The organism is Dactylosporangium salmoneum, assembly GCF_039532525.1.
GTDB classification, from domain to species: Bacteria; Actinomycetota; Actinomycetes; order Mycobacteriales; family Micromonosporaceae; genus Dactylosporangium; species Dactylosporangium salmoneum.
On record NZ_BAAARV010000016.1, the window covers coordinates 176,930 to 291,634 of the forward strand.

The following is a 114,705-nucleotide window of genomic DNA, read 5'->3' on the forward strand; positions in this document are numbered from 1 at the left end:
CCCGTCGGTGTCTGCGCCTACACAAGTCCGCCCATCAGGGGGTCGCTGATCGAGGGCTCGCCGTTCTCGAGGTGCCCGGCGTACTCCACCGCGAAGTGGTCGTCGCCCTGGAGGGTCAGCGTGACGCCGTACCATCCCCGGCTCCTCGACAGGACGAACGCCTCGGCCTTCGTCTCGCCGGGGCGCAGGGTGAGCCGGGAGCGGTGGCCGGTGTAGCGATCGGCGAGCATGAGGTCCACCCGCTTGGCCCCGCGGTTGCCCACCTCCAGCGTCAGGGTCAGGCGGCGGGCGTCGTAGCGGGCCTGCGCGACCACGCCCGGGTGCTGGCGGCCCGCGGCGAAGCGGCGGTAGAAGCCGTTCGGGCCGTGCACCGTCAGGTCGAAGCCCGCATCGGCCGGCCACACGTCGGTGACCTGCTTGGCCGGCTCCACGGTGTAGCTGCGCGGGGCCTGGGCCGGGTCGCTCGATCGGACCTGGAAGACGCCCGTCGCCGCGCCGGCGTTGCGGAAGTCCAGCGCGAACGCGCCGGCCGAGGGGCGGCCGTCGACCTGGAGGGTGTACGGCAGCGCCCGCGCCGGCCGGACCCCGCGCTCCTGGGCCGGGAGCTTGCCGTCGGCGGGCGGCACGGGCACCTGGTCGGGCCGGCGGGTGAGATCGTCCGGCTTGAGATCGCCGGTGCCCGGCAGGTCGGCGCGGACCGAGGCGTTGGGGGTCCGGAAGTCGAACGCCGACGTGAGGTCGCCGGTCACGGCCCGCCGCCACGGGGTGATGTTGGCCTCGACGAGGTCCGGGTTGCCCTTGCCGAAGCGGCGCTCCAGGAACCGGATGAGCGACGTGTGGTCGAACAGCTCCGAGTTGACCCAGCCGCCGCGGGTCCACGGCGACACGATGACCATCGGCACCCGCACGCCGAGGCCGTAGGGGCCGGCCGGGTGGTCGGCCGAGCCGGGGTAGATCTCGTTCGTCACCGGGACCGTGGACAGGCCCTCGGCCCGGCTCGCGGGCGGGGTCGGCGGCACGAGGTGGTCGAAGAAGCCGCCTTCCTCGTCGTACGTGACGAACAGGGCCATCTTGCTCCACACCTCAGGGTGGGCGGCGAGGATGTCGATGACCTGCGAGACGTACCAGGTGCCGTAGTCGGGCTCCCAGTTCGGGTGCTCGGTGTAGGCCTCCGGGGCGACGATCCAGCTCACCTGCGGGAGCCGGCCGGCCTCGACGTCGGCCCGGAAGTCGGCCAGCAGGGCGTCGGGGCTGCGGTCCTGCTTGTTGACCTCGGTGCCGAGCTTGGCCTTGGCCAGCGGGGTGCCGGGGGCGGCGTTCTGGTACTGGTGGAAGTACAGCAGCGAGTTGTCGCCATAGTTGCCGATGAACGGGTCGCTGGTCCAGCCCCAGTAGCCCTCGGCGGTCAGGCCGAGGCCGACGTCCTGGTACACCTTCCAGGAGACGCCGGCCCGCTCCAGCCGCTCGGGGTACGTCGACCAGTCGTACCCGGCCTCGGCGTTGGTGATCACCGGCCCGCCGCCCTTGCCGTCGTTGCCCACCCAGCCGGTCCACATGTGGTACCGGTTTGGGTCGGTCGGCCCGAGCAGCGAGCAGTGGTAGTTGTCGCAGATCGTGAACGCGTCGGCCAGGGCGTACTGGTACGGCAGGTCCTTGCGGACGTGGTGGGTCATCGTGGTGACGCCCTTGTTCGGCACCCACCGGTCGTGCCGCCCGCCGTTCCAGGCCGCGTGGGTGTCGTTCCAGCCGTGCGGCGGGTCGGGCAGGAACGTCTTGCCCATGTCGCGCACCTCGGGGCGGAAGGGCAGCACCTCGCCGTCGCCGTCGGGCTGGTGGAACACGCTGCGCCCGTCGGGGTGCCTCGCCGGGTGCGGGTCGGCGTAGCCGCGCACGCCGCGCAGCGCGCCGAAGTAGTGGTCGAACGAGCGGTTCTCCTGCATCAGAAAGATGACGTGTTCGACGTCCTCGATCGAGCCGTGGCGGTCGTGCGCGGGGATCGACAGCGCCTGCTCGAACGGGAGCGGGACGGCGGCGGCCGCCGCCATCTGCAGAAATGTACGACGATCGACGTTGGCCATGACCCGGCACGCTAGGACCGGGACATGTACAAAGGGCGCCCACCCGGGGCGCCCCTGTCATGCGGTTCGGAAACTTCCGTCGGCTCAGATCGATCGACGGCTGTAGAACCCGGCGACCGCCCAGACACCGAGTGCGGCGAGGACGACCTGGATGACGATCTCGGTCCAGTCGACGCCGGGCGTGTCCGCGACGCCGATCGCGCGGGCGATCGCGGTGCCGATGATCGCGGCGACGATGCCGATGACGATGGTGAGCCAGATCGGGATGTTCTGCTTGCCGGGCACGACGAGCCGTCCGAGCGCGCCGATGATGAGCCCGACCACGATCGCGGAGATGATGCCGGCGACGGTCACTGGGTGCCTCCTGGGTGCTGCCCTCTGCGGGTGCTGCGTTGCTGACATCCACGGTTTGCCCCTGCCGTACGAATTCAAAACCGGGTGTCGATGGGCTCCCGGGCGTGGAAGTTTCCGGGATCATGCCCCGCAAATACCACCAAAACGGCACCACAGAAGACCCCCCTTCCATGCAGCACTCATGGTGCTCAATGGAAGGGAGACAGTCCTATGCGAGGAAAAGTCAGGGCCGCGGTGGTCGCGGCGGGGCTGCTGGTCGCGGCCGGCGTGGCGGTCGTGCTCACGAGCGGCGCGGCGCAGGCCGACACCACGATCTGCGAGAAGTACGGTTCGACGACCATCCAGGGCGGACGGTACGTCGTGATGAACAACGTCTGGGGCACCGACCAGCCGCAGTGCATCAACGTGACCAGTACCGGATTCAGCATCTCGCAGGCCAACCACAACGTGCCGACCAACGGCGCGCCGGCCTCCTACCCGGCGGTCTACTACGGCTGCCACTACGCCAACTGCAGCACCGGCAGCATCCTGCCGCTGCGGGTCAGCGACTCGCGCTTCGCCGGGATCCAGACCTCGGTGAGCATGAGCTTCCCCGGCTCGGGGCAGTGGGACGCGGCGTACGACATCTGGTTCGACCCGACGGCGCGCACCGACGGGCAGAACACCGGGGCGGAGATCATGGTGTGGGTCAACCACGCCGGGGCGCCGCAGCCGGTCGGGTCCAAGGTCGGCACGGCGAACATCGCCGGGGCCACCTGGGACGTCTGGGAGGGCAACATCGGCTGGAACGTGGTGTCCTACGTGCGCAACCCGGGCGCGGGGTCGGCGAGTTTCGCCCCGGCCTCGTTCTTCAACGACGCGGTGTCCCGCGGTTACGCGCAGACCAGCTGGTACCTCACCAGCATCCAGGCCGGCTTCGAGCCCTGGACCGGCGGGCAGGGCCTGGCCGTGAACACCTTCAGCGTGACCACCGACGGGCAGCCGCCGGTGTCGACCCCGCCGGTGTCCACGTCCCCGTCGAGCCCGGGCGGCGGCGGCTCGGGTAAGTGCTCGGTGACGTACACCAAGAACGACTGGGGCAACGGGTTCACCGCCGACGTCAAGGTGACCAACACGGGCACCGCGGCGCTGAGCGCGTGGACCGTCGGCTGGACGTTCTCCGGCAACCAGCGCATCACGAACTCGTGGAACGCCACGGTGACCCAGTCGGGCTCCTCGGAAACGGCGAAGAACCTGTCGTACAACGGCAGCATTCCCCCGGGTGGATCGACGACCTTCGGCTTCCAGGCGTCCTACTCGGGCGCCAACCCGGTGCCCTCACTCACCTGCTCGTAACCTGTTACGGAGAGCGCTCCCCGGCCTTGGAGAGCGCTCTCCCATTTATTCCATACCATTGACACGGCTAGACCGAGGGCTCATTGTGGCTTTTTGAGAGAGCGCTCTCTCACACCGCCGTAACACCCCCGCCACGAAGGAGTCATCCATGGACTGGTCGGTCTCCGCCCCCGGCCATCGATCCGGCAGATCCCCGGCGAGTAATCGGACACTGCGCTACGGCGTCATCGCGCTCGCGGTGGCCGCCATGCTGTGCGCCTACATCGTCGTGGTCGTGACCCGCGCCAACGCCGCCGAGACCCTGCTGTCGCAGGGCAAGCCGACGACCGCCTCGTCGGCCGAGAGCGCCGCCACCCCGGCCACCAGCGCCACCGACGGCGACGCCGGCACCCGCTGGTCCAGCGCCTTCTCGGTGCCGCAGTGGCTGCAGGTCGACCTCGGCTCCGCACAGCAGATCACCCGGGTCGCGCTGAACTGGGAGGCGGCCTACGCGACCGCGTTCACCATCCAGACCTCCAACGACGCCACCAACTGGACCAGCATCTACTCGACCACCACGGGCGCCGGCGGCAACGTGAGCCTGACCGTGTCGGGCACCGGCCGCTACGTGCGGCTCAACGCCACGGCCAAGAGCACGCAGTACGGCATCTCGCTGTGGGAGTTCCAGGTGTACGGCGGCTCGCCGACCACGCCCGGCAGCTGCGGCACCGCCAACGCCGCCCAGGCCAAGACGGCCACCGCCTCCTCGACCGAGAACGCGGGCACCCCGGCCTCGTCCGCGGTCGACGGCAACAACGGCACCCGCTGGTCCAGCGCGGCCAGCGACCCGCAGTGGCTGCAGGTGGACCTGGGCTCGGTCCAGCAGATCTGCGGCGTGACGCTGATCTGGGAGACGGCCTACGCGACCGCGTTCCAGATCCAGACGTCCAACGACGGCACCAACTGGACGCAGGTGTACAGCACCACCTCGGGCACCGGCGGCACGCAGAACCTGAGCGTGACCGGCAGCGGGCGCTACGTGCGGATGTACGGCACCGCCCGGGCCACCCAGTACGGCTACTCGCTGTGGGAGTTCCAGGTGCGGGTCAACGGCGCGCCGTCTACCACCAACGACGTCCCGACCAGCCCGAGCACCACGCCCACCAACTCGGGCAACGCCGTGCTGCTGTCCTACAACAAGCCGGCCGTCGCCTCGACGTCGCAGAACGACGCCAACTGCAACCCGTGCACGCCCGACAAGGCGTTCGACAACGACCCGGCGAGCCGCTGGGCGACCAGCCCGACGAACGGCTGGGTCGACCCGGGCTGGATCTACGTCGACCTCGGCGCCCAGGCCCACATCACCCAGGTGATCCTGCAGTGGGACCCGGCCTACGCCGTGGCGTACCAGATCCAGACCTCCAACGACACCACCAACTGGACCAACATCTACTCGACCACGACGGGCAAGGGCTTCAAGGAGACCCTGAACGTCGACGGCAACGGCCGCTACGTGCGGATGTACGGCACCCAGCGCTCCAACGGCTACGGCTACTCGCTGTGGGAGTTCAAGGTGTACGGCACCGGCGGCAACCCGGTCCAGCCCCCGGCCCAGCCGGCCGACCCGATCTTCCCGGCCACCAACCTGGTCTGGAGCGACGAGTTCAACTCCGGCACCAACGTCGACACCTCCAAGTGGACGATCGACCCGGGCACCGGCCAGAACGGCGAGATCCAGTACTACAGCAACCTCGCCAACACCAGCATCCAGAACGGCTCGCTGGTCATCGAGGCGCGCAAGGAGACCGCCGGCGGCCGGGACTACACCTCGGGCCGCATCAACACCAGCAACAAGTTCTCGACGGAGTACGGCCGGGTCGAGGCGCGCATCAAGGTCCCGAAGGGCAACGGCCTCTGGCCCGCCTTCTGGATGATGGGCACCGACTTCCTGCAGGGCCGCCCGTGGCCGTACAACGGCGAGATCGACATCATGGAGATCCTCGGCAAGAGCACCACGGACGTGTACTCCACGCTGCACGCCCCGGCCTACAACGGCGGTGGCGGCTACGGCCAGAAGCTCACGACCGTCGACCTGTCGCTGGACTACCACGTGTACTCGGTCGAGTGGGACAGCAAGCACATGACGTTCCGCGTCGACAACCAGGTCATCCTCGTGGCCGACAAGAACACCGTCGAGACGACCCGGGGCCCGTGGGTGTACGACCACCAGTTCTACATCATCCTCAACCTGGCCGTGGGCGGTGACTTCCCGGGCCCGATCGACGCCTCCACGCCGTTCCCGGCGCGGATGTACGTCGACTACGTCCGCGTCTACAAGTAAGGTTCCGACCCTCCAAACTGGCCGCGGGTGGACGTGACATCGATTCCGTCCACCCGCGGCTCCTCAACGCGCGGGGGCACGATCTACCGTGGCATCCATGACGGGCAGCGACTCGCGACCGCCCACCCTCGAGCAGGTCGCCAACTACGCCGGGGTGTCCCGCGCAACGGTCTCCCGGGTCATCAACGGCGTGCAGACCGTCGACCCCGAGCTTCGCCGGACGGTCGAGCGGGCCATCGCCGCGACCGGGTACGTGCCGAACCTGGCCGCCCGCTCCCTGGTCACCCGGCGGACCGACTCCATCGCGCTGGTGGTCTCGGAGCCGGAGAACCGCGGCTACTCCACGCCGTTCCTGACCCGCATGTTCACCGACCCGTTCCTGGGCCGGGTCACCGCCGGCGCGCAGGAGGTGCTCCGCCCGCTCGGCATCCACCTGGTCATCTTCCTGGCCGATCCGCCCGCCCGGCCGCATCTGCTGCGGTACCTCAGGCAGGGCCACGTCGACGGCGCCCTGCTGATCTCCAGCCACGTCGACGACCCGCTCCCGGCCCAGCTGGTCGAGCTCGGCGTCCCCGTGGTGCTGTCCTGCCGTCCCGGCCACCCGGTGACCATCAGCTACGTCGACGTCGACCAGCGCGCCGGCGTCCGCCTGGCCGTGGACCGCCTGGCCGAGCTCGGCCGCCGCTGCATCGCCACCATCACCGGCCCGCTCGACATGCCGGCCGCCCAGGACCGCCTGGCCGCCTTCGAGGAGGCCGCCCGCGCCCGCGGCCTCGAGCCCTCCCACGTCGAGGGCGACTTCACCCGCAACGGCGGCGAGCGCGCGGCCGCGCGCCTGCTGCGGGAGCTGCCCGCCGTCGACGGCGTCTTCGTGGCCAACGACCTCATGGCCGACGGCGCCCTGCGGGTGCTGCAGGAGGCGGGCCGCCGAGTCCCGGACGACATCGCGGTGATCGGCTTCGACGACAGCACCGTCGCCCTGGAGTGCCACCCCCCGCTGTCCACCGTCCGCCAGCCGGTCGAGGAGATGGCCGGCGAGATGGCCCAGCTGCTGCTGACCCGCATCCGGGAGCCGCACCGCTCCCCCCGCTCGATCATCTTCAACCCGGACCTGATCCTGCGCGCCTCCGCCTGATCGCGGTCGCGGGTCCGGCCTCCGGGGTTGGCCAAGCCAGGACCCCGTGGCGTGGGGCCAGCCCGGCACCCGTTGCAAGCGGCTGGTAAAGGTGCCGTCTGCCACAACCGTCAGTTCGTCGGCCAGGGCGGCTAAGTCCGGGTCGGCCAGACCCCCGCCGCCGGGGGGCGCGGCACTGCCAGGCTCGGCCCGGGTCGTGACACGGCGGCCGCCCCTCATCTGGCGTGGGGGGCGGGCGCACCGAACCTGTTTCAGGAGCTCAGGGCGCGCTCCAGCTCGGACTTGGTCATCGCCGAGCGGCCCTTGATGTTGCGTCGCTTGGCCTCGCCGTACAGCTGGGCCTTGGACTTGGACTTGTCGGAGGACCTCATGCCGGCCGACGGCTTGCCCAGGTCCTGCCAGCGCGAGGCGGTCACCTCGACGCCGTAGCGGTCCGCCGCGCGCTTGATGCGCCGGAAGGCGTCCCGGCGTTCCTCGTCCGACACGTCGCGCACCTGGTCGAAGCGCGCGATCGCGTTGCGGACGTGGGAGGCGTCGTTCAGCGGCTCCTTGCGCACCCGCGGGAACGCGTAGGCGCTGTCCGACATCGAGTTGCGCTCGGCGGCGTCGAGCTCGTGCGATCCTCGTCGTGTCCTAGCTGCCATGGTGGATGGTTACCCCCCGACGCGGGGCCCAACCGCCAGGTGGACGCCGCCGCCCACGGTGAGCACGGTCCCGGTGATGTAGCCGTTGGTGGCCAGGGCGACGATCGCGTCGGCGACCTCCTCCGGGCGCCCGACGCGGCCGGCCGGGAGCGCGTCGCCGTACGCCGAGAAGAGCGCCCGGCGGTCCTGCTCCGCGAAGCCGTCCCACCACGGGGTGTCGATCACGCCCGGCGAGACCGCGTTCACCCGCCGCGGCGCGAGCTCCGCGGCGAGCGGGCCGACCATCGCCTCCAGCGCGCCGTTGAGCGCGGCCAGCCCCGACGTGCCCGGCAGCGCGGCCCGGGCCGAGCTGGCCGTGACGAGCGTGACCGAGGCGTCGGGGGCCAGGTACGGCAGCGCGGCCTGCAGTAGCCGCACGTGCGGCCAGAACTTGGCCTCGAAGGCGGCCCGCAGCTGGCCGAGGTCGAGGCCGGCGAGCGGGCCGGCGCCCAGGCCGCCGCTGAGCGCGATCACGAGGTGGTCGTAGGTGGCGCCGCCGGCGAAGGTCGCCCGCACGCCCTCCTCGGTGGCCGCGTCGGCCACGACGCCGGGGAAGCCCGCCTTGTCGATCTTCGCCCGGTCGCGCCCGGTGACGGTGACCGCGGCGCCCCGCGCCGCGAACGCGGCCGCCGTGGCCAGGCCGATGCCGGACGTGCCGCCGGCGACGAGTACCTGCTGAGACATCCTGCGCTCCAGTTGTCGAGACTCTCGTTCTCGACAATCATTACCGAGACCACCAGTCTCGACAAGTTAGGCTGGTCACATGCGCAGGGAACACACCGGCCGCCGGCGCAACGAGGCGGCCCGCGAGGACATCCTCGAGGCCGCCGCGGCCCTCATCGCCGATCCCGGCGGCGGCCCGGTCACGGTCGACGCGATCGCGGCCCGGGCCGGCGTGGGCAAACAGACGATCTACCGCTGGTGGCCGTCCAAGCACGCGGTCGTCCTCGACGCCATGCTGGAGCGGGCCCGTATCGACGTGACCGAGGACGGCGACCTGCGGACGTTCCTGGTCGGCTCGTTCGTCGGGGCGCAGCGCGTGCGGGGCTTCCTCGCCACCGCGATGGCCCTCGCCCAGACCGACCCGGCCGCCCGCGAGATGCTGGCCGAGTTCACCGCCCGGCGGCGGGACGCGCTGCGGCGGCTGCTGGAGCGGCTGGGGGTGGCCGAGCCCGGGCTGATCGTCGAGCAGGCGTACGGCGTGATGTGGTACCGCATCATGCTCACCCACGAGCCGCTGACCGCCGAGACGGCCGAACGGCTGGCCGACGCGCTCACCGCCCAAGCGTTAGTTCAGATCGAGAAATAAGGTTGCGGCCATCGATCAGGGGCTGCGAGGCTCGGCCCGATGGCACTCGTTGAGGCACGACAGCTGACCAAGGTCTTCCGTCGGCCCGACAAGGATCCGGGCCTACGGGGGGCCGTCAAACATCTCTTCTCGCGCCGCTTCACCGACAAGGTGGCGGTGGACCACGTCGACCTGTCGATCGAGGCGGGCGAGGCGGTGGCGTACGTCGGGCCGAACGGCGCCGGCAAGTCCACGACCGTGAAACTGCTCAGCGGCATCCTGGTGCCCACCTCCGGCGAGGTGCGCATCGACGGGCTGTCGCCGCGGCGGGACCGGATGGCCGTCGCGCACCGCATCGGCGTGCTCTTCGGCCAGCGCACGCAGCTGTGGTGGGACCTGCCGGTCTCGGAGTCCCTGGCGGTCCTGCGCGACATCTACGGCATCGACCACGGCACCTACCGCAAGCGCCTGGCCCGCTTCGACGAGGTGCTCGGCCTCGGCGACGTCATGCCGGTGCTGGGCCGCAAGCTCTCGCTGGGCCAGCGTATGCGGGCCGACCTCGCGGCGGCGCTGCTGCACGCCCCGCCGGTGGTGTACCTGGACGAGCCGACCATCGGCCTGGACCTCGCGGTCAAGGACCGGGTCCGCGAGTTCTTCCGCACCGTCCGCGACGAGGGCACGACGGTGATGCTGACCAGCCACGACCTCGGCGACATCGAGGGCTTCTGCCGGCGGCTGGTCATCATCGACGAGGGCCGGATCATCTTCGACGGCGACCTCGAGGCGGTCAAGGACGCCTTCGCCCGCGAGCGGATCCTCAACCTGGAGACCGAGACCGCGCTGCCGCTGGACGGCATCCGCGCGGCCCTGCCCGGCGCCCAGGTCGAGGCGGGCGAGACGCCGACGCAGTTCTCGGTGCGCTTCGACCGCTTCGCGATGACGGCCGGCCAGGCGGTGACGGCCCTGGCCCCGCTCACCAACCTGGTCGACTTCCACGTCGACGAGCCGTCCATCGAGGACGTGATCCGCCGGGTGTACTCCGGTGAGCTCCAACTGGAGGCGCTGTGAGGGCCGCCTACCGGGCACACGCCCGCGCCACGGCCCTGAGCGCCCTCGCCTACCGGGCCAGCTTCCTGCTGTCCCTCGGCGGCGTGGCGTTCCAGCTCGTCGCCCTGCTGGCGGTGTGGCGGGTGCTGCTCGGCGGCGGCAGCGGCGGGCCGATCGGCGGCTTCGACTGGCCGCACATGCGCAGCTACCTGCTCGTCGCCTTCGCCTCCGGCGCGCTGGTCGGCACCTTCGTCGACTTCCGCATGTCGCACCGCATCCGCTCCGGGCTCGTCGCGCTCGACCTGGTCAAGCCGGTCGACTACCAGCGGGCCCGGCTGTGGGAGACGATCGGCGGCGTCTGGATCGAGGTCGCCGTGATCGCCGTCGTGGTCGCGGTCTCCGTCGCCTTCAGCGGCCCGCCCGACCTTCCGGCCGGCCCCGAGCTCGCGCTGTTCGTCTCGTCGATGGTCCTGCTGGTGCCGTTGAAGTTCATCATGGTGTACCTCAGCACGCTCGCCTGCTTCTGGACCGAGAACTTCGTCGGCGTCATGTGGGCCCGCCAGGCGATCACCGGCCTGCTCTCCGGGGCGCTCGTCCCGCTGGCGTACTTCCCGGGCTGGCTCGCCACCGCAGCGCAGTGGTCGCCGTTCGCCGGCCTGACGTCCACGCCCGCGCTCATCTTCGTCGGCCATGCGTCCGGCCGGCACGCCCTGCTGCTGGTCGCGGCCCAGCTGGGGTGGCTGCTGCTGCTCTGGTTCGGCGCCCGGGCGCTCTTCGGCCGCGCGCTGCGCCAGCTGACCGTACACGGGGGATAGGAATGCGCACGCTGAGGCTGTACGTCCGCCTGCTCGGCGCGCACGTACGCGCGCTGCTGGAGTACGAGGGCGACTTCTGGATCATGATGGGCGCCACCATCCTGATGCAGGTCGTCAACGTGGCGTTCCTCGCCGCCATCTTCGCCAAGGTCCCGGCCATCAACGGCTGGACCTTCTGGGCCGTGGTGGCCATGTTCGCCATGGTCGCCATCGCCGAGGGCATCGGCTCGCTGTTCTTCGAGGGCATGTGGAGCCTGGCCTGGATGATCAACCAGGCCGACATCGACTACATGCTGGTCCGTCCCTACCCCGTCGTCCTGCAGGTCAGCAGCGTCAACATCGGCATCAACGGCCTGGGCAACATCCTGACCGGCGGCCTGATGCTCGGCGCCGCACTGTCCCATGTGGACGCCGTCTGGTCCGTGCCGCGCATCCTGCTGGGCATCGTGGTGGTCCTGTCCGCCATCGCCATCAAGGTCGCCATCAACCTGGCCACCAACGCCGCCTCCTTCTGGATGCAGAGCCCCGGCCCGCTCTTCGCCATGGCCGTGCACCAGGCCGGCGACCTCGCCCGCTTCCCCATCTCGGTGTACCCGCTGGCCCTGAAGGCGACCCTGGGCTTCGCCCTGCCGTTCGCCTTCGTGAGCTTCTTCCCGGTCACCTTCCTGCTCGGCCACGGCCAGGCCTGGGTCGGCCTGCTCACCCCGCTGGTCGCCGTCTACTCCCTGGTCGCCGGCAGCTGGATCTTCAAGCGCGGCCTGAACCGTTACGAGAGCGCCGGCAACTGATGACCGCCGTCGTCATGCCGCTGCTCGGCACGCTGCTGTTCTGGGCCATCGCCGCGGTGCTGATCGCCGCCCGGCCTCGCAGCCGCGCCGAGGAGCGGCGACGCCGGCGGCAGAACACCCGCGACCGGGTTCCCTACAAGGACCGCGTCGGCGACACGGCGTGGTCGGCCTGGTTCGCGGCCCTGGTCTGCGCCGCCTGCGGCGCTGCCACGCTCGTCATGGCGATCGCCGTCCTCATCCGCTGAAGCCCCGAGGAGCACTCCCCCGATGATCGAGTTCCGCCCGGCCGGGCCGGACGACGCCGAGCGCGTCGCCGCCCTGCACGCCGACAGCTGGCGCCGGCACTACCGCGGGGCCTACGCCGACGCGTTCCTCGACGGCGACGTGGAGACGGACCGGCGCGCCGTGTGGTCGGCCCGCCTGTCCACCCCCGCCCGCACCGCCACCGTGCTGGGCGAGCAGGACGGCCGGCTGGCCGGCTTCGTGCACGTGGTGCTCGACAGCGACCCGCGCTGGGGCAGCCTGGTCGACAACCTGCACGTGGCCCACGACCGCCGCCGGGGCGGCATCGGCCGCCGGCTGCTCGCCCACGCGGCAGGGGCCGTGCGCGCCGGCGCCACCACCGGCGCGCTGTACCTGTGGGTGCTGCAGCAGAACACCGCCGCCCAGGCCTTCTACCGGGCCTGCGGCGGCACCCAGGTGGAGACGGTGCCCGTGACCGGCGACCCCGCCCGCCTCAACGGCACCCCGCACAAGCACCGCATCGCCTGGCCGGACGTGGCGCCCCTACTGGACGCGTGACACGCCAGCCGGGCCGGCCGGGGGTCAGGGGCGGAAGCTGGCGCGGTACTCGGTCGGGGAGCGACCGGTCAGTTCGCGGAACGCGGCGTTGAAGGCCGACAACGACGTGTAGCCGACCGCGAAGGCGATCTTGGTGACCGGCATGTCGCCGGCCGCGAGCTCCTCGACCGCGCGCATGATCCGCATCCGGCGCAGGACCGCGCGCCAGGTCAGGCCGGTCTCGTCCTCGAAGCGGCGGGCCAGGGAGCGCGGGGCCAGGCCGATCTCGCCGGCGATGTCCTCGAAGCGGACCTGCTCGGCCAGGCGCCGCTCGGTCAGCGCGAGGGCCCGGCGCAGCAGCGGGGTGCGGCCGGCCGGGACGACGACCGGGCTCGGGTGCTCGGCCAGGCGCCAGGCGACGGCGGCCAGGGCGGCGAAGAGCGCCTCGGCGTAGGGGTTCAGCGGCTCCTCGCTCTCGCCCCACCCGCCGCACTCGGCGACCAGGGCCCGGGCCAGGGGCGTGAGGTCGAAGACGGTCAGCGGGGCCAGGGGCGGCGGGGCGAAGGCCGGGTCGAAGAGGACCGAGGCGGTCGTGGCGGCCTGCGGCATGCTGACCGTGATCGCCCGGCCGGCCTCGATGAGGGCCGCCCGGGCGGGCGGGAGCAGCCACGCCTGGCCCTGCGCCTCCAGCCGGAGGGCACCGGCGGAGGCACAGAGCAGGTAGTGGCGGTCCACGCACAGCTCGCGCGGGGGCTGCGGCGCGAACGTGCGCACGAAGCTGTACGCCTGCCGGGTCATCGGCTCAAGACTAGAAGCTCAGGCGACCGTCTCGACCAGTTCGGCCCGGAAGCGGCGGCTGAGCGGTGCGCCGGTCATGAGCGGGCGCACCGCCACGCCGGAGCGCGCGAACGCCTCGGACTGCTGGTAGGCGGCGAACGAGGCCTCGTCCTGCCACTCGTGGACGAGGGCGACACCCGTCTCGTCGTCGCGCGAGGCGTACACGCGGTAGGCGATGTTGCCCGGCATGGCCCGGATCTCGTCGCGCTCCGACTCGAGCTGGGCGAGGGCGGCCGGCCGGTCGGCGGCCGTGGTGCTGAAGTCGAGAATGGCGATGAACACGGTGTGACCTCCTGAGTCGTATCCGTTCGACACACCGATCCTCGCCCGGCCGCCACCCGGTCGGCCGCCGCCGGACGGACAGCTATGCGCTCCCAGCGGACACGCCGAGGACGTCCCGCGCGGCGGCGCACACGCGGGCGACGAAGTCGCCCAGGAAGCCCGGCGGCCGGACGCCCAGGGCCGTCAGCTGGGAGGTCAGGGCGGCCGGCACGCGCATCCAGCCCGCCGTCAGCGCCGTGCCGTCGTCCAGCCGCCGCTGGCCGGGCGGCAGCACGACCAGCGGGCCGCCAACGGCGAACGGGTGCAGCAGCAGGCGCAGCCCGCCCGGTTCCCACACCGAGTCGTAGGCCGGCCCGCGGTCGGCCGGGGCCGGGCCGGCCTCGATCCTGTTGCCCAGGCCGAACCAGTCGACCTTGGCCGCCGTCGCGAGGTCGTTGAGCCGCCGGCCCGCCTCGCCGTCGGCCTGCTCCAGCCGGACCGGCACGGCAAGGCCCGGCCCCTCGATCGTCACCGACAGCGCGCCCTTGGCCGCCGCCGGCCCCGGGTCGGCGAGCCCGCCGAGCAGTCCCGCCGCCAGCGCGAGCGCGGTGACCGCCGCCATTCGCATTCGCAGTCGCATGCACGGACGAGCCGCGACGCCCCGGTCCGGTTCCCGGGCACCCTTTGGTGACGCCCCATACACGAGCATTGACCCGCCGATTCGTGTTGGATAGCGTGCTGATCACGCGTTTGGGTCAGGGATGTCCGCATGTTCGTGAGTCCGATATGACCGGCTCATTGCCGCCGTGATCCGCACCCTCCGGCCAAGGTCCATCAGTCGAGAGGAATCGCGGATACCGGGAGCGGCGGGGGTAAATGGTCATTACGCTGGTCATCGATACGTTCAATGTGGGGAACAACGGCACGACGATTTCGGCGATGCGCTTCGCCGAAACGCTCATCGCGCGCGGGCACACCGTGCGCGTGGTCGCGTGCGGTGCGCCGGACGAGCCTCCCGACGGGCCGGACATGTACTGGGTGCCCGAGCTCGTCGTGCCGATCGCGAGCAGCTTCGCCCACCGGCAGAACACGTTGTTCGCCAAGCCCGTCCGCGCCGTGTTGCGCACCGCGATCGAGGGCGCCGACGTCGTGCACATCTACCAGCCGTGGCCCCTCGGGCGGGCCGCGCAGCGCATCGCCCGCGAGCTCGGGGTGCCGGCCATCGCCGCATTCCACATCCAGCCCGAGAACGTGACGTACAACATCGGCCTGGGCTGGTTCCCGCCCGCCGCGCACGTCGTCTACTTCCTCCTGCGCCTGCTTTTCTACGGGCGGTTCACCGACATCCATTGCCCGTCGACGTTCATCGCCGCGCAGCTGCGCCAGCACGGGTACCGCGCCCGCCTGCACGTCATTTCCAACGGCGTCGGGAGCAATTTCCGGCCCGGCCCGCCCCGGGTCCGCGGCGCCGGCGAGCCGTTCCGGATCCTCATGGTCGGCCGCCTCTCCCCCGAGAAGCGCCAGGACGTGCTCATCCGGGCCGCCCGCCGCTCCCGCCACGCCGCGGACATCCAGCTGCACTTCGCCGGACACGGCCCGCGGGAGAAGCGCCTGCGCCGGATGGGCGCCCGGCTGCCCAACCCCGCGCGGTTCGGCTACTACCCGCAGGACGAGCTCATCGCGCTCATTCGCTCCTGCGACCTGTACGTCCACGCCTCCGACGTCGAGATCGAGGGCATGTCCTGCATGGAGGCGTTCTCCTGCGGCCTGGTGCCGGTCATCGCCGACGGCCGGCGCAGCGCGACGAGCCAGTTCGCCCTCGAGGCGCGCAACCTGTTCCGGGCCGGCGACCCGGCGGCGCTGGCCGCGCGCATCGACGAGTGGATCGACGACCCGGACGGGCTGGCCGCCGCCTCGGCCGCCTACGCGAGCTTCGCCGAGCTCTACGCGGTCGAGCGCAGCGTCAAGGCGATCGAGCGGGTCTACGCCCGGGCCGGGCACGCCCCGGAGGCGCCGACCGGATACGCCGGCCGCACGTTCCGGCTGCTGTCCAGCGCCTTCTACTACGCGGTCGCGATCCCGCTGCTGTTCCTGTGGACCCGGGTGATCCTCGGGGTGCGCACCGAGGGCGAGAACCGGCTGCCGCGCACCGGCGGCGCGCTGACCGTCTGCAACCACGTGCACCTGCTGGACAGCGCGCTCGTCGGCATCGCCCTGTTCCCCCGCCGCCCGGTCTTCACCGCCGCCCCGATGAACCTCGAGAACCGGTGGTACGGCGGCCTGGTGAAGCTGCTCGGCGGCGTCGCCGTGCCGCGCACCGCGGCCGGGCTGCCGGCGTTCTTCTCCGAGCTGGAGCTGTTCCTCGCCCAGGGGCGCATCGTGCACTTCTTCCCTGAGGGGGAGCTGAGGCCGTACGACACCGGCTTGCGCGACTTCAAGCGGGGCGCGTTCCACCTCGCCGCGCAGGCCCGGGTGCCGGTGCTGCCGCTGTCGATCCGCTTCACCCCGCCCAGCGGCGCCGGGCGGCTGTTCCGGCGCAAGCCCACCATGGTGATCGTCATCGGCGAGCCGATCGTGCCGACGACGACCGACCCCCGCAACGACCGGCGCATCCGGATGGAGCTGGCCCGGCGGCGCATGCACGACGTGATCACGCGGGCGGCGTAGCTCACCGGCCTGTCGACGTGACGATGCGGTACGACAGGATCTCCTGGGATGACTGCCCGCACCCCGGCCCCGTGTTCCCGGGTGCGGGGCGGAGCCCGTCTCCCTAGGGGTCGGCGAGGGTGCGGGAGCGGGCGGCCTGATAGGGGCAGCCGGCGGCGGCGAAGGCCTCGGCGGTGGCGCGGACGCGGTCCCGGTCGCCGTCCAGGATGGCCTCGGCCCGGTCCAGCTGGGCGGAGGCGATGGGGTTGCCGGCCACCACCTTGCGGGCGGACTCGATGCGGGCGCGGGCCTGCGGGTGCCCGGCCAGCGCCGCGGCCTCGGCGCGCAGCCCGACGTACCAGTGCAGCCAGATCCAGGTGACCCACTTCCACAGCTGCTCGGGCTCGGCGTCCACCCGCTCCAGCGCCGCGTCCACCTCGCCGCGGTGCAGCAGGACGGTGGCGTCGAAGACGGCGCCGTAGCCGGTGGCCCGCTCCGGGGTCGCGCCGAGCCGGTCGGTGAAGGCGAGCCAGCGCGCCCGGGCGTCGTCGTCGCCGCGCAGGGCGTGGATCATGGCGACGGCCGCGGCGGGGGTGCCCAGGCGGGCGGCGCGCAGCCGGCCGGTGCGCTCCCAGGCCTCCAGGAAGCGCCCGCCGGCGTCGAGGACGGCGTCGGCCTCGCCGGCCAGCGCGTCGACGGTGAGCAGCCAGGACAGGCCCAGGTGGCCCACCTCGGCCAGCAGGGGCAGCTCGGCCAGGCGCCGGGCCCAGCCGCGGGCCGTGGCCAGGTCGCCGACGCCGAGGCTGGTGTCGACGCCGGAGACGAGCGCGTCGGTCAGCTCGAGCATGCTGGCCGGGGCGACCGGCACGGCGGAGAGCATCTCGATGCGCGTGCGGGCGGTGGCCGCGGCCCCGAAGCTGTCGCCGGCCCAGGCCCGCGCGCCGGCCAGCGAGTCGAGGGCGGCCGAGACGGCGAGGGGGTCGCCGGCCCGGCGGGCCAGCTCGACGGCCCGCTCGGCGGCGGCCAGCGTCGCGGCCACGGCGTTGTCGGACGGGCCCTGGTCGGAGCCGAAGGCGTCGGAGACCACGGCGGCCTCGGCGAGCGCCAGCGCGGCCTCGGTCAGGGGGTCGCCGCCGCCCAGCTCGCGGGCCTCGGCCAGCAGCGCGGCCGGCTCCTCGTCCGGCGGGAGCTGGATGAACGTGCCGGAGAACCGGTAGGCCGTCGTGGCCGCGGCGGCCATCGCGCGGGCGGCGCCGGCCTTGTCCCCCGCCCGGGCAGCGGCGTCGGCGGCCGCGCGGTGCAGCCGGTACATGTCGTCGCCGAGCAGCCGACAGCCGGCCACCGCGGCGGCGCTGCGCAGCGCGGCGGCGGCGAGGGCGTCGTCCCCGGCGAGGGCGCCCGCCTGCTCGTAGCGCTGCTGGGCCTCGCCGACCAGGTTGCGGGTGAACGCGAGCTCGGCCAGCGCGATGGCCAGCCGGTAGGCGTCCGCGCGGTGCTCGGCGGCGCCGGCCGCCCACCCGAGCGCGGCCCGCAGGTCGTCGGCGATCGCGTCGAACCGGGCGCGCCAGGACCCGTCGGCGGGGCGCGGGTCCTCCGCCAGGCCGGCCGCGCTCGCCCCGCACCATCGCAGGTGCCGCAGCCGTACGTCGTGCAGCTCCCCAGACCCGGAGAGCCTCTCGACGCCGTACTGCCGGATCGTCTCCAGCGCGCGGTAGCGGGTGCCCCCGGCGGAGGGGGCCGCCACCAGCAGGCTCTGCTCGGCCAGCCGGGCCAGCCCGTCCAGCACCGCGAACGCGTCCAGCGGGGAGAAGCCCGCCACCTGCGCGGCCGCGTCGGCGGTGAACGGCGCGACGAAGACCGCGACCCGGCGCAGCAGCGTGCGGTCGGCCTCGTCGAGCAGGTCGTAGCTCCAGTCCAGCATCGCGCGCACCGAGCGGTGCCGGTCCTCGGCCCGGGCCCCGCCGGTGAGCAGCCGCAGCTGGTCGCCGAGCACCGCGGCCAGCCCGTCCAGCCCGAGCGTCGGCAGCCGCGCGGCGGCCAGCTCGATGGCCAGGGCCACCCCGTCGAGCCGCCGGCAGATCTCGGCGGCCTGCTCGTGCTGCTCGGCCGCCACCGGCCAGCCCACGGCCGCGGCCCGCTCCAGGAACAGCGCGACCGCGTCGGACTCCCCGTCGCCCGTCAGGGACAGCGGCGGGACGGGGTGCACCCGCTCGAAGGGCACCACCAGCCGGGCCCGGCTGGTGGCCAGCACGCTCACCCGCGGGCAGGCGGCCAGCAGCCGCTCCAGGAACGGCGCGACCCCGTCGCGCACGTGCTCGCAGTTGTCCAGCACGAGCAGGGCGTGCCGGTCGGCCAGCGCGGCGAGCACCGACTCGTCCAGCCCGCGGCCCTGCTGCTCGCCGACGCCGACCGCCGCGGCCACCGCCGACCCGACCATCGCCGGGTCGGTGATCGGCACCAGGTCGATGAACCACACGCCGTCGGGGAAGTCGCCGGCCGCCTGGGCCGCGACCGCGAGGGCCAGCCGAGTCTTGCCGACCCCGCCCGGCCCGACGGCGCTGATCTGCCGGTGCTCGCGCAGCGCGGCGGCCAGCCCGGCCTGCTCCCGGGTCCGGCCGACGAACCGGGTCACCGGGGACGGCAGCCCGGGCGCGGGCCGGCCACCGCGGCCGGCCCGGCTCCACTCGGCCGCGAGCTGTGCGAGGGCCCGCCGGTCGGCCGCGCCGAGCTTGCGCAGCAGCGAGGAGACGTGGGTCTCCACGGTGCGCACGGAGATGAACAGCCGCGCGGCGATCTCCGCGTTGCTCAGGTGCTCCCCGACCAGGGACAGCACCTCCGCCTCCCGACCCGAGATCCCCGTCTGCGCCGCCACGGGCCCCATTATCCGTGAGGGCTCTCCGTGGTCGTCTCCGTGCTCGCCACGGATGTCACCGGGCGGCCGCTCGGCGAGGCTTTACGTCATGAGCGACAACGCAGCGGGAAACATCATCAGAACCGTGTTGCACCCGGTATCGGACCTGGCCAGGGCCAAGGAGGTGTACTCCGCGCTGCTCGGCGTCGCCCCGCAGACCGACGGCTCGTTCTACGTCGGCTACGAGGTGGACGGCCAGCAGATCGGCCTCGTCCCGGGCGGCGGGCCGCAGGGCATGACCTCACCGGTGGCGTACTGGCACGTGCCGGACCTCGCGGCCAAGCTCGCCGAGGTGGTGGCGGCCGGCGCCGTCGTGCGGGAGGACGTGCGCGACGTGGGCGGCGGGCGCCTGGTCGCCACCGTCACCGACCCGGACGGCAACGTCCTCGGCCTGCTCCAGGACCAGTGATGGCGACCCTGCTCGACCGACTTTTCCGCCGTACACCGAAGAAGGAAGCGACGAAGATGACCACCACCACGAAGACCAGCAAGTTCGGCGGGTTCTCGGCCGAGGAGATCGCCGCGATGAAGGACCACGGCGAGGAGCTGCGCAACACCTCCCGCCGCGACCCGAACAAGGCCCGGGAGGCCGGCGAGAAGGACATTCTGGGCAAGCTGGCCAAGATGTCCGACTCCGACCGCGCCATCGGCGAGCGGATCCACGCCATCGTCACCGCGAACGCGCCGGAACTGATGCCGAAGCTGTGGTACGGCATGCCGGCCTACGCCCGCGACGGCAAGGTGGTGCTGTTCTTCCAGAGCGCGGCGAAGTTCAAGTCGCGCTACGCCACCCTCGGCTTCAGCGACCAGGCCGGCCTCGACGACGGCGAGATGTGGCCGAGCGCCTACGCGCTGAAGTCCCTGACGCCCGGCGACGAGGCGCGCATCGGCGCCCTGGTCAAGCAGGCCGCGGGCTGATGGCGCCGTCTCCCCGGCCGCTCGCGCGGCGCCGCGAGGACACCCTGCACCGGCTCGAGCACGACGTCGACGCCTGGGTGGCCACCGCCGACGCCAACGGCACGCCGTACCTGGTGCCCCTGTCGTTCCTCTGGGAGGGCGAGACCCTGCTGATCTCGACCGCGGCCACCAACCCGACGGCCCGCAACCTGCTCGCGGGCGGCCGGGTCCGCCTCACCGTCGGGCCGACCCGGGACGTGGTGCTCATCGAGGGAACGGCGCAGCGCGTCGAGGAGGTCCCGGACGAGCTCGGCGACGCGTTCGCGGCCAAGACGGGCTTCGACCCGCGGCGGGGGCGCAACTACCCGTACTTCCGCATCCGCCCCGAGCTGATCCAGGCCTGGCGGGAGGTCGACGAGCTCGCCGGCCGCGACCTGATGGTCGCCGGCGAGTGGCTGGTCTGACTGCGGCACGGCCGTCCTCTCCCCCGGGTGAGGGCGGCCGCCGCCGTTACGGGGAGCCTGGAGTCCGTGACTACGTGTTAGCCTGACATCGATATTGGCAAATGCGTAAGGAGCTTCCCGATGACTGCTACGGCCCCGGCCCGGCCCCGGCTGCCCTTCGACCGGCCCAACGTCCTCGACATCGCGCCGCTGTACGAGGTGCTGCGCCGTGAGGGCCCGCTCACCCGGGTCACCACGCCCGCCGGCGACCCCGCATGGCTGGTCACCGCCTACGCCGAGGCGAAGCAGATCTTCGGCGACCGGCGCTTCGGCCGCTCCCACCCGACGCCCGAGACGGCGGCCCGGGTCTCCCACGCCGCGGTGCTCGACGGGCCGAGCGGCGAGTACGAGACCGAGGAGCGCGAGCACACCCGGATGCGCCGGCTGCTGGTCCCGGCCTTCTCGGCGCCCCGGATGCGCCGGCTGGCCGGGCGGATCGAGGAGCTGACCGCCCGCTGCCTCGACGACATGCAGGCCGCCCGCGACGCCCGCCCGGGCGAGCCGGTCAACCTGCACGAGCTGCTCGCCTTCCCGCTGCCGGTGCTGGTCATCTGCGAGCTGCTGGGCGTGCCCTACGCGGACCGCGGGCACTTCCGGCAGCTGTCGCAGCGCATCGGGATGATCGACGGCGGCGCCGACGCGCGGGCGGCGATGGCGGACTTCAAGGCGTACACCGCAACGCTGGCCGAGGCCAAGCGGCGCGAGCCCGGCCCCGACGTCATCTCCGACCTGGTGGCCGCGCAGGCCGAGGACCCCACGTTCAGCGAGGACGAGCTGGCCCGCCTGGCCGCCGGGCTCATCTTCGCCGGGCACGAGACCACCTCGACCCGCATCGACCTGGGCGTCCTGCTGCTGCTGTCCGACCCGAGCCGGCGCGACCGGTTCGCCGAGGACCCGGACGGGCAGGTGGGCCCGACGGTGGAGGAGATCCTGCGGATCACCGCGCCCGGCGGGTTGGGGCTGCTGCGGTACGCCCACGAGGACGTCGAGGTCGGCGGCGTGACCATCGCCCGCGGCGAGGCGGTCCTCATCGCCAGCAACGCCGCCAACCGCGACGCGACGGTCTTCGCCGACCCGGACGAGTTCGACCCGGCCCGCCGCCCCACCGCGCACCTCGCCTTCGGCCACGGCGCCCACGTCTGCATCGGCGCCAACCTCGCCCGCACCGAGCTGCGCACCGTGTTCCCCGCGCTGCTGCGCCGCTTCCCCGGCCTGCGCCTGGCCGTGCCCGTCGACGCCATCGAGATCCGGCACAACCGGCTCACCGGCGGCGTCGACGAGGTGCCGGTGACGTGGTGAGCGCCGTGCGGGTCTGCGCCGACACCGGCGTGTGCGTGGGCTCGGGCCAGTGCGCGCTGCGCGTGCCCGAGGTCTTCGACCAGCGCGAGGAGGACGGCGTGGTGGTCGTGCTCGACGAGCACCCGCCGCCGTCCCTGCGCGAGGCGGTCCACCAGGCCGTCCTCGGCTGCCCGTCGGGGGCCCTGCGCCTCGAGGACGCCGACTAGGACCACCAGGCCGCGTCGGCGATGCGCTCGAAGCCCAGCGACTCGTAGAGGGGCCGGCCCAGGCGGGAGGCGGTGAGCGTCACCGGGCGGTCGTCGAAGCGCCGCAGCAGGGCGTGCATCAGGGCCCGCCCCACGCCGCGCGAGCGGAACTGCGGCATCGTCGTCACGAAGTAGACGCCCACCGCCTCGTCCTGTTCGACGACCAGGCACGCCCCGGCCGGCTCCCCGTCGAGGTGGGCCAGGTACAGCTCGGCGCCTTCCAGCAGTACCGGCGGGAGGACCACGCCCGGCGTCCACGGCTGGAAGTGCTCGAGCGCGAAGCCCTCCACCACGAGCCGCTCCGCCGTGCGCAGCTCGTCCGGGGTCGTCACCCGGCGCACCGGGAGGGCGGGCTCGCCGACGGGCTCGCCGGGCAGCCGGATCATCACGGGCATCTGCCGCGAGGACATGCCGCGGGCGGTGAGCTCCACGGCCCCGAAGGCGTCCTCGACCACGACCCGGCCCGGGCGCGGGAGCAGCGCGTCCAGCGCCGCGCGGCCCTCCTGCGGCAGGCCGGCGGCCAGCGTGAGCACCCGCAGCCCGGCCCGCTCGTCGCCGTCCACGGCCAGCAGGCCCGGATGGCGCCGCACGTCGTAGCCGCGCGCGGTGCCGATGAGGGTCCAGAAGTGGGCCGCGTTGTCCGCCGCCAGTTCGAGCGCGTCCATGGCCCAGTCGTACCACCATCCCACTCCCGGAGGTGGCGCCGAGGCCCCCGCCGAGGCGGCGCTGAGGCCCTCGCCAAGGCGGCGCTGAGGCCCTCGCCAAGGCGGCGCTGAGGCCCTCGCCAAGGCGGCGCTGAGGCCCTCGCCAAGGCGGCGCTGAGGCCCTCGCCAAGGCGGCGCTGAGGCCCTCGCCGAGGCGGTGCTAAAGTGGAGGAGTACCTCCGATACAAGGTGACGGTGGAATGCAGACCCAGCCCGGGCAGACCCAGCCCGGCGTGCGGCGACCGCAGCGGGCCGATGCGCGGCGCAACTTCGACGCGCTGATCGCGGCCGCCCGCGACGCCTTCGCCGAGCACGGCTCGGGCGCCTCGCTGGAGGAGATCGCCCGCCGGGCCGGCGTCGGTATCGGCACGCTGTACCGCAACTTCCCCACCCGCCGGGACCTCTTCGACGCCGTCTACACCGACGAGATCGAGGCCCTGTGCCGGGCCGCCGGCGACGTGGCCGACCTGCCCCCGTGGGACGCGCTGGCCCTGTGGCTGCGCCGGTTCGTCGGCTACCTGGCCACCAAGCGGGCGATCTACGAGGAGATCAACCGCGACTCGGAGATGATCCGGGGCGCCCGCGAGTCGATGTACCGCGCGGCCGACGCCCTGCTCACCCGCGCCCAGGAGGCCGGGCTGGCCCGCACCGACGTGAGCTCCGACGACCTGCTGCGGATGATCTCGGGCCTGACCGCGGGCGGTTACGTGGACGACGCCCAGCGGGAGCGCGTCCTGACCGTCGCGCTGGACGGTATACGCGGCCGGTAGTTTATCGATCACCGTCGCGGGGAACGTGCCCGCTCATGGGAATCGATCTGCTCAACCGGCCGGTCGTGGATCTGGTCGGGCTGCCCATCGGCACGGTGGACAGGATCGAGACGGTGATCGGGCGGGACGGCACCCCCTCGATCGCGACGCTGGTGGTGCAGCCCAAGCGCTGGTTCGGCAGGCGGGGCGACCAGCTGCGCATCTCCTGGGATCTGGTCGCCTTCTGCGACCGGACGATCACCCTGATGGTGCGGAAGCAGCGGCTCCGCGAATCCTGATGGTTGGAACGCGGCACCTGCGCCTCCGGAACGGGGGACAGTGGGCGGGTAGCCTTTCGGGGCAGATCCGCTCGACTGGATGAGGTGCATCGAAGATGTCCGACCTGGCGCAGATCGGCGTGACCGGACTGGCCGTGATGGGTCGCAACCTGGCCCGGAACCTGGCCCGCAACGGTTACACCGTGGCCGTGCACAACCGCTCGTATGAGCGCACCCGCCGCCTGGTGGACGAGTTCGGGCACGAGGGCACGTTCGTGCCGGGCGAGTCGATGGCCGACTTCGTCGCCTCGCTGGCCCGCCCGCGCGCCGTCATCATCATGGTCAAGGCCGGTGGCCCCACCGACGCGGTCATCGACGAGCTGGTCCCCCTCCTGGAGGAGGGCGACATGATCGTCGACGCCGGCAACGCGCACTTCGCCGACACCCGCCGCCGCGAGCAGGCCCTGCGCGAGCACGGGCTGCACTTCTGCGGCACCGGCGTGTCCGGCGGCGAGGAGGGCGCCCTGCTCGGCCCGAGCATCATGCCCGGCGGCTCCCCGGAGTCGTACCAGAAGCTCGGCCCCATGTTCGAGAAGATCTCGGCGAAGGTCGACGGCACCCCGTGCTGCACGCACATCGGGCCCGACGGCGCCGGCCACTTCGTGAAGATGGTGCACAACGGCATCGAATACGCCGACATGCAGCTCATCGCCGAGGCGTACGACCTGCTGCGGGCCGGCCTGAACGCCACCCCGGCCGAGATCGCGGACATCTTCCGCACCTGGAACACCGGCGACCTCGAGTCGTTCCTCATCGAGATCACCGCCGACGTGCTGGCCCACGTGGACGACGACTCGGGCAAGGCCTTCGTCGACATCGTGCTGGACCAGGCCGAGCAGAAGGGCACCGGCCGCTGGACGGTGCAGAGCGCGCTCGACCTGGGCGTGCCGATCACCGGCATCGCCGAGGCCACCTTCGCCCGCTCGCTGTCCGGCCACGCCGACCAGCGCGCCGCCGCCCGCGAGGCGTTCGGCACCGAGGTCGCCGCGCTGGAGGTGCCGGACCGCGACCAGTTCATCGAGGACGTGCGGGCCGCCCTCTACGCGTCGAAGATCGTCGCCTACGCGCAGGGGTTCGACCACATCCAGGCGGGCTCGGAGGAGTACGGCTGGGACATCGACCGCGGCAAGGTCTCCACGATCTGGCGCGGCGGCTGCATCATCCGGGCCCGGTTCCTCAACCGGATCCGCGAGGCCTACGACGAGAACCCGGGCCTCAAGAGCCTCATGGTGGCGCCGTACTTCGCCGAGGCCGTCAACGCCGGCGTGCCCAGCTGGCGCCGGGTCGTCGCGGCCGCCGCCGCGGCCGGCATCCCGACCCCGGCGTTCTCCTCGTCGCTGTCCTACTTCGACGGCCTGCGCGCCGATCGGCTGCCCGCCTCGCTGATCCAGGGCCTGCGCGACAACTTCGGCGCGCACACCTACAAGCGGGTCGACCGCGAGGGTACGTTCCACGTCGAGTGGGCGGGCGACAAGAAGGAGCACACCGCCTAGTCAGCCGCGGTTCGCCGGAGCGCGACCAGCGCTCCGGCGAACGCCGCCGCGGCCGTGGCCCAGAAGGCCGCCGAGTAGGAGCCCGCGCGCAGCGGCAGGGTGAGCGCGGCGATGGCGACGGCCCCGGAGAGGTACTGCGCCGTGGTCATCACCGCCCCGGCCGACGACTGCCGCTCGGCCGGCACGTCCCGCCCGCCGACGTTGAACATCGACGTGTAGACGATCCCGTGCCCCAGCCCGCTGACCAGGAGTCCGGGCAGGATCGCGGCGGCGTAGCCCCGGTTGGCCGCGGCCAGCCAGGCCAGCCCGGCGGCGGCGAGAACGAACCCGGCGGCCAGCGTGCGGCCCGCCCCGAAGCGCCGGACCAGCCGCCCGGTGACCGCCCCGCCCACCGTGACCAGCGCGGCCAGGGGCACGAAGGCGAGCCCGGCCCGCAGCGGCGAGAGCCCGTCCCGGTCCTGCAGCATGACCGTCACCACGTAGAACTCCGAGCCGACGCTGGCCATGTACAGCGCCGCGGCCACCGCACCGACGCGCAGCGACCGGGGCTGCGGCGCCCGCGTCAGGGCCAGGAGCACCACGGCGAGCGCGACCATGGCCCAGCCGGCCGGGCCGCCCAGCGTCAGGCCGAGCGAGGCGCCGAAGGCCGCCCCGGTGCCGAGCAGCGCCGCGCCGACCGGGTCCCGATCCGCCGGCCCCCTGACGGCCGAGCGCAGCCAGATCGCGGCGCCGGCCGCGCAGGCGAGCGTCACCGGGATGTTCACGAGGAAGGTCCAGCGCCAGCTGTACCGCGTGAGCGCACCCCCCAGCACGACCCCCGCCGCCAGCCCGGAGGCCCCGACCGCGCTCCACACCGACAGCGCGCGGGTGCGGGCCGGTCCGGCCGGGAACCGGGCCCCGAGCAGGCCGAGGATCGCCGGCTGCAGCAGCGCCGCCGCCACACCCTGCACGGCCCGCGCGGCCAGCAGGACCGGCCCGTCCCCCGCCAGCCCGCCGGCGGCGCTCGCCAGGCCGAAGAGCAGCGTCGCGGCCACGAACAGCCGCCCGGGGCCGACGCGCTCGGCCAGGCGCCCGCCGAGCAGCAGGAACCCGGCGAACGGCACCGCGTAGGCGCTCACCACCCACTGCGCCGCGCTCAGGCCGAGGTGCAGGTCGCGGGCGATGCCGGGCAGGGCGACGTAGACGATGGAGTAGTCCAGGGCCAGCAGGAACTGGGCCGCGGACAGGACGGCGAGGGGCATGCTCGCCATCGTCGGACCCTCACATTAGTGTGAAGGTCAATCGGTGGGAGGCGGGTCACACATGCGCATCGGCGAACTGTCGGCCCGCACGGGAACGCCCGCCCGGCTGTTGCGGTACTACGAGGAGCAGGGCCTGCTGACCCCCGCCCGGCGGGACAACGGCTACCGCGACTACGGCGAGCACCTGGTCGACCGGGTGCAGCAGATCCGCGGCCTGCTCGAGGCCGGCCTGCCCACCCGGTTGATCAAGAATGTGCTGCCCTGCCTGGACAACCCGTGCAGCATCACGATCTCCGACGCCGGGCCCGAGGTCGTCGACCTGCTGCGGCAGGAACGCGACCGCATGGACGCCCGGATCGCCTGTCTCAGCCGCAACCGCGACGCCATCGACGCGTACCTGTCGAAAGTGAGGACCCGCGTGAACCCCGACATCGCTGTGGCCACCCCCGCGGACCGGGCGGCCGCCGTAGCGACCTTCGTGGCCGCCTTCGCCGCCGACCCGGCCATACGCTGGCTCCTGCCCGACGACGCGACGTTCCCCGCCGAGGCCGCCGCCATGGCCGGCAGCATGTTCGACGCGCGCGTCGGGCACGGCACGGTGTGGATCGCCGACGGCGGCGCCGCGGTCGCCATGTGGGACCCGCCCCGCCCGCCCGGCGGCGACGGAGCCGAAGACTCGCCACGGACCGGCCGGTTCGCCCGCTACCACGAGGTCGTGCACGGCAGGATGCCGAAGACGCCGCACTGGTACCTCGGGGTGCTGGCCAGCCACCCGGAGCACCGCGGCCGCAGGCTGGGCCGGGCGGCCATGCGGGCCGGCCTCGAGCGGGCCGCGGCCGACGGGCTGCCCGCCTACCTGGAGACGTCCAACCCGCGCAACGTCGAGGTCTACCGCTCGGCGGGCTTCGAGGTCGCCGAGCACCTGATGGTCGACGACCTCGCCGTGTGGATCATGGTGTCAGCGCCGGAGGTCGCCCAGTAGGTCCTCGAACGACCCGGTGAGCTCGAACGGGTCCTTCACCTCGACGGGCTTGCGGACCGCGACCAGGGCGGCCAGCTCCGACCCGGCGCGGGAGATGCGGTCGGCCAGCCCGTTGTCGCCGCCGGCGGCCCAGTCCTCGGTGGCCGCGAAGACCGTCGTCGGGGCCACCACCGCGCGCAGGTAGGCGAACATCGGCCGCAGCGCGTGCTCCAGGGCGAGCGAGTGCCGGGCCGTGCCGCCGGTCGCGCCGAGCAGCACCGGCTTGTCCCGCAGCACGTCGTCGCCGAGGACGTCGAAGAACGACTTGAACAGCCCGCTGTACGACGCGTTGAAGATCGGCGTCACGGCGACCAGCCCGTCCGCCCCGGCCACCGCGTCGACGACCTCCTTGAGGCGCGGCGGCGGGAAGCCGGTCAGCAGGTGATCGGTGATCTCATGGGCCACGTCGCGCAGCTCGAACACCCGCACGCCGGCCTGTTCGCCGAGTTCTGCCTGCACGGCCGCCGCGAGCCGGTCGGCCAGCAGCCGCGACGACGACGGCTGGCTCAGGCCCGCGGTGACCGCGACGATCGAGCGGCTCACTTACGCCTCCACCTTCTCCGCGGCCTGCTGCTCCGCGGCCTGCTGCTCCGCGGCCTGCTGCTCCGCGGCCTGCTGCTCTGCGGCCTGCTGCTCCGCGGCCTGCTTCAGGGACTCGTGCGTCGGGGCGTCCGGCACGTGCTCGGGCCGCCCGACGGCGAACTCCTTGCGCAGCACCGGCACGACCTCCTCGCCGAGGATGTCGAGCTGCTCCAGCACGGTCTTCAGCGGCAGGCCGGCGTGGTCGACGAGGAACAGCTGGCGCTGGTAGTCGCCGACGTACTCCCGGAAGCCCAGGGTGCGGTCGATGACCTCCTGCGGGCTGCCCACGGTCAGCGGCGTCTGCGCCGAGAAGTCCTCGAGCGAGGGGCCGTGCCCGTAGACGGGGGCGTTGTCGAAGTACGGCCGGAACTCGCGCTTGGCGTCCTGCGAGTTCTTGCGCATGAAGACCTGGCCGCCCAGCCCGACGATGGCCTGGTCGGCGCCGCCGTGCCCGTAGTGCTCGAACCGGCGGCGGTAGAGGTCCACCATCCGCTGGGTGTGCTCCTTCGGCCAGAAGATGTGGTTGGCGAAGAACCCGTCGCCGTAGTACGCGGCCTGCTCGGCGATCTCCGGGCTGCGGATCGACCCGTGCCAGACGAACGGCGGCACCCCGTCGAGCGGGCGCGGCGTGGACGTGAACCCCTGCAGCGGCGTGCGGAAGTTCCCCTCCCAGTCCACGACGTCCTCGCGCCAGAGCCGCCGCAGCAGCGCGTAGTTCTCGACCGCGAGCGCGATGCCGTTGCGGATGTCCTGGCCGAACCAGGGGTACACCGGCCCGGTGTTGCCGCGGCCCATCATGAGGTCCACCCGGCCGTCGGCCAGGTGCTGCAGCATCGCGTAGTCCTCGGCGATCTTGACCGGGTCGTTGGTCGTGATCAGCGTCGTGGCCGTGGACAGCCGCAGCCGCGTGGTCCGCGCCGCGATCCACCCGAGCATGGTCGTCGGCGACGAGGGCACGAACGGCGGGTTGTGGTGCTCCCCCAGCGCGAACACGTCGAGCCCGACCTCTTCGGCCTTGAGCGCGATGGTCATCATCGCCTTGATCCGCTCGCCCTCGGTGGGCACCCGCCCGTTGGTCGGGTCCTGCGTAACGTCACCAACGGTGAAGATCCCGAACTGCATGTAGCCGCCCGCCTTACTCTGCCGGGGCCTGGTTGACCCCGCCCGACGCCGCGTACAACATAGCTGCCGCCTCAAACATTCCGCCAGTGAAAAGTCACCAAGCTTGACGGTATCGGCGACGGTCACCGGGGACGGGAGGCGACGGGTTCGGCGCCGGACGGGAGGACGCGGGGTCGGCGCCGGACGGGAGGCGACGGGGTCGGCGCCGGACGGGAGGACGCGGGGTCAGCGCCGGACGGGAGGACGCGGGGTCGGCGCGGGACGGGAGGACGCGGGATCGGCGCCGGACGGGAGGACGCGGGGTCGGCGCGGGACGGGAGGACGCGGGGTCGGCGCGGGACGGAGAGGCGATGGTCAGCTCGGTGACGAGGAGCCGGCGGTCAGCTGGGGACGAGGAGCTGGCGCAGGTCGGCGCCCAGGAGGGTGGCCAGGCGGTCCAGCTCGGCCGGGGACAGCCGCGGCCGGGCCGGGTTGCGGACCCGCAGCTCGAAGCGGGCGGCGCCGGACTCGTCGATGAGCGTCGGCTCGGCGTAGCAGACGATGGCGAACTCGTCGGCGGACGGGCACATGGCCCGCAGCGCCTCGGCGGCGGCGTCGACGGCCTCCTCGGTCGGTTGCCAGTCGGGGCGGGCCGGGACGATCCGCAGCAGGGTGACGCTCATGCGGCCCATCCTCGCCGAAGGAGCGGCCACCCGCTCGCGGTGTCCCGCCGGGGACCGGGCCGGCGGCGCCCGGCGGGGCCGTCACCAGGTCACCGGGACGTTGTCGACGCCGCCGGTGACCCGGTTGTGCCGGACCTCGACGTCATCGAGGCCGACGGCCAGGCGCAGGCCCGGGAAGCGGCGCAGCAGCGCCGGGAACGCGATGCGCAGCTCGGTGCGGGCCAGGCTGGCGCCGATGCAGGCATGGGCCCCGTGGCCGAAGGACAGGTGCGCGTTGGGCTGGCGGGCCGGATCGTACTCGGCCGGGTCCGGGAAGACCGCCGCGTCGCGGTTGGCCGCGTTGTTGGAGATGATGACCGCGTCGCCGGCGGCGATGGTCACGCCGCCGATCTCGACGTCTTCGTGGGCGTACCGCAGCAGCCCCAGATCGCCGGGTGCGGTGATGCGCAGGATCTCCTCCACGGTGGCACCGATCTGCCCGTCGGGGTCCGCGGCCAGCCGGTCACGCCGGCCCGGGTCGGACAGCAGCAGCAGAGCGCCCAGGTCGATGCGGGCGGAGGTGGTCTCGTGGCCGGCGAAGATGATCCCGGCCGCCAGGGTGGCCAGCTCGTGCTCGGCGAACGTGGGGTCCTCGGCCTGCACCGCCACGAGGTCGGAGATGAGGTCGGGGCCGGGCTCGCGCCGCTTGGCCTCGGCCAGGCCGCTCATGTACACCATGAAGTCCGTCAGCGCCGCCCGCGCGTCGGGGCCGCCGTCCATCCGGCTCATCCGCCGGGAGAGCTCGCGGAAGTGGTCGTTGTCGGCGTACGGCACGCCCAGCAGCTCGCAGATCACGAGCATCGGCAGCGGGTAGGCGAGCAGGTCGTGCAGGTTGACCGGCTCGTCCGGGCGGGCGTCGCGGGCGGCCCGCATGTCGTCGAGGCAGCGCTCGGTGAGCTCCTCGATGCGGCCGGCCAGGCGGCGCATGCGGGAGGCGGAGAAGGCCGGGACCAGCAGCCGGCGCATCCGGGCGTGGTCCCGCTCCTCCGTCTCGTAGTTGCCGGAGGGCCCGGAGGCCACCACCGCCTGGGTCACGCGGGCCGCCGTCTCGGGCGCCGGGTGGGAGCGGCCGAAGCGCCGGTCGCCGAAGATCTGCTTCGCCTCGGCGTAGGCGGTGACCAGCCATGCGGGGTCGCCGGCGGGCGTGGTGACCCGGGTGAGCGGGCCCTCGCGGCGCAGCACCTCGTACAGCGGCGCGATGTCGAGGACGCCGGGCCGGTCGAAGGGCAGCCGGGGCCGGGCCGGGGCCGTAGCGGTCATCGGAAGGCTCCTCACCGATTTGCCGGAATCGATGCCGAAGCTAACACCGGACCGCGTTGTGCAGGCGTTTTGTAGGGGGTGGGGGTCCCGCGTCCCCCTAAGGTAACGAGGGTTCGGGTGACTGGTCATTACGCGCCTTGACCTCGACTGGGGTTGAACCAGCAGAATCGGGGAACCAGTCCGAAACGTCCTAGTTCGCGTGGATCACCCAGTCCGGGTGCCGCGCGGCGAAGCCGTCGAGGCGGTCGGCCCGGGCGGCGGCGAAGAGCTCGCCGGTGGTCTCGTCGAGGTGCTCGTAGTCCCGGCCGTCGCGCTGCTCGGTGTGGAACTGCCCGCCGTTGGTGCGCAGCAGGGTCAGGTCGTCCGGGCCGATCGCGCGCAGCCGCACGATCCAGTCGGTGATCGAGGCCCCGTTGCCGTCGAAGGTGAGCGAGTCGCCGACCGCGCCGATCGCCCGGTTGAGCGCGATGGGGTTGGCCAGCACCCCGGCCGAGGTGATCTTCTCGGCCAGGGCCCGCAGGAGCTGCTGCTGGTGGCGCTGCCGGCCGTAGTCCCCGTCGGGGATGAGCTCGCGCTGGCGCACGTAGTCCAGGGCCTCCCAGCCCGCGAAGTGGCGGCACCCGACGTGGTAGACCTGGGGCCGCACCCCGGCGATCCTCTCCGGCCGGAACGAGGGCGGGATGAGGCGGAAGGGCGCCGTCTCCTTCCCGTTCGCGTCCCACCCCACGTGCACCGAGGTGGTCTCCTCGTCCACGCACAGCTCCACCCCGCCGACGGCGTCGACCACCTTGCGCAGCCCGGCGAAGTCGATGATCGCCCCGGCGTCGAAGACCAGCCCGGTGATCTTCTGCACGGTCTGGGCGAGCAGCTCGAAGCCGCCGAACGCGAACGCGGCGTTGAGCTTGTCGGTGCCGTGCCCCGGGATGGCGACCCGGGTGTCGCGGGGCAGCGAGACGAGGTACGCCCTGTCGCCGGCCGCGGTCACGTGCACCACGATCACGGTGTCGGCCCGGGACGTGGCCCGGTCCTCCTCGGGCCGGGCGTCGAGCCCGACGAGCAGGATGTTGCGCCCCGGCTCGGCGTCGATCCCGGCCGGGTGGCCGGCGCTCGGCATCGCGGAGGCCCCGGCCGAGGCGCGCGGGGCCGAGAGGATGTCGATCTGGCGCGGCCGGCCGGCCCGGTCGCGGCCGGTGTCGCCGAGCAGGTCCGCCTGGTTCACCTGGCCGACGTAGTGCTGCCAGGTCAGCGTGCCCGCGAGGGCGAGCGACACCACGACGGCGGCCGACACGAGCCACGCCTTCACACAGGTCCGATCGGCGCCTCGCCGCCGGGGTTTAGGTGTCCTTGTACCCGTACCGGTGCCGCAGCGGCACGGTGACCGCGCCGGTGAGGTACCGGTGGCGGGTCGGCATGCCCCTGGTCCACTCGTCGTCGAGGCGCAGGGCGACCGGCCCGGCGTGCATGCGCATCGGGTTGCCCGACACCTGGTGGGTGCGCGGCACGAACACCTCGCCGGCGTCGGTGACCGGCACCTCGGCGGCCGGCACCCCGCCGAGGTCGGTGATTGCGCGCAGCGTGCCGCCGGGGTCGGCGATCAGGTCCTCGTACCGGAACCGCAGGTAGGGCAGCCCCGAGCGCCGGGCGATGCGCTCGGTGGCGAGGTTCCAGGCCGACCAGTACAGGGCGGTGAAGCCCGGGTGCATGCGCGGCATGCGGGCGTCGCCCGGGGCGTCGGGGTCGTGGCGGTGGCGCTGCCAGGAGTACGCCACGGCGCGCGGGTCCCGGACGATGTGCGCGACCCGCACGTCCAGCCCGGGCGACTGGAGCAGCGCGGTGAGGTACGACGGGAACTTCGACGAGTCGACGATCGCCCGCGCGCCGCTGACCGTGGCGATCGCGCGGTAGAGGCGGCCGAGCGTCTCGTAGTACCACCGCAGCCGCTCGGCGTCGGGTGGGCTGTCCGGCCGCAGCAGCAGCCCCGGCAGGTGACGGGTGCGGAAGCGCCGGGACGCGGCGTCCAGCTCCCGGGCGGTCTCCTCGTCCGGCAGCCCGCCGAACGCCTCCTCGAACACCAGTCCCCAGAACCCGCACGAGCGCAACGGCGTGCCGCAGCTGCACCGCCGGTTCTGCAGGACCCCGCGCTCCCAGAGGAACTTGATCTCGCCGACGCCCACGAGCCCGGGCACCCGATCCAGCAGGCTCTCCGCGAGCGTGCTACCGCTTCGGCCCCAACCGGCCAGATAGAGCACGGGGACGGGGCCGATCGGGTCGCTGCGCACTTATACGCAACGTCCGAGTTGTCCGATGAGTTACTGATTTTCCGCCGTAGCGCGACTCAGGACACATGTGTTCTGCCACGTTCTACATAGCAGACGCCCGTGGCGCCGACGGATGATCGGGCTTCCATCGACGCCATGCAGGTCCCGGGCCGGCGGGACGGCCCCATCCGCCAAGACCGAGCCGCCCCGCTGCTCCCTCCCCGGCGAAGCGCTCAGTGAGGAGCCAGTCCATCATGTCGCATGACACGCTGATCAGGTCCGTGGTGTTCGCCGTCGCCCTGGCCGCCCTCTTCGTGGGCCACTCCCTCGGCGACCACATCGCGCAGACCGACCACCAGGCCTCCCTGAAGGCCTCCTCCGGCGCCGCCGCCTGGCGGGCGCTGGGCGGCCACCTGCTGACCTACCACCTCACGCTGACCGCGGTGCTGCTGCTGACGGCGGCCGCGCTGCGCCTGCCCCTCTCCCCCGTGGGCGTCGTCGCCGGCCTCGCCTTCTCCGCGCTCACGCACGGCCTGCTGGACCGGCGCTGGCCGGTGCGGGCCGTGCTGCGGCTGACCCGCTCCCCCGAGTTCGCCGAGACGACGAGCCCGGTCAACGGCATGTACGTCGCCGACCAGGCCCTGCACCACCTGGCCCTGCTGGGCACGGCCCTGCTGATCGCCGCCTTCTCCTAGGCGCGGCGCCTACCCGGCGGGCGGCCTGTACCAGACCCACGGGCCGCCCTCGGCGCCGACGGCCAGGCCCTCGCTGACCGGGCCCGCACCGACCAGGTTCAGTGCGATCGACCCGTCACGCAGCACTCGCCCGTTGGCGGCGGCGGCGCCCAGCGGCTGCGGGAAGGGAGTGAACCGCCCGTCCCGCCACACACCCATCCCCTCGCCCGGCAGGGTGATGAGCAGCCCGCCGCCGACCGCGCCGGGCATCGCCACGGTCGCGGAGGCAGGGAACCCCGGTACCTCCACCGCGGCGTCGGGCGTGAGCCGGAAGACGCGGTTCGGCGTCGAGGTGATCACCCAGGCTTCCCGGTCGTCGTGGGTCACCCGCAGCACGCCGCTCGCCGGCAGCTCGACCGGGAGGGTCCGCCAGCTCCGGCCGCCGTCCGGCGAGTACGACGCCCACGTGACCAGCCCGTCCTGCTCGACCCGCCAGTGTGCCGAAGCCGGGTAGGCGCCGCCCCGCCGGGCGGTCAGCCAGTCGGTGAGCGCCGGCTCGGCGAGGTCGGGCGCGGGCCGGAACGTGCGGCCGCCGTCCGTCGTCTCCCACCAGACCGCCGTGCCGTCCGGCCGGTCCGCGACGACGAGCGCGGAGTCCGGGCCGGTGGCACTCAGAAGCGGGTAGTGGTTGCCGGGCGGCCCCGGCAGAGGCACGGGGGCCCAGCGGCGACCGCCGTCGGTGGTGCGGCCCAGGGTGGCGGTGCACCGGTACTCGGCCGGGCAGTCGCTGAACACCACCCAGCCGTGCGCGGCGTCGGCAAAGTCGGCGTACATCGTCCCTCGGGCGCCGGGCAGGCGGACCGTGCGCTCGACGACCCGGTTGGGGGTGTTGTCCGGGGCGGCCGGCTGCAGGGCGTTGGCCGTCAGCGCGGCGGCCAGGGCCGCGGCGAGCCCGCCGAGCCACCACGCCCCGCGTCGCCGGGCCCGCCGCCACCTCGGCAGCGCCTCGGCCGGGAGCGGGCGGAACGTCCCGGAGTACTCCTCGGCGAAGCGCGCAAACGCGTCCTCGATCAGGTCAGGCATGCCACACCTCCGCGTCGAGCCGCGCGGCGAGCCTCGCCCGGCCGCGGGTGAGCCAGGAGCGCACCGTGCCCTCGGCGACCCCCTCCTGCTCGGCGATCTCGCTGACCCCGAGCTGGCCCAGGTGGTGCAGCACCAGGGCCCGCCGCTGCGCCGCCGGGAGCGTGGCCAGCGCCGCGACCAGCGCCACCCGGTCGGGCGTCGGGCCGTCGACGTGCTGCTCGCGCTGCCGGGCGAGGAACCCGACCGCCGTCTGCAGGCGCCGCAGGCGGCTGGTGGCGAGGTTCCAGGCGACGCGGCGCACCCAGGCGGCCGGGTCGGCGTACCGGGAGATGCGCCCCCACTGCTGCAGGGCCCGGCAGAACGCCTCCTGGGTGAGGTCCTGCGCCTCGGCGTGGTCGCCGAGGTACGCGTAGAGCTGCAGGGCGATGCGCTGGAAGTGCGCCCCGTAGAACTCGGCGAAAGGCGGCTCGGGCATGTCCATGTCACGCGCGAGCATGCCGGATCGCTGCAGTGTTCTTTCGGGAAACGCCAGGCGGCGGAGTGAGCAGCGGCACAATTGAACGTGTTCAGATCGAGGGCTACCTTGTTGTTGAACACGTTCAAGGAGGCCGGAGATGGATCTCAAACTCACGACGTACCTCATCTACCTGCTCGTCAGCATCGGGCTGACGGTGTGGGTCGCGCGCACCCTGATGCGCAACGGGCAGGTGTTCCTCGACGACGCGTTCGAGGACGAGCGCCTGGCCGCGTCGGTCAACCGCCTGCTCGTCGTCGGGTTCTACCTGCTCAACCTCGGCTACGTCGCCGTGGCGCTGAAGATCACGCAGCCGCTGCTCGACGGCAGCGAGGCGATGGAGGCCCTCGCCATGAAGCTCGGGTTCGTACTGCTGGTCCTCGGCGCCGTGCACTTCTTCAACCTGTTCGTGCTCAGCAAGTACCGCCGCCGCCGGATGCTGGAGAAGAGCGCCCCGCCCGTCGCACCGCGGATCGTGATGGCCCCGCCGCCGGTCTTCGCCCCGGCTCCCCCGCAGGGTCCCCGGCACCCGGCCCCGCCGCAGTGATCACCCGGCTGACCGTGCTCTACGACGCGGGCTGCGGACTGTGCCGCACGGCACGGTCCTGGCTCGCGGCGCGGGCACAGCTCGTCCCGCTGGAGTTCGTCCCCGCGGGGTCCGAGGAGGCGCGCCGCCGGTATCCGGCGCTCGATCCGGCCGAGACCCTCGCCGACATCACGGTGGTCGCCGACGACGGCGGCGTGTACACCGGCGACGCGGCGTGGATCATGTGCCTGTGGGCGCTGGACGGCTATCGGGGGCTGGCGGCGCGCCTCGCCCAGCCGCACCTGCGGCCGCTCGCCCGGCGAGTGGCCGCGTCGGCCGGCTCACTGCGGGCCGCCCGCCGTTCCTTGGACGATCAGCGCGACGGATATGGTCAGCACTGTGGTGGAACCTGCGACTTCTGAACGCGGCGAGCAGACCAAGAAGCTGATCGTGCGCACCGCGATCCAGCTGTTCCGCGACCAGGGGTACGACAAGACCACCATGCGCGGCATCGCCCAGGCGGCCGGCCTGTCGGTGGGCAACGCCTACTACTACTTCCCCTCCAAGGATCACCTCGTCCAGGAGTTCTACGCGACGATCCAGGAGGACGCGGCGGCCGCCTGCGCGCCCCTCCTGGCCGCACCGGGGCCGTTCGACGAGCGGCTCCGGGCGGCGCTCACCACGATGGTGGAGACGATGGCGCCGTACCACGCGTTCGCCGGCAAGTTCATCAAGTCGGCCGTGGAGCCCGGCTCGCCGCTCAGCCCGTTCAGCGCCGAGTCGGCCCCGGCCCGGGAGCGCTCCATCGCGATCCTGCGTGACGTCGTCGAGGGCGCCACCACGAAGATCGACCCGGAGCTGCGGGCCGACCTGCCCGAGCTGCTCTGGCTGTGCCAGATGGGGATCACGCTGTACTGGGTGCACGACAGCTCCCCCGACCAGGCGAAGACGAATCTGCTGGTCGAGCGGGCCGTGCCGCTCATCGACCGGCTCGTCGGGCTGGCCAGGATGCCCGGCCTGCGCTCGATCAACCGCGAGGCGCTCAAGTTGTACCGCACGCTGCGCTGAACCACCCCGCGTAGTCATTCGGTAATGATTTGTTCAAATCCCAGCGTTCGCCGATCGACGGTTCGCGCGGTAGCGTCGATTCGCATGGCGACCCTGCAGCCAGTCCGCAAGGCCGCCGACCGCAACGCGGTGATCACCGAGATCGAGCAGGCCGAGGGCTACATCGCATCGATCTGCTTCAAGACCGGTCCACCAGCGTCGGTTGGCGTGGAACTCGAGTTCACCGTCCACGACCATCGTGATCCATCGGCAATCCTGAGTCGCGACCGGCTCTGCCAGGCGCTCGGCGAGCACGCACCGACGACCTTGCGGGCCGACAGCCCGGCGCTCCCGCTGCGCAACGGTGGCAGCGTCACCCTCGAACCCGGCGGCCAGGTGGAGATCTCCAGCCGGCCGCACGCCTCACTGGCCGAGCTCCACGCGGCCGTCGGCGCCGACATCGAGCAGCTCACCGCCCTGCTCGCGACCGCCGGCCTGGTCCTCGGCGACACCGGGGTCGACCCGCACCGGGCGCCCCGGCGACTGCTCTCCACCCCCCGGTACGACGCGATGGAGGCGGCCTTCGACCGTCGCGGCATGTCCGGAAAAATCATGATGTGCTCGACGGCGGGCCTGCAGGTCTGCCTCGACGCCGGCCCGGGCCCCGAGCTCGCCGCCCGCTGGGCCGCCGTCCACGCGCTCGGACCCCCGCTGCTGGCGCTGTTCGCCAACTCGGGGCGCTTCGCCGGGCGCGACACCGGCTGGGCCTCCGCCCGCCAGCAGGCGTGGCGGGGCATCGACCCGTCCCGCACCCGGCCGGTGCCCACCGACGCGGACCCGGCCCAGGCCTGGGCCCGCTACGTGCTCGACGCGGCGCTGCTGTGCGTGCGCCGGCCCTCCGGGGAATGGGACGCCCCGCAGGGGGTGACGTTCACCGCCTGGATCCGCGGCGCACTGGGCTCGAGGCCGACCTTCGCCGACCTCGACTACCACATCAGCACCCTCTTCCCACCGGTCCGCCCGCGCGGGTACCTGGAGATCCGCTATCTCGACACCCAGCCCGGGCGCGGCTGGTTCGCCCCCGCCGCGCTGCTGACCGCCCTGCTCGCCGACGCGCCGACCGTCGCGCGCGTCCTCGAGCTGTGCGCGCCGGCCGCCGGCCGGTGGGTGGAGGCGGCTCGCGACGGCCTGGCCGACCCCGTCCTGGCCGGCGTCGCCCCCGCGCTGCGCGAGCTGGCGCTGGGGCGGCTGGACCTGCCGCCGGAGCTGCTCGACGACGTCATCGAAGGGAGCACGCGCAATGAGTGACCTGAGGGAGCGAGTCGCCAGGGAGCTGGAGCGGACCCGGCGGCGCTCCGCGGTGCTGACCGAAGCGGTGGACGACGACGATCTCGTCAAGCAGCACTCGCCGCTGATGTCGCCGCTGGTCTGGGACCTGGCGCACATCGGCAACCAGGAGGAGCTGTGGCTGGTGCGCGACGTCGGCGGCCGGGAACCGGTGCGGTCCGACATCGACCACCTCTACGACGCCTTCAGGCACGCCCGCAGTGACCGGCCGGCGCTGCCGCTGCTCGGGCCGAAGGAGGCCCGCGCGTACGTCGCGACCGTGCGCGACAAGGCGCTGGACGTGCTGCTCGGCGTACACCTCGAAGGAAGAAGGCTCACCGAGCGGGCCTTCGCCTTCGGCATGATCGTGCAGCACGAGCAGCAGCACGACGAGACCATGCTGGCCACGCACCAGCTGCGGGCCGGCGCGCCGGTGCTCTCCGCGCCCCCGCCGCCCGCGTCCACTGTGGACGTCCGCGGCGAGGTGCTGGTGCCGGGCGGGCCGTTCACGATGGGCACCTCGACCGAGGCCTGGGCGCTGGACAACGAGCGGCCGGCGCACGTGGTCGACGTGCCGGCGTTCTTCATCGACGCCGCGCCGGTGACCAACGCGCAGTACGCCGAGTACGTCGCGGCCGGCGGCACCCCGCCGCTGCACTGGGTGCCCGACCCCGGCGGCTGGCTGGCCACCGAGTTCGGCCGCACCGCGCCGATCGTGCCCGGCGCGCCGGTCGTGCACGTGTCGTTCCAGGAGGCGAAGGCCTACGCCGCGTGGGCCGGCCGCCGGCTGCCGAGCGAGGCGGAGTGGGAGAAGGCCGCCCGCTGGGACCCGGCCACCGGCCGCTCCCGCCGCTACCCGTGGGGCGACGAGGACCCCGGCCCGGAGCACGCCAACCTCGGGCAGCGCCACCTCGCCCCGGCCCCGGTCGGCGCCTACCCCGCGGGCGCCTCCCCGCTCGGCGTGCACCAGCTCATCGGCGACGTGTGGGAGTGGGTGGACAGCGACTTCGCCGGCTACCCGGGCTTCACCGCGTTCCCGTACCGCGAGTACTCCGAGGTCTTCTTCGGCCCCGACTACAAGGTGCTGCGCGGCGGCTCGTTCGGCACCGACGCGGCCGCCTGCCGGGGCACCTTCCGCAACTGGGACTACCCGATCCGGCGGCAGATCTTCAGCGGCTTCCGGACCGCCCGCGACGCGAGCCCCGCGGAGCTCGCCTGATGTGCCGGCACGTGGCGTACCTCGGCCCGCCGATCGCCCTGTCGGACCTCCTCTACGCGCCGCCGCACTCGCTGAACCGGCAGTCCTGGGCACCCCGGGAGATGCGCGGCGGCGGCACCATCAACGCCGACGGCTTCGGCGTCGGCTGGTTCTCGGGGGACGCTCTGCTGCGGTATCGCCGAAGTTGTCCACTGTGGACCGACGCCGGGCTGCCGGCGCTGGCCGCGGCGACCCGCTCGGGGGCGATCCTGGCCGCGGTCCGCTCGGCGACGGAGGGCATGGCGGTCACCGAGACGGCGGTCGCCCCCTTCACCGACGACCGGTGGCTCTTCAGCCACAACGGCAGGGTGGCCGGCTGGCCCGACAGCGTCGTGGAGGCGGCCGGCACCCTGCCGGTGCGCGACCTGCTGACGCTGGACGCGCCGACCGACAGCGCCCTGCTCTGGGCCCTGACCAGGGCTCGCCTGCGCGCGGGCGAGGAGCCGGGCGCGGCCCTGTCCGGCGTCGTCGCCGAGGTCGCGAAGGCGGCCCCCGGCTCGCGCCTCAACCTGCTGCTCACCGACGGCGAGACCATCGCCGCCACGGCGAGCGGCCACTCCCTCTATTCCCTGTCCCGCGACGCGTCCGTGCTCGTCGCCTCGGAGCCGCTCTTCGACCATCCGGACTGGACCCCCGTCCCCGACCACTCCCTGCTCGTCGCCACCCCGTCGGCGGCGACGATCACCGCGTTGGAAGGTGCTGCACCGTGACTGTGCCGGAGCTCGATCTCGACGTCCACCTGACCGCCGAGGACCTCGCCGCGGCCCTGCGCGCCGACGCCCGCCGGGGCCTCACCGCCACGCCGAAGTGGCTTCCCCCGAAGTACTTCTACGACGCCCGCGGCAGCGCGCTGTTCGAGGAGATCACCCGCCTGCGGGAGTACTACCCGACCCGGGCCGAGCGCGAGATCCTCGCCGAGCGGGCCGGCGCCATCGCCCGCCGCACCGGCGCCAAGGTGCTGGTGGAACTCGGCTCCGGCTCGTCGGAGAAGACCCGCCTGCTGCTGGACGCCCTGCGCGAGCACGGCACGCTGGGCTCCTTCGTCCCGCTGGACGTCTCCGGCGCCGCCCTGCGCGACGCCCTGGCCGCCCTGCGGACCGACTACCCCGACCTGCACCTGCACGGCATCGTCGCCGACTTCGTCAACCACCTGGAGGTGCTGCCGGAGTCCGGCACCCGCCTGGTCGCCTTCCTGGGCGGCACCATCGGCAACCTCGTCCCGGCCGAGCGCGCCGCGTTCCTGGCCGGCGTGCGCGCCCGCCTCTCCCCCGGCGAGTGGCTCCTCATCGGCGCCGACCTGGTGAAGAACCCGGCCGTGCTGGTACCCGCCTACGACGACGCCGCCGGCGTGACCGCCGAGTTCAACCGCAACGTGCTGCACGTGCTCAACCGCGAGCTGCACGCCGACTTCAACCCGTCCCTGTTCGCCCACGTGGCCCTGTGGGACCCGGCCAACGAGTGGATCGAGATGCGCCTGCGGGCGACGCGGCCGATGACGGTACACGTCGCCGATCTCGGCCTGGACGTCTCCTTCGCCGGCGGCGAGGAGCTGCGCACCGAGGTCTCGGCCAAGTTCCGCCCCGGCCGGCTGGCCAACGAGCTGGCGGCGGCGGGCTTCGCCGTGCGGGACCGCTGGACCGACACCCTGGGCCGCTTCAGCCTGACGCTGGCTGCCGCCGTGTAGGGATTTTTGCGATAAGTCGGGCGCTGGCGCGCCACGACTTATCGGATTTTTCGCCTGTCGCCGTATACATGCTAAAGGTCCGATTCTTGGCCCGCGTCAGGGAGGCGATGGCAGGTTTCAGCATCGCGTCAGGGCGTTCGGCGAAGGTGTACAGCGACGGACGCGCTCAACCCCGCGGCCGCCCGGCCCGTCTCGCCGGGCGCCCGCTCGGCGCGGTTGCCGCGCACGACAGCGAGCGGACGAGAGGATGATCACGATGCGCAACCCATGGGCCGGCCCGACCTGCGGCTGAACCCGGTTCGACTCCGGTCGGCCGGTGCCCGGCTCAGCGGGCGCCGGCCGATCGGAGCCGAAGACGAACCGTGGCCTCGGCAGCGTTGCGGCGCTGGCGGTCCGCGTCGGCGGCGTTGCGGCGCCGACGGTCCGTGCCGTCGGCAGCTCAGCCGGCACCGACGACGGACCGTAACCTCGGCGGCGTTGCGGCGCTCAGCGGGCGCCGGCCGATCGGAACTGGAGACGGACCGTGGCCTCGGCGGCGTTGCGGCGCTGGCGGTCCGCGTCGGCGGCGAGCGCGTGGGCGCCGTCGTCGGTGAGGCGGTAGTACCGGCGGTGGCGGCCGTCCACGATCTCGGTGCCCTCGGGGGCCACCAGACCCTCGGCCGTCAGGCGCTCCAGCGCGGCGTACAGGGTGCCCGCGGGGAGCACGACCCGGCCGCCGGAGAGCTCGGCGACCTCCTGGATCACGGCGTACCCGTGCAGCACCCCCGCCGCCAGGGCGGTCAGGATCAGGAAGGTCGGCTCCCGCATGGCGCTCATGCCGATCAACCTAGATGCATCCTGGGCCGGTGGGGCCCTTCAAAAAGCCCGCGCTCAGGCCGACGGCTCCGCGGCCCGGTGGCGCGGCGGGACCGGGGTGACCGCGGCGAGCGGGTCGGCCTGCGTCGCGGTCCGCTGCGCCGCGATCTCACGGCGCGAGGCAGGGCCCGTGGCGGGATACGCAGGGTAGGCGGCGTGGACCGTGGCGTAGCCGGGGGCGGCGGGGTACGCGGCCGGCACCGGGCTCCCGTGGGCGTGCGGCGGGTGCGGCTGATACGACGCCGGGCGACCATAGGCGTACGGCGGGTGCGGCTGATACGACGCCGGGCGAGCATAGGCGTGCGGCGGGTGCGGCTGATACGACGCCGGGCGACCATAGGCGTGCGGCGGGTGCGGCTGATACGACGCCGGGCCGCCGAACTGGCGCGCGGCCGGGTGCGGGCGGGGCGGCGGCAGCTGGGCCGAGGCGGACCGGCGGGCCAGGGCGGTGCGCACCACGCCGACGGCGCCGATGACCAGCAGGCCGAGCGCAGGCAGCAGGCCCGCGGCGCCGACCGTGACGTGGTTGGCGCCGCGCAGCAGGTCCCAGACCGAGAACGCCGACATCACGACGCCGACCAGCAGGCTCGCCACCCGGTACAGCGGGCCGTTGCCCGGCAGGAAGGCCGCGCCCAGGACGAGCAGGCCGACGATGAGGTAGGCGACGCGGAAGGGCTCCCCCGCGGTACCGGTGAGATCGAGCACGGATATTCCCCCGTATGGCAACCAACGTGCAACCACGGTATGCGTCGGACTTGTCGCGCCTTGTCAGCAGAACGGGCGGTCCGGGCGCGTGGGCGGGGGACACGTCGGAAAGTTGTCGCACGACTCACCACGGCGAGGGGTGTGCGTGGTGACCGAATGCATCGGGTACACAATGTTGCATGACCGCCGCGCCCCCCGTCGTCGCCGATCGCTATCGCATCCTCGAGTCGCTCGGCGTGGGCGGCATGGGGCGGGTGTGGCGCGCCCGGGACGAGACGCTGCACCGTGACGTCGCCGTCAAGCAGATCGTCCTGCCGCCGGAACTGCTCGACAGTGCACGCGACGTGGCGATGGAGCGCACGCTGCGTGAGGCGCGGGCGGCGGCCCGGCTGAGCCACCCGAACGTCGTGCGCGTGTACGACGTGCTGGCCGCCGAGGGCCAGCCGTGGCTCGTCATGGAGTACGTCCCCTCGCGCTCCCTCGATCAGGTGATTCGCACCGACGGCCCGCTGGAGCCCCGGCGCGTCGCCGAGATCGGCCTCGCGGTCCTCGACGCGCTGCGGGCGGCCAACCGTGCGGGGGTCGACCATCGCGACATCAAGCCGGGAAACGTACTGCTGGCCGACGACGGCCGCGTAGTGCTCACCGACTTCGGCATCGCCCGCGTCGAGGGCGAGGGCCACGTCACGCGCACCGGCCTGGTGCTCGGCTCCCCGGAGTTCATCGCCCCGGAACGCGCCCGCGAGGGCATCACCGGCCCGGCGGGTGACCTGTGGTCGCTGGGCGCGACGCTGTACGCCGCGGTGGAGGGGCGCTCCCCGTTCGGCCGGGGCTCGGCCATGGAGACGCTCACCGCCCTCGCCTCCGAGGACCCCGACCCGCCCCAGCGCGCGGGCGCCCTGACCCCGGCGCTGCGGGCGCTGCTGCGCAAGGACCCGAAGGCCCGGGCCGACTTCGCGCAGACCGAGGAGCTGCTGCGGCGGGTCCTGCTGGCCCGCGACACGCCGAAGCGCAAGCGCTCGTGGCTGGGCGGCTGGGGCCGTGGCGGCCAGGTCACCCCGGTCCTGCCGGTCCAGCGCGGCCCGGCCACCCCGCCGGCTCCCGCCGCACCCGCCACACCGGCCGCACGTTCCACCTTGTACGGCAGCCCCGCGACCGCCGCCGCCGCGGCCGGGTCAGCCGCGGCTGCAGAGTCAGCCGCCGCCGAGCCGGCCACCGCCGTCGTCCCGGCGAGGCGCGAGCCGCGCCCGGCCACCGCCGTGATCCCCCCGTCCCCGTCGCCAGAGCCCGGACCGGCCCAGGACATCAAGCCGTCACACGACGCCGAGGTTGAGCCGTCGCCGGAGGTCGCCGCGGAGGCGGACGCGGCGACGGAGGCCTCGACGAACGCGGAGGCGGCAGCGGAGGCCACGCCGGATCCGGACACGGCAGCCGAGGCTTCCACGGAGGCGGAACCGGAGGCGGAGGCAGAACCGGCGGCGGAGGCGGAGCCGGAAGCAGAAGCAGAACCGGAAGCGGAGGCAGAACCGGAGGCGGACGCTGCGGCCGAGGTCGAAGCTGAGCCTGAAGCCGAGACCGAACCCGAGCCGGAGTCGGCCGTCGAAGCACTTCCCCCGGCCACCCCCGAACCGAAGGCCGCCCCAGCCCCGCAGCAGGTGACGCCCTGGCCCGTCCCCCAGCGGACGGCCCCCACGACCCGTCCGGTACCCGCCGCGCCCGAGCCGGCGGTGATCGAGTCGCCCCCACGACCGGCCGGCGCGCGCAGGCAGCAGCGGCTGATCCTCGGCGGCGTGGGCGCGCTGCTCGTCATCGCGCTGCTCGTCTGGCTTGCCGTGCACGGCGACGGCGGCTCGGACAACACCGCCGCCAACGGCACGCCGACCCCCGCCGGCACGACGGGCGCCGCCGCGGCCCCCGCCCCGACGTCGCAGAGCCCGGCCCCCCAGTCCTCGTCCGCGGCCCCCTCCAGCCCGGCCGCCGCCACCACCCAGGCCGCCCCGCCCTCCGTGCCCGCCGACGCCGGCACCGCGAACGGCACCCTCCCGGCCCTGCCCCCGGGCTGGATCGACTACCGCGACCCGACGGGCTTCCAGGTGTACGTCCCCGCGAGCTGGAGGCAGTCCAAGGACGGCTCGATCGTCTACTTCCGCGGCGACGGCCAGGTCCTGGGCATCGACCAGTCCAACCATCCCCAGCCGGACCCGGTGGCCGACTGGACCCAGCAGGAGAAGAACCGCGCGGGCACCGACTTCCGCAACTACACGAGGGTCAACCTCGGCCCGGTGGACTACTTCATCAAGGCCGCCGACTGGGAGTTCACCTTCGACGGCAGCGGCGGCCGCCAGCACGTGAACAACCGCGGCCTGATCGCCACCCCGACCATGGCCTACGGCATCTGGTGGCAGACGTCCGACGCCGACTGGACGGCCGACCGCCCCAACCTGGACCTCGTCTTCGCCAGCTTCCGCCCGAAGCGATGACGTCTGACGCGATGACGTCTGAAGCGACGACGCTGAAACGACGACGCTGAAGCAACGACGCCGGGAGCGACGAGCCGAGGCTAGGCGGCGGCGACAGCGCGGGCCGGCGCCACCAGGTCGGGCTGCAGCCGGCGGGCCGCGTCGAGGTGGCCGCCGGTCCACATCAGCCGGGCGCTCGGTGCCGGCTCCAGAGGCAGCGCAGGCAGCGGATCGGGCACCTGCCCGCCGCCTCGAAGAGCCGAGGCCATGGAGTCGTACCACCCGGAGACCACGCCCCCGGCGGCCGTATAGGAGCGGCCATCCGCGCAGGCCCCACGCTCGACGCCCGCGCGCGACCACAGGTCGAGCACCGCGTCGGCCGCCAGGCGCAGCCCGAGCACGCCGCCGACCAGGCGCGACACGTCGGTCATCGGCACCGGCTTGGCCCCGCGCTCGCCCAGGTAGGTGCGGAACGCGTCGTCGAGGCGCCGCGCGGCCGCGGCCGCCCGGGTCGCCGCCTCGCCGGGCGGGGACGCCGCCGCGACGCCGTAGTCGACGGCCGCGCGCAGGTAGGCGGCGCTGTCGGCGTACGCCTCGGCCAGCGCCGTGTTGAGGGCCCGCCCGGCGCCGCGGGGCCACAGCAGCAGGCCCACGGCCAGGCTCACCCCGCAGCCGAGGGCGACGTCCTCGAGCCGGACGATGCCGACCCGCCACCCGGTCGGCTCGAGGAGGTTGAACAGCACGAACAGCACGATGGTGAAGGCGGCCTGGCCGGCGGCGAAGGAGACGACCGCGGGAGCGAGGCCGGCGAGCAGGACCGCGGCGGGCAGGATCGCCCACGACAGCACGCGGTCCGGGCCGATGAGCGACACGAGCGCGCCGCCGGCGACGATGCCGATCAGGGTGCCCAGGACGGCCCGCAGCACGGTCTGGCCGGTGTTGAGGGCGTTGGAGCGCAGCACCGCGAGCGCGCCGAGGACCACCCAGAAGGCGTGGTCGACCCCGGTCAGCCGGGCGACGAGCACGGCCAGGGCCAGGCCGACGGCGGCGCGGACGCTGTTGTGCAGCCAGACCGAGTGCCACTCCAGGTGCGCGGCGGCCCGCTCCCGGGCGGCGGCCAGCGGGCCGCCGATGCCGCTGGGCTGCCAGCCGAGCAGCTGCTGCGGCAGCGTACGGCGGTCGGCCGCCACGGCGATCTCGACGTTCGCGCCGATCGCGCCGACCGCGAAGCCGATCTCCTGGGCCCGGAAGCCCGGCTGGAGGTCGTCGGCCGGCCCGTCCTCCACCACGTGGGTCGCCGCCCGCAGGTCGGCCAGCGCGCGGTGCAGCCGCTCGGGGTCGCCCTCGGGCGGGTCCAGCAGTTCAGCGCTGTCGCGCAGGACGGCGGCCGCGGCGAAGCGGACCCGGCAGGGGCGCTCCCCGCCGGGGGCGGCGCGGGCGGCGAGGACCCGCTTCAGCCAGATCAGCTCGTCGACCAGGCGGACCAGGGCGCGGGCGCCGGTGCTCAGGCCGGTCGGGCGGTACGGGCTGCCGTAGAAGTCGTGCTTCAGCGCGGCGATCACCTCGTCGGCGCGCCCGGCGGCGGCCCGGATGTCGGCCGGGGTCCCGCCGGGCAGGCCGAGCGTCGCGGCCACCTCGGCGCGGATGTGGTCAGCGAGCGCGTGGCAGGCCTCGACGATGCGGGCGCGCAGCGGGTGGCGGACCGGGGTGGGCCACAGCACCAGGATCGCCACCACGGCGAGGGCGGTGGCCAGCAGCCAGCCGCCCAACCGGGCCGGGATCGCCGAGGGCGGGCCGGGCAGGGACGAGGAGAGGATGAACGGCAGCAGGAGGGCGGTCGTGGCCCCGGCCAGCACCGAGCTGACCACGCCGGAGAAGAACACGGCGAAGGCGAGCACGGCGGTGGTCAGGGCGGCCAGCCAGGTGATCGGGGCGACCAGGGTGCCGAGCGCGATGAACGCCGCCCCGGCCGCGCCCAGGCCGATCTGGGCCCGGACCCGGTCGGCCGGCGGGCCGGTGAAGTCGGCGAAGAGCAGCTGGGCGAACGATCCGAAGGCGGCGTAGGTGGCCACGACCGGGTCGCCGATCACCCAGGCGGCCACGGCGAAGGCGATGGGCATGACGACGGCCGTGCGGGCCGCGCGGCGCAGCACGGCCAGGTCGGCGTCGCGGCGCCGGAGCCATTCGATGGGACCCACCGCAGCATCCGATCACGGCCGGCCGCCGCGCGCACCGCTATCGTGAGCCGATGTGGAACGCCGAGGACGAGGGCGTCCTGACCCTGCCGTCGGGCCGGCTGATCCGCGGCCGCGGGCTGCGCCGCTCATCCGCGACGGGTGATCCGCAGTTCGGGCTGTACCTGCTGGGCTCGGCGCCGCCCGATCCGGGGTGGCCGTACACCTGGCTGCGCTGGCCGGACTTCCGGCTGCCGGCCGACAAGGAGGCCGCCGCGGCCGCGTTCGCCGACGCGCTGCGGCGGGCCGGGGACGAGCGGGTCGAGGTGGCCTGCGGCGGGGGCCGTGGCCGCACGGGCACGGCCCTGGCCTGCATCGCGATCCTCGACGGCGTGCCGGCGGGCGAGGCGGTCGCCTTCGTGCGCCGCCACTACCACCCGCACGCCGTCGAGACGCCCTGGCAGAAGCGCTACGTGGCGCGCTTCAGTTCGCGGCCTTGAGGGTCGCGGCGAGCAGCTCGGGGCTGAAGGCGTCGCCGGCGAAGGCGACCACCCGCTCCAGCGGCATGCTCGCCATGAGGCCGAACATCGCCGGGTCGGAGGCGGTCGCGGCCATCGCGCCGCCGCCGGCCGCGGCCATCGCGGCGAAGGCCTCGGTGAGCGCCTGCGCGCCGCGCGGGTCGGCGAACCACTCCGCGATCGTCGACTCGGTGGTCAGCGGGCGCCGCTCGTCGTCGCCGGCCACCGCGGCCGTCGCCTCCAGCCGAAGGTCGCGCGAGGAGGCGCCGACCGCGACGGTGTACTCGCCGGCCTCCACCACCCAGCGGCCGAGTTCGATGTCCCAGTACGCCAGGTCGGCCGCCTCGACGCGCAGCAGCACCTCGGCCGACTCCCCCGCGGCGAGCGGCACGGTGGCGAAGGCCTTGAGCTCGCGCGGCGCGCGGCGCACCCGCGAGCCGGCCAGCGACGTGTAGACCTGCACGACCTCGCGGCCGTCGCGCGGGCCGGTGTTGGCCACGGTGAGGCGCACCTCCAGGCCGCCGTCCACCGGGGACACCGACAGGCCGGAGTACTCGAACGTGGTGTACGACAGCCCGAACCCGAACGGGTAGGCCACCTCCTGCTCACGGGCGTCGAAGCCGCGGTACCCCACGTGGATGCCCTCGCCGTAGCGCACGTGCCCCTGCTCGCCCGGGAAGTCCAGGTACGACGGGTGGTCGGCCAGCCGCAGCGGGATGGTCTCGGTGAGCCGGCCGGACGGGTTCACCACGCCGAAGAGCACGTCGGCGACCGCCCCGCCGCCGGCCTGGCCGAGCAGCCAGCCCTCGACCAGCGCGGGCACGGCCGCGTCCCACGGCGACGTGCGCACCACGGCGCCGTTGGACAGCACGACCACGGTGCGCGGGTTGGCCGCCGCGACCCGCTCGATCAGCGCGAGGTGCGCGGCCGGCAGCTCCAGGCTGGTGCGGTCCGAGCCCTCGGTCTCCTCCTCGGAGCCGGCGAAGACGACCGCCACCGAGCACTCGGCGGCCAGCGCGGCGGCCGCGCCGGGGTCGTCGTAGCCCTCCGCGAAGCGCACCTCGCCGCGGGCCAGGGCGGCGATCTCGTCGAGCGCGTTGTCCAGCTTCGTCGGGTTGATGAGCGAGGAGCCGCCGCCCTGGTACCGCGGGGTGCGCGCCTGCTCGCCGATGACCGCGATGCTCGCCTCGTCGGCGGCGAGGGGCAGCAGCCCGCCGTCGTTCTTGAGCAGCACGATCGCCCGCCCGGCGACCTCGCGGGCGAGGGCGTGATGGGCCGCGGCGTCGAACGTGGCGCCCGGCGTCGCAGCGGCGACTGCCCGGCGTACCAGGGCGGCCACCCGGTCCGAAGCGGTCTCCAGCGCCGCCGCGGGCAGCGACCCACCGCGCACGGCGCCGGCCAGCGCCCGGTCGCCGGGCTCGTCCGGGCCGGGCATGGTCAGGTCGAGGCCGGCCCGCACCGCCTCCACCCGGTCGACCACGGCGCCCCAGTCGGAGACGAGCACGCCCTCGTAGCCCCACTCGCCGCGCAGCACGTCGGTGAGCAGCCACCGGTGCTGGCTCGCGTAGACGCCGTTGATCCGGTTGTAGGAGCACATGACCGTCCAGGGCCGGGCCCGCTGGATCACCCGCTGGAAGGCGCGCAGGTACATCTCCCGCAGCGTGCGCTCGTCCACGTCGGCGCTGACCCGCATGCGGTCGGTCTCCTGGTTGTTGATCGCGAAGTGCTTGAGCGAGGCGCCGACGCCGCGGCTCTGCAGGCCCTCGACCCACTCGGCGCCCATGACGCCGGTGAGGATGGGGTCCTCGCTGAAGTACTCGAAGTTGCGCCCGCCCAGCGGCGTGCGCTTGAGGTTGATCCCCGGCCCGAGCAGCACGGCGACGTCCTTGGCGAGGCACTCGTCGCCCAGCGCCGCGCCGACCCGGCGGACCAGCTCGGGGTCCCACGTGGAGCCCATGGCCACGGCCGGCGGGAAGCACGTCGACGGCTCGCTGGCCAGCAGCCCGAGCCCCTCGCCGACGACCTGCTTGCGCACGCCGTGCGGCCCGTCGGTGACCATCACCGCCGGCACGTCGCCCACCGCCCGGGTGTGCCAGAAGTCGGCGCCGCTGGTCAGCGCGGCCTGCTCCTCGATCTCCATCGCGACGCCCCTTACTGAGCACTTAGTAAGTAGTAACCAACGCGTAACGTAGACCCGTACGGTTGCGCCCGACAAGGGGAGGCGGGACGGATGGCACGACGGAATCGCGCGCGACTGCCCGCCGAGGAGCGCCGCCGCCAGATCATCGAGGCGGCCACCGCCCTGGTCGCCGAGCGCGGCTTCTGGGGCCTGTCCATGCAGGACGTCGCCGACGACTGCGGCCTGACGGTGCCGGGCCTGCTGCACCACGTCGGCTCGAAGGACGGCCTGCTGGTCGCCGTGCTGGAGCACCGGGACGCGGAGGACCAGCGGGCGCTGGGCGACCCGCCGCCGGAGGGGCTGCGGGAGCTGTGCGCGGCCCTGGTGCGCCGCAACGCCACCCAGCCGGAGATCGTGCGCCTGTTCGCGGTGCTGGCGGCGGAGTCGCTCGCCCCGGACCACCCGGCGCACGCCTACTTCACGGCGCGGCAGCAGGCCGTGCTCGACGCGCTGACGACGCTGGCCGAGGGGGTGAGCCCGCGGCCGGAGACGCTCGCCCGCCAGATCGTGGCCACCATGGACGGGCTGCAGCTGCAATGGCTGCGCGACCCTGCCGGCACCGACCTGGTGGCGATGTGGACCGCGGCCGAAAAAGTGCTCTTCGGCTGACCCATCGGCGATAAGTCCGAAAAGTCGGGCGCTGGCGCGCCACGACTTTTCGGACTTATCACGATTTATGCGGCTTCAGGCGAAAAATCGGATAAGTCGTGGCGCGCCAGCGCCCGACTTATCCGCAAGATCATCGCCCGCGCGCACGAGCCGCAGGCTCCGATCAGAGCCCCAGCAGGCGGGCAATCACGTGGCGGAGCAGGGCCCGCGAACACGAGCTGCGGGCTCCGATCAGAGCCCAGCAGGCGGGCAATCGCATGGCGGGGCAGGGCCCGCGAACACGAGCCGCGGGCTCCGATCAGAGCCCCAGCAGGCGGGCAATCGCGTGGCGGGGCAGGGCACGCGAACACGAGCCGCAGGCTCCGGTCAGAGCGTCAGCAGGCGGGCGATCGCGTGGCGGGGCAGGTCGAGCAGGCGCGCGTCGAGGTGGTCGGGGCCGATCGCCTCGGCCGCGCGGGCCTGCGCCTCCCCCCGCGACAACGAAGGATCGGCCCGCAGGAGGGCCTCCCGCAGCACGTTGCCGAGCTTGCCGTGGGCGTGGGTGAGCAGCCACTCGGCCGCGACCGGCCCACCGGACCGCCGGGCCGCCTCGACGATCGCCTCGCGCGGGCCGGGCTGGCTGCGCAGCAGCCGCAGGTCGTACTTCGCCGCGACCAGCGAGCGCAGGGCGACCTGGGCGGGCTCATCGCGCAGGTCCGGGTGGTTGTTCGGCACCAGAAGGCGCACGGACGGCGCGTTGAGGGCGATCAGCACCCGGGCGAGCCAGGGGCCGGGGTCGGCGGAGAGGTCGACCGTGACCTCCGGGGCATTGAGCGGCCCCCCGCCCAGGATCCGGGCCGGCCCCGTCCGCGCCGCGCCCTCCAGCGACTGGCTGCCGTGGGTGTAGATGTTGGCCGCGCCGGCGAGGCGGTCCAGGCGCCGGTCCAGGATCTGCCACGCGTGCGGGGTGGGGCGGCAGACGTACAGGTCGCTGGCGCTGCCCACGGCCTGGGCGCCGTGGTAGCGGTTGAAGGCCGGCAGCATCGCCTCGATGACGAGGTCCAGGTCGAGCACGGCGCGCTGGACCTTCAGGCCCAGCGCCGGGGTGAGCGGGCTGAAGCCGTAGGCCATGACCAGCCGCCCGTTGTCCCGGTCGCGCAGCGCCTGGGCGCCGCGGCCGAGGAAGAGCTGCACGCCCTCCGGGGTGTACGGCGGATCGGTGAAGATCAGGTCGGCGCTCCCGGCGACCACCGGCGGCAGGCCGAAGCGCAGGTCGGCGTGGAAGCAGGCGATGCCGGCCCGCTGGGCGTCGATGTAGGCCAGGAGGCGCTCGTCGACGTCGACCACGGTGATGGCCACGTCCGGGCAGGCGCGGCGCACGGCGAGCGAGGTCAGGTCGTGGTCGCCGATGCAGACCAGGTGGGCGCCGGCCAGGTCGTAGGTGGTGGCGAGCCACTCGGCCCGGCGCTCGGCGGTGTCGGCGGTCGCGGAGACGTGGTCGAGCTCGCGGTCGGCGGCGGGGGCGCCGGCGATCAGCTCGGCCATGCCGGTGACCTGCGGGCGGTGCTCCAGCGCCGGCAGGCGGAAGCGTTCGCGGTACGCCTGCCGCACCGACGCCCGCAGGGCCACCAGGCCGGCGTCGCGATCCAGGTCGGTGCCGGCCGCGCGCAGGAGCGCCTCGGCGGTGCGGCGCGGCACGGCGAAGTCGCGGACGAGGTCCTCCAGGGCGGCCGGGCCCTCGATCAGCCGGGCGATGATTTCGCGCAACCGGCGGCCCGCTATGCCGGATGCCGAGACGACAGCGGCGACCGCTTCGATCGGCTCGGCTTCCACCTGCGCACCCTACATCGGCGCGGATGGCAGTTAAAAGTTAACGAGGAGTAGCGACACTCCAGGGCCGTGATCTACGGAGCGCAAGATTTCTGGCATGTTTCGGACTCTCAAGTACAGGGTGGGGGCGAGGGTCCCCCCAAGGGCATCGACCCTTGTCCAAGTCTTCCCCGATGTGTGATCGTCCTCGCATCGCTGCAAGTCGATGAGGACGGCAGGCCGGCACCACGGCGCGCGCGCCGGCCATCCAGATGCTTCGACGAGCGCGTGTCTCCATTGGTTCCGGCACACCCCGTCACACATTCCCCGGTGGGGTGGGTCGTTGCTGAAAGAAGGCACCCTTGAAGCTCTCACCACGGTTCGCTACAGCGGCCGGAGTGTTCGCGGTCGGGCTGGTAACAGCCGGCACCGCCGCGGCCGTGCAAGCATCACCCCCATCACCGTCCTCGGGCCTCGAGGTCTCCAACGCCGCCGCCGCCCAAGCGGTCGACTCGTTCGTCAAGAGCAAGCCGAGCGTGCTCCAGCCCAGCTCCGACGACGCCTACGTGCAGAAGTCGGTCACGGCGTCGGGCAGCGCGAAGTACATCTCGTACGAGCGCACCTACAAGGGCCTGCAGGTCCGGGGCGGCGACTTCGTCGTCGTCACCGACAAGACCGGCGCGACCACGTACACGTCGGTGTCGCAGACCAAGGCGATCGGCAACCTCTCGACCACGCCCTCGATCAGCGCATCGGCGGCCGAGGCGGTCGCCCGCCAGCAGCTGACCACCGTCAAGAACGTCGAGGGCACGCAGCTGGTCGTGTACACCCTCAACGGGGCGGCCAAGCTGGCGTACGAGACCACGCTCAACGGCATGGGCAAGGAAGGCATCAGCCGGCTCAGCGTGGACGTCGACGCCGCCACCGGCGCGCTGCTCGGCACCACCGAGCACGTCATGGAGGGCACCGGCACGGGCTGGATCAACGGCTCGGTCACGCTGAACACGACCCACTCGGGCACGACGTACAGCATGAAGGACCCGACCATCACGAGTCTTTCCTGCCAGAACGCGACGGGCAACACGATTTTCACCGGCCCCGACGACGTGTGGGGCAACGGCACCGGCACCGACCGTGAGACCGGCTGCGTCGACGCGCTCTACGTGGCGCAGACCGAGATCTCGATGCTGTCCTCGTGGCTCGGCCGTAACTCGTTCGACGGCAGCGGCGGCGCCTGGCCGCTGCGCGTGGGCCTGAACGACCAGAACGCGTACTACGACGGCACCCAGGTCCAGATAGGCAAGAACACCGCCGGCCAGTGGATCGCCTCGGCCGACGTGGTCGGCCACGAGAACGGCCACGGCATCGACGACCACACGCCGGGCGGCATCTCCAACGGCAACACCCAGGAGTTCGTCGCGGACACGTTCGGCGCGGCCACCGAGTGGTACGCGAACAACCCGAACGACCCGCCGGACTTCCTGGTCGGCGAGGAGGTCAACCTCGTCGGCACCGGCCCGATCCGCAACATGTACAACCCGTCGGCCCTCGGCGACGACAACTGCTACTCCAGCAGCATCCCGTCGGAGGAGGTGCACGCGGCCGCCGGCCCCGGTAACCACTGGTTCTACCTGCTGTCGCAGGGCACCAGCGGCAACGGCCAGCCCGCCAGCCCCACCTGCAACAGCAGCACGGTGACGGGCCTCGGCATCCAGACCGCGATCAAGATCATGTACAACGCGATGCTCATGAAGACGTCGTCGTCGTCGTACCTGAAGTACCGCACCTGGACGCTGACCGCGGCCAAGAACCTGTTCCCGGGCAGCTGCACCGAGTTCAACACGGTCAAGGCCGCGTGGGACGCGGTGTCGGTGCCGGCCCAGTCGGCCGACCCGACCTGCACCGGTGGCACCACGCCGCCGCCCACCTCCTCGAGCCCGCCGTCCTCGCCGCCGCCGACCGGTGGCTGCTCGGGCCAGAAGCTGGCCAACCCCGGCTTCGAGTCCGGCACCGCCTCGTGGGCCGGCAACACCGGCACCATCGGCCAGTGGGCCAGCTCGGGCCAGGCCGCGCACGGCGGCACGTACAGCTCCTGGCTCGACGGCTACGGCAGCACCCACACCGAGGCGATCAACCAATCGGTGACCATCCCGGCCGGATGTAGCGCGACGCTCACGTTCTACGTGCACATCGACTCGGCCGAGACGACCACCACGACCCAGTACGACAAGCTGACCATCACGGCCGGCACGACGACGCTGGGCACGCTGTCCAACCTCAACAAGGCCTCCGGCTACCAGCTCAAGAGCTACAGCCTGAACGCCTTCGCGGGCCAGACGGTGAGCATCAAGTTCAGCGGCTCCGAGGACTCCTCGCTGCAGACCTCGTTCGTCATCGACGACACGGCCGTCACGCTGAGCTAGTCCGACCGCACGTAGGAGGGGCCCGGGTCGCGCGTCGCCCGGGCCCCTTCCGTGCGCGTCAGAAGGCGACCGCGATCCCGGTCACCGGCGGGCGGCGCAGGCGCAGCACCCGGGTCAGGAAGTTCCCGGCCCGGGACATGAAGTACTTGCGGGCGATGTACTCCCGCGCCTGAGCGGTGCCGGCCTCGTCGAGCAGCCGGGCGGTGCCGGTGGCGGTGGGCGCGCCCGGCGCGATCTTCCCGCGGATGTTGCACACCGTCACGCCGACCCGGCTGTCGTTGCGGATGCGCTTGACCTTCCAGGCGTCGGTGTTGGACACGATGAACAGCTCCCCGTCGTGCACCGCGTGCCACACGGGGGTGGCGACGGTGGTGCCGTTCTTGCGATAGGTGGTCAGACTGACGTAGTTCGCCCGGCCGAAGTCCTCGAGGACGCTCATTCGTCCAGCGTACGTCCCAGAAGATCATCGCCCGTTCGGCTGGTCGGTCCCATCCGAACGGATCAGCCTCGGCGGCGTGGCCTCCCTCGGGAGCCGCGCCTGCCCGTACGCTCAGCCGGACGCCGACTTCGCGGCGCAGGCGAGCAGTTGGAGGGTCCGGCATCCTGGAGTTCCGCATCCTCGGCCCGCTCGAGGTCGACGGGCCCACCGGCCCGGTCGACACCGGCACCCCGAAGCAGCGGGCCGTGCTCGCCATGCTGGCCGCCCAGCCCGGCCGCATCGTCTCCGTGCAGCGGCTCATCGACGAGCTGTGGACCGAGGAGCCGCCCGAGCGCGCCATCTCCTCGCTGCAGGCCTACGTCTCACGGCTGCGCCGGGCCCTGGAGCCGGACCGCACCTCGCGCGACCGCTCCGCCGTGCTGGTCAGCCGCGCCCCGGGCTACCTGCTGCAGGTGCCGGCCGAGTCGGTGGACGCGGCCCGGTTCGCCGCGGCGGTCGAGCGCGCCCCGGCGGAACTGGCCGCCGACCCGTCCGCCGCGCTGCAGACCCTGGCCGCGGCCCTGGAGCTGTGGCGGGGCGATCCGCTGCCGGAGCTCGGCGACTCGCCCCTGGCCCGGGCCGAGCGGGGCCGCCTGGTGGAGCTGCGCCTGAGCGCGGTCGAGCGGCACGCCGAGGCGCTGCTGTCCCTCGGCCGCGCTTCCGAGGTGGTGTACCGCACGGAGACCGCCCTGGCCGAGGCGCCCTACCGCGAACGGCTCTGGGCCCTGCTCATGCTGGCCCTGTACCGCAGCGGCCGGCAGGCCGACGCGATGGCCGCCTACACGCGCGCCCGCACCGGGCTGATCGACGAGCTGGGCATCGAGCCCGGCCCGGAGCTGCAGCAGCTGGCTGGCGACATCCTGCGCCAGGCGCCGCACCTGGCCCCCTCCGCCCAACCTGCCCCCTCCCCTTCGACCCCCTCTCCGGCAACCACCGTCGCCGACATTCCGGAAATGCCCGAAATGCAGTGGCGGGCCCCCGTTCCGGACATCGCCGAGGTGCCCGAGGGGCTGGTGGGCCGCGACGACGAGCTGCGAACCGTGGACCGGCTGCTCGCCGAGGCGGCCGCCGGGCGAGGCCGCCTGCTGCTCGTCTCGGGCAGCCCCGGCATCGGCAAGTCCGCCCTCCTGCGCGAGGTCGCCGCCCGGGCGCAGGGCCGGGCCCTGGTCGGCACCGGCACCGGCGTGGACGGGGAGGCGCCGCCGGTCTTCCTGCCGTGGGCCCAGATCCTGCGCGAGATCGCCGAGGGCGAGGGCGCCGCCGAGGCGCTGGCCACGGCGTTCGCCCCGTACGGCAACCTGCCCGCCGTGCTCGACCCCACGCTGGGCGACGCGCTGCCGCTGCCGGCCGCCGAGCGCCTGAGCGATCCGGAGATGGCGCGGTCCCGGCTCTTCCAGGGCATCGTCGACGGCCTGGGCCGGCTCGCCGCCCACGCGCCGCTGGTGCTCGTCCTCGACGACGCACACTGGCTCGACGCCCCCTCCACGGTGCTGCTGACGATGTTCGCCAAGGCGCTGCGGCGCAGCCGGGTGCTGCTGGCCGTCGGGTACCGCGAGGCCGAGCTCGCCCCCGAGGCGCCCCTGGCCGGCGTGCTGGCCGAACTGGTCGCCGACCCCGCCGCGCAGCGGGTGCCGCTGGCCGGCCTGGGCGAGGAGGCCATCGCGGCGCTCTCCCGCTCGGTCACCGGCGGGGACGTGCCGGCGGAGACGGTCGCGATGCTCGCCGACCGCACCGGCGGCAACCCGTTCTTCGTGGTCGAGCTGCTGCGGGTGCTCGTGGCCGAGCACACCCTGTCGCCCGAGCACGTGCCGGTGCGCGTCCAGGAAGTGGTCCGCCGCCGCCTGGCCAAGCTCCCCGGGCAGGTCAACGCGGTGCTCGCGGTCGCCTCGGTGCTCGGGCGCGACGTCGCCGTGCCGGTGCTGCGGGAGGTCGTGCAGATCGACGAGCTCGACCTGTTCGACACACTCGACACGGCCGTGGTCGCCGGGCTGCTGACCGCCACCGACGACCCCGGGCTGCTGCGGTTCTCCCACGACCTCGTGCGCCAGACCGCCTACCTGGACCAGGGGCCGCTGCGCCGGGCCCGGCTGCACGCCCGGGCCGCCCAGGCGCTGCGCGACACGGGCCTGGGCACCGCCAGCGCGCTGGCCGGGCACCTGCGCGAGGCGCTGCCGGTGCTGACGCCCTACGACGTGGCCCCCGCGCTGGCCCTGGCGGCCGGCGAGGCCTACGAGCGCACCGCGCACGAGCAGGCCGCGGCGCTGTTGCGGGAGGCCCTCGACGTGCTGCACCGCGCGCCCGTCGGCGAGCGGCGCGACGTCGCCGAGCTCGACCTGCGCATCCGGCTCGCCTACATGCGCCAGGCCACGGACGGCTACCTCGCCTCCGGCGTCGCCGAGGAGTACGCCGCGATGGAGCCGCTGCTGATGCGGCTGCGCGGCCGGCCGGTGCTGGACGTGCTGCCGGCGCTGTGGGGGTACGCCAGCTTCCACACCGCCGCGGGTGACGTGCAGCGCGCCGTCGCGATCGCCCGCTCGCCCGCCGCGCGAGGGGCCGACGACCCGTGGGCGGCGCTCGTGGCCGAGGTGCACGAGGGCCACGCCGCGCTGACCGAGCTCGACCTGCCCCGCGCGCACAAGTGCTTCACCACGGCGCTGGCCGCGCTGCCCGGCGGCGAGCAGCCGATCTTCCCGATCGTCAACTGGGACCCGATCATCGGCGCGCACGCCCCGGCCGCCATCGCCTCCGGGCTGCTCGGCGACGACGAGGCGGCCCAGGCGCACCTGCGCGCGGCCCGGGAGCGGGCGGCCCGGGTCGGCGAGCTGTTCCTGGACATGTACGTCGCGCACTACGCGGCGGTCGTGGCCGCGGACCGCGACGATCCCGGCGCGGCGGCCGAGGCCTCCCGCGCCACCCTGGCGCTGGCGGAGCGGGGCGGGCACGCGGAGTACCGCAGCCTGGCGGGTCTGGTCCTGGGCTGGGCGGAGGTGCGCCTGGGCGCGCCGGAAGGCCTGGCCCGGATGGCCGCCGCCCGGGAGCACCTGGGCGCGGCGATGCGGCGCTTCGGCCGGCTCGAGGCGCTCTACGCCGACGCGCTGCTCGCCCTGGAGCTGCGCGCGGAGGCGGCCGAGGTGGCGGGCGCGGCGCTGGAGCTGGGGCTGCCCGGGCAGAGCGGGTTCTCCGAGCCCGACCTGCGCCGCATCCGCGCCCTCGCGCTGGGCGACGCCGGCTGCGCCCGCGCGGCCCTGGAGCGCGCCCGGGCGCTGGGGCACGCCCCCGCCACCGCGCGGGCCGAGGCCGCCGTCAGCGCACTGGAGTAGACAGCACCCGCTCGTAGCAGACCGACAGGGGCGAGCCGGCGTACGGGCCGAACGGCGGGATCTCGCGGTACCCCTCGCGCTCGTAGAAACGGCGGGCGTCGGGCTGCTCCACGCCGGTCTCCAGGCGCAGCAGCCCCCAGCCGCGGGTGGTCGCGGCGGCCTCCAGCGCGCGCAGCACCGCGGCCGCGCCGAAGTGGCCGCTGCAGCGGGTCGGCCGGGCGGCGCTCGCCCTGCTGTCAATGGTGGAGGGCGCCGCCGCGCTGGCCGCCGCCGACCCGGAGGCGTATCCGCCGGCCGCCCAGGAGGCGATGCTCGATGCGGGGTTGGAGGCATTCGGGCTGTCGATCTCCACCCGCTGACGCACCGGTTTCCACCCGTGGGTGGGGGTGCCGGAAGGGCCCGATCCGTAGCGTCTGCGGCATGAACCTCACCACCGCGCTGATCGTCGTCGCCGTCATCGTCCTGCTCATGATCCGCCGGTACGTCGGCGAGCCGCTCGAGGCCCGGCGCCTGGTCACGCCGCCGCTGATCCTGATCGTGCTCGGCGGCCTCGCCCTGTCGAAGGTCGACTTCTCGGCCGCCGGCCACCACGCGGTGACCGACGGGGTGGTGCTCGGCGTCAGCGCGCTCCTCGCCGTCCTCGGCGGCATCGTGCGCGGCCTGACCGTGAAGGTCTTCGTGCAGAACGGGCACGTGTGGTACCGCTACACGCTCCTCACCATCGCGATCTGGGCCGGCCTGATCGTCCTGCGCCTCGGCCAGTCCCTGGCCGGCCACGCGCTCGGCGCCGACTCCGACGTCCTGTCCGCCGGCCTGGCCCTGGTCGCGGGCCTGAGCTTCCTCGGCGAGGCCGCGATCGTCGGCCGCCGGGCGATCGCCACCGGCGCCCCGTTCGCCCCGCGCGGCGCGCGCAAGGCGGCCCGGTCGGGCGTCGGCCTCGGCCGGTGACCACCGGCGCGGCCAGCGCGGCGATGCCCCAGACTGAGCGGGTGTACCAGGTGACCGACCGCCAGATCGCCCGCTGGCGCCAGCTGCGCAGCCTCGTCTTCCTGGTCATCCTGACGGTCGCGATCTTCCAGGACGAGCCCCGGCCGGGCCTCACCGGCCGGGGCCTGGCCCTGCTCGCGGGGGTGGTCGTCGGCGCGGCGGCCTGGCTCGCGATGACCCTGCGCCTCGGCCCGCGGCTGCAGCCGTGGGCCACCGGCGTGTGCATGGCGACCGGCATCTTCATGACCGCGGCCCGCCCGGGCGGCTACGGCGCCGCCTACACCCTCGCCGCCGTGACGATGGCCACCGCCTCGCTGCCGCTCATCCAGGCGGCCATCCAGACCGGCGTGGCCACCGCCGCGCTCATCGTCACCCACGCGCTGGTCGGCACCCCGCTGGAGTCCATCGTCATCTGGGCCGGCGTCATGCTGGTAGTCCTGCTGCTCGGCACCATCCGGCGCGAGCGCGAGGCGCGGGCCGAGCAGGACAAGGCCCTGGCCGGCGAGCAGGCGCGCACCGCCGCCCTGGCCGAGCGGGCCCGCCTGGCCCGCGAGATCCACGACGTGCTGGCCCACTCGCTGTCGGCCCTGTCGGTGCAGCTGGAGACCGCCGCCGCGCTGCTGGAGCGCGACCGCGCGGCCGACGCCGCCGTCATCGTGGACAAGGCCGGCCGCCTGGCCCGCGACGGCCTCACCGAGACGCGCCGGGCGGTCAGCGCGCTGCGCGGCGACCCGGTCCCGCTGCCCGAGCTGGTCGCCGAGCTCGCCGCCGGCTACCGCACCGACCTGGACGCCCCGGCGACGTTCGCCGTCGACGGCGACCCGCGCGAGCTGACCCCGGAGGCCGGCCTGGCCCTCTTCCGCGGCGCGCAGGAGGCCCTGACCAACGTGCGCAAGCACGCGCCCGGCAGCGCCGTGGAGCTGCGGCTGGAGTACCTGCCTGAGGCGGTCCGGCTGACCGTGCGCAACCACGGCCCGGCCGGCCCGCCCACGACCGGCCTGTCCTCCGGCTACGGCCTGACCGGATTGCGCGAGCGGGCGGAGCTCGCCGGCGGCACCGTCGAGGCCGGGCCGTGCGGCGGCGGATGGCTGGTGGATGTGAAGATGCCCGCATGACGATCCGGGTAGTCGTGGCCGACGACCAGACCGCCGTCCGCGAGGGCCTCGCCGTGATGCTCGGCCTGCTCGACGACGTGGAGGTAGTCGGCGAGGCGGCCGACGGCGAGCAGGCGCTGGATCTGGTGGCCCGCGAGCACCCGGACGTCGTCCTGATGGACCTGCGCATGCCCCGGCGCGACGGGGTCGAGGCGACGGGCCTCATCCGCGCCCGGCACCCGCAGACCCGCGTCGTCGTGCTGACCACGTTCGCCGACGACGAGCACATCCTGGCCGCGCTGCAGGCGGGGGCGCTGGGGTACCTCACCAAGGACGCCGGCCGGGTCCAGATCGCCCAGGCCGTGCGCGCCGCCGCGGCCGGCCAGTCGGTGCTCGACGCCCAGGTGCAGCAGCGCCTCCTGGCCGCCGCCGTGCAGGCCCAGCCGCCGGCCCCCGCCCCTGCCCCGGCCGCCGGGGACGGCCCCCTTCCCGACGGCCTGACCGCCCGGGAGGCGGAGGTGCTCGCCCTGATCGCCGAGGGCCTGTCCAACCGCGAGATCGCCGGGCGCCTGTTCGTCACCGAGGTCACGGTCAAGTCGCACGTGAACCGCCTCTTCGCCAAGACCGGCGTCCGCGACCGCGCCCAGGCCGTGCGCTACGCCTACGAGCACGGCCTCGCCTCCTAGGCCTAAGCCTTCGCCGCCAGGCCGCTCAGCACCTCGCCCGCGGGCCGCGCCCGCGCGTGCGGGAACCCGGTGCCGGCCCACAGGTGGACCCGATCGGCGTCCCCGGCCGCGGCCGCCGCCCGGCGCAGCGGCGTCGTGAGGTGATGCACCGCCGGGTACCCGACGGGCGCCGCCTCATGGTGCCGCTCGACGAACCCGTTGCGAATGGCCCGCGCCGGCCGCCCGCTGAACGCCCGGGTCAGGATCGTGTCCACAGTGGACCGCTCGGCCAGCGCCGCCTTGTGCACGGCCGACGCACCGCTCTCGTCCGCCCGCAGCAGCGCGGTGCCCACCATGACCGCCTCCGCACCGGCCCCGAGCGCCGCCGCCACGTCGTCCGCGGTCCCCACTCCCCCGGCCCCGACCAGCGGCAGCCGCACCGCGCTCGCCACTTCCCCCAGGAGCTGCGGCAGCGGTACCTCCCGGGGCCACACTTCCGGCGTGAACGTCCCCGAGTGCGCCCCGGCCGCCGCCGCCTGCACGACGAGCCCGTCCACCCCGGCCTCGTCCGCCGCCCGCGCCTCCGCCACGGTGGTGACCGTCTGCAGCACGAGCACCCCCTGCCGGCGCAGCAGCGCGACCGCGTCCCCCGGCGGCAGCCCGAACGTGAACGACACCACCGGCACCGGATCCCGCAGCAGCAGCTCGAGCTTGGCGCCCCAGTGATCGTCGTCGTCGACGGGCGCGGCGAGGCCGAGATCCAGCCCGTAGGGCTCACCCTCGGGGCGCAGGCGCTCGGCGTACCGCCGGAGCTCCCCCGCCTCGATCGGCACCGGATTCGGCGCGAACACGTTGACCCCGAACGCCGCCGCCCCGCCCTCGCGCACGGCCCTGACCTGCGCGGCGAGGTCCTCGGCGGTGCGGTACCCGGCGGCGAGGAAGCCGAGCGCCCCGGCCCGGGCGGCGGCCCCGACGAGCGCGGGCGTGCTCGCCCCGCCGGCCATCGGCGCCGCCACCACCGGCCCCTCGATCCCGAGCCCCGCGAACAGTCCACTCATACCGTCGATCCTGCCTCAGGCCGCGCGCGCCCGGCCCCGGAAGGTTCACCCGGTCCGGACGAGTTGACGGCGTTGCCCGAGATGACGCGCGGGCACGCCTGCCCCTCAGCCGGCGAGGGCCTCCTCGATGCCCGTCTCGTGCCGGCCCAGGAAGACCGGGTCGCGGCCGGACAGGACGTCGTAGGCGGCCTTGTCGGCGGCACCGTACTCGCGCACGGCGCCCGTCACCCAGGGCTCGCGGAACCGGGCCGCAGTCGTGTCGCCCACCCCGTCGGCGTCCAGGCCCACGCGGCGGCACAGGGCCACGGCCCGCCGCACGTGGTACTCCTGGGTGACGACGATCGCCCTGCGCACCCCGAACACCCGCACCGCCCGCGCGCAGGAGTCGTAGGTGTCGAAGCCCGCGTAGTCGCGGACCACCTTCGCGGCCGGGACGTCGTGCTCGACCAGCCAGCGCAGCATCGCGGTGGGCTCGTCGTACTCCCAGCGGCCGTGGTCGCCGGAGACCAGGATCGCGCGGACCTTGCCGGCGGCGTAGAGCTCGCGGGCGATCTCCAGGCGGGCGGCCAGGAACGGCGACGGGGAGCCATCGGCGTACACCTGCGCGCCCAGGACCAGGGCGACCGGGGCGGCCGGCACCTCACCGACGCCGAAGACGTGGCCGCGCGCCTCCAGCCGCAGCCACTGCATGCAGCCCTCGGTGGCCAGGCCGGCCAGCAGGACGGCGGCGACGGCCGAGCCGAGAACGAGCCGCGCCGCCCGGCGCCACCGCGCGGCCGGGCGGGCATCCGGGGTCTCGGAATCGACGGGCTTCGCCATGCAGCCGAGGATGCCGGGCGGGGACGGCCGGCGCCAACGCGGACGCGGGAAACCGACAGGGCCGCGGCTACCGGTGGGCGGCGATGGTGCGCACGACCTGCTCGATGCCGTGGTCCCAGTCGGCGGCGAGGTCGGCGACGTGCAGGCCGGTCAGGGCGCTGGGCAGGTCGCGGGCCTGCAGCCCGGCGTCGATGCGCACCGGGATGATGTAGACGTCGTCCTCGGAGCGCTCCTGCTGCATCCGGGCGGCGACCTTCAGCTCGACCTGGAAGAAGCCGCGCTTGGCCACGGCGGTGCGGGACAGGCAGATGACCGCGAACTCGTACTCCGACAGGGCCCGGCGGATCTTGCGCTCCCAGTCCACGCCGGGGAGCAGGTCGTGGGTGTCCTTCCACACCTTGAGGCCGCGCCGGCCGAGGGCCTGGTAGATCCGCTCGACGGCGGCCTCGTCCTCGCGGCAGTACGACAGGAAGACCGTGGCCGCCCCGGCATCCTCACGCGGGTCGGGGTGGCCGTCCGCGACCACGGCGTCGCCGACCCGCCGGACGGCGGCCGCCGTGGCCCGCCAGTCGTCGGGGTCCAGCGCCGCCCGCCACAGGTCGAGCGTGCCCGCCCACTCCTCGGCTGGGCTGCCGTGCGGGCTGTAGAACAGGCGCCGCAGCGGCACCTCGGCGCCGCCGGCGAACGCGACCCGCAGCAGGACCAGGTTGGCCGAGTACACCGCGAGCTCCCGCACGTTGTTGCCCGGCCGCGGCCGGTAGCGGTCGTAGGGGAGGCTCGGGCGGCGGAACCGGTGGGCGGACATCAGGTTGTCCAGCAGGTGCGGGATGTTGTCGCGCTCCGGCTCGGCAAGCGTGGCGTACAGGTCGCGGGCGAAGGCCAGCACCGCCGGGCGCGTGGCGAGCGGCCGGTGGCTCAGCAGCGCCCGGGTCAGGCCGTCGTCGGCGAAGCCGTGCGCGTGCGGCCGGCCGAACGCCGCGAACGCCGCCTCCGCCAGCGCGTCGACGACGACCTGGGCGACCAGGTAGTCGCCGAAGCCGTCGGCCAGGAACCCGTAGCCGTGCGGGCCGGGGACGCGGGTGAAGAGGAAGTCGGCGAACGGGTGGCGTTGCCCCGGCCCGGCCACGCGCAGGGCGGCCAGGTCCTCCGCGAGCTCGGTCTCCGTCACGCCCGGGCGGCCGCGGTTGAACAGGCCGAGCGCCGCGACCCGCAGGACGTGGCCCTGCTCGGCGGGCTCGCGCTCCAGCAGGGCGCCGAGGACGTTGCCGTACACCCGGCCCGTGGCCGCTTCGTCGTCCGGCGCGGGCCGCCGTGGGTCGGCGGTGTACCGCGCGAGCAGGGACAGCAGCAGCGGCCGGCGGGCCAGCTCCGGGCGGCGCAGGGCGGCGGCCGGGGTCAGCGGGCGCACCGTCCCGGCCGCGATCGCCTCGGCGTTGGCCGCGTGCCAGGCGGCGAGCCAGGCCGCCACCTGGTCGTCGTCGAAGTCCTCCAGCTTGACCACGGTGGTGCCGTCCGGGATGGCGAGGCGCTCCACGGCGATGGTCCGGCAGGCGACGACGACGGCCGTGGGCCGCCCCTCGCTCGCCTCCCCGGCCTGGAACCGGGCCACCTCGAAGAGGTAGCCGGCCCAGCGCGCCGGGTCCTCCTGGAGCGGCTCGTGGAGCCCGTCGACGAGGAGGACCCCGGCGGTGCCGGCGCCGTCGACCGGCAGGCGCGGCGGCGAGAGCCGGGCGGCCGGCATCCGGCCGGCGAGCGCCTCGACCACCAGCGTCTTGCCGGCGCCGGGGTGGCCGATCAGCAGCAGCGGCCGCTCGGCCGACCCGGGCGCGCGCAGGTGGGCGCCCAGCCACGAGTCGAGGTCGTCGTGCACCGGTCGCCCGGCCCACCAGGACTCGTCGGCCGGCCGTTGCCCACCGCCCGGCTCGGTCACGCAGATGCGGTACCGCGGGCTGAGAAGCTCGGGCTCCTCCATGGCTAGCGCGTGGCGCGGTCGACGGCGGCGGCCAGCTGGGACTCCGTGATGAGCTCCTCGTGGGTGCCGGCGGCGCCACAGGCGAAGGCGCCGGAGACCGCGCCGGCCAGGGCACACTCCGCCAGCGGGCGGCCGCGCAGCCACCGGCTCATGAACGCGGTGCTGTACGCGTCGCCGGCGCCGTTGCTGTCCACGACCGGCCGCTCCGGGCTCGCGATCGGGAAGCGCAGCACGTCCTCGCCTCCGCGGGCCAGCACGCGGCTGCCGGCCTCACCCTCGGTGGCGACCACGATCGACGCGCGGCCCTCGGCGACGATCCGGCGCATGATGTCATCGATGCGGTCGGGGGCCCGGGCCGAGGACACGAAGACCACGTCGGCCTGGCCGGCCAGGGACCAGCCCCACTCGTCGGCGCCGTCCCAGGCGTGGATGTCGGTCGAGGTGGAGATGCCCAGCTCGCGGGCGGCCGCCCAGACGGCCGGGGTCTGCGTGGTCACGACGTGCACGTGCGCGGCCCGCTCGACCAGCGGCAGGTAGGAGTCCTCCGGCATGAGCGTGCCGTCCGGGTGGCGGCCGTCGAAGAAGGAGAAGCGGCGGCCGGCCGCGTCGACCAGGTTGACGCTGCGCGGGGTGCCGTTCGGGGCCGGGCAGGCCGTGAAGTCCAGGCCGGCGGCGGCGTAGCGGGCCCGGATCAGCGCGCCCTGCGGGTCGTCGCCGACGAGCGCGGTGAACTTGGTGCGCAGGCCCAGGGCGGTGAAGCCCAGCGCCACGCCGTTGCCCGAGTGGCCGACGTAGTCCCCGACGTCGTAGACGGGCATGTAGTCACCGGACGGGATGCGCAGCTCGGGCACGCGGACGATGGTGTCCACGCCGACGCCGCCCAGGACCAGCACGTCGAAGTCGGTCATGCGCAGGAGCATAGACGGCGCGATCGGACATCGAGGGGCATGATAGAGGCACTCCAACCGCCAGGAGGTTACAAGCGCTGAGCGGCGGACGTGCCCAGGGCAATCCCGGCCAGGGCGCGCAGGCTCTCGGTGCCGGGCACGAAGTACCCGTCGTGGCCGTCGACCCCGCCGACCGGCAGGGCCTCGGCGCCGAACGCGGGGTCGTAGGTGTGCGCGCCGTGGCCGGCGCCGGCCACCCGCACGCCGGGGATGCGCCGGGTCCAGTCGCCGGCCGCGGTGCCGGCCCACACGTGCGCGGCGGTGTGCAGGTCCCGGGCCGAGTCCACGCCCATGCCGGGGCTGCCGAGCGCCACGATGTCGGTGACCCGCCCGTCCAGCCCGGGCGCGGCGAGGCCGACGACGGTGGAGCCGTAGCTGTGCCCGACAAGGACGATGCGCCGGCCGGGCAGCCGCCCGACGAACTCGCGCAGCGCCGCCGCGCCGGCCGCGGCCAGGTCCTCCCGGGCCGCGCTGAGGCCGACGCCCGACGGCGGGTGGTAGCCGAGCCAGGCCACGACCGCGACCTTCCCGGCCGCGTCGGTGCCGCCGAGCGCGGCGATCTCGGCGGCCAGCGAGCGCGCCTGGTACACCGGGGCCCGGCGCTCGACGCCGCCGAGGCCGTGGTCGAAGTTGGCCGCGGTGGTGTTCACGCCGGGCACGAGCACGACCACCGTCTCCGCGCGGTACGGGTCGCCCACGACCTCCAGGGCCAGGCCGTCGGCGTACCGCGCGCTCTGGATCGGCAGCGGCGGCTCGGCGTGCGCCGGGTGAGTGGGGCCGAAGACGGTCAGGACGGCGGCGGCGAGGGGAAGCAGCAGGAGCGTTCGCATGCCGGGCAAGGTAGGAACGGGGCCGGGTGCCACTCGTCATACCGCGGAGCCGTCATGCGCGTAGTCCTGCGGTACCGAGGAAGACGAGGAAGACGAGGAAGAGCAGCGTAGTCCTGCGGTACCGAAGAAGAGCATCGGGTCGCACGAGTGGCGGTGCACGGCGGCCGACATGCGCAGGCGCCGCTTCAGGCTCAGCAGGTGGTCGTGCAGGTCGGGGTCGCCGCGCCGGGACGCCGTCAGGTACGCGAGGCCCTTGCCGCGCAGCCAGCGCAGCAGCACCGCGCCCTCGCTGCCCGGCCACGGGCGCCTGCCGTGGAAGACGTCGTGCACGGCGACCGCGGCCCCGGGCCGCAGCCGCTCCAGCAGGCCGGCGGTGTACCAGCGGGCGAAGCCGGCCGTGTGCCGGGCGTCGACCAGCACGAACCCCGGATCGGCGGGCAGCTCGGCGGCGCGCACGTCGCCGCGGGTGAACCGCCAGCGGGTCCGGGTCAGCTCGTCGGGCAGGTTCGCGGCGGCCGCGCCGATGCGGTCGTAGCTGTGCAGCACCCCGTCGCCGTTGTCGCGCAGGGCCCGCAGCAGCCACGACGTGGACCAGCCGTGGTACGCCCCGATCTCGACCACCACCCGCGGGCGCAGCGCCCGCACGGTCAGGTAGGCGATCTCGGCCTCGATGTCGTCGAGCTTGGGGCGCATCGGGCGCTGGGCCAGCAGCTCCCGCTGCTCCTCGCGGGCGGCCCGCAGGTCGGCGGCGTGCCCGCGGTACCAGTCGATGAGCGTCTCAACGGAGTACATGCGCGGATCGTAGGAAGGCGCCCCGCCCCGGGGCGTCACTCCGCGGAGCCATGCCGATGTAGCACCGGGGAGCTACTACGACTCCCCGGCGTTGACCACGCCCGTCTCGTAGGCGAACACGACGGCCTGGGCCCGGTCGCGCAGGTCGAGCTTCTGTAGCACCCGGCTCACGTGGGTCTTCACCGTCTGCTCGGCGACGACCAGCGTCTCGGCGATCTCCGCGTTGGACTGGCCGCGGGCGATGAGCCGCAGCACCTCGACCTCCCGCGGGGTCAGGTCGCGCAGCTTGGCCGGGCGGTGCGTGACCTGGCGCGGGCGGGCGGCGAACTGCTCGATGAGCTTGCGGGTGACCGACGGCGCCAGCAGCCCGTCGCCGGCCGCCACCACCCGCACCGCGTTGACCAGTTCGGCCGCGGGCGCGTCCTTGAGCAGGAAGCCCGACGCCCCGGCCCGCAGCGCCTCGAACACGTAGTCGTCGAGGTCGAAGGTGGTGAGCATGAGCACGCGGGGCCGGTGCAGGCCGGGGGCCCCGCCGAGCAGGCGGCGGGTCGCCTCCAGGCCGTCCAGCACCGGCATACGGATGTCCATGAGCACCACGTCGGGGGCGCGCTCGCGGGCCAGCGCCACGCCCTGCTCGCCGTTGTCGGCATCGCCGACCACGGTGAAGTCGGGCTGGGCGGCCAGCAGCGCGGCGAAGCCCTGCCGGACCATCGCCTGGTCGTCCACGATCAGGATCTTGATCATGCGTCTCCGTTCAGCGGCAGCGTGGCGACGACCTCGTATCCGCGGTCCTCGACGGGCCCGGCGGTCAGGGTCCCGCCGACGGCGGCGGCCCGCTCGCGCATGCCGAGCAGGCCGTGACCCTTGGCGTCCGAATGCGGCCCGCCGTTCGTCAGCTCGTTGCGCACGAAGACGGTCAGGTCCGACTCGTCGCGCGACAGCCGGATCGTGACGGGCGAGCCCGCGGCGTGGCGGCGGGCGTTGCTCAGGGCCTCCTGCACGATGCGGAAGGCGGCCAGGCCGACCCCCGGGGGCACCTCGACGCCGGGCAGCGGCGCGAACTCGACCGGCACACCGGCCTCCCGGGCCTCGCGGACCAGCCCGGCCAGCTCGTCGAGGGTCGGCTGGGGCTCGGTCAGCGGGACGGAGTCGTCGCGCAGCACGCCGAGCAGGCGCCGCATCTCGGTGAGGGCCTCCCGTGACGTGCCGGCGATGGCCTGGAGCTCCTCGGCGACGGCCGGCGGCACGCCCTCGATGCGGTAGACGGCGGTCTCGGCCCGCACGGCGATCAGCGACATGTGGTGGGCCACCACGTCGTGCATCTCGCGGGCGATGCGGTTGCGCTGCTCGACCACCGCCTGGCGGGCCTGGGCGAGCTCGGTGCGCTCCTCCTCCTCGGCCAGCGCGCGCTGGACCTCGCGGCGGCGCCGGATCTGGTCGCCGACGACCAGCACCGCCAGCAGGGCCAGCATCAGGCCCGCGATGTTCTGCGGCTGGACGTAGGACAGGATGAGCAGCACCGCCGACACGCCGGCCCAGATCACCACGCCGCGGCGGTGCCGGACCGCCACCACGAAGAGGATCAGCGGGTAGCTCAGGATCTGCACCGGCTGGAACGTCCAGGGCGTGCCCTGGTGCAGGTGTACCCGCAGGCTGGCGAGGATCGCCGTGAGAAACGCCAGCCGCCAGGCCAGCAGCGGCCGGGAGGCGACCAGCGCGATCGACAGGCCGATGAGGACGGAGCACAGGACGTACCAGACCTGGCCGCCGCGGGTGGCGTTGCCGAGGTAGTACTGGTAGGCCGCGACCCCCAGCAGGAAGCCGACGAGGACGCCGATGGTGGGCAGCGCGCGGCCCAGGCGCGTCTTGGGGTGGACCGCCGGATCCCGGCCGAACAGGAACTGTGCCAGGTCCTTGGTGATCCACCCCACGCGTCCCATGTTAGGCCAGCTGCGGCACGACCTCGTCGAGCGCCTGATCGACCGTGCGCACCGCGATGCCCTTCTGCTGGATCAGCTTCAGCTCGGCCTCGAGGTTGGCCGGGGTGACGGCGTAGGTCGGGTCCTCGGCGGAGGCGGAGACCTCGTGGTACACCAGCACCAGCCAGCTCTTGTCCCGGATAGCCTGGTCGATCCACTGGCCGACCTGGGCCGGCGTCGTGGTGTTCAGGATGTTCTGCACCTTGATGTTGTTGACGTCGGTGCTGTCCTTGGTGTTGTAGCCCTCGTCCGTGGAGCGGTGCGAGCGGTAGTACTTCTTGCTGGTGCTCAGCACGGTGGCGTTGTACTCGCCGTAGGGCGTGGCGAAGTTCTTGGCCACGGTCGGCCCGTACCACTGCCGCAGCGTGGCCTGGCTGTCCTTGAGCTCGCTGTCGACCTTCGCCGCGGTCAGCGTCGGCAGGTGCGGATGGTCGACGGTGTGCGAGGCGATCTCGATGCCGTGGTTGGCCAGGTCGCCCATTTGCGCCTTGGTCATGTAGTCCGGGTAGTCGACGGTACTGGTGAGCAGGTAGTACGTGGCGTCCATGTGGTATTTGTCCAGCAGCGGCACGCCCGCGGTGTACTGCGAGAGCCACCCGTCGTCGAACGTGAGGCTGACCAGTGCGCGGCTGAGCTGCGCCGGGGTGTACTCGGCGAGGGAGAAGTCGTCGGCGGTGATCCAGCCGACCTTGGCCAGGACCTGGAAGACGGTGATCTTCTTGGCGCCGGCCGGGACGGTGTACTGCGCGCTCACCTTCGCCCAGCTCGACGACGCCGGGGCGCTGGCCAGGTAGGCGTACTGCGCCGAGCCGTCGGCCATGGTGACCTCGACGTCGACCTCGCTGTCCACGTTGGACTGGTAGTAGTTGCTGTACTGGTACGTCTTGCCCGGCGTGACGGCGACCGCGGCGGGGCTCCACTTGGCGTCCCCGCTGGTGTACTTCGTGATCTGCGTCTTCACGCTGCGGCTGCCGGTGCGCCCGGTGGTGAGGTAGCTGAACGTCGTGGTGTTGGTGCCCCAGGCCGAGCTCGTCCACCCGGACGGCGCGGTCCCGTTCGCGGTCTCGACCGACGGGTTGGCGATCAGGTTTCCGGGCGTGGCCGGCGGCGGCGTGGTGCCCGTCGAGTTGTTCACGGTCACGGTGACCTTGGTGGTGGCCGCGGCGGCGCTGGTCGCGGTGCGGGCGGTGGCCGTCACGGTGTGCGCGGCGTTGGTCGCCTTCGTCGTGTCCCAGCTGGCCGTGAACGGCGCGGTGGTGTCCTCGGCGCCGAGGTCGACGCCGTCGACGGCGAACTTCACGCCGATCACGTCGGCGCTGGCGGTGGCCGCGATCTGCTGGGTGCCGCTGACCGTCGCGCCGCCGGCCGGGGCGGTGAGCGCCACCGAGGTCGGCGTCGGCGTCGGGTCGGACGCGCCGGACTCGGCCAGGAAGTACAGGTCGGTCTGCAGGCTGCCCTTCTTGGCCAGCACGTGGTAGACGGACGCCTTGACCGCGTTGGCCGGCGTGGTGAACTCGACCGACAGCTGCTTCCAGCCGCTGGAGACGGCGGCGTCGGCCAGCCAGACGAAGGTCTGCTTGCCCGCGGCGGTGGTGTAGACGACCTCCAGGGTCGTGGTCACGTCGCTGATGTACCAGTCCGAGACCACGTACTTCGTGTTCGGCTTCACCGTGACGGGCGCGGACATCCACTTGGCGTCGCCGGAGGTGCGCGAGGTCATGGTGACGGCCAGGCTCTTCTGGCCGTCCTTGCCGCCGGACTTCCAGCTCGACGTGGCCTGGTTGGTGCCCCACTTGTCGAAGGTCCAGCTGGCCGGCCCGGACCCCTGAGCCGTCTCGGCCGAAGGGTTACCGATGAGGTTGGCGCCGATCGCGTACGCCGTCACGCTGGGCAACAGCGCGGAGACGACGGCCGCCAGGATCCCGCCGATGAGCAATCTGTACAGGCGCAAGTGTCGGCACCCCTTCGAACCTTGAATGCGATCCCTTGAATGCGATCAAGAGGGGGTATCTGACCAATTCCCCCCATATCGCGTCAACGCGACATAAGGACATCGTCACGACACTTCACCAGTGCGTTTCCCCCGAGCTGGGATTATTCAGCTCTACCGGGGACATTCGTGCACGTTCGGACTAACTCCCACGAGATGAGGAAAGTTTCACCCGGTCACCCGTTCGGAGGTGCCGCCTCACCCGCGGCGGCCAGGGCCGTGTCGATGGCCGCCGGGTCGCCGCCGTCGATGCCGAGGGCGCGGCGGCGCGGGTAGGGCCGGACCGTGGCGCCCGCGTCCTCGAGCGCGAGGACCAGCCCGAGCACGCGGCCGTCGAGGTCGTCGCCGCCGCCCAGCTCGACGACCCGCCCGTGCGGGCCGGGCCCCGGGCGGCCGTGCAGCGCGGCCTCGACGAGCGCGGCCGTCGAGCGGGTCATCGTGCGGGTCGTGTTCACGCCCGGCGGCGTCGGGGAGTACACCGGCCAGTAGGCGTGCCGGTCCCCCGAGCGCGGGCGGCGCGGGTGCCCGGCGCAGTGGCGCAGGAAGCCGTCGAGGTCGCGCGCGCTGTGGCGCATGGCCTCGGCGGTGAGCACGGCCCAGCTGAAGCCGCCGACCAGGCCCCAGGCGGCGCCGTCCAGCTCCCGCTCGCGGGCCCATGCGCGGACCTCGCCCAGCAGCGCCCGGAACGCGGCCGGGTCCAGGCCCTCCAGCAGCGCGTCGGCGTCCACGACGGCGAGGACGGCCCGCCGCCCGGCGTCGTCCAGCCGGGGATCGGCCGGGTCGAGCCGGTCGACGGCCACGTGCTGCACGTCGACGCTGACCCCGGCCACGCTCGCCCGCAGCACGGGAACGACGGCGCCGGCCAGCCGCGCCCCGGGCAGCAGCCCGGCCAGCTCGGACAGCCCCGACGCGGGCGAGGCCCACACCAGGTCGAGGTCCGTGGACTCGGTGGCGACGCCCAGCCGGACGGAGCCGACCACGTGGACGCGGGAGCCGGGCGCGAGCGCGGCGCAGGCGTCCTCGACCAGCGCCCGGGCCGCGTCGTGGCCGGTGGCGAAGGGGACCGTGCGGCGCACCGCGAAGGGCTCGCCGCCCCGGCGGCTGATGAGGTCCACCGCGGTGACCGTGAACTCGACGGGCTCCCAGTCGTCGAGCCGCAGCGTCGCGGCGCCGGTCAGCTTGGCCACGCTGAGGTGCGGGGTGAAGCCCTCCCGCTCCCGGCAGGTGGGGAAGCGCTCGGCCAGCGCCGCCTGCAGCCGGTGCAGCGCGCCCGGCGGCGTGACCTCCGGCTCCAGCCAGACGGTCGTGCTGGCCCGGTGCCGGAAGGTGCGCGCCCGGGCGAGCCGGACGCGGATCGGCCCGAAGCCCTCGACCGCCGCCGCGGCCACCCGCGCGGCCTCCTCGAAGTCGGCCTCCGGCACGAAGCCGTAGACGAGGTTGATGTGCGGCATCCAGCGCCGGTACGACGGGTCGTGGACCCGCCGCACCGCCTGGATCGCCGGCCACACCCGCTCCGGCGGCCGGATCACCAGCGCCGAGGTGTGCACGGGCAGCGCGTCGACGGTCGAGACCGCCGGCTGCAGCAGCGCCGTGACGCCGAAATGGTCCGAGACGTACTTCGAGGAGCCGTCGAAGGGCCGGTCGGCGAAGCGCTCGGCCACCACCGGGGTCAGCGGCCCGCGGACGAGGACGCGGTCGAGCCGGCCGGCCCGGCCGGTCCGCGAGGCGACGGCGGCGAGCGGGTTCGCGGCGGGGTCGAAGGTGAAGCCGGCCTCGTGCGGGTGCAGGGCCCGCCACGCGTCCACGTAGCCGGGCACCGACGGCGCCGCCTCGTCCCCGGCGTTGAGGTCGGTGAGCAGCACCGCGGCCTCCAGGTCCCCGCGCCCGAGCCGCTCCTCGACGACCCGCAGCTGGTGCTCGCGCCGCTGCTCCGCCCCCTCGGTGTGGTCGCTGGTCAGGTGCGCGGCCACGAAGCCGGTGCGCCGCCCGTTGAGCACGGTGTGCCCGAGGACGAGCCGCTTGTACGCCGACAGCCGGTGCACCTCCAGGGCAAGCGGCCAGCGCGAGATCAGCGTGGTGCCGTAGCCGATTTCGGCGTCCGGGCCGGCCGAGACGCAGTAGCCGGCGCGCACCCACGGCGCGTCCAGCAGCGCCGCCCACAGCTCGTGGGTGACCTCGTGCAGCGCGACCACGTCGGCGCCGAGGCCGGCGAGCAGCTCGACGCAGGCGGGCCGGCGCAGCTCGGGATAGGTCAGCTCGCGGTCGTAGGCGTCGGAGAGGACGTTGAACGTGGCCACCTGCACCACGTCGGCGTGCACCGGCGCGGGCGGCCCGGCCGGCCCCCACTCCCCCGCCACCGGGTCGAAGCGCAGGCAGTCGGCCGCCCCGAAGGCCGAGACGGCCCGCCCGGACGGCCGGCGCGGGGAGCGGGCCTCGGGCTCGCCCAGCGCGCCGAGGTCGACGGCGGCGTCGAAGACGAGGTCGACCCTGGTCCGGCGGTCCCAGACGACGACCTGGCCGGCCTTGACGTACTGGACCCGGTGCCACGGCACGTCCCCGCCCCCGACGAAGGCGAGCAGCGGCGTCTCCCGCAGCCCGGCGCCGCGGTCCTCGTAGCCGATGACGAACCGGGCGGCGTCCAACCTGGCGTCGTACCGGATCCGGGAGACGACGTCCTGCACCGGTCGCATGCCCCGAGCGTATGGCGCGGGCCCGCCGGTCAGCGAACGATTTCGGCGGCCCGGGTCAGTCCGCCGGGGCCGACAGGTGCATCCAGGTGAAGACCAGCGGCACGTCCCCGTCGCTGATCAGGTGGTGGTTCTCGCCGGGCTCGATGACGAGGATGTCCCCGGCGGCGAAGCGCGGCCCGGGCGCCCCGTCGAGCTCCAGCACGCCGGCGCCCTGCACGATCGTGAAGATCTCGGGCACGTCGTGCACGTGGACGTCCGACTCGGCATGGGTGCGGTGCCCGGGCGCGTCGTACCGGCTGATGCCGCCCCGCCGCACCGGCCCCCAGCCGCCGCCGATCGCGGCGAGGGTGGCCGGGGTGCCGCCGTCGGGCAGGTCGGCGACTGACAGTTTCCTCATGCGAAGGCTCCGATCTCGCGGAAGTGGGCGCGCTCGGCCGCGGCCCGGCGGACCAGCTCGGCCGCGCCGGGGATCTCGACGCCGTCGGGGCGCCGGGCCAGCCGTCCGGGTGCGAGCAGCGCCGGCGGGTCCTCGGCCAGGATCGCCTCGGCCAGGGCGGTGAAGGGTTCGGTCCGCTCCAGCGGGACCAGCAGCAGCTCGCCGCGGTCGCGGTGGTCGAGCAGGTTCTCCAGCAGGCCCGCCCGGCCGGGCAGGACCTCGCCGTCGAGGGTGTCCTGGGTGTAGCCGACGGTCGCGGCGCCGAGCGTGCCGGTGACGGCGATGTCGCCGGCCACGTACTCGCTCGCGCACAGGGTGACGGCCACGAACACGCCCCGGCCGTCGGGCGCGGTGAGGCGCAGCGTGGCCGTGTCCTCCACCTCGACGGCGGCGCGGGTGCGGTACCGGTCGAGACTGAGCGTCCACGGTGGACGCATCCCGGTGATGGCCAGGGCCTGCATGAGCGCGTGGGCGAAGGGGTTCACGAGCGCGCCGTCCCGCCCGCGGCGCCCGGCCCAGGAGGAGCGCGCCCAGTAGGCGTCCGGCCGCCACCACGCCCCGGCGACCGAGACCACGGTGACCTCGCCGACCCGCTCGGGCAGCGCGGCCAGGGTGGGCGAGCCGAGGGCCTGGAAGCCCACCTGCACGGCCCGCCCGGCGGCGGCCGCGGCGAGGGTGCGGTGGTCGGCCAGCGAGAGCACCGGCGGCTTCTCCAGCAGCAGGTCGGCCCCGGCCTCGAGGACGTCCAGCGCGATCGGCAGGTGGGTGTGCGGCGGGGTGCAGACCACCACGACGTCGGGCCGCCGCTCGCGCAGCATGGCCCGGTGGTCGGCGTAGTCGAAGCCGGGCTGCACGTCGCAGGTGGCGACCAGCCGGACCCGCGGGCCGAGGCCCTCGATGGCCCGCAGGTGCCAGGCGCCGTGGCCCGCCGCGCCGATCAGCGCGACCGTGGTCGTCACAGCGCCTCCAGGGTGCCGGCGACGCCGTGGCGGTCGAGGGCGCGGCCCCACTCGTCCAGGGCGGCGCGCAGCTCGGCGTCGTCGGCGAAGCCGGGCGGGAAGACGGCGTCGAGCTCCAGCGGCGAGCGGGCGGCCCGCAGCCGGTCGGCGAGCGGGTCCTCCAGCGGCAGCGGGGTGCCGTCGTCGGCCTCGCCGCGCACGAAGCGGATCCAGGCGGCGAGGACGAGGGTGGCGTACCGCGGGACGGCCCCCGCCGCCCGCCGGTCCGCGATGGTGCCGAGCAGCCGCTGCGGGAGCTTCTGCGAGCCGTCCATGGCCACCTGCAGCGTGCGGTGGCGAAGGGCCGGGTTGGCGAAGCGCTCGAGGACGCGCTCGCCGTACGCCTCGATGGAGACCCCGTCCGGCGGGCGCAGCGTCGGCGCGATGTCGGTGCGGATGAGCCGCTCCATCGCCGCGCGCATCCCGGGCAGGGCGAGCGCCCGGTCGATGGTGGGCGCGCCGGCCAGGGCGCCGAGGTACGCCAGCGCCGAGTGGACCCCGTTGAGCATCCGCAGCTTGAGCCGCTCCCACGGGGCGACGTCGGCGGTGAGCACCGCACCGGCGAGGTCCCACGCCGGACGCCCCGCGGGGAAGTCGTCCTCGATGACCCACTGGCTGAACGGCTCGGCGGCCACCGCGGCCCGGTCGACGACCCCGAGCGCGGCCTGCGCGGTGGCGTAGGTGCCCTCGGTGCTGGCCGGCACGATCCGGTCGACCATCGTGCAGGGAAAGCCCAACCCCTCGCAGGCGCCCAGCTCGGCGGCGACCAGCTCGCGCAGCCGGTGCCCGTTGCCGGGCAGGTTGTCGCAGCTGACCAGGGCCAGCGGCGCGCCGCCCCGGGCCCGCAGCCCGCGCAGCAGCAGCCGGAGCACCTCCGAGCCGGGGCGGTAGGCCTTCTCGGTGACGGTGAGCGTCACGATCCGCACGGCGGGGTCGGCCAGGCGCGCCTCGACGGCGGCCGGGTCGCTCGCGGCGTGCAGGGCGGCCGCGTGCACGCCGAGCACGCGCGGGCGCACGCCCTCGGCGTCGATGGTGAGGACGCTGTACAGCAGGTCCTGCTCCAGCAGCGGGTCGAGCACCGCCCGGGAGCGGGGCGCGACGGCGGCGATGGCCCAGTCGCCGCCGCCCTTGGCGATCGCGTCCTCGGTGAACACGGCCTGGTGGGCCCGGTGGAACGCGCCGAGCCCGAGGTGCAGGATGCCGACGCCCGCGTCCCCGCGCCGGATCGCCGGGCGATGCTCGAGGCCGCCGAGGGCGCGAAGGCTCAGGCGCTCCATGCGGGCCCCGCCGGGAAGGCGTAGTGCGCCACGGACTCCGGGCGCAGCTCGACGCTGTAGCCGGGCCGCTCGGGCAGCCGGTAGCGTCCGCCGGTCACGCGGACCGGATCGGTGAAGTGCTCGTGCAGATGGTCCACGTACTCGATCATCCGCCCCCGCATCGACCGCGACACCCGCAGATAGTCGAAGAAGGACAGGTGCTGCACGTACTCGCACAGCCCCACCCCGCCGGCGTGCGGGCACACCGCCACGCCGAACTTCGCCGCCAGCAGCAGCTCGGCCAGCACCTCGCCCACGCCCGCGACCCGGCAGGCGTCGACCTGCATGACGCCGATCGCGCCGGCCTGCAGCAGCTGCTTGAAGATGACCCGGTTGGCCCCGACCTCGCCGGTGGCGACCCGGCACCGATCGCCCAGCGCCCGCTGGATCGCGGCGTGGCCGAGGACGTCGTCGGCGTGGGTGGGCTCCTCGATCCAGTACGGGTCGAAGGCGACCAGCCGCTCCATGTTGGCGATCGCCTCGCCGACGTCCCAGACCTGGTTGGCGTCCATCATGAGCAGCGCGCCCGGGCCGATCTCGGACCGGATGATCCCGGCCCGGCGCACGTCGTCGCCGATCGGGCCGCCGACCTTCATCTTCACCGCGGTCCAGCCGTCCTTGACCGCGGCCCGGGTGAGCGCGCGGACCTTCTCGTCGTCGTAGCCCAGCCAGCCCACGGAGGTGGTGTACGCCGGGAAGCCCTCCAGCCGCGCCCGTTCGAGGCGTCCGGCGTAGCCCTCCAGCCCCGCGTCCAGGATTGCGGCCGCCTCGGCGGGGGTGAGCGCGTCGGCGATGTGCCGGAAGTCGACGGCGGCCACGAGGTCCGCGGTCGGCAGCTCGGCCAGCAGCCGCCACATCGGCGCGCCGGCCCGCCGGGCCCGCAGGTCCCACACGGCGTTGAGCAGCGCGCCCGCCGCCATGTGGATGACCCCCTTCTCCGGACCGAGCCAGCGCAGCTGCACGTCGGCGGTGAGCGTGCGGGCCCCCTCGGCGGTGCACAGCGCCTCGGCCTCGTGCCCGACGACGTGGTGGCCGAGCGCCTCGACGGCGGCACAGGTGAGCTCGTTGCCGCGGCCGTTGGTGAAGGTGAGGCCGTAGCCGCGGGCCCCGCCGGCGTCCTCGACCACGACGTAGGTGGCCGAGTAGTCGCCGCGGTTGATGGCGTCGGAGCCGTCGCCGGCCGCGGCCGTCGGGAACCGCACGTCGTGGACGGTCAGGCCGGTGATGACACTCACGCCGAAACTCCATTGTGGACAGTGCGCTGGAAGACGCGCCGGGGCAGGTGGTAGGCGAGGTCGGCGATGGTCTCGGCGGCCTCGTCGAGCGGCAGCCGGTGCTCGGCGACCAGCCGGGCGAGGAACCCGGCGTCGACGCGCCGGGCCACGTCGTGGCGGACCGGGATCGAGCAGAACGCGCGGGTGTCGTCGACGAACCCGGCCGTGTTGTAGAAGCCGGCCGTCTCGGTGACCGCCTCCCGGAAGCGGCGCAACCCCTCGGGGCTGTCCAGGAACCACCAGGGCGCGCCGAGGAAGACCGCCGGATACCCGCCCGCGATCGGCGCCAGCTCCCGCGTGAACGTGGTCTCGTCCAGGGTGTACAGCACCAGCCGGAACCGCGGGTCGGTGCCGAACGCGTCGAGCAGCGGCTTGAGCGCGCGCACGTACTCGGTCGGGCCGGGGATGTCGCCGCCCACGTCGCGGCCGTGCCGGGCGTGCAGCGCCGCGTTGTGGTTGCGCACGGCGCCGGGGTGCAGCTGCATGACGAGCCCGTCCTCGACGGACATGCGGGCGAACTCGACCAGCATGTGTGCGCGGAACCGCTCGGCGTCGCCGGCCTCGGCCCGCCCGCGCAGCGCCCGGTCGAACAGCGCGGACGCCTCCGCCGGGCCGAGGGCCAGGGTGGCCGCGCTCGCGTGGCCGTGGTCGCTGGAGGTGGCGCCGGCGGCGATGAAGGCGGCGCGGCGCTCGCGCAGGCGGGTGAGGAACTCGGCGTACGTGCCGGCGCCCAGCCGCGCGACCCGCTCGGCCCAGCCGGGCCAGTCGAGGTCGACGAGGTCGTCCGGGCGGAACGTGGTGATGACCCGCCCGCCCGGGCCGCCCCAGCCGTCGGCGGCCAGCTTGGCGTGCGCCTCGAGGTCGGACAGCGGCGACTCGGTGGTGGCCAGCACCTCGAGGTTGAACCGCTCGAAGAGCGCCCGCGGCCGGAATCCGGGATCGGCCAGCCGGGCGGCGACGGCGTCGTAGACCTCGTCGGCGGTGCGCGGGCCGAGCGCCACCGGCACCTCGAAGACCTCGGCGAGCACGCGCTCGGTCCACAGCCGCGACGGGGTGCCCCGCAAGAGGTGCCAGTGCTCGGCCAGCAGCCGCCAGATGGCGCGGCCGTCGGTCTCCACCTCGGTGCCGTCCAGCGCCGGCACGCCCAGCCGGGCCGGTGGGATGCCCTGGCTGCCCAGCATCCGGGTCACGTAGTGGTCGGGCACGACGATGAGCCGGGCCGGGTCGGGGAACGGGCGGTCGTCGGCCAGGATCGCCGGGTCGACGTGCCCGTGCGGGCTGATCAGCGGGAGGTCCTTGGCGTGCCGGTAGAGCTCGCGCGCGATGGCGCGGACCCCCGGTTCGGCGGGGAGGAGCTGGTCTTCATGCATAGGTGCGTCCAAGGTTCAGGTCGTCGGTGCGGATGGGCCGGCCGGTGGCGATGGACTCGTTGGCGGCGAGCCCGACGAGCAGGGCGCGGGCGCCGTCGGCGGCGCCGGCGCCACGGCCCAGCGGGTCCTCGGGGGCGTCCGGGTCGAGCAGGGCGGCGAGCATGCGGGCGTCGGCGCCGCCGTGGCCCTTACGCCGGTGGTCGCTGACCTCGATCTCGCGCGGCGGCGCCCAGTACGGGTGGACCCGCAGCGAGACCTTCCCGCGCTCGGTGGGCGTGCCGAAGCCCTTCACGGCGGCGGCCGAGTCCGGTGCCACGTGGTCGCTCTCGACCACCTCCAGCTCCAGGCGGCCGCGGCTGCCGTTGAACATGACCCGGTAGCCCTCCCATGGCGCGTAGGCGGTCAGGTGGTACGTCATGCTCGCCCCGCCCCGGTAGGAGACCAGCACCGCGAGGTCGTCCTCGATGCTCACCCCGGGGGCGAAGACGTCCCGGTCGCGCCGGTAGCCGTCGGCCCGCACGGCGGCGGGCCCGTAGAGCGCGGCCAGCTCCGGGTCGCTCATGTCGACGGCGAAGTTCCCCGCGCCCTCCCCCGCCCCTGCCGGACCGTAGAAGAAGAGGCGGCCCTGGGCGTACACCTGGATCGGCTCCTCGGCCAGCCACCAGTTGACCAGGTCGAAGTGGTGCCCGGCCTTGTGCACCAGCAGCCCGCCGGAGTCGGCCTTGTCGCGGTGCCAGCGGCGGAAGTAGTCGGCGCCGTGGCGCACGTCGAGCAGCCACTCGAAGTGCACCGAGCCGACGACGCCGATCTCGCCGGCGGCCAGCACCCGCTTCACCGCCTCGTGCAGCGGGTTGTAGCGGTAGTTGAAGGTGACCCGCACGCGGCGGCCGGTGCGCCGCTCGGCGTCGAGGATGCGCGCGCAGCGCGGGGCGTCGATGGTCATCGGCTTCTCGGTGAGCACGTCGCAGCCGGCCTCCAGGGCGGCCACGATGTACTCGTCGTGGTACCGGTCCACGGTGCACACGACCACCACGTCCACCCGCTCGCGCTCGATCATGGCGGCGAACTCGGTGGCGGGGTAGGCGGGCACCGGCGCGGGCAGCCGGGCGTTGTGCGCGGCGATGCGGACCGGGTTGGGGTCGGCCAGGGCGACGAGCTCGCAGGCGTCGCGGTGCTCGGCGGTGAGCGCCCGGACGAACATGGCGGCCCGGGACCCGGTGCCGACGATCGCGTAGCGGGTCTTCTCCAACGACCCTCCTCACTGCAAAGGTTTGCAGAAAACTATGCGCAGGACCCGCTGGTCCGGTCAATACTGCCTGCAGAATCCATTGAGGACCGTTGACATGGCCACAAACGTTTGCATAATTGGCACCACCCGGCCGTTCGAGAGGACCTCCAGTGCCTGCCACGATCCGAGATGTCGCCCGCGCCTCCGGCGTCCATGTCTCCACCGTGTCCCGCACGTTCTCGGCGCCGCACCTGGTCAACCCCGACACCCGCAGCCGGGTGCTGTCCACCGCGGAGAGCCTCGGCTACCGGCCCAACCGGGCGGCCCGCGCGCTGATCACCGGCCGCACGCACAACATCGGCCTGATCGTGGCGGACATCGCCAACCCGTTCTTCCCGCCGCTGATCAAGGCGGCGGAGTCCCAGTCCCGGCAGCGCGACTACCACCTCTTCGTCGCCGACACCAACGAGGACCCCGTGGTCGAGGAGCAGCTCGTCCACGCCCTCGCCAAGCAGGTCGACGGCGTGCTGCTGTGCAGCCCGCGCATGAGCAACGACCTCATCGAGAAGCTCCGCAAGGACGTGCCGCTCGTCGTGGTCAACCGGCCCGTCGAAGGACTGCCCGCGGTCGTCATGGACATCGCCGGCGGCGCCCGGGCCGCGATCGAACATCTGGTCGGCCTCGGGCACCGCGACATCACCCTGCTGGGCGGGCCGCGGGGCTCGTGGACCAACCGGGAGATCCGCCGCTCCGCCACCGCCGCGGCCAGGGCGGCGGGCGCCACGCTCACCGCGCTCGGGCCACACCAGCCGACCGAGGCGGCCGGACAGGCCGCCTGCGACGCGGTGCTCGCCACCGGGGCCAGCGCCGTGCTGGCCTACAACGACCTCATGGCGATCGGCCTGCTCGAGGCCCTGCACGAGCGCGGCGTGCGCGTGCCGGAGCAGCTCAGCGTCGTCGGCATCGACGACATCATGCTCAGCCGGCTCGTGCATCCCAAGCTGACGACCGTGGCGACCCCGGCCGCGGCCGCCGGCCGGGCAGCCGTGGACATGCTCCTGCAAGACGACCAGGAACACCGCGCCACCGCGCTCGTCACGCTCCAGACCCAACTGGTGATCCGCGACTCGACCGGCCCCGCTCCGGTGACACCCCCTTCGGTCGCGGCCGATGCCTAGGAGTGACTCCCATGTCCGCAATCCCCCGCCGCCGGCTGCTCGCCGCGGCCTTGCTCTTGCTCCCTCTCGCCGCCTGCGGTGACAACACCGGCGCCTCGGCGGACTCCGGCAAGCCGGTCGAGCTGACCTTCTTCTGGTGGGGCGGCGACGCCCGGGCCAAGCTCACCGAGGACGCGCTGAAGCTCTACACCGCCAAGCACCCCAACGTCACGTTCAAGACGACGTGGCAGGCCAACCAGGGGTACTACGACAAGCTCGCCACCATGACGGCCGGCAACGCGGCCCCCGACATCTTCCAGATCGACGACAACGCCCTGACCGAGTACGCGGCCCGCAACGTCACGCTCGACCTGCTGCCGTACCAGAAGTCCGGCAAGCTCGACACCGCTCGCTTTCCCGAGAGCCTGTGGAAATACGGGGTGGTGGACGGCAAGCTCGCGGGCGTCGCCTTCGGCGAGAACACGCAGGGGCTGGTGTACAACAAGACCAAGCTCACGACGGCCGGTCAGCCGCTGCCGACCACCGGCATGAGCTGGGACCAGTTCATCTCCTGGGCCCAGGCCGCCGGGGCGGCCACCAAGGTCGCCGGCACGCAGGACCCCAGCGCCGACTACAAGGCCTTCTGGGTGTGGCTGCGCCAGCAGGGCAAGGACCTGTACAAGGCCAAGGAGCTCGGCTTCACCGCGCAGGACGTGACGGCCTGGCTCGACCTGTGGAAGGGCGCCCGGGACAAGGGCGCGACCCCGCCGCCGGACGTGATCCGCGAGGGCAACGCCACCGACGTCACCAAGCAGCTGGTCGTGACCGGCAAGGCGCTCACCTCGTGGGTGTGGGTCAACCAGCTGCCGGAGCTGCAGAAGAACACCAAGGACGAGCTCGGCGTCGTCGCCTACCCCGGCGACCCGAAGGCCCAGTGGGCGCGCGCGTCGATGTACTTCTCGGTGTACCGCGGCAGCGACAAGAAGGACGTGGCCGTCGACGTCATCAACTTCCTCGCCAACGACCCCGAGGCCGGCAAGGTCCTCGGCACCGACCGCGGCCTGCCCTCCAACCTCGACGTGCGCGCCACGGTCGAGGGCGCGGTCACCGACAAGGCGATGAAGACCTCCATCGACGTGGAGAACGAGCTGGGCAAGACCTTCGGCCCGTCGCCCCAGGTGCCGCTCAAGGGCCACAGCACGCTGCGCTCGGAGCTCACCAAGGCCGCCGAGTCGGTCCAGGCCGGCAAGGCGAGCTCCGCTCAGGCGGCCGAGGCCTTCATCGCCGCCGTGAAGACGGCCATCTCCAAGTAGGGACCCTTCCAGTGGCTGTCACCACCACGGCACGGCCGATGAGGCACTCCGCCCGGTTCCCCGCCGGGACCGGGCGGAGGGCCCGCCGCGAGGGCCGCGCCGGCTACCTGTTCCTCTCCCCCTGGCTGCTCGGCTTCGGGGCGTTCACCGCCCTGCCCATGCTGGGCTCGCTGCTGCTGAGCTTCACCGACTACGACATCCTGTCCGACTGGTCGCAGCTGCACTTCATCGGCCTCGACAACTACCGGCGCATGTTCACCGAGGACCCCGCCTTCTGGCACGCGGTCAAGGTGACGGTGCTCTTCGGCGTCGTCGCGGTGCCGCTGAAGCTGGCCGCCGCGTTCGGGGTGGCCCTGCTGCTCAACCGCGAGGTGCGCGGCGTCGGCTTCTTCCGCGGCCTGTTCTACCTGCCCTCGCTGCTCGGCGGCAGCGTGGCGCTGGGCTACGTGTGGTACTCGATGTTCAACCGCGACGGCTCGTTCAACCGCCTGCTGGCCGTGTTCGGCATCCACGGCGAAGGCTGGGTCAACGACCCCGACTTCGCCCTCGGCACGCTGATCCTGCTGGCCGTGTGGCAGTTCGGCGCGCCGATGGTCATCTTCCTGGCCGGCCTCAAGCAGGTGCCGGTCGAGCTCTACGAGGCCGCCGCGGTCGACGGGGCGGGCGCCTGGCGCAAGTTCTGGTCGGTGACGATGCCGATGATGTCGCCGGTCATCTTCTTCAACCTGGTGCTGGAGACCATCCACGGCTTCCAGGGCTTCACGTCGGCGTTCGTCATCTCCGGCGGCACCGGCGGGCCGGTCGACTCGACCCTGATGTACACGCTGTACCTGTACATCAAGGGCTTCACCGACTACGAGATGGGCTACGCCTCGGCGCTGGCCTGGGTCTTCCTCGCCGCCATCGGCCTGCTGACCGTCGCACTCTTCAGCACCGGCCGCTTCTGGGTGCACTACTCGGACCGGGAGGAGCAATGAAATGGCTGCGGCTCGCCGCCATCGTGGCGGTGCTGGCCATCATCCTGTACCCGCTCGCCTGGATGCTCGGCAGCTCGTTCAAGGGCCAGCAGGAGGTGCTCAGCAACGTCTCCATCTGGCCCGAGCACTGGACCCCGGGCAACTACCCCGCCGGCTGGACCCACTTCAAGAGCGTCAACGTCACCTTCGGCCGCTTCTTCCTCAACAGCGCGCTGGTGGCCGGCCTCGTCGTGATCGGCAACGCCCTGTCCTGCCTGCTCGCCGCCTACGCCTTCGCGAGGCTGCGCTTCCGCGGCCGCAAGGCGTGGTTCGCGATGATGATCGGCACCCTGCTGCTGCCCGGCCACGTGCTCATCGTCCCGCAGTTCATCCTGTTCAGGCAGCTCGGCCTGGTCGGCGGGGACTTCCCGTACCTGCCGCTGATCGTGCCGCACTTCCTGGCCACCGAGGCGTTCTTCGTCTTCCTCATGGTCCAGTTCATGCGCGGCATCCCGCGCGAGCTGGACGAGGCCGCGAAGATCGACGGCTGCTCCCCCGCCGGCGTCTTCCGCAGCGTGATCCTGCCGCTGAGCCGCCCGGCGCTGGTGACCACCGCGATCTTCTCGTTCATCTGGACCTGGAACGACTTCTTCCGCCAGCTGGTGTACGTCTCGGAGACCACGAAGAACACGGTGCCGGTGGCGCTTCGCACGTTCATCGACTCGCAGGGCCAGGTCTCGGTGGGCCCGATGTTCGCCATGTCGGTGCTCTCGCTCGTGCCGGTGTTCCTGTTCTTCCTGGCCTTCCAGCGCATGCTCGTCGAGGGCATCAACACCTCCGGACTGAAGGGGTAAACCCGTGCGACGCGACTGGCGCGACACGATCTCGGTCGCCGCGGACGTGGCCCTCGTCGGCATCGTCGTGACCGCCGCATCGGTACCGCTCGTCACCGCCGGCGCCGCCCTGCGCACCGGCTCGGCGGCGATCCGCGCGATCACCGCCGGCGAGGGCGTGGACGCCCGCGCGCTGTGGCGGCTCTTCCGGGCCTCCCTGCTGCCCGGCGCCCTCGCCACGGCCGCGGCCGCTGCCGTCGGTCTACTGCTGGCCTCCGACATCGGCGCCGTGGCCGCCGGCCGGGTCCCGGGCGGGGCACCCGCGCTGGCCGCCACGGCCGCCGCGGCCGCCGTGCTGCTCGCGGTCGGCGGGCTGGGCGTCGTACACCTGGGCCGGGACACCTCCCGAGGCGCCTGGCCGCACGCGCTCGCCTGGGCCGCCCGGACAGCATGGCGCCACCCGGGCGCGGCGGCGGCGGTGGCCGGGGTGCCGGCCGTCGCCGCCGCGCTCGCGGCCCTCATCCCCCTGACCGCCCCGCTGCTGGTCGGCTACACGCTCTACGCACTGCACGCCGTGACCATCCGGCTGGTGCGCCCCGTCCGCATCGATCAGGTGCTGTAGGTGCCGTCCCACGGCGGGGCGAACCCGAGCCCGTCGGGGTAGAGCTCGGCCCAGTCGCCGCGATCGGGCTCCGACTCGTCGACCAGACCGAACACGACGCCGTCGTAGGTGAACTGAAACGGCCGGATGGCGATGTCACCGAACCGCGGCCGGCTCAGCTCGCCGAGGAGCGCGGCGAGGATCCTGTCCGGCGCGTCGGGATCGGTGAGATAGCGACTGAGGCCTATCCGGCGGATCGTGGATGCCTCGTGCCGGCCGTCTTCATCGAACCGATGCAGGTAGGCGTACCAGCCGAACTCCTCGGCCGGGTCACCCTCGACGTCACGCCTGGCGCCGTGCGCTGCGGCGTAGAACTGGCCGCCCGCGAACCGCCCGATGGCGTCGGTACGGTAGCCCGGTTCATGAGCGATCGGGATGCGCTGCGGCACGGCCATCCGCCCATCCTAGGCAGCCAGGAAACTCGCCAAGGTCGCCCAGCCGTACCGGCGGTGAAGGCCGCCGTACAACCTCGTGTCAGCTCGTCCGCACGACGATGGTGCATGACGCTCCGGCCCGCAACCGCTTGAACGAGCGCTGCGGCGAAGATAGGCCGCCGTTGCACCAGGGGTCGACGCTGACGTTGCGCGGTACCCTTGAACGTCATCTTCAGCAACGCGTTGCCGCGTTCGCCGATTGAACGCGACGGTGACGGTGTCCCAGCGGGTCCGTACCGCGGTGGTGTGCCCTACCCCGCGTCTTTTCCTTGCACCGCAACGGTTGCGGCGTGTCACATACGTTCTGCTGTCCGTCAGCTGCGGCCAGCGTAGAGGTAAACGGTGAGGGCGTCCGGTGCATCGAGGTTGAACAGCACCGATCGGTACGTGCCGTCAGTCGTCGGTTGCTGCTCCTCGATGCCGGAAACAGATACAGCGGTGTCGGGATCCCAGAGGTTGCCCCCGCCAACGTTGTGCTTCGCCGTGACAGCCCGAAGCCCCGGTGTCAGTGGGGCGGTGAACTTCCCGGCGGCGACGAACGCATCAAGCCCGGTGCGAGGGATGCGGAACTTCGCCGAGAGACGGGTTTCCAGACCATTGCTGTAGGCGGCGGCGAGAAACACCGTCCCGGGAGGAAGGGTCACATGCGCCACCGCCTCCACCTGGGACGCGCTCGCCTCCGCCGGCTTGGACTGCACCGGCAGCAGGTCGATGCCCGCAGTACCCGCGACGAGACCCGCCAGGCCACAAGAGACCAATGAGATCACAAGGCTCACGCTCGCGAGCACGAGCGCGGCTTTGCCCTGGCGGATGCGAGGCGAGGGCGCGGGGGCGTCGATCACCGTCGTACTGTAGCCACGCCGCGACAACGGCGAAGGCGATGCCCACCGTCAAGGCCATGCCTCAATGGGATAGCAGTTGTCTGATGGCACCCTTCGAGGACCTTGGAGGAAATGACGTCTCGGTGTGCGTGGCATTGTCGAGCGACGACTGCAATGCGTCGGTGGCCGCATATTGCTGGCCACCGTCGCGCGTGCTGCCGCACCGACGGGCCTGCGCAGTAATAGCGCTGGTGTGTCGCGACGCCTCGGGACCGGGCCGATCTGCGTGGCGCCATTCGCCTCGCGCGGCAAGGGGTCACCGTCATACACCGCGCTGTCGCACGCGGGAGGCCGGACCTGCTCAGGCGGCGAGGGCGGCCCCGGTTCACGCCCCGAGCCGTCCTGCTGGTCGCCGCGCGCTCGGCGCAGCCGCTCGGCATTCCATCACGCGCCAAAGCTCCCACCACCAGCGTTGTCTTGTCACGCTGGTACGAAACGCTGTCCACGAGTGCACGGATCTGCCGCCGGCCATGCGCGGTGGCCCGAAAGGCCGTTACGCTCTGCGATACGCGGCCCCGGAAGGCGCGCTCGTGCGATGAACGCGCCACTCGCTACCGGTCGCTGTCAAGCCGCACCGCCCGAGGGCCACTGCTCCCGGCAACCACCCTGGCGGGAAGCGCCGGCCCCGCCGGCCCGTCCTGCCAGCCCCTGAACCTTGCGCAGAACAGCGTGCGGTGACCACCGACCGCGACAGGCAAGTCGCGTCCGTAGACTCCTCGCACTCGGCTCAAATCATTGTTTTTTCCCCTAAACTTGAAATTTCTGTGGTTTTCGGCTCTTGATCTTCGGCCTATGAGGACTCCGCGCCGACCTCGAGTAACGCAAGCAGTGTCGGTTCAGCCGCCCGGTCGCGCAGCCCGCCCAGATACCAGCCGAGCACCATCCGTACGTGCGGAACAGGATCAACAGCAAGCGGCAGCAAGACCTCGAGCGCCCCGGGGTTCGTTCGAAGGCCGCTGGCATGGTGGCATTCCGCGGGCCGTCGGGGCCGCACTTCCCGCCAGGCCCTTCCCGCAACCGCTCCAGGACGGCCCGCTCCGCCGGCCAGGGCGGCGACAGCGCGATGGGCAACGGCGAGGCCGCCGCTACTTGCGGCGGGCGCCGGCCGGCCAGATGACCGTCGTGTCGACGCCTCGGCGGCGGGCGTCCTGCACCACGTCGGCGGTGCCGCCCGGGTGGTCGCGCTCCTCGCCGTCCCACACCGCGACCAGGCGGTCGATGCGGTCCAGCATGAGGCCGTTGGCGGCCACGTACGCGCGCACGCCCGACCGCGGTTCCCCCGTAGGAAGGACGGCACGGGCCCCCTCCAGGAGGGCGTCGAAGGCCTCGCGGCGGTCGAGGGCCACCACCTCGCGGTAGTCCGGGGCGGGCAGCACGACCTCGTAGGCCCCGCCCACCTCGCGCACCGCGCGGGCGAAGAGCTGGTCGGCGCCGTCGGCCAGGCAGGTGACCCCGACGATCTCCTCGCCGTCCAGCGCCCGCAGGTACTGCACCAACGCGCGGTAGATGACCTCGGCGGTGGTATCGGTGAGGTTGGTGTGACCCGTGATGCCGATGCGCATGAGGTCCCCCGGAGGTGACTAGACGGCGCGGGCGCCGATCGGTTCGTTCAGCCGGACGATCGTAAAGCCCTCGTCGGCCAGCATCTCGGACATGTAGCGCACCGCGTCGCGCGCCTTCTCCCGGCCCGGCTCGGCCAGGGCGGGCCAGTCGACGAGGTCCGGGTGGAGGCGGCGGCGGTCGTCGCGCGGTGTGCCGTGCCGCCAGCCCTGGCCCTCCCGCTCGGCGCACCAGCGGCTGTGCTCCAGCTCGGCCAACTGCTCCAGCTCCTCCTCCGTGATCAGTCCGTCCTCGCCGTTGCGGACCGCGATGACGCAGCCGAGGGCCTGCATCTTGGCGGCGATGCCCTGGACCTGGGCGCGGTTGGCATTGCGCATCGACTCCGACAGCTGCGACCACGCTACGGCGCTGGTCGGGCTGGGGCCGCCGCGGGCCATCTCGAGGTACCGCTGATGGAACCTCCTGGCCAGGCGCTCGGTGAGGGCGTCGGAGATGAGGGGCGCGTCGCAGGCCCGGGTGATGATGGGGTAGACGACGAGCTTCCCGCCCACCTCGTCGAGCAGGTCGTTGTGCTCGCCGCCGTGGAACGCCTCGGCCAGCGCCGTGGCCTGGTAGGTGGCGACGAAGACGCGCTCGCTCGCCGCCTGCCACAGCTGCGGGCTCTCCAGCGCCAGGTCCAGCATCCCCTGCTCGTCGCGGTGGCAGAGGTAGATGCGCTCGTAGCGGGAGCGGGTGACCCGGGGCAGCCAGGTGTCGAGGCGCTCGTCGTGGGGGTGCACCCGGCACACCCGGTCCAGGAACGGGAACCGGGCCCGGAGGGTGGCCAGCGTGCGCACGGCGTCGGGGCCGATGAGGTCGATGTGCAGCTGGTCCGGGGAGCCGCCGACCGAGCGCCAGTACCGCGCCGTCTCCACCAGCAGCACCCGCGGGAACGAGTCGTCGCCGCTGATGAGCACCCGCATCGGCGGGTCGCCGGCGGCCGGCGGGTGCAGGGGATGGCGGCGGTAGAGCATGCGCGCGGCGACGTCGTCGACGTGGAAGTAGTCGAGGCGGAAGAGGTTGGTGCTGGCCGCGCCGAGCCGGCGGGCCTGCAGCGAGTGGCACGTCTGCTGGCGGTTGAGCTGCACGTAGATCCACGGCGAGGAGCGGCGCAGCTGCAACTCGGTGCCGGCGGTGACCGAGACGGCGTGGTTGAACTGGTCGTCGTCGCCGCAGATGTACAGGCACCGGGCCCGGCGCAGGCCGGCGGCCCGCAGCACCTCGGCCGAGCGGGCGTCGCCGGCCACCCCGAGCATCCGGCGGTGGCGCAGCTCGAAGGGGCCGATGGGCACGGCCCGCACGACCACCACCCGCTGGCCCGTGGCGAAGAGCTGGTCGGCCAGCGCCTGCGCGAACGGGGTGTCGCCGCAGATGACGACGTGCCGGCGGGCGGTGCGCGAGCGCAGCCGGCGGATCTCCCCGGCCAGCAGCACGCGGCCGGTCTCCACGACGGTGGCGAGGGTGAACAGGGGCGCCATGAACCGGGCCGCCTGCAGCTGCCACGGCACCCAGTCGGGCGCGGTCTGCAGCGGGTCGGCGCCCAGGACGTACAGCTGGAGGGTGTAGTACCAGGTGTCGAACCAGGTCTTCGACGACTCCGCCAGCTGGCGCATGCCGAGCAGGCCGAGCACCAGCGCCGCGAGGCCGAGGATCCCGAACATCGAGCGCAGGATCGTCACGCCCGGCCTACCGCCGATCGGCTCCGGCCCCGCCACGCCGCACCCCCGCCCCCACGGTGAAACAGATGGATTTCCAGTGTGCGGTAACCGAGGCGTTACTGACAGGTGCCGATGTCCAGATATTTTTTCGCGGACGACTTTGGTGGCCGCCAATATTCGGGGAGTATCGATGGGTGCCGCAGCAGGGGCAGGGTCGCATCGTCACGGTCCACTCGTTCGCGGGCGGGACCGGGCGCACCATGGCGACGGCCAACCTCGCCTGGATTCTCGCCGCGGCCGGCCGCCGGGTGCTCGTGGTCGACTCCGACCTGGAGTCGCCGGGCCTGCACCGGTACCTCCACCCGTTCCTCGACGCCGCCCAGGTCGCCGAGTCCGGCGGGGTCACCGACCTGCTGCGCCGCTTCGAGCGGGCCACCGCCGACCCCTTCGCCGAGACCCCGCCGGTGCCGGTGCTCTGGAACCACTTCGGCGGCGGGGCCGTCGACTACCTGCCGGCCGGGCGGCAGGACGCGGCCTACGCGGGCTCCCTCGGCGGCCTCGGCGGGCTCGACTGGGACCAGTTCTACGAGGAGGGCGGCGGCGGCCTCCTCGACGCCCTGCGCCGGGCCATGGCCGCCCGCTACGACTACACGCTGGTGGACAGCCCGCCGGGCCTGGGCGACCTGGCCCAGATCTGCCTGGCCCACCTGCCCGACGTGGTACTGGCCTGCTTCACGCTGAGCGACAAGAGCATCGAGGGCGCCGAGCGGGCGGCCCGGGTGGCGGCGACCGCCGCGCACCCGCCGCGCGTGCTGCCGGTGCCGATGCGCGTCGACCCGGCCCACCGCGCCCGGGCCGACGCCGGCCGCCGCCTGGCCCGCGAGCGCCTGGCCGGCCTGCCCGCGGGGCTGCGCGAGGACGAGCTGGCGGTGTACTGGCGCGACGTGCAGGTGCCCTACCAGTCCGCCTACGCGTACGAGGAGGTCCTGGCCACCCTGACCGACCTGCCGGGGCAGCCGGACTCGCTGCTGGCCGCGTACGAGCGGCTGGCCTGGTACCTCACCGACGGCGACGTGAAGACCCTGGCTCCGCTGGAGGAGGGGCTGCGCTACCGGGCCGGCGGGCGGTACCTGCGCCTGGTCGCCGCCCGCGAGGACTCGGTGCTGCTGCGCAACGCCGCCGAGGACCAGGTGTGGGCCGAGTGGATCACGGCGACCCTGACCGCGGCCGGCGTGAGCGTGCTCTCCGACCGCGCCGCCGCCTCCGGGGCCCGCGAGCTGACCGTCATCTCCGCCGGCCGGGCCGCCACCGAGGCGCAGCGCCGCCCGGCCGGCCAGGAGCCCGGGCGCCCGCCGCTGGCCGTGTACATCGACGACGTCAAAGCCGTGCCGGCCTACCCGGAGCGCTCGTCGGCCCGCCTGCACGCGCTGCCGGAGGCGGCCGCGGCCCGGGAGCTGCTGCGGCTGCTCGGCCACGGCGAGCCGCCGCATCCGCCGGGCAACCTGCGGTACCCGGGCCTGGAGCCGGCCCGCTTCCACGCCCCGCCCCGCCCGGCCGGCTTCATCGGGCGGGACGCCGACCTGGCCCGGCTGCGTGCCCGGCTGCGCCCCGGCGAGCACGCCGACCCGCGCCAGGCCACCTCGCCGGTGGTGCTGCACGGCCTGGGCGGGGCGGGCAAGTCGGCGCTGGCCGCGGAGTACGCCCACCGCTTCCGCGCCGCCTACGACGTGGTGTGGTGGCTCGACTGCGGCGACCTCCCGGGCGGGCTGGCCGCCCTGGCAAGGGCCCTCGGCGTGGACGAGGCTCCGCCGGCGGTACTGCGGGCGCTGCGCCGCGGCGAGCCCTACCGGCGCTGGCTGATCGTGCTCGACGACGCCGACGACTACGAACGGGTCCGGCACTTCCTGCCCCAGGGCACCGGCCAGGTCCTCATCACCTCGCGCAATCTCTCCTGGGGCGGCGGCTTCCACTCCGCGCCGGTCGGCGTCTTCGGCCGCGAGGAGAGCATCGTGTACCTGCGCGGGCACGTGCCGGCGCTGCGCACCGCGGACGCCGACGCGGTCGCGGAGGCCGTCGGCGACCTGCCGGTGGCCGTCGCCGAGGCGGCCGAGACCCTGCTGCGCACCGGCGCCACCGTCCCCGCCTTCCTCGCCGCGCTGGCCGGCGACCGGCACGAACTGCCCACCGCCGAGCGCGTCTGGGACCGCTCCCTGGCCCGCCTGCGCGCCCAGTCCCCCGGCGCACACCGGCTGCTCCAGCTGTTCTCGGTGCTGGCCCCCGACACCGCCACCGACGTGGTGTACAGCGACGTGATGGCCGAGGTGCTCAAGCCCTACCAGGCCGCGGTGGCCGACCGCCTGATGCCGGCCACGCTGGTCCAGCAGATCAGCCGGCTCGGCCTGCTGCGCCCCGACCTGCCGGCCGGCCGGGTGCACATGCACCCCCTCCTGCAGCGGGTGGTCCGGGAGCGGATGACCCCGCAGGACCTGGACGAGGCCCGCCACCAGGTCCACCTCGCGCTGGCCGGCCTGGCCAAGGGGCACGACGTGGACGATCCGCGCTCCTGGCCGCAGTTCGCGCTGATCTGGCCGCACCTGGCCGGGTCGGGCGCCGCCGCCTGCCCGAACGAGGCGGTCCGCGGCCTGGTGGTGGACCGGATCCGCCACCTGCGCCACACGGGCGCCCGCGCCGAGGCCGAGCGGCTGGCCCGCCGGATCGAGCAGGAGTGGACGGCCGGCGGGGCGTCCGGCCGGCCCGCCCAGCTGCTGCAGCTGCGCGGGGTGCGCGCCGCGATCCTGCGCGACCAGGGCCGCCATGCCGACGCCCTGCGCCTGGACGAGGAGATCCGGGCGGCCCAGGAGGCCCTGCTCGGCCGCCATCACCCGGCGACCCTGGCCACCCGCGACCGCCAGGCCGCCGACCTGCGGGCCCTGGGCCGCTACGCCGAGGCCCTGGAGGCGGCCCGGGCGACGTACCGCGCCTGGGCCAGGGTGGTCGGCGCCGAGCACACCCAGACCCTCAACGCCCTCAACGGCCTGGCCACCACCTACCGGGCGGCCGGGCAGTACCGCGCGGCCATGCGCTGCGACGAGCGGGTCCGCGGCTTCCGCCCGTTCCCGGGTCCGGACCACCACCCGGCCGTCCTGCGCGCGGCCGCCAACCTGGGCCGGGACCTGCGCGACGCCGGCCGCTACGGCGAGTCGGCCGAGCTGCTGCGCGCGCTGGCGCCGGCCGTGGCGGACGTCTTCGGCGCCGGCTCGCGGGCCGCCCTGACGGTGCGCAGCAGCCTGGCCGTCTCCCTGCGCCTGGACGGCCACCCCCTGGAGGCCGCCCCGCTGCTGGAGCAGGCCTACGAGCAGTTCGCCGGGCTGTGCGGCCCCGCCGGCCCCGACACCCTGGCGTGCCGCCACAGCTGGGGGCTCACCCTGCTGGCCACCGGCCACGTCGAGCGGGCCCGGGCCGAGCTGACCGGCGTGGAGCAGCGCTACGGCACCCTGCTCGGGCCGGCCCACCCGCGCGCCGTCATCACCCAGGCCAACCTCGCCCTGGTCTGCTGGGCCGCCGGCGAGCGGGAGCAGGCCCAGCGGCTGGCCGCCGAGTCCGTGGCCGAGCTGGCGGCCGCCCTGCCGCCGCACCACCCGCTGGCCCTGACCGCCGCGGTGAACCTGGCCCTCCTGGACGCCGGCCGGGCCGAGCAGGACGCCACCGCCGAGCGCCTGTCGGACCTGGCCGACCGGCTGCGCCGCGCGCTGGGCGACGACCACCCGGAGACCCGCCGGGCCGCCACCGCCCCGCCGGATGTCGCATTTCCGACAATCGATGCCTTGCGCTCGATCGACCCCTACTGACCGATCTCAGGCCGCGGCGCTGGGCGGCTCGCCGGCCTCGGCCAGCCAGCGGATCATCCGGGGCATCACGCGCAGCGCGGCGAAGTGGGCGGCGCCGGGCTCGACCTCCAGCTGGGCCCTGGGCACGTGCTCGGCCAGCCACCGGGTGTGGCTCACCGGGGCGAAGCGGTCGTCCGCGCCGTGCCACAGCCGCACCGGGGCCCGGATGTCGTCGAAGCGGAACCCCCACTCGGCGCGCAGGGCGAGCAGGTCGTCGATCCAGCCGTACGGCCCGTCGCCCAGCGCCACCGCGTAGGTGCGCAGCAGCTGCCGCTCGATGGTCTCGTCCTCGACCACGTTCTTGTCCGCCTGCGGCATCTCCTCGCGCAGCAGGCGCAGCAGGTGGGCCGGGTCGTCGTTCACCCGGTTGGTCCGCAGCCGCACCTGCTCGGCGATGAGCTCCTCGTCGAGCGAGGCCGCGCGGTAGGAGCGCTGGTTGTCCTTGGTCATGTCGCCGTACCAGTCCAGGCCGATCGCGTCCGGCGGGGCCAGGCTCACCAGGGCGGCCACCCGGGTCACCCGGCCGGGCAGCAGCGCGGCGGTCGCGAGGGCGTGCGGGCCACCACCCGAGCGGCCCAGCACCCCGAAGTGCTCCAGGCCGAGCGCGTCGGCCAGGGCGGCCACGTCGCCGGCGGCCCGGGCGACCGTGCGGCCGCGCATCCGGCTGGAGCCGCCGTAGCCGGGCCGGCAGTAGGCGATGAGGCGGACGCCGAGGCGGTACAGGATCGAGTGCCGCGGCTTCGGCCCGTCGGCGCTGCCCGGGGTGCCGTGGTGCAGGATCACCGGCCGGCCGTCGCGGTTGCCCGAGTCCTCGTAGACGATGCGCCGGTCGCCGGGCAGGTCGAGCACCTCGAGCAAGGCCGCCTCCCGGTCCCGTGGAATCCCCTTGCGCAGGAGGGTAAGAATACGGGCCATCCAGTGACGGGGACCAGTACGTGGCACCACCGACAAGGCCGGACCACCCCGGTCGAAGGGTTAGACTTGGGGGATCCGCTAGACACTCGTTGACCCACACTCCAAGATTGGTCCCCGTGGGCACGCCGATGCGCCAAATCGTTCTCAAGATTCACAGTAGGTGCAATCTGAGCTGCGATTATTGCTACGTATACGAGAGCGTCGATCAAAGCTGGCGGGCCCAGCCGACGACGATGAGTGCGGCGACGCTCGAGCGGATCGCACAGCGCATTGACGAGCATGCACGCGATCATGATTTGCGCGATCTCCGGGTGGTACTGCACGGAGGCGAGCCCCTGCTCGCCGGGCACGACGGCATCGAGGCGGCCCTGCGGGCGATCCGGGACGCGTTCCCGCCGACCCGCTTCGCCATGCAGACCAACGGGATCCTGATCGACGAGCGGTTCCTGGCGATCTTCCACAAGTACGGCGTCAGCGTCGGGGTGAGCGTCGACGGCGGCCCGGCGGCCACCGACCGCCACCGCCGCTACGCCAACGGCCGCGGCTCCTACGACCGCATCGCCGCCGGCATCGCGCTGCTCATGCGCCCCGAGCACGCCGCGGTCTACGGCGGCCTGCTGTGCACGATCGACGTCGACAACGACCCGGACGAGGTCTTCGACGGGCTGCTGGCCTTCCGCCCGCCCCAGGTCGACCTGCTCCTGCCCCACGGCAACTGGACCAACCCGCCGCCGGGCATCCCGGCCGCCGAGCCGGCCGCCGGGCAGGACCGCCCGATCCCCTACGCCGAGTGGCTCATCCGCGTCTTCGACCGCTGGTACGAGCACCGCCCGGTCGAGACCAACACCCGCATCCGCCTGTTCGAGTCCATCATGGCCCGCCTCTTCGGCCTGCCCAGCGCCACCGAGTCGATCGGCGGCGAGTCGCCCGGGGTCATCACTGTGGAAACCGACGGCAGCTACGAGCAGTCCGACGCGCTGAAGACCACGACGGCGGGCGGCCCGGCCACCGGCCTGGGCGTGGCCGGCCAGCGCTTCGACGACGTGCTCGACCACCTCGCCACGGCCGCGCCCTACCGGCTGTCCGCGGCCTGCCGCGCCTGCCCGGTGGTCAAGGTGTGCGGCGGCGGCCTGCGGGCGCACCGCTACGCGGCCGGCACCGGCTTCGACAACCCGTCGGTCTTCTGCGCCGACCTCCTCGCCCTCATCAACCACATCGGCGGGCGGGTCCGCGCCGACCTGGAACAGCCAGCGGTGGTCTCTCAGTGAGTAACGAACGTCTGCTGCTCAGCGCCGAGCAGTTCGCCGGCATCGCCGCCGGTTACGGCGACGCCGGGGCGATGGCCGTGCTCGCCGCCGGCCAGCTCGCCAAGCGCAAGGCATTGATCGCGATGGTACTGCGGGCCGCCCGCCCGACCCGCCACGGCGCCGCGCTGCAGCCCGCCGTCGCGCTCATCGGGCGGGCCGAGGACGCCGACGAGGCCGCGGTGGCCGGGGTGCTCGCCCACCCGCACCTGGACGCCTGGGCCACCCTGTGCCTGCACCGCCTGGCCGACGCCGAACGGGCCGAGGCGCCGGCGGACCCGGGCGACGACCTCGGGTTCCTGGCCGCCTACGCCGTCGCCGCCGCCGTGGCGGCCGGCCTGACCTTCGACATCGAGGTCCCCACGGTGGACGGCGCGGCGACCGTGCCGGGGCTCGGCCGCGCGACCGGCCTCGGCCCGGGCCCGGCGCGGTTCGCCGCCACCGCGTCCGGCCTTCGCTGCACGGGCGCGAACGGCGTGGTCGTCGACCGCGACGGCCCCGGCTGGCAGGCGCTGCGCTCGGTCGACCTCGGCGGCTGGCGGCTGGCGATCGAGGACCAGGACCCGTACCGCGACTGCTACGGCTGGCGCCCCCTGCCGACCCTCGCCGACTCCCGGGCCGGCCACCTGGAGAAGCTGCTCGTCGACGCCTGGCAGCTCATCGAGCAGGAGCACCCCCGGCACGCCGAGACGCTGCGGCACAGCCTGCGCTGCGTGGTGCCGCTGGCCACCCCGGCCGGCGGCGCGCTGGTCAGCGCCGCCTCCCGCCACGCCTGCGGCTCGGTCGGCGCCGGCGTCCCGGATACCGCGGCCGACCTCGCCCTGCTGCTCATCCACGAGTACATGCACGCAAAGCTCGGCGCGCTGCTGGACCTCTGCGAGCTGCACACCGACGGGCGGGAGGCCCGCCTGCACGCGCCCTGGCGGCTGGACCCTCGCCCTACGGGCGCACTTCTGCAGGGCATCTACGCCCACGCCGGGGTGACCGACTACTGGCGGACCCGCCGCCACGCCCCCGACGGCGACCCCCGCCGCGCGGCCGCCCAGTTCGCGTACTGGCGGGCGATGAATCGGATCGCCATCGAAAACCTGATCAGCGGCGGTGAATTGACCGATGCCGGTATGTATTTCGCGACGACACTGCGGTCCACCCTGGATGACTGGGAGGGCGAGAAGATCGCGCCGGACATCGCGTCGCGGGCATATTTGTTCGTAACCGCGCAAACGGTCCGCTGGCTACTGCGCAACGCGCAGGCGGACCCCCGCGAGTCGCAACGTTTACTCGGCCACCTGCGTTTCGGCACGCCACTCGGAAGCGTGGCCGAGCGGGGGTCCGTCGCGGACGGCGCGGTGGCCACCCCGGCCGACGCCCCCGGCCTGCTCGGCGAGCTGCACCGCTGGCTCGATGGCCGGACCGAGCCGGTGGGGCCGTCTGGCCCTGACCCATCGACACCAGGCACGATGCTGCTCAACGGCGACGCGACCGGCGCCGAGGCGGCGTTCCTGGCCCGGCTGGACGCCGACGCCGCGGACGACGAGGCCTGGGTCGGGATGTCCGTCGCCTGGGCCCTCGCGGAGGGCGCGCAGGATCGTTCGGACCCGAGCGGTGCGCTGGTACATCGGCTGCTGCCGACCCGGCCTGAGTTGGTCAAGGACGTCGTATTGGAACTGCAACGCGACGGACATCCCAAGGCGGCCACGGAACTGCTAAAAGCCGGTTGGACGAACCAATGACCGGCCGTGTTTTGCCGTGCTGTAATACTCGCGAGAGTTCTGCGTGTCGGGCCGGGGCCGGGCCACGATCGTGGCGGCGCCTGAGTATCATCTGCCTGGTTCATCCGCGGCCGGTGAGTCCGCGTGCTTGCATCTAGGCCAACCTCGGGAGAAGCGAGATCTCTCGGGAGGGCCGGTAACAACATCAACATCCAAACGATCTTTAGGTGGAAGCCATGGACAAGCCAGGTGCGAACGAGGTCCAGGACGAGCTCCTGGAACTCGCGACGGTGCGGTTGCAGGCATTAATGACCGAGCCCGACTCGGCCACGTCCTCGACCCTCGACAGCGTGATGCAGCGCCTGTTCAACCCGAAGGAGCGGGACCTGCTCACGGTCTCCGCCTTTTCGTCGGCCCTTTAGGCCCTTTCCGACCCAACGCCGCCCGGCAAACGCCACCCCAATCGCGCGAAGCCGGGCGTCGGTCATTGCGGATCATGTTCTTCCGGCGGCAGCGCCGGGTAACGCCATTGCACCGCAGACGCGAACGGGCCCGAAGCGTGAACGCCCCGGGCCCGCCGTGCCGCGCCGCTTACGTCGGCGGCGGCGAGATGTCGCAGTTGAGCCGCCGGCCCTCGCGCAGGGCGAGGGTGTTCGGGTGATGCTCCCCCAGCGCCGAGCGGCTCCGCTGTAAAGTGATCTTGAACAGCTCGTCCGCGCCCTCCCCGTCGCCGGTCCGCCGCCGGCTCACCACCAGGTTGGCCGCCGCGGCCAGGGTGTCCGGGTTGTCGTCGCCGAGGACCTTCTCCAGGGCTGCCCACACCTTCTCGTCGATCTCCCGCGACTCGTGCAGGTCGCCCTCGTCGAAGATGACGTTGGCCAGGTTGATGCGGCTGGACAGCGTGTAGACGTGCTCGGCGCCGAGCGCCTGCTCGAACCGCTCGCAGGCCTGCACCGAGAAGGCCCGGGCCTCCTCGTGCTTGCCGTTGAGCCGGGCGAAGATGGCGAGGTTGTTCAGCGCCGCGAGGCGGAATGGGTGCTTCTCGTCGTAGAGGCTCTCGTAGCCGGCCAGCACCTGCCGGGCGATGCGCTCGGCCGCCTCCCCATTGCCCAGCGCCGACTCCTCGAACGCCGCGTTCATGAGGCACGACAGGGTGTCCGGGTGCTCCTCGCCGTGCAGGTCGCGGTACCGCTGCAGGGTGTCGTTCGTGAGCTGCCGGGCGGCCCGGATGTCGCCCAGCTTGCGCAGCGTCACCGCCATGTTCTTGGCCGCGCGCAGCGTGGCGGGCGCGGAGTCGCCGAGGATGTTGCGGTAGGTCTGCAGCGTCGACTCCAGCAGCTCCCGGGACTCCTCGAAGCGGCCGACGGCCCGCAGGTCGTGCGCGTAGTTGTTGGCCGCCAGCAGGGTGGTCAGGTGCCGCTCGCCGGAGACCCGGCGCAGCCGCTCCATGACGTCCTGGTCGTAGGACGCGGCGCCGCGGAAGTCGCCGACCAGGCGCAGCGACACCGCCACGTTGTTGGCCGCCGCGAGCGTGCGGGAGTGCTCCTCGCCGAACGTGCGCTGGGCCCGGGCGAAGGTCTCCTCGGCCAGCTCCCGCGCCTCCTGGAAGCGGCCCAGCGCGCGCAGGTCGGCGGCCACGCCGCCGGCGGTCAGCACGATGTACGGGTCGTCCTCCTCCTCGACGACCTCCTTGAGCCGCTCCAGCGCCCGTTGGTCGATCTCCAGGGCCCGGTCGAAGAAGGCCTGCGAGCGCAGCGAGTTGCCGAGGTGGAAGTCGAGCAGCAGGGTGAGCGCGTCCTCGCCGATGCGCGGGTCGCCCCGCCAGGTCGCGACGGTCTCCTCGGCCAGCTCCTGGCTGCTGCTGAAGTCGCCGCGGGACCAGAGGTACCGCACCACGTCCACCACGAACAGCCGCACCGACGGGTCGGAGGAGGAGTTGGCCCGCGAGCCGCGCACGTGCGGCAGGAGCCGGGCGTAGGCGGGCCAGCTGGTGAAGTCGTCCGGGTCGGCCCGCTCGGCGGTGGCCAGCACCTGGTAGACGTGCTTGCGGTTCTCCTCCCGCTCGGCGTCGGTGAGGCTGCCCTGGATGACCGCCTGGACCAGCCGGTGGATCTGCATGATGGTCTGCCCGGAGTCGACCGAGGCCAGGGCGTAGCGGCCGATCTGGCGGATCAGCCGGCCCTGGCGGATCGGGTCGTGCAGGGCCGGGTCGTACTCCAGCAGCGGCTGGGTGAACCGCGGGGTGTACAGCAGCCGGGTCGGGATGGGCTCGGGCGCGAAGAAGGCGCAGATCTCCAGCAGCTTGGCCGCGGCCGGGGACTGCTTGCGCAGCTGCTCCAGCGACAGCTGCCAGGTCGCCGCGGTCGTCTGCTCGTAGCCCACCGGCGCGTTCTCGGCGAGGATGCGCAGCGGCTGGGTGTCGAGCAGTTCGAGGTACCGGCTCACGGGCATGCCGGTCTCCGACAGCCACGCCGCCGCCTGCTCGATCGCCAGGGGCAGGTCGCCGAGCCGGTTGGCGACGGCCTCGGCGTGCTCCGGGGACAGGCCGCTCACCCGCCGGGTCAGGAAGGTGATGCTCTCCGCCCGGGTGAACGTGGTGATCTCCACGACGTGGGCGTCCTGCGTCCACTCCTGGTTGCGCGAGGTGAGCAGCACGTGGCCGCTGCCCTGCGGGATGAACTCGCGGATCGTCTCCGGGTCGCCGACGTTGTCGAAGATGAGCAGCCAGCGCTTGTACGGCCTGCCCTGGCGCAGCGCGTCGCGGACCATCCGCACGCTCTCGCCGAGGGTGTCCGCCTCCTGCAGCTTGAGCTCCCGGGCCAGCTCGCCGAGGGTCGAGCGGACCTGGGAGACCTGCTCGGCCGAGATCCACCAGACGAGGTCGTAGTCGGCGGCGAAGCGGTACGCGTACTCGATCGCCACCTGCGTCTTGCCGACGCCGCCGAGGCCGTAGAGGGCCTGCGGTACGACCACGGTCACGCTGGCCGAGAGGCGGTCCCGCAGCTGCTCGAGGGTGTCGCGGCGGCCGGTGAAGGCCGGGTTGCGCTGCGGGAGGTTCCAGATCGGCGGCAGCGCGCCCGGGAACCGCGGCCCGCCGGCGTCGTCGGCCTCGCCGGGGCGCCCGACCGTGTGCATGATGGCGCCGACCGCGGTGAGCACGGCCTCGTGCGCCCGCTCCCGGGGCAGGTTGGCCAGGTCGGTGGGGAGCCGCTCGGTGAACGGCGCGGACAGCCGGGTGCTGTCCAGGCGGACCGGCACCACGGCCGGCGCCCCGCCCGCGGTCCGGCTGTCCAGCAGCTGCCACAGCTGGGCCGCCTGCGGCGAGGAGACGTAGTCCTTGGACAGCAGCACGAGGGTCCGCCCGACGGTGGCCAGCCGCCGCTCCAGCTCGGTGGTGAAGTGCTGGCCGGTGACCGAGTCGATGTCGTGCAGCGCGACCCGCATGCCGGCGTCGATGAGCCGCTGCTGGATCCACTCCGCCCACATGCGGTCGACCGCGGCGTAGCTGATGAGCACGTCCGAGGCGCTGCTCGGGCGGGGCCGCTCGAACTCGAAGAGCCAGTGCCGGCGCTTGGCCTCGTCGATGGCCGGCATCTCCCGGACCGCGCCGTCGGTGAGCACCCCGGCCAGCCGCTCGAACGCGGCCAGCAGCGAGGTCTCCAGCCGGGGGCGTTCGGCGAAGGTCGCCAGGATCTCCTCGTAGGCGAAGTACGGCTTGTAGGGGACCTCGACGTCGCCCCAGTACCGGTTGGCCTCGTCCGGGCTGCGGTGCTCCAGGAACGGCCGGAAGCGCTGCCGGGCGTGGTCGCGGCCGATGTCGAGCTTCACCTGCTCGGCGTCCTCGACCCGCATCAGCACGGGCAGGAAGCGGATCGGCCGGCCGCGCCGCTGCTGGCGGATCGACTCGCTGACCGCCACGGCACCGTCGACGCTCTGGATGCTCAGCGTGAAGCAGTTGACCACGGTGTCGGGCAACAGCACGGTGCAGACGCCGGCCGCGTCGGACAGGCCGGTGCGGCTGTCGATGAGCACGTAGTCGTAGTGCTCACGCATGTTGCGGGCCAGCGCGTCGATGAACGCGGCACCGGGCAGCCGGTCGTAGAACTTCGGCCAGTCGAAGGTGCTCACCGCGGCGGCGTAGGAGCGGTTCTGCCGGCCCGAGGGCAGCAGGTCGATGCCGCCCCCGCCGGGGAACTGCCAGTCCAGCGACACCGCGTGGTCGAGCACCTGGGCCTGCTCGTCGACCCACTCGAGGTCGTCGTCGCGGTCGGGCTGCAGGGCGGCGGTGACGAACTGGGTGAGCATCTCGATGACGCCCGGGGAGTTGCGCAGCTCCTTGTCCAGCAGGAAGGGGTGGAAGTACCGGTGCAGGCCCGGCGACTCGAGGTCCCAGTCGACGGCGAGCACCCGATAGCCGTTGCTGGCCAGGATCCAGGCGATGTTGGCCAGGGTCATGGTCCGGCCGGAGCCGCCCTTGTACGAGTAGAAGGTGACGATCTGGCCGGACGTCCGCGCGTCGTCGTCTGTGTCGGTCATCGTCCCTCCTATGGTCCTTCGAGAATCGGGCGGGGAGCGTACTGGCCCGGGGGCGGGCGGCGGAACACGCGGCCGTCGGCGACCAGGCGGTTGCGGGCCTCGGCGAGTACCACCGCCAGATCCGCCTCGAAGGCGGGCCCGGTCAGCACGCTGCGCCGCAGCATCACCTCGTCGAGCCGGCGCTCGTTGTTGCCGAGCGTGTCGTGCATGAGCCCGGCGAGGCGGGCGCTGTGCTCCTGGGTCTGCACGTCGCCGGCGCTCATCACCACGAGCATCGCCGAGACGTGCTCGCGATGATGGTCGTACTCCAGCAGCAGCTCCCGGTGCGCGGCCAGGTCGGCGCACCACGGGTCGACCAGCAGCACCACGATGTGGTTGTTCTGCTGGGCCACCTTGACCCGGTCGCCGAGCCGGTCCAGGCCGGTGAACCGCGAGTCGAAGCCCAGCTCGGAGGCGACCCTCTCGGCGTACTCCCGCAGCGGCCGCGCCTGCACCGGCCAGAACGGCGCCCAGTCCAGCGGGTCGCGGCCGTAGAAGCCGCCGTCACGCTCGATCGCCTCGGCGTCCGGGCGCGACGGCGCGGCGATCACGAAGTGGATCGTCTGGCCGGTCCAGCTGCCCTGGCCCGCGTCGGGGGCCGCGCTGGGGTGGAAGGCACTCTCCAGCCGGTCGAAGTCCAGTTGCGTCGAGCCGCGCGGCGGGGGCACGGCGGCGGCGCTGACGATCCGCTCGGCGATCATCGAGAGGAACTCGATGTAGGCGTCGTGCATGCGCTGTAATCGCAGCAGCTGGCGCAGCCCGCGCCGCCGGTAGGCCTCTTCCTCCACGTCCAGGTCGTAGTGGACGGTCTTGGCCACCTCGGGCAGCTCCCGCGGCGGCAGCCACACGACCGGGATCAGGCCCGCGACCGGCTGCTCGTCGCCGCGCGGGGCGCCGCGTGAACGCAGGTCGAACATCGTCCATTCCTTGCCGCAGGGCTGGCTCAGGAAGTACGCCGGAGAATAGAGCGCCAGGAAAGTCGCGCACTCGGCGATGGCATTGATGAGCGCCTGGGGCCAGTTCTGCCCCGGTTCGATGTTGTGATTGTCGAGGAATCCCACCTCGGCGTCGCGGTCCAGACCGGCGTGGACGCGGACCTCGCTGCAGAGATCGTTGTAGAAGCGCCTTACGAACAGGTCGTCGGGCCCGCGGGCGTAGCTGAGAAAAAAGTACAGCACACGTCCTCCGCGGGCATGACCGATCGGACCCCCAAGGATTCAGTATATAGATCAACATGCGCGCCAACACCCCCGCCGAATCGAATCGGGGCGGGGGTGGGCGCGAAAATCGGCCTAACCGACGAGGTGTTCCGGGAACTTCGCCAGGTCACGCATGTCGGCCCGCACGGTGACCCCGGCCCCGACCGCGTCGACGGCGGCCTGGTCGTAGCCGTCCACCTCGCACAGCAGGCCGAAGCCGCTGACGGACCAGTCGCCGCTCGGGCGGGGCGGCACCGCGCGCTGGCGGACCGGCAGCCGCACGACCAGCCGCCACAGGCGGTCGCGCTCGGCCACCTCGGTGCCGATGTCGGCGCCCGCGGGCCGCTCCGGCGGCTCGGGCACGGCGACCTCGCCGCTGGCGCGGCGGCGCCACCAGGAGGCGTTGGCGTTGACGAGCATCCGGCGCACGTAGACGTCGGGCCGGTCGGCGCCGTCCACCCGCCGCCAGTGCACGAACGCCTTGGCCAGCACGTCCTGCACCAGGTCGTCGGCGCGGTGGTCGTCGCCGGTGAGCAGCCGCGCGAAACGCACCAGCGCCGGGCCGCGCAGGTGGACATCCCTCGTATCGGCATTCCGTGCCCAACAGACGCCGCGAGCCGCGCGACATGTTCTGCTAACTTCCAGCCGTTGCGCGAACGGCGCCGCGCTCAGGCCTGGTTCGCCGCGGCGAACGGCACCGTGTCGATGCCCAGCGCCAGCGCCACCGCGCCGAGCGAGGCCGCCCGCAGCGACAGCGCGCTCTGCGCCACGTCGACCGCCTCGGCCGCCGCCGCGAGCGCCGTCTCGGCCAGCCCCCGCTGCAACGGCTCGCGCAGCAGGTCGGTGGCCGCCCCCAGCTCGTCGCCGAGCAGCACCCGCTGCGGGTTGATGAGGTTGACGAGGTTGCCCAGCGCGTACCCCAGCTGCGTCCCCGCGTCGATGATGAGCCGCCGGCACCCGGTATCCCCGGCGTGGGCCAGGGCGACGAGCCCCTTGAGGTCGTGCAGCTCCGGGTGGGACTGGCGGGCGTGGGCGAGCAGCGCGCGGCCGCCGACGGCCAGCTCGACGCAGCCGCGGTTGCCGCACCGGCAGACCGCCCCGCGGGCGTCGAGGGTGACGTGGCCGAGTTCGCCCGCGGTGCCGGCCGCCCCGCGGTAGAGCCGGCCGTCCAGGACGATCCCGGCGCCGATGCCGGTGGCGAGCTTGACGTAGACGAGGTCGGTGCAGCCGCGGCCGGCGCCCCAGACGTACTCGCCGAGCGTGGCCAGGTTGGCGTCGTTGTCGACCCGCACCGGCAGCGCCAGCCGGGCGGTGAGCTCGTCGGCGGGGCGCAGGTCGGCCCAGCCGGGCAGCATGGGCGGCGAGCCGATGCGCCAGTCGCGGGTGATCGGGGCGGGCACCCCGAGCCCGACGCCGACGACGTCGTCGCGGGTGGCCCCGATGTCGCCGAGCGCCGCATCGACCAGCCCGACCGCGAGCTCCAGGGCGTCCAGCGGCCGGTCGTCGATGTCGAAGTCGGTGCGCGCCTCGCGCTCGGCGATGACCGCGTGGCCGAGGTCCGCGACGGCGACCCGCACGTGGCGGCGGCCGATGTCGGCGCCGACCGCGATGCCGGCCCGGCGGGTCAGCTGGACCACGGAGGCCGGGCGGCCGCCCACGGGCCGGGCCGCGGTGCCGACCTTCTCGCTCACCAGGCCGGCGCCGCCGAGGTCGGTGAGCACGGCCGAGACCGTCGGGCGCGACAGGCCGCTGAGCGTGACGAGCTCGGCCCGGGTGCGGGGCCCGTACAGGCGCAAGGTCTCCGCGACCCGCCTGGCCGTCCCGCCCAGATCGCGGCGCCACAGGTCGCGGGGATGCGTCTGCTGCGCCGCCACGGCGCGTAATCCTCCTTGCCGCAAATGGGTTATGTCAAGGCCTTACAGAAATGAGCCCCGCACCGGTGACCGGTGCGGGGCTCCCTTCTCAGAACGTCAGCTGTTCCAGACCTCGAAGGTGGAGAGCTGGCCCGCCGGCCATCCGCTGTTCGACGAGAAGTTCAGCCGGAAGTACCGCTGGCTGGTCGCGCCGAACGTGATGGTGACGGTGTTGTTGGAGCCGGGCGCGAACGAGTAGTCGGTCGCGGCCTGGAGCTCGGTGAACGACGTGCCGTTGGTGCTGCCCTGGACCTGGATGCGCTGGGTGCGCTGGCCCCAGCCGGCGGGCAGCTGCAGCACGATCCGCGACGCGCTCTGCGACGAGCCGAGGTCGACCTGAACCCACTGCGGGAAGGCGTTGTTGGCGCTCTCCCAGTAGGTGTTCTGGTTGCCGTCGGTCACGTTGCTGGACGGGTACACGTCGTTGTGGCTCGACTCCTGCGTGGGCTTGCCGGCCGCCAGGTTGGTCTGCGTCGTGCCCGCACCGGTGCCGCTCAGCGAGACCGTGGTCGGGTTGTTCGACGCGTTGCTGTTGACGGTCAGCGTGCCGGTGCGGGTGCCCGACGCCGTGGGCCGGAAGCTCACGTTGACGGTGCACGACGCGCCGACGGCGATCGAGCCGCAGTTGTTGGTCTGGCTGTAGTCGCCGGTCACGGACACCCCGGAGACGGTCGCCGCCGCGGTGCCGGTGTTGGTGAAGGTGACCCCCTGGGCCGCGCTGGTGGTGTTCAGCGCCTGGGTGGCGAAGCTCAGCGAGGCCGGGCTCGCCGACAGCACCGGCGAGGTGGTGGTGCCGCCGCCGCTCGGGTACACCTCGAGCTCGGCGAGCTGGCCCGCCGGCCAGCCGGTGTTGGCGGTGATGTTGATCCGCACGTACCGGGTGCTGGTGGCCGGCACCGTGATGCTGACCGCGTTGCCCGTCGCCGGGTCGAAGGTGCGGCCCGCCGACGCCGAGATCGTGCTGAAGGTGCTGCCGTCGTTGCTGGCCTGGACCGACAGGGTCTGCGTCCGGGCGCCCCACGCGGTCGACGGCGGGAGCTTCAGCGTGACCTTGCCGATGCTGGTCACCGCGCCGAGGTCGACCTGAATCCACTGCGGGAAGGCGTTGTTGGCGCTCTCCCAGTAGGTGTTGGCGTTGCCGTCGGTCGCCGTGGTGGCCGCCTGGGTGCCGTTGACCTGGCTGGAGGCCGTGGCCGTCTTGTTCAGCGCGATGTTGGTGTCGGTGCCGATGCCGCTGCCGGACAGGGCCACGACGGTCGGGCTGTTGTTGGCGTTGCTGGTGACGGTCAGCGAGCCGCTGCGCGAGCCCGACGCCGTCGGGGTGAACTTCACCGTGACCGTGCAGGAGGCGCCCACGGCGATGCTGCTGCCGCAGGTGTTGGTCTGGCTGAAGTCGCCCGACGCCGCGATGCTCGACACGGTCGCCGCGGTGGTCCCGCTGTTCGTCAGCGTCACGGCCTGGGTGGCCGCCGAAGCGCCGACGACGGTACCGCCGAAGCTCAGGCTGCCGGGGTTGGCGTTCACGATCGGGCCGGGAGCCACGCCGGTGCCGGACAGCGGCACGCTGTTGGTGATGCCCGAGGCGGTGATCGTCAGCGTGCCGCTGCGGGCGCCCGCCGCGGTCGGCTTGAACGTGACGCTGACCGTGCAGGACGCGCCGGCGGCGATGCTGCTGCCGCAGGTGTTGGTCTGCGCGAAGTCACCGGAGATGGAGATCGTGCCGACCGGGGCCGACGCGGTGCCGCTGTTGGTGACCGTGACCGACTGCGCGGCGCTGGTCGAGCCGGTGACCACCGAGCCGAAGCCCAGGGCGTTCGGGCTGATGTTGACGTTCGAGCCGTTGTCCGGCAGGTACGGCGGGAAGGTCGGGTTCTGGATGTTCGAGCAGGCCGTGCCGGACAGCCCACTGTTGCCGCCGCCGTCGGTGAGGGTGAAGCCGACGCCGCAGTTGTAGATCGCGGCCGGGGCCTGCACGCCGGTGGCGGTGGAGTTGCTGATCGTCGCGGCCCCGCCGACCTGCTCCTGGATCGCCCAGGTGCCGGTGTTCTGGATGGTCGCGTTGTTGATCTTCACGTTGGAGATGTTCGAGCCCGAGACGAACTGGATGGCCTCGAACGGGCTCTGCTGGATCAGGATGTTGTCGACGTTGGTCAGGCCGGTCATGCCGCCGTCACGGGCGTCGAACCACAGCGCGCCGACGCCGAACTGCCAGTTCGGGTCGAGGCTGCCGGAGCGGATGATCGTGTTGCGCAGCACGTCGGTGCGGCCCAGCGTCGTGGAGGCGAAGCGCTGCGCGACGTGGATGCCGCCGCCCTGGCTGAGACCCGCGTCGATGACCCGGTTGTCGGTCACGAAGTTGTCGTGCCCGCCGTAGATCGCGATGCCGTTGGCCAGGATCGGGTACTGCACGGTGTTGTGGTCGAAGGAGTCGTTGGCGTCCGCGTTCTGCTCCGACCACGTGGCCAGGCCGTCGTCGCCGGCGTTGCGGATGTCGCTGTTGGTGACCTTCGAGTTGGTGACGCCGTTGTGGAAGTTCACGCCGTCGGCGGTGAAGTTGCGCAGCCGCATCTGGCTGAAGACCAGGTTGTTCATCGGCCCGTCCATCCAGGCGCCGACCTTGGCGTGCTCGATCCACACCCGGTCGACGGTGGAGTTGCTCAGCGCGCCACCGATGCCGTTGACCTGGTCGCCGTCGTTGCGCTCCTGGACGTTGCCGAAGATCGCGAAGTCGGAGAGATGGACGTTGGTGCCGCCGTTCGGCGCCCACCCGCCGTAGAAGCCGGGCGCGTTGCCGGTGATCCTCGAGCGCCACATGCCGGCGCCCTTGATGGTGACGTTGTTCACGATGATGTGACTGCACGACATGCCACAGCCGGGCGAGCTGCCGGGGATCCGGAAGGTGCCCTCCGGGATCCACACGGTGCCACCGGCACCCGCGGCGGCGATCGCCGCGTTGAACGCCGCCGTCGAGTCGGCCGCACCGGACGGGTCGGCACCCGTGCTGGTCACCGAGACCGAGCCGCTGGGCTGCGCCAGCGCCGGCCCGACGTTCTCGAAGTCGGCGAAGTCGATGGTGTACGACGACGCGGTCGAGTCCGAGTCGACCTGCAGCCGGAACTTGGTCCCCGCCGGGTAGGTGGTCGGGAAGAGCCGGTTGACCTCGTCGTAGAAGTGGTGCGGGTTGCTGCCCGGCGAGTTGGTGAACGGGTAGCCGCCGTAGTACCAGCTGTACGCGTTGGTGAGGGTGAAGTTCGTGCTGCGGGTGCCGTCGATGTACAGCGACAACGGCGCCGTGTAGACGGAGCCGCCCGACGTGTCGGGGATGCTGTAGCGGAACACGATCGAGTTCGTGGCCACGGGCGTGGTGAACTCGACGTACTTGCCGGTCCCCTGCAGCGTCACTGCCTTGCGGTAGGACGCCTCGGACGGCAGCGTGTTGTAGGCCGCGCTCGGCCCGATCAGGGTGCCGTTGGTCGCGCTGTTCTCGGCCTGTACCTCGACGTAGGGCAGGGTGGCCCCGACCCCTCCGGTGGCGGCCGCGAGGGCGGGCGTAGCGACGGCGACAGCCACGCCGGCGGCCGCCAGCGTCGCGCCGGCGACCAGCGCGGACGTGCGCGCCCGGGGTCGCATTCGTTTGATGTGCCGGAGCATTTGGACGCTCACTTTCGACGTGCCGGAGACACGACCCATCGCCCGGCGCCCCACGGTCGGCGGATTTCGGGGTGCACGCCGGTCTCTGTCTCGGTGCGGTGCTTGGTATCGAGCCGAAGGGTCGGTACAGGCGGGGGGTGATGGCCTTGCGGCCGCTTTTGGTTGCACCGGCTGGCGGAGAGTTCGGTGCAAGAGGGACGGTAGACCGGCCGACACCGGCGCGCAATATCCAGACGCATCCCTGTTTGATTCTTGCTCGGCTTCGCAAGAGCATGACGACACCGTCGATATACCCACCGTCACGGTCCGCTTTTCCGGTGCTCCGGCAAGGCTCGTGCCGGTGGCGAAATGGCTGCTCCCCAGCCCAGGCCGGTCGCCCTCGTCCCCTGGACGCGACGATCCGCCCGCTGCGCAAGGACCGGCAAGCCCGGCACTGCGGGCCGCCGCCATCTCTCCCCATCCGCGGGCGCCACCCACGCGGCCGGGCCGCGATCGCCCAGGTTCCGACGGGTCGCGAACGTCAGCGTTCGGGCCGGACGAGACCGGACTCGTACGCCAGCACCACCAGCTGCACCCGGTCCCGCAGCCCGAGCTTGGTCAGGATCCGCCCGACGTGGGTCTTGACCGTCGCCTCGGCCACGCCCAGCCGCTCGCCGATCTCGGCGTTGGAGAGGCCCTCGGCCACGGCCAGCAGCACCTGGTGCTCCCGGTCGGTCAGCAGCTCCAACCCGGCCGCGCCGCCCGCGCCCGGACGCCGGGACGGGGCCGCGGCCGGGTCGGGCAGCACGAACCGGTCGGCGAAGCGGTCCAGCAACCGCCGCGTGACCCGGGGCGCCACGACCGCCTCCCCCGCCGCCACGACGCGGATGGCCGCCAGCAGCTCCCCCGGCGGCGCATTCTTGAGCAGGAAGCCGCTGGCCCCGGCCCGCAGCGCCGCGAACGCGTCCTCGTCGGTGTCGAACGTGGTCAGCACCAGCACCCGCGGGCCACCGTCCCGGGCTGCGATCTCGGCGGTGGCCGCCACCCCGTCCATGATGGGCATGCGGATGTCCATGACGACGACGTCGGCCGCCACCGAGCGCAGCAGCCGCAGCGCCTCGGCCCCGTCGCCGGCCTCCCCGACCACCTCCATGTCCGTCTGCGCCGAGAGGATCATCCGGAACCCGGCCCGCACCAGCTCCTGGTCGTCGACGACGACCACCCGGATCGGCCCGGTCACCGCCGCGCCCCCGCCGGCAGCCCCGCCCCGAGCGGCAGCGTCGCCACGACCCGCCAGCCGCCCCCGCCCACCGGCCCGGCCTCAAACGTCCCGCCGTGCAACGCCACCCGCTCCCACATGCCCACCAGCCCATGCCCGCCACCGCCCGGGCCGGACGGGAGCGCGCCGCCGGGCGAGGACGCGGGCGCACCGCCGGGCAAGGAAGCGGGCGCACCACCGGGCGAGAGCACGCCGCCGGCCGAGGACGCACCGCCGGGCAAGGAAGCGGGCACGCCGCCGGGCGAGAGCACGCCGCCGGCCGAGGACGCACCGCCGGGCAAGGAAGCGGGCACGCCGCCGGGCGAGGGCGCGCCGCTGGGTAAGGGCGCGCCCGGATCGGTGGCCCGGCCTCCGTCGTCCGTCGCCGTGATGGTCAGCAGGTCGCCCGAACGCTCGAGGCGGACGGTCATGGCCGCGCCGGGAAGCGCATGGCGCAGCGCGTTGGTGACCGACTCCTGCACGATCCGGAAGGCGATCAGGTCCTCCACCCCGCCCAACGCGGCCAGGTCGCCCCGCCGCTCGACCGCCACCCGCAGCCCGGCCTCCTCCGCCCGGGCGACCACGGCGTCCAGCTCGGCCAGCCCGGCCCGCCGCCGCCCCGTGCCGCCGTCGTACGCCGCGTCCAGCGAACGGGACGAGCCGTCACCGCGCGCGGCATCGTCGGGCAGGGCGGTGCCGGTGCGCAGCACGGTCAGGACGCGGCGCATGTCGGTCAACGCCTCGCGGCCCGTCTCGGCGATCGTCGTCAAGGCGCGGCGGGCCTCCTCGGCGGAGGGGTCCAGCGTGTAGCCGGCGCCGTCGGCCTGGACGATCATGACGCTCAGGCTGTGGGCGATGACGTCGTGCAGCTCGCGGGCGATGGCGGCCCGCTCGTCGGCCGCCGCGAGCCGGGCCAGGTGATCGCGCTCGCGCTCCAGGGTGGCGGCGCGCTCCTCCAGCGAGGCGATGTACAGCCGGCGGGTCCGCACGCCGTAGGCCGTGAACCACACCGCGACCGTCACCGCGCCGGTGACCCACAGGACGGTCCAGAAGTTGCCGCTGTTGCGCTGCTCCGAGGCGGCGGCCAGCAACACGCCCACGCCGGCCCCCGCCCCCGCCAGGATGCCCCACAGCGGGCGGGGCCGGTACTTCACCACCGAATACATCGCCACGAGCACCGCCACGTCGAACATCCGCACGGCGCCGCGCATGGCCAGGTGGGTCAGGGCCAGGGCGTAGACCACGGCCAGGACCGGCAGCGAGTGGCGGCGCCGCCACAGCAGCGCCACGGCCATCAGCGCGCCGGCGGCCAGCACGGGGGCCGGGGCCAGGGTGCGCTCCAGGTAGAGCAGCACCAGGACCCCGGCCACGACCCCCGCGTCGAACAGCCGTTCCGCCATGCCGTCAACCTTAGGCCGGGGGTACGACAAGATTGGCCGTTCGCGCCGCTCGCCGGGCCGGCAGCACGGCGGCCACGACGGCGGCGAGCGCGGCCAGCCCGACGAACAGGGCCAGTCTGTGGCGCTCACACCCATCCGGCTACTAAATGGCCCCGGTTAGTGCTGTCGGCGTAGTTGCCTAAGGTAGACGGTGGGTGTGACTCCGACGACCTCCTTGAAGTCGTTCAGCAGGTGCGTCTGGCTGCTGTAGCCCATGTCGGCAGCCACCCTGGCCCAATCGGGACGTGCTGTGTCGCCGGTCCTGCCGATCGCCCTCAACAGGCGTTGCCGTTTCAGGAGCCACTTGGGGCCGACTCCGACATACTCGGTGAAGGCCGCCTGCAGGCTCCGCTCGCTGCGGAAGAGCTCTGCGGCGAGGGCGCTGACCGTGGTGGGGCCGTCCTCTCGCATCATGGCTGCCACGGCGTCCGCGATGAGCTCCAGGTGCTGGATGGGAGGCTGGGCCGGCCTTGAGCGCAGGAGACTGTCAAAGGCCTCCGCAATCTGCTCCTCGGGCTTTAGCAGCAGCTCACTGCAGAAGCGGGTGCCGGCGTCGGGGAACACAGTTGCCAGGTTGATGCGTCCGCCGCGCAGCTCGTTGATGCGTCCACCCCAGTACGGCGCGAAACCGCCGGGCTTGAAGGCGATGCCGGCGATGGCGCCGGCACCGGCCGTGTCGTAGCTGAGGGCGCCGTCGCTGATCCCGTGCACGAACCCGCCCTGTGCGGTGAAGAAGGCGTGCACCATCGGAGTCGGGAGCACTTCGGTCGGTCGGTAGGTCACATTGTAGGGCAGCCGCCACCGCATGACCCAGTAGTGCGACACACACGCCGCCACGTCGGCGGCCGGCTCGAAACCGCGGACCGCGAAGTACCGGTCGAACATCTCCGGCTCCAGCAGCCCGGTCTGCAGCAAGACCCTGTTTCGGTCGGGCGAGCCTGCGGATTTCTGAGATATCTCGGCCACTCCCCCTTCCTACCGTAAAGGACACCATCCGACACGAGAGGACCACGATGAGCGACACCACCCCAACCCCGACACCCAGCCCTGCCATGCAGTCTCTGGACCGCCTGGTCGGCACCTGGCAACTCTCCGGTGACAGCACTGGCACCGTCACCTACGAGTGGATGGAAGGCGGCTTCTTCCTCCTTCAGCACGTCGACATGCACCTGTTCGGCAGCGACGTCAATGCGCTGGAGGTCATCGGTCATCTGCAGCCCTTCGGGGAGCCGCCGAGCCCCGAGGTCCGCTCGCGTGCCTACGACACCCGAGGCAACACACTCGACTACGTGTACGAGTTGGACGGGGACAGCCTGACCATCTGGGGTGGCGAGCCCGGGTCCTTGTCCTACTACAAGGGCACCTTCGTCGACGAGGACACCAACGTCGGACAGTGGACCTTTCCCGGCGGCGGCTACACCTCCACGATGCACAGGATCGCGCGATGAACACCACCACCACCAATAGCTTCCGACAGCCCGACTCGAAGGCGTGATCATCATGTCCACCTCTACCAGCCGCTTCACCATTGCCGCAGCGCCCGACCAAGGCCGCTCGAACCGCGTCCGCTTCTTGCTCGGCTGCGGTACCGTCGCCGGTCCGTTGTTCCTCACGACGGTCCTCGT

Annotated in this window: 100 protein-coding genes (1 of these 100 running past the window's edge); 46 read left to right on the forward strand and 54 right to left on the reverse strand. The window is 73.3% G+C overall.

Annotated elements, in window-relative coordinates:
* Positions 1–17 precede the first annotated feature (17 nt).
* Together ABD352_RS08465 and ABD352_RS08470 are read right to left on the reverse strand one after the other, a co-directional pair.
* Positions 18–2,078 carry a phosphocholine-specific phospholipase C gene (locus tag ABD352_RS08465; protein WP_344611677.1) on the reverse strand — a complete coding sequence of 687 codons (2,061 nt, stop codon included), beginning with the start codon at positions 2,076–2,078 and terminating at the stop codon, positions 18–20.
* Between the two features lie 84 nt (positions 2,079–2,162).
* Positions 2,163–2,432, reverse strand: coding sequence for a GlsB/YeaQ/YmgE family stress response membrane protein (locus ABD352_RS08470; RefSeq protein WP_344611678.1), 270 nt, complete (start codon positions 2,430–2,432; stop codon positions 2,163–2,165).
* A gap of 210 nt (positions 2,433–2,642) precedes the next feature.
* Here ABD352_RS08470 and ABD352_RS08475 point away from each other — a divergent pair, with 210 nt between their 5' ends.
* From ABD352_RS08475 to ABD352_RS08485, 3 genes are all read left to right on the forward strand, one after another.
* Positions 2,643–3,767: a glycoside hydrolase family 12 protein gene (locus ABD352_RS08475; protein ID WP_344611679.1), complete on the forward strand. Its 1,125-nt coding sequence runs from the start codon at positions 2,643–2,645 to the stop codon at positions 3,765–3,767.
* Between the two features lie 148 nt (positions 3,768–3,915).
* A complete protein-coding gene (locus tag ABD352_RS08480) occupies positions 3,916–6,087 on the forward strand; it encodes a discoidin domain-containing protein (RefSeq protein WP_344611680.1) in 2,172 nt (723 codons plus the stop codon).
* Positions 6,088–6,184: 97 nt separating this feature from the next.
* Positions 6,185–7,222 (forward strand): LacI family DNA-binding transcriptional regulator, encoded by a 1,038-nt coding sequence (locus ABD352_RS08485; RefSeq protein WP_344611681.1) that lies wholly within the window; start codon positions 6,185–6,187, stop codon positions 7,220–7,222.
* 251 nt (positions 7,223–7,473) lie between these two features.
* Here ABD352_RS08485 and ABD352_RS08490 read toward each other — a convergent pair whose 3' ends face one another.
* Positions 7,474–7,866, reverse strand: a complete 393-nt coding sequence (locus ABD352_RS08490; RefSeq protein WP_344611682.1) for a DUF6582 domain-containing protein — start codon at positions 7,864–7,866, stop codon at positions 7,474–7,476.
* A 9-nt stretch (positions 7,867–7,875) separates the two neighbouring features.
* Positions 7,876–8,589, reverse strand: coding sequence for an SDR family oxidoreductase (locus tag ABD352_RS08495; protein ID WP_344611683.1), 714 nt, complete (start codon positions 8,587–8,589; stop codon positions 7,876–7,878).
* Positions 8,590–8,668: 79 nt separating this feature from the next.
* Here ABD352_RS08495 and ABD352_RS08500 point away from each other — a divergent pair, with 79 nt between their 5' ends.
* From ABD352_RS08500 to ABD352_RS08525, 6 genes are read left to right on the forward strand one after another with little or no spacing between them, the layout of a single operon-like run.
* Positions 8,669–9,214: a TetR/AcrR family transcriptional regulator gene (locus ABD352_RS08500; protein ID WP_344611684.1), complete on the forward strand. Its 546-nt coding sequence runs from the start codon at positions 8,669–8,671 to the stop codon at positions 9,212–9,214.
* Between the two features lie 39 nt (positions 9,215–9,253).
* On the forward strand, positions 9,254–10,261 hold the full coding sequence (locus ABD352_RS08505; protein ID WP_344611685.1) for an ABC transporter ATP-binding protein: 1,008 nt from the start codon (positions 9,254–9,256) through the stop codon (positions 10,259–10,261).
* Positions 10,258–11,055: an ABC transporter permease gene (locus ABD352_RS08510; RefSeq protein ID WP_344611686.1), complete on the forward strand. Its 798-nt coding sequence runs from the start codon at positions 10,258–10,260 to the stop codon at positions 11,053–11,055. Before ABD352_RS08505 ends, ABD352_RS08510 begins: the two co-directional genes overlap by 4 nt.
* Positions 11,056–11,057: 2 nt before the next feature.
* Complete coding sequence (locus tag ABD352_RS08515; RefSeq protein WP_344611687.1) at positions 11,058–11,843, forward strand: ABC transporter permease; 786 nt, start codon at positions 11,058–11,060, stop codon at positions 11,841–11,843.
* Positions 11,843–12,088 carry a hypothetical protein gene (locus ABD352_RS08520; RefSeq protein WP_344611688.1) on the forward strand — a complete coding sequence of 82 codons (246 nt, stop codon included), beginning with the start codon at positions 11,843–11,845 and terminating at the stop codon, positions 12,086–12,088. Before ABD352_RS08515 ends, ABD352_RS08520 begins: the two co-directional genes overlap by 1 nt.
* Before the next feature lie 22 nt (positions 12,089–12,110).
* The gene (locus ABD352_RS08525) at positions 12,111–12,644 is read left to right on the forward strand and encodes a GNAT family N-acetyltransferase (RefSeq protein ID WP_344611689.1); all 534 of its coding nucleotides are present in this window, start codon (positions 12,111–12,113) and stop codon (positions 12,642–12,644) included.
* 24 nt (positions 12,645–12,668) lie between these two features.
* On the opposite strand, the gene ABD352_RS08530 is transcribed toward ABD352_RS08525, so the two are convergent.
* The 3 genes from ABD352_RS08530 to ABD352_RS08540 all read right to left on the reverse strand — a co-directional run bounded on the left by ABD352_RS08530 (position 12,669) and on the right by ABD352_RS08540 (position 14,361).
* Positions 12,669–13,421 carry a helix-turn-helix domain-containing protein gene (locus tag ABD352_RS08530; protein ID WP_344611690.1) on the reverse strand — a complete coding sequence of 251 codons (753 nt, stop codon included), beginning with the start codon at positions 13,419–13,421 and terminating at the stop codon, positions 12,669–12,671.
* An 18-nt stretch (positions 13,422–13,439) separates the two neighbouring features.
* Positions 13,440–13,742: a putative quinol monooxygenase gene (locus ABD352_RS08535; protein WP_344611691.1), complete on the reverse strand. Its 303-nt coding sequence runs from the start codon at positions 13,740–13,742 to the stop codon at positions 13,440–13,442.
* An 82-nt stretch (positions 13,743–13,824) separates the two neighbouring features.
* Positions 13,825–14,361: a hypothetical protein gene (locus ABD352_RS08540; protein WP_344611692.1), complete on the reverse strand. Its 537-nt coding sequence runs from the start codon at positions 14,359–14,361 to the stop codon at positions 13,825–13,827.
* Positions 14,362–14,597: 236 nt separating this feature from the next.
* On the opposite strand from ABD352_RS08540, the gene ABD352_RS08545 reads away from it, so the two are divergent.
* The gene (locus ABD352_RS08545) at positions 14,598–16,388 is read left to right on the forward strand and encodes a glycosyltransferase (protein ID WP_344611693.1); all 1,791 of its coding nucleotides are present in this window, start codon (positions 14,598–14,600) and stop codon (positions 16,386–16,388) included.
* Between the two features lie 103 nt (positions 16,389–16,491).
* Here ABD352_RS08545 and ABD352_RS08550 read toward each other — a convergent pair whose 3' ends face one another.
* Positions 16,492–19,239 carry an ATP-binding protein gene (locus tag ABD352_RS08550; protein ID WP_344611694.1) on the reverse strand — a complete coding sequence of 916 codons (2,748 nt, stop codon included), beginning with the start codon at positions 19,237–19,239 and terminating at the stop codon, positions 16,492–16,494.
* Positions 19,240–19,363: 124 nt separating this feature from the next.
* Here ABD352_RS08550 and ABD352_RS08555 point away from each other — a divergent pair, with 124 nt between their 5' ends.
* The 5 genes from ABD352_RS08555 to ABD352_RS08575 all read left to right on the forward strand — a co-directional run bounded on the left by ABD352_RS08555 (position 19,364) and on the right by ABD352_RS08575 (position 22,183).
* Entirely contained in the window at positions 19,364–19,687 is a 324-nt protein-coding gene (locus tag ABD352_RS08555) for a VOC family protein (protein WP_344611695.1), read from the forward strand.
* Positions 19,688–19,743: 56 nt separating this feature from the next.
* On the forward strand, positions 19,744–20,196 hold the full coding sequence (locus ABD352_RS08560) for an iron chaperone (RefSeq protein WP_344611696.1): 453 nt from the start codon (positions 19,744–19,746) through the stop codon (positions 20,194–20,196).
* On the forward strand, positions 20,196–20,639 hold the full coding sequence (locus ABD352_RS08565; RefSeq protein ID WP_344611697.1) for a pyridoxamine 5'-phosphate oxidase family protein: 444 nt from the start codon (positions 20,196–20,198) through the stop codon (positions 20,637–20,639). The genes ABD352_RS08560 and ABD352_RS08565 overlap by 1 nt, the downstream gene beginning before the upstream one ends.
* Before the next feature lie 120 nt (positions 20,640–20,759).
* Positions 20,760–21,977 carry a cytochrome P450 gene (locus ABD352_RS08570; protein WP_344611698.1) on the forward strand — a complete coding sequence of 406 codons (1,218 nt, stop codon included), beginning with the start codon at positions 20,760–20,762 and terminating at the stop codon, positions 21,975–21,977.
* Positions 21,974–22,183: a ferredoxin gene (locus ABD352_RS08575; protein WP_344611699.1), complete on the forward strand. Its 210-nt coding sequence runs from the start codon at positions 21,974–21,976 to the stop codon at positions 22,181–22,183. The genes ABD352_RS08570 and ABD352_RS08575 overlap by 4 nt, the downstream gene beginning before the upstream one ends.
* Here the strand turns inward: ABD352_RS08575 and ABD352_RS08580 are convergent.
* Entirely contained in the window at positions 22,180–22,887 is a 708-nt protein-coding gene (locus ABD352_RS08580; RefSeq protein WP_344611700.1) for a GNAT family N-acetyltransferase, read from the reverse strand. The genes ABD352_RS08575 and ABD352_RS08580 overlap by 4 nt on opposite strands.
* A gap of 239 nt (positions 22,888–23,126) precedes the next feature.
* Here ABD352_RS08580 and ABD352_RS08585 point away from each other — a divergent pair, with 239 nt between their 5' ends.
* From ABD352_RS08585 to gndA, 3 genes are all read left to right on the forward strand, one after another.
* Positions 23,127–23,696, forward strand: a complete 570-nt coding sequence (locus ABD352_RS08585; RefSeq protein ID WP_344611701.1) for a TetR/AcrR family transcriptional regulator — start codon at positions 23,127–23,129, stop codon at positions 23,694–23,696.
* A 35-nt stretch (positions 23,697–23,731) separates the two neighbouring features.
* Positions 23,732–23,974 (forward strand): hypothetical protein, encoded by a 243-nt coding sequence (locus tag ABD352_RS08590; RefSeq protein WP_344611702.1) that lies wholly within the window; start codon positions 23,732–23,734, stop codon positions 23,972–23,974.
* A 95-nt stretch (positions 23,975–24,069) separates the two neighbouring features.
* Positions 24,070–25,506 carry an NADP-dependent phosphogluconate dehydrogenase gene (gndA, locus tag ABD352_RS08595; RefSeq protein ID WP_344611703.1) on the forward strand — a complete coding sequence of 479 codons (1,437 nt, stop codon included), beginning with the start codon at positions 24,070–24,072 and terminating at the stop codon, positions 25,504–25,506.
* Here the strand turns inward: gndA and ABD352_RS08600 are convergent.
* Positions 25,503–26,756 carry an MFS transporter gene (locus ABD352_RS08600; RefSeq protein ID WP_344611704.1) on the reverse strand — a complete coding sequence of 418 codons (1,254 nt, stop codon included), beginning with the start codon at positions 26,754–26,756 and terminating at the stop codon, positions 25,503–25,505. The two genes, gndA and ABD352_RS08600, sit on opposite strands and share 4 nt — an antisense overlap.
* A 52-nt stretch (positions 26,757–26,808) precedes the next feature.
* Between ABD352_RS08600 and ABD352_RS08605 the strand changes: the two genes are divergently transcribed.
* Positions 26,809–27,729, forward strand: a complete 921-nt coding sequence (locus ABD352_RS08605; RefSeq protein ID WP_344611705.1) for a GNAT family N-acetyltransferase — start codon at positions 26,809–26,811, stop codon at positions 27,727–27,729.
* Here ABD352_RS08605 and ABD352_RS08610 read toward each other — a convergent pair.
* The 6 genes from ABD352_RS08610 to ABD352_RS08635 all read right to left on the reverse strand — a co-directional run bounded on the left by ABD352_RS08610 (position 27,706) and on the right by ABD352_RS08635 (position 33,712).
* Positions 27,706–28,311, reverse strand: a complete 606-nt coding sequence (locus ABD352_RS08610) for an FMN reductase (RefSeq protein WP_344611706.1) — start codon at positions 28,309–28,311, stop codon at positions 27,706–27,708. The genes ABD352_RS08605 and ABD352_RS08610 overlap by 24 nt on opposite strands.
* Positions 28,312–29,472, reverse strand: coding sequence for an LLM class flavin-dependent oxidoreductase (locus tag ABD352_RS08615; RefSeq protein WP_344611707.1), 1,161 nt, complete (start codon positions 29,470–29,472; stop codon positions 28,312–28,314).
* A gap of 380 nt (positions 29,473–29,852) precedes the next feature.
* Entirely contained in the window at positions 29,853–30,134 is a 282-nt protein-coding gene (locus ABD352_RS08620; protein ID WP_344611708.1) for a hypothetical protein, read from the reverse strand.
* 81 nt (positions 30,135–30,215) lie between these two features.
* Positions 30,216–31,433, reverse strand: a complete 1,218-nt coding sequence (locus tag ABD352_RS08625; RefSeq protein ID WP_344611709.1) for a cytochrome P450 — start codon at positions 31,431–31,433, stop codon at positions 30,216–30,218.
* A 190-nt stretch (positions 31,434–31,623) separates the two neighbouring features.
* On the reverse strand, positions 31,624–32,721 hold the full coding sequence (locus tag ABD352_RS08630) for an LCP family protein (RefSeq protein WP_344611710.1): 1,098 nt from the start codon (positions 32,719–32,721) through the stop codon (positions 31,624–31,626).
* Positions 32,722–32,767: 46 nt separating this feature from the next.
* Positions 32,768–33,712: a sulfotransferase gene (locus tag ABD352_RS08635; protein WP_344611711.1), complete on the reverse strand. Its 945-nt coding sequence runs from the start codon at positions 33,710–33,712 to the stop codon at positions 32,768–32,770.
* A gap of 233 nt (positions 33,713–33,945) precedes the next feature.
* On the opposite strand from ABD352_RS08635, the gene ABD352_RS08640 reads away from it, so the two are divergent.
* The gene (locus ABD352_RS08640; RefSeq protein WP_344611712.1) at positions 33,946–34,386 is read left to right on the forward strand and encodes a DUF3307 domain-containing protein; all 441 of its coding nucleotides are present in this window, start codon (positions 33,946–33,948) and stop codon (positions 34,384–34,386) included.
* A 9-nt stretch (positions 34,387–34,395) separates the two neighbouring features.
* On the opposite strand, the gene ABD352_RS08645 is transcribed toward ABD352_RS08640, so the two are convergent.
* A complete protein-coding gene (locus ABD352_RS08645; protein ID WP_344611713.1) occupies positions 34,396–35,448 on the reverse strand; it encodes a WD40/YVTN/BNR-like repeat-containing protein in 1,053 nt (350 codons plus the stop codon).
* Complete coding sequence (locus tag ABD352_RS08650; RefSeq protein ID WP_344611714.1) at positions 35,441–35,944, reverse strand: RNA polymerase sigma factor; 504 nt, start codon at positions 35,942–35,944, stop codon at positions 35,441–35,443. Before ABD352_RS08650 ends, ABD352_RS08645 begins: the two co-directional genes overlap by 8 nt.
* A gap of 118 nt (positions 35,945–36,062) precedes the next feature.
* Between ABD352_RS08650 and ABD352_RS08655 the strand changes: the two genes are divergently transcribed.
* From ABD352_RS08655 to egtD, 7 genes are all read left to right on the forward strand, one after another.
* Entirely contained in the window at positions 36,063–36,509 is a 447-nt protein-coding gene (locus tag ABD352_RS08655; protein WP_344611715.1) for a hypothetical protein, read from the forward strand.
* Complete coding sequence (locus ABD352_RS08660) at positions 36,506–36,910, forward strand: thiol-disulfide oxidoreductase DCC family protein (RefSeq protein ID WP_344611716.1); 405 nt, start codon at positions 36,506–36,508, stop codon at positions 36,908–36,910. Before ABD352_RS08655 ends, ABD352_RS08660 begins: the two co-directional genes overlap by 4 nt.
* Positions 36,888–37,556, forward strand: a complete 669-nt coding sequence (locus ABD352_RS08665) for a TetR/AcrR family transcriptional regulator (RefSeq protein WP_344611717.1) — start codon at positions 36,888–36,890, stop codon at positions 37,554–37,556. Before ABD352_RS08660 ends, ABD352_RS08665 begins: the two co-directional genes overlap by 23 nt.
* A gap of 84 nt (positions 37,557–37,640) precedes the next feature.
* On the forward strand, positions 37,641–38,843 hold the full coding sequence (gene egtA / locus ABD352_RS08670; RefSeq protein WP_344611718.1) for an ergothioneine biosynthesis glutamate--cysteine ligase EgtA: 1,203 nt from the start codon (positions 37,641–37,643) through the stop codon (positions 38,841–38,843).
* Positions 38,836–40,080, forward strand: coding sequence for an ergothioneine biosynthesis protein EgtB (gene egtB / locus ABD352_RS08675; protein WP_344611719.1), 1,245 nt, complete (start codon positions 38,836–38,838; stop codon positions 40,078–40,080). Before egtA ends, egtB begins: the two co-directional genes overlap by 8 nt.
* Entirely contained in the window at positions 40,080–40,829 is a 750-nt protein-coding gene (egtC, locus tag ABD352_RS08680) for an ergothioneine biosynthesis protein EgtC (RefSeq protein ID WP_344611720.1), read from the forward strand. The genes egtB and egtC overlap by 1 nt, the downstream gene beginning before the upstream one ends.
* 2 nt (positions 40,830–40,831) lie before the next feature.
* Entirely contained in the window at positions 40,832–41,803 is a 972-nt protein-coding gene (gene egtD / locus ABD352_RS08685) for an L-histidine N(alpha)-methyltransferase (RefSeq protein WP_344611881.1), read from the forward strand.
* 486 nt (positions 41,804–42,289) lie between these two features.
* On the opposite strand, the gene ABD352_RS08690 is transcribed toward egtD, so the two are convergent.
* A complete protein-coding gene (locus tag ABD352_RS08690) occupies positions 42,290–42,610 on the reverse strand; it encodes a PadR family transcriptional regulator (protein ID WP_425553506.1) in 321 nt (106 codons plus the stop codon).
* Between the two features lie 63 nt (positions 42,611–42,673).
* Positions 42,674–43,363, reverse strand: coding sequence for a hypothetical protein (locus ABD352_RS08695; protein WP_344611722.1), 690 nt, complete (start codon positions 43,361–43,363; stop codon positions 42,674–42,676).
* A gap of 179 nt (positions 43,364–43,542) precedes the next feature.
* On the opposite strand from ABD352_RS08695, the gene ABD352_RS08700 reads away from it, so the two are divergent.
* Positions 43,543–45,843 (forward strand): serine/threonine-protein kinase, encoded by a 2,301-nt coding sequence (locus ABD352_RS08700; protein WP_344611723.1) that lies wholly within the window; start codon positions 43,543–43,545, stop codon positions 45,841–45,843.
* Between the two features lie 80 nt (positions 45,844–45,923).
* On the opposite strand, the gene ABD352_RS08705 is transcribed toward ABD352_RS08700, so the two are convergent.
* A complete protein-coding gene (locus ABD352_RS08705) occupies positions 45,924–48,020 on the reverse strand; it encodes an FUSC family protein (RefSeq protein ID WP_344611724.1) in 2,097 nt (698 codons plus the stop codon).
* Between the two features lie 50 nt (positions 48,021–48,070).
* Here ABD352_RS08705 and ABD352_RS08710 point away from each other — a divergent pair, with 50 nt between their 5' ends.
* On the forward strand, positions 48,071–48,496 hold the full coding sequence (locus ABD352_RS08710; RefSeq protein ID WP_344611725.1) for a protein-tyrosine phosphatase family protein: 426 nt from the start codon (positions 48,071–48,073) through the stop codon (positions 48,494–48,496).
* On the opposite strand, the gene ABD352_RS08715 is transcribed toward ABD352_RS08710, so the two are convergent.
* Positions 48,480–50,654 carry a glycoside hydrolase family 3 C-terminal domain-containing protein gene (locus ABD352_RS08715; protein WP_344611726.1) on the reverse strand — a complete coding sequence of 725 codons (2,175 nt, stop codon included), beginning with the start codon at positions 50,652–50,654 and terminating at the stop codon, positions 48,480–48,482. The genes ABD352_RS08710 and ABD352_RS08715 overlap by 17 nt on opposite strands.
* A 90-nt stretch (positions 50,655–50,744) precedes the next feature.
* On the opposite strand from ABD352_RS08715, the gene ABD352_RS08720 reads away from it, so the two are divergent.
* Positions 50,745–51,302 (forward strand): TetR/AcrR family transcriptional regulator, encoded by a 558-nt coding sequence (locus tag ABD352_RS08720; RefSeq protein WP_344611727.1) that lies wholly within the window; start codon positions 50,745–50,747, stop codon positions 51,300–51,302.
* A gap of 366 nt (positions 51,303–51,668) precedes the next feature.
* Here ABD352_RS08720 and ABD352_RS08725 read toward each other — a convergent pair whose 3' ends face one another.
* Positions 51,669–53,114 (reverse strand): bis-aminopropyl spermidine synthase family protein, encoded by a 1,446-nt coding sequence (locus ABD352_RS08725; protein WP_344611728.1) that lies wholly within the window; start codon positions 53,112–53,114, stop codon positions 51,669–51,671.
* 416 nt (positions 53,115–53,530) lie between these two features.
* Here ABD352_RS08725 and ABD352_RS08730 point away from each other — a divergent pair, with 416 nt between their 5' ends.
* Positions 53,531–55,513 (forward strand): M4 family metallopeptidase, encoded by a 1,983-nt coding sequence (locus ABD352_RS08730; RefSeq protein ID WP_344611729.1) that lies wholly within the window; start codon positions 53,531–53,533, stop codon positions 55,511–55,513.
* A gap of 58 nt (positions 55,514–55,571) precedes the next feature.
* Here ABD352_RS08730 and ABD352_RS08735 read toward each other — a convergent pair whose 3' ends face one another.
* Positions 55,572–55,952 carry a PPOX class F420-dependent oxidoreductase gene (locus tag ABD352_RS08735; protein WP_344611730.1) on the reverse strand — a complete coding sequence of 127 codons (381 nt, stop codon included), beginning with the start codon at positions 55,950–55,952 and terminating at the stop codon, positions 55,572–55,574.
* Positions 55,953–56,128: 176 nt separating this feature from the next.
* Between ABD352_RS08735 and ABD352_RS08740 the strand changes: the two genes are divergently transcribed.
* Entirely contained in the window at positions 56,129–59,311 is a 3,183-nt protein-coding gene (locus ABD352_RS08740; protein WP_344611882.1) for an ATP-binding protein, read from the forward strand.
* On the opposite strand, the gene ABD352_RS08745 is transcribed toward ABD352_RS08740, so the two are convergent.
* A complete protein-coding gene (locus tag ABD352_RS08745; protein WP_344611731.1) occupies positions 59,295–59,675 on the reverse strand; it encodes a GNAT family N-acetyltransferase in 381 nt (126 codons plus the stop codon). The genes ABD352_RS08740 and ABD352_RS08745 overlap by 17 nt on opposite strands.
* Before the next feature lie 56 nt (positions 59,676–59,731).
* Here ABD352_RS08745 and ABD352_RS08750 point away from each other — a divergent pair, with 56 nt between their 5' ends.
* From ABD352_RS08750 to ABD352_RS08760, 3 genes are read left to right on the forward strand one after another with little or no spacing between them, the layout of a single operon-like run.
* Entirely contained in the window at positions 59,732–60,259 is a 528-nt protein-coding gene (locus ABD352_RS08750; protein WP_344611732.1) for a hypothetical protein, read from the forward strand.
* The gene (locus ABD352_RS08755; RefSeq protein ID WP_344611733.1) at positions 60,256–61,413 is read left to right on the forward strand and encodes a sensor histidine kinase; all 1,158 of its coding nucleotides are present in this window, start codon (positions 60,256–60,258) and stop codon (positions 61,411–61,413) included. The genes ABD352_RS08750 and ABD352_RS08755 overlap by 4 nt, the downstream gene beginning before the upstream one ends.
* Positions 61,410–62,078, forward strand: a complete 669-nt coding sequence (locus tag ABD352_RS08760; protein ID WP_344611734.1) for a response regulator — start codon at positions 61,410–61,412, stop codon at positions 62,076–62,078. The genes ABD352_RS08755 and ABD352_RS08760 overlap by 4 nt, the downstream gene beginning before the upstream one ends.
* A gap of 2 nt (positions 62,079–62,080) precedes the next feature.
* Here the strand turns inward: ABD352_RS08760 and ABD352_RS08765 are convergent, their stop codons facing one another.
* The 16 genes from ABD352_RS08765 to ABD352_RS08840 all read right to left on the reverse strand — a co-directional run bounded on the left by ABD352_RS08765 (position 62,081) and on the right by ABD352_RS08840 (position 81,777).
* On the reverse strand, positions 62,081–63,115 hold the full coding sequence (locus tag ABD352_RS08765; RefSeq protein WP_344611735.1) for a nitronate monooxygenase: 1,035 nt from the start codon (positions 63,113–63,115) through the stop codon (positions 62,081–62,083).
* Positions 63,116–63,220: 105 nt separating this feature from the next.
* Positions 63,221–63,934 carry a SanA/YdcF family protein gene (locus ABD352_RS08770; RefSeq protein ID WP_344611736.1) on the reverse strand — a complete coding sequence of 238 codons (714 nt, stop codon included), beginning with the start codon at positions 63,932–63,934 and terminating at the stop codon, positions 63,221–63,223.
* Positions 63,935–64,001: 67 nt separating this feature from the next.
* Positions 64,002–65,906 carry a TIR domain-containing protein gene (locus tag ABD352_RS08775; protein WP_344611737.1) on the reverse strand — a complete coding sequence of 635 codons (1,905 nt, stop codon included), beginning with the start codon at positions 65,904–65,906 and terminating at the stop codon, positions 64,002–64,004.
* 2 nt (positions 65,907–65,908) lie between these two features.
* Positions 65,909–66,814 (reverse strand): carbohydrate kinase family protein, encoded by a 906-nt coding sequence (locus ABD352_RS08780; protein WP_344611738.1) that lies wholly within the window; start codon positions 66,812–66,814, stop codon positions 65,909–65,911.
* Between the two features lie 68 nt (positions 66,815–66,882).
* Complete coding sequence (locus ABD352_RS08785; protein WP_344611739.1) at positions 66,883–67,683, reverse strand: alpha/beta hydrolase; 801 nt, start codon at positions 67,681–67,683, stop codon at positions 66,883–66,885.
* A 36-nt stretch (positions 67,684–67,719) separates the two neighbouring features.
* Positions 67,720–68,475, reverse strand: coding sequence for a class I SAM-dependent methyltransferase (locus ABD352_RS08790; protein ID WP_344611740.1), 756 nt, complete (start codon positions 68,473–68,475; stop codon positions 67,720–67,722).
* A 75-nt stretch (positions 68,476–68,550) separates the two neighbouring features.
* Positions 68,551–69,219, reverse strand: a complete 669-nt coding sequence (locus tag ABD352_RS08795) for a response regulator (protein WP_344611741.1) — start codon at positions 69,217–69,219, stop codon at positions 68,551–68,553.
* Positions 69,216–70,406, reverse strand: a complete 1,191-nt coding sequence (locus ABD352_RS08800; RefSeq protein ID WP_344611742.1) for a sensor histidine kinase — start codon at positions 70,404–70,406, stop codon at positions 69,216–69,218. Before ABD352_RS08800 ends, ABD352_RS08795 begins: the two co-directional genes overlap by 4 nt.
* A 10-nt stretch (positions 70,407–70,416) precedes the next feature.
* On the reverse strand, positions 70,417–72,405 hold the full coding sequence (locus tag ABD352_RS08805; RefSeq protein WP_344611743.1) for a polysaccharide deacetylase family protein: 1,989 nt from the start codon (positions 72,403–72,405) through the stop codon (positions 70,417–70,419).
* Between the two features lie 215 nt (positions 72,406–72,620).
* Complete coding sequence (locus ABD352_RS08810; protein WP_344611744.1) at positions 72,621–75,134, reverse strand: RNA repair domain-containing protein; 2,514 nt, start codon at positions 75,132–75,134, stop codon at positions 72,621–72,623.
* A gap of 55 nt (positions 75,135–75,189) precedes the next feature.
* Positions 75,190–75,531, reverse strand: coding sequence for a cupin domain-containing protein (locus tag ABD352_RS08815; RefSeq protein ID WP_344611745.1), 342 nt, complete (start codon positions 75,529–75,531; stop codon positions 75,190–75,192).
* Positions 75,528–76,529, reverse strand: a complete 1,002-nt coding sequence (locus ABD352_RS08820; RefSeq protein ID WP_344611746.1) for a Gfo/Idh/MocA family protein — start codon at positions 76,527–76,529, stop codon at positions 75,528–75,530. The genes ABD352_RS08815 and ABD352_RS08820 overlap by 4 nt, the downstream gene beginning before the upstream one ends.
* Complete coding sequence (locus tag ABD352_RS08825) at positions 76,526–77,845, reverse strand: mannitol dehydrogenase family protein (RefSeq protein WP_344611747.1); 1,320 nt, start codon at positions 77,843–77,845, stop codon at positions 76,526–76,528. The genes ABD352_RS08820 and ABD352_RS08825 overlap by 4 nt, the downstream gene beginning before the upstream one ends.
* The gene (locus ABD352_RS08830) at positions 77,833–79,119 is read right to left on the reverse strand and encodes an enolase C-terminal domain-like protein (RefSeq protein ID WP_344611748.1); all 1,287 of its coding nucleotides are present in this window, start codon (positions 79,117–79,119) and stop codon (positions 77,833–77,835) included. Before ABD352_RS08830 ends, ABD352_RS08825 begins: the two co-directional genes overlap by 13 nt.
* A complete protein-coding gene (uxaC, locus tag ABD352_RS08835) occupies positions 79,116–80,528 on the reverse strand; it encodes a glucuronate isomerase (protein ID WP_344611749.1) in 1,413 nt (470 codons plus the stop codon). The genes ABD352_RS08830 and uxaC overlap by 4 nt, the downstream gene beginning before the upstream one ends.
* On the reverse strand, positions 80,521–81,777 hold the full coding sequence (locus ABD352_RS08840; protein WP_344611750.1) for a Gfo/Idh/MocA family protein: 1,257 nt from the start codon (positions 81,775–81,777) through the stop codon (positions 80,521–80,523). Before ABD352_RS08840 ends, uxaC begins: the two co-directional genes overlap by 8 nt.
* Positions 81,778–81,926: 149 nt before the next feature.
* On the opposite strand from ABD352_RS08840, the gene ABD352_RS08845 reads away from it, so the two are divergent.
* Genes ABD352_RS08845 through ABD352_RS08865 form a run of 5 tightly spaced genes read left to right on the forward strand, consistent with a single transcriptional unit; the run spans position 81,927 to position 86,637 of the window.
* Positions 81,927–82,934: a LacI family DNA-binding transcriptional regulator gene (locus tag ABD352_RS08845; RefSeq protein WP_344611751.1), complete on the forward strand. Its 1,008-nt coding sequence runs from the start codon at positions 81,927–81,929 to the stop codon at positions 82,932–82,934.
* Between the two features lie 11 nt (positions 82,935–82,945).
* The gene (locus ABD352_RS08850; RefSeq protein ID WP_344611752.1) at positions 82,946–84,226 is read left to right on the forward strand and encodes an ABC transporter substrate-binding protein; all 1,281 of its coding nucleotides are present in this window, start codon (positions 82,946–82,948) and stop codon (positions 84,224–84,226) included.
* Between the two features lie 38 nt (positions 84,227–84,264).
* A complete protein-coding gene (locus ABD352_RS08855; protein WP_344611753.1) occupies positions 84,265–85,203 on the forward strand; it encodes a carbohydrate ABC transporter permease in 939 nt (312 codons plus the stop codon).
* On the forward strand, positions 85,200–86,036 hold the full coding sequence (locus tag ABD352_RS08860) for a carbohydrate ABC transporter permease (protein ID WP_344611754.1): 837 nt from the start codon (positions 85,200–85,202) through the stop codon (positions 86,034–86,036). The genes ABD352_RS08855 and ABD352_RS08860 overlap by 4 nt, the downstream gene beginning before the upstream one ends.
* A gap of 4 nt (positions 86,037–86,040) precedes the next feature.
* The gene (locus ABD352_RS08865; RefSeq protein ID WP_344611755.1) at positions 86,041–86,637 is read left to right on the forward strand and encodes a hypothetical protein; all 597 of its coding nucleotides are present in this window, start codon (positions 86,041–86,043) and stop codon (positions 86,635–86,637) included.
* On the opposite strand, the gene ABD352_RS08870 is transcribed toward ABD352_RS08865, so the two are convergent.
* From ABD352_RS08870 to ABD352_RS08885, 4 genes are all read right to left on the reverse strand, one after another.
* Positions 86,625–87,071 (reverse strand): hypothetical protein, encoded by a 447-nt coding sequence (locus ABD352_RS08870; protein ID WP_344611756.1) that lies wholly within the window; start codon positions 87,069–87,071, stop codon positions 86,625–86,627. The genes ABD352_RS08865 and ABD352_RS08870 overlap by 13 nt on opposite strands.
* A 353-nt stretch (positions 87,072–87,424) precedes the next feature.
* Entirely contained in the window at positions 87,425–87,952 is a 528-nt protein-coding gene (locus tag ABD352_RS08875) for a hypothetical protein (protein WP_344611757.1), read from the reverse strand.
* 1,124 nt (positions 87,953–89,076) lie between these two features.
* Positions 89,077–89,553 carry a hypothetical protein gene (locus ABD352_RS08880; RefSeq protein WP_344611758.1) on the reverse strand — a complete coding sequence of 159 codons (477 nt, stop codon included), beginning with the start codon at positions 89,551–89,553 and terminating at the stop codon, positions 89,077–89,079.
* Between the two features lie 18 nt (positions 89,554–89,571).
* Positions 89,572–91,269 (reverse strand): RyR domain-containing protein, encoded by a 1,698-nt coding sequence (locus ABD352_RS08885; RefSeq protein WP_344611759.1) that lies wholly within the window; start codon positions 91,267–91,269, stop codon positions 89,572–89,574.
* 173 nt (positions 91,270–91,442) lie between these two features.
* On the opposite strand from ABD352_RS08885, the gene fxsT (ABD352_RS08890) reads away from it, so the two are divergent.
* Positions 91,443–95,096, forward strand: a complete 3,654-nt coding sequence (gene fxsT, locus ABD352_RS08890; protein ID WP_344611760.1) for an FxSxx-COOH system tetratricopeptide repeat protein — start codon at positions 91,443–91,445, stop codon at positions 95,094–95,096.
* 6 nt (positions 95,097–95,102) lie between these two features.
* On the opposite strand, the gene ABD352_RS08895 is transcribed toward fxsT (ABD352_RS08890), so the two are convergent.
* The gene (locus ABD352_RS08895; protein WP_344611761.1) at positions 95,103–96,050 is read right to left on the reverse strand and encodes an alpha/beta fold hydrolase; all 948 of its coding nucleotides are present in this window, start codon (positions 96,048–96,050) and stop codon (positions 95,103–95,105) included.
* 128 nt (positions 96,051–96,178) lie between these two features.
* Between ABD352_RS08895 and ABD352_RS08900 the strand changes: the two genes are divergently transcribed.
* The 3 genes from ABD352_RS08900 to ABD352_RS08910 all read left to right on the forward strand — a co-directional run bounded on the left by ABD352_RS08900 (position 96,179) and on the right by ABD352_RS08910 (position 99,488).
* Positions 96,179–97,318 (forward strand): FxsB family cyclophane-forming radical SAM/SPASM peptide maturase, encoded by a 1,140-nt coding sequence (locus ABD352_RS08900; protein ID WP_344611883.1) that lies wholly within the window; start codon positions 96,179–96,181, stop codon positions 97,316–97,318.
* Positions 97,315–99,087, forward strand: coding sequence for an aKG-HExxH-type peptide beta-hydroxylase (locus tag ABD352_RS08905; protein WP_344611762.1), 1,773 nt, complete (start codon positions 97,315–97,317; stop codon positions 99,085–99,087). The genes ABD352_RS08900 and ABD352_RS08905 overlap by 4 nt, the downstream gene beginning before the upstream one ends.
* 215 nt (positions 99,088–99,302) lie before the next feature.
* A complete protein-coding gene (locus tag ABD352_RS08910; RefSeq protein ID WP_344611763.1) occupies positions 99,303–99,488 on the forward strand; it encodes a hypothetical protein in 186 nt (61 codons plus the stop codon).
* A 169-nt stretch (positions 99,489–99,657) separates the two neighbouring features.
* On the opposite strand, the gene fxsT (ABD352_RS08915) is transcribed toward ABD352_RS08910, so the two are convergent.
* The 8 genes from fxsT (ABD352_RS08915) to ABD352_RS08950 all read right to left on the reverse strand — a co-directional run bounded on the left by fxsT (ABD352_RS08915) (position 99,658) and on the right by ABD352_RS08950 (position 114,046).
* Positions 99,658–103,602 carry an FxSxx-COOH system tetratricopeptide repeat protein gene (gene fxsT / locus ABD352_RS08915; RefSeq protein ID WP_344611764.1) on the reverse strand — a complete coding sequence of 1,315 codons (3,945 nt, stop codon included), beginning with the start codon at positions 103,600–103,602 and terminating at the stop codon, positions 99,658–99,660.
* 8 nt (positions 103,603–103,610) lie between these two features.
* Positions 103,611–104,819 carry a TIR-like protein FxsC gene (locus ABD352_RS08920; RefSeq protein WP_344611765.1) on the reverse strand — a complete coding sequence of 403 codons (1,209 nt, stop codon included), beginning with the start codon at positions 104,817–104,819 and terminating at the stop codon, positions 103,611–103,613.
* 114 nt (positions 104,820–104,933) lie between these two features.
* Positions 104,934–105,392, reverse strand: coding sequence for a sigma factor (locus ABD352_RS08925; RefSeq protein ID WP_344611766.1), 459 nt, complete (start codon positions 105,390–105,392; stop codon positions 104,934–104,936).
* Positions 105,393–105,508: 116 nt separating this feature from the next.
* Positions 105,509–106,714 carry an ROK family transcriptional regulator gene (locus tag ABD352_RS08930; protein ID WP_344611767.1) on the reverse strand — a complete coding sequence of 402 codons (1,206 nt, stop codon included), beginning with the start codon at positions 106,712–106,714 and terminating at the stop codon, positions 105,509–105,511.
* Positions 106,715–106,810: 96 nt separating this feature from the next.
* Positions 106,811–110,383, reverse strand: coding sequence for a choice-of-anchor D domain-containing protein (locus ABD352_RS08935; RefSeq protein WP_344611768.1), 3,573 nt, complete (start codon positions 110,381–110,383; stop codon positions 106,811–106,813).
* 541 nt (positions 110,384–110,924) lie between these two features.
* Positions 110,925–111,560: a response regulator gene (locus ABD352_RS08940; RefSeq protein WP_425553507.1), complete on the reverse strand. Its 636-nt coding sequence runs from the start codon at positions 111,558–111,560 to the stop codon at positions 110,925–110,927.
* A 59-nt stretch (positions 111,561–111,619) separates the two neighbouring features.
* Positions 111,620–113,041, reverse strand: a complete 1,422-nt coding sequence (locus tag ABD352_RS08945; protein WP_344611770.1) for a sensor histidine kinase — start codon at positions 113,039–113,041, stop codon at positions 111,620–111,622.
* Between the two features lie 156 nt (positions 113,042–113,197).
* Positions 113,198–114,046, reverse strand: coding sequence for a helix-turn-helix domain-containing protein (locus tag ABD352_RS08950; protein WP_344611771.1), 849 nt, complete (start codon positions 114,044–114,046; stop codon positions 113,198–113,200).
* A gap of 47 nt (positions 114,047–114,093) precedes the next feature.
* Here ABD352_RS08950 and ABD352_RS08955 point away from each other — a divergent pair, with 47 nt between their 5' ends.
* Both ABD352_RS08955 and ABD352_RS08960 read left to right on the forward strand, forming a co-directional pair.
* Positions 114,094–114,528 (forward strand): hypothetical protein, encoded by a 435-nt coding sequence (locus ABD352_RS08955; protein WP_344611772.1) that lies wholly within the window; start codon positions 114,094–114,096, stop codon positions 114,526–114,528.
* Positions 114,529–114,580: 52 nt separating this feature from the next.
* Positions 114,581–114,705, forward strand: the beginning of a protein-coding gene (locus tag ABD352_RS08960; protein ID WP_344611773.1) for a DUF998 domain-containing protein. 580 nt of this gene lie beyond the right edge of the window; the window shows 125 of its 705 coding nt (coding positions 1–125); it begins with the start codon at positions 114,581–114,583; its stop codon lies off the right edge, out of view.

Coding starts and splice junctions, on each gene's coding strand:
- ABD352_RS08465 (WP_344611677.1), bottom strand. CDS start 2,078: ATGGCCAACGTCGATCGTCGTACATTTCTGCAGATGGCGGCGGCCGCC.
- ABD352_RS08475 (WP_344611679.1), top strand. CDS start 2,643: ATGCGAGGAAAAGTCAGGGCCGCGGTGGTCGCGGCGGGGCTGCTGGTC.
- ABD352_RS08480 (WP_344611680.1), top strand. CDS start 3,916: ATGGACTGGTCGGTCTCCGCCCCCGGCCATCGATCCGGCAGATCCCCG.
- ABD352_RS08485 (WP_344611681.1), top strand. CDS start 6,185: ATGACGGGCAGCGACTCGCGACCGCCCACCCTCGAGCAGGTCGCCAAC.
- ABD352_RS08490 (WP_344611682.1), bottom strand. CDS start 7,866: ATGGCAGCTAGGACACGACGAGGATCGCACGAGCTCGACGCCGCCGAG.
- ABD352_RS08495 (WP_344611683.1), bottom strand. CDS start 8,589: ATGTCTCAGCAGGTACTCGTCGCCGGCGGCACGTCCGGCATCGGCCTG.
- ABD352_RS08500 (WP_344611684.1), top strand. CDS start 8,669: ATGCGCAGGGAACACACCGGCCGCCGGCGCAACGAGGCGGCCCGCGAG.
- ABD352_RS08505 (WP_344611685.1), top strand. CDS start 9,254: ATGGCACTCGTTGAGGCACGACAGCTGACCAAGGTCTTCCGTCGGCCC.
- ABD352_RS08515 (WP_344611687.1), top strand. CDS start 11,058: ATGCGCACGCTGAGGCTGTACGTCCGCCTGCTCGGCGCGCACGTACGC.
- ABD352_RS08520 (WP_344611688.1), top strand. CDS start 11,843: ATGACCGCCGTCGTCATGCCGCTGCTCGGCACGCTGCTGTTCTGGGCC.
- ABD352_RS08525 (WP_344611689.1), top strand. CDS start 12,111: ATGATCGAGTTCCGCCCGGCCGGGCCGGACGACGCCGAGCGCGTCGCC.
- ABD352_RS08530 (WP_344611690.1), bottom strand. CDS start 13,421: ATGACCCGGCAGGCGTACAGCTTCGTGCGCACGTTCGCGCCGCAGCCC.
- ABD352_RS08540 (WP_344611692.1), bottom strand. CDS start 14,361: ATGCGACTGCGAATGCGAATGGCGGCGGTCACCGCGCTCGCGCTGGCG.
- ABD352_RS08545 (WP_344611693.1), top strand. CDS start 14,598: ATGGTCATTACGCTGGTCATCGATACGTTCAATGTGGGGAACAACGGC.
- ABD352_RS08560 (WP_344611696.1), top strand. CDS start 19,744: ATGACCACCACCACGAAGACCAGCAAGTTCGGCGGGTTCTCGGCCGAG.
- ABD352_RS08565 (WP_344611697.1), top strand. CDS start 20,196: ATGGCGCCGTCTCCCCGGCCGCTCGCGCGGCGCCGCGAGGACACCCTG.
- ABD352_RS08570 (WP_344611698.1), top strand. CDS start 20,760: ATGACTGCTACGGCCCCGGCCCGGCCCCGGCTGCCCTTCGACCGGCCC.
- ABD352_RS08580 (WP_344611700.1), bottom strand. CDS start 22,887: ATGGACGCGCTCGAACTGGCGGCGGACAACGCGGCCCACTTCTGGACC.
- ABD352_RS08585 (WP_344611701.1), top strand. CDS start 23,127: ATGCAGACCCAGCCCGGGCAGACCCAGCCCGGCGTGCGGCGACCGCAG.
- ABD352_RS08590 (WP_344611702.1), top strand. CDS start 23,732: ATGGGAATCGATCTGCTCAACCGGCCGGTCGTGGATCTGGTCGGGCTG.
- gndA (WP_344611703.1), top strand. CDS start 24,070: ATGTCCGACCTGGCGCAGATCGGCGTGACCGGACTGGCCGTGATGGGT.
- ABD352_RS08600 (WP_344611704.1), bottom strand. CDS start 26,756: ATGGCGAGCATGCCCCTCGCCGTCCTGTCCGCGGCCCAGTTCCTGCTG.
- ABD352_RS08605 (WP_344611705.1), top strand. CDS start 26,809: ATGCGCATCGGCGAACTGTCGGCCCGCACGGGAACGCCCGCCCGGCTG.
- ABD352_RS08615 (WP_344611707.1), bottom strand. CDS start 29,472: ATGCAGTTCGGGATCTTCACCGTTGGTGACGTTACGCAGGACCCGACC.
- ABD352_RS08620 (WP_344611708.1), bottom strand. CDS start 30,134: ATGAGCGTCACCCTGCTGCGGATCGTCCCGGCCCGCCCCGACTGGCAA.
- ABD352_RS08625 (WP_344611709.1), bottom strand. CDS start 31,433: ATGACCGCTACGGCCCCGGCCCGGCCCCGGCTGCCCTTCGACCGGCCC.
- ABD352_RS08640 (WP_344611712.1), top strand. CDS start 33,946: ATGTCGCATGACACGCTGATCAGGTCCGTGGTGTTCGCCGTCGCCCTG.
- ABD352_RS08645 (WP_344611713.1), bottom strand. CDS start 35,448: ATGCCTGACCTGATCGAGGACGCGTTTGCGCGCTTCGCCGAGGAGTAC.
- ABD352_RS08650 (WP_344611714.1), bottom strand. CDS start 35,944: ATGCTCGCGCGTGACATGGACATGCCCGAGCCGCCTTTCGCCGAGTTC.
- ABD352_RS08655 (WP_344611715.1), top strand. CDS start 36,063: ATGGATCTCAAACTCACGACGTACCTCATCTACCTGCTCGTCAGCATC.
- egtA (WP_344611718.1), top strand. CDS start 37,641: ATGGCGACCCTGCAGCCAGTCCGCAAGGCCGCCGACCGCAACGCGGTG.
- egtB (WP_344611719.1), top strand. CDS start 38,836: ATGAGTGACCTGAGGGAGCGAGTCGCCAGGGAGCTGGAGCGGACCCGG.
- egtC (WP_344611720.1), top strand. CDS start 40,080: ATGTGCCGGCACGTGGCGTACCTCGGCCCGCCGATCGCCCTGTCGGAC.
- ABD352_RS08690 (WP_425553506.1), bottom strand. CDS start 42,610: ATGCGGGAGCCGACCTTCCTGATCCTGACCGCCCTGGCGGCGGGGGTG.
- ABD352_RS08700 (WP_344611723.1), top strand. CDS start 43,543: ATGACCGCCGCGCCCCCCGTCGTCGCCGATCGCTATCGCATCCTCGAG.
- ABD352_RS08710 (WP_344611725.1), top strand. CDS start 48,071: ATGTGGAACGCCGAGGACGAGGGCGTCCTGACCCTGCCGTCGGGCCGG.
- ABD352_RS08715 (WP_344611726.1), bottom strand. CDS start 50,654: ATGGAGATCGAGGAGCAGGCCGCGCTGACCAGCGGCGCCGACTTCTGG.
- ABD352_RS08720 (WP_344611727.1), top strand. CDS start 50,745: ATGGCACGACGGAATCGCGCGCGACTGCCCGCCGAGGAGCGCCGCCGC.
- ABD352_RS08735 (WP_344611730.1), bottom strand. CDS start 55,952: ATGAGCGTCCTCGAGGACTTCGGCCGGGCGAACTACGTCAGTCTGACC.
- ABD352_RS08750 (WP_344611732.1), top strand. CDS start 59,732: ATGAACCTCACCACCGCGCTGATCGTCGTCGCCGTCATCGTCCTGCTC.
- ABD352_RS08760 (WP_344611734.1), top strand. CDS start 61,410: ATGACGATCCGGGTAGTCGTGGCCGACGACCAGACCGCCGTCCGCGAG.
- ABD352_RS08765 (WP_344611735.1), bottom strand. CDS start 63,115: ATGAGTGGACTGTTCGCGGGGCTCGGGATCGAGGGGCCGGTGGTGGCG.
- ABD352_RS08770 (WP_344611736.1), bottom strand. CDS start 63,934: ATGGCGAAGCCCGTCGATTCCGAGACCCCGGATGCCCGCCCGGCCGCG.
- ABD352_RS08775 (WP_344611737.1), bottom strand. CDS start 65,906: ATGGAGGAGCCCGAGCTTCTCAGCCCGCGGTACCGCATCTGCGTGACC.
- ABD352_RS08780 (WP_344611738.1), bottom strand. CDS start 66,814: ATGACCGACTTCGACGTGCTGGTCCTGGGCGGCGTCGGCGTGGACACC.
- ABD352_RS08785 (WP_344611739.1), bottom strand. CDS start 67,683: ATGCGAACGCTCCTGCTGCTTCCCCTCGCCGCCGCCGTCCTGACCGTC.
- ABD352_RS08790 (WP_344611740.1), bottom strand. CDS start 68,475: ATGTACTCCGTTGAGACGCTCATCGACTGGTACCGCGGGCACGCCGCC.
- ABD352_RS08795 (WP_344611741.1), bottom strand. CDS start 69,219: ATGATCAAGATCCTGATCGTGGACGACCAGGCGATGGTCCGGCAGGGC.
- ABD352_RS08810 (WP_344611744.1), bottom strand. CDS start 75,134: ATGCGACCGGTGCAGGACGTCGTCTCCCGGATCCGGTACGACGCCAGG.
- ABD352_RS08815 (WP_344611745.1), bottom strand. CDS start 75,531: ATGAGGAAACTGTCAGTCGCCGACCTGCCCGACGGCGGCACCCCGGCC.
- ABD352_RS08825 (WP_344611747.1), bottom strand. CDS start 77,845: ATGGAGCGCCTGAGCCTTCGCGCCCTCGGCGGCCTCGAGCATCGCCCG.
- uxaC (WP_344611749.1), bottom strand. CDS start 80,528: ATGCATGAAGACCAGCTCCTCCCCGCCGAACCGGGGGTCCGCGCCATC.
- ABD352_RS08850 (WP_344611752.1), top strand. CDS start 82,946: ATGTCCGCAATCCCCCGCCGCCGGCTGCTCGCCGCGGCCTTGCTCTTG.
- ABD352_RS08855 (WP_344611753.1), top strand. CDS start 84,265: ATGAGGCACTCCGCCCGGTTCCCCGCCGGGACCGGGCGGAGGGCCCGC.
- ABD352_RS08860 (WP_344611754.1), top strand. CDS start 85,200: ATGAAATGGCTGCGGCTCGCCGCCATCGTGGCGGTGCTGGCCATCATC.
- ABD352_RS08870 (WP_344611756.1), bottom strand. CDS start 87,071: ATGGCCGTGCCGCAGCGCATCCCGATCGCTCATGAACCGGGCTACCGT.
- ABD352_RS08880 (WP_344611758.1), bottom strand. CDS start 89,553: ATGCGCATCGGCATCACGGGTCACACCAACCTCACCGATACCACCGCC.
- ABD352_RS08895 (WP_344611761.1), bottom strand. CDS start 96,050: ATGGCCCGTATTCTTACCCTCCTGCGCAAGGGGATTCCACGGGACCGG.
- ABD352_RS08900 (WP_344611883.1), top strand. CDS start 96,179: ATGCGCCAAATCGTTCTCAAGATTCACAGTAGGTGCAATCTGAGCTGC.
- ABD352_RS08910 (WP_344611763.1), top strand. CDS start 99,303: ATGGACAAGCCAGGTGCGAACGAGGTCCAGGACGAGCTCCTGGAACTC.
- fxsT (WP_344611764.1), bottom strand. CDS start 103,602: ATGACCGACACAGACGACGACGCGCGGACGTCCGGCCAGATCGTCACC.
- ABD352_RS08935 (WP_344611768.1), bottom strand. CDS start 110,383: ATGCGACCCCGGGCGCGCACGTCCGCGCTGGTCGCCGGCGCGACGCTG.
- ABD352_RS08940 (WP_425553507.1), bottom strand. CDS start 111,560: ATGATCCTCTCGGCGCAGACGGACATGGAGGTGGTCGGGGAGGCCGGC.
- ABD352_RS08945 (WP_344611770.1), bottom strand. CDS start 113,041: ATGGCGGAACGGCTGTTCGACGCGGGGGTCGTGGCCGGGGTCCTGGTG.
- ABD352_RS08955 (WP_344611772.1), top strand. CDS start 114,094: ATGAGCGACACCACCCCAACCCCGACACCCAGCCCTGCCATGCAGTCT.